This window comes from Sphingomonas arenae (genome assembly GCF_016924655.1).
GTDB lineage: Bacteria > Pseudomonadota > Alphaproteobacteria > Sphingomonadales > Sphingomonadaceae > Sphingomicrobium > Sphingomicrobium arenae.
Window position 1 is genome coordinate 1 of the sequence record NZ_JAFFJU010000002.1, and the last position, 115,343, is coordinate 115,343.

Sequence of the window (115,343 nt, forward strand, 5' to 3'; positions counted from 1 at the left end):
ACACCAACGGCGACGGCGTCGCCGACTTCATGATCCGCGTCGATGGGCTGCACACGCTGGGGACGGACGACTTCCTGTTGTAAGGGTCACACCCTTCCCCCCAACAGTCGCAACCCTTTGCGATGGTCGCGCTTTTACCACCCTGAACACAGGAGTCGGTGATGGAAGACGCACGCATCTGGGAGATGGAAGAAAAGCTCTGGCGCGGGGGCGAGGACGTCTACCAGCGGCTGGTCGATGATGAAGCCGTCATGGCCTTGCCGGCCGAACCGTTCCTCTTCTCGCGCCAGCAGGCGATCGATGCAGTCAAGGACACGCCGCGCTGGGACGAAGTGCGGTTTTCCGAGCAGACCGTTTCCCGGCCGGAGGAAGGCCTGATCGTCATTGGCTACCAGGTCGAGGCCCGTCGCGGCGAAGAGGAGTATCGCTGCTTTGCCAGTTCCACCCTGCGTCGGCGTGGGCATGACGACTGGACCGTGGTCCAGCATAGCCAGGTGGTCCCGCCCCGAATGGCGGTCAGCGGCAGCTAGATCCCGCCCGGCACCATCGGGTAACCGGCACTCTCCAGGCTGGCAGCCAGAAGATTGGCAACCGATTGCGCCTGCTCCGCGTCCTCGGAGCGGACCACGAAGTTAGCCCCGACTCGCCCCTCCTTGAAGAAGGGGTACGAGCCGATTGCCACGCCGTCGTTCATCCGCTCGGTTTCCCGCAGCAGCTCGGCAACCTCGCTTTCCGGCACCATTCCACCAATCGTCACAGAGACCAGCGGCCGGCCGCCCTCCAGCTCGCCCGTTAATCCGTCCAGCATCCCGGCCGTGATGTGCGGCACGCCGGCAAGCAGGAACAGGTTCTCGATCTTGATCCCAGGTGCGCCGGACACCCGGTTGATGATCAGCTCCGCACCATCAGGTACCCGCGCCATGCGTAGACGCCCCTCGTTCAGGCCGCCGCGGGTCTCGTAGTAACGCTCCAGCATCCCCCGGGCTTCCGGATGGATGATCACCGGACGGCCCAGCGCCTTCGCGACGGCGTCGACCGTGATGTCGTCATGCGTCGGCCCGATGCCGCCGGTGGTGAACAGGTAATCGTTCTGTGTCCTCAGTGCGTTCACCGCCTCGACGATCCGCTCCTCGACATCGGGCACCACCCGGACCTCGCTCAGCCGGATGCCCTGCACGTTCAGCCAGGTCGCGATCTGGGCGATGTTCCGGTCCTGCGTCCGCCCGGACAGAATCTCATCGCCGATGACGACAAGGGCGGCGGTCCAGATGCGATGATCGGTCACGTTCACTCCAATTGGCCTGACGGGTCCTCATCCCTATATGAGGTGCATGACTCAATACATCACCGTGGCCCCTCACGAGACGCTCGAAGCCAAGAACGGCGTCATCAAGCTCCACGGCCCAGAAGGGTTCGAAGGCATGCGTCGCGCTGGTCGGCTGGCGGCCGAGATCCTCGACATGCTCGTCCCGCATGTGGTGCCCGGCGTTTCGACGGCCGAGCTCGATCGGCTCGTATTCGAGCACATGAGGCGGGCGGGCGCAGTGCCGGCGACGCTTGGCTATCGCGGATACACCCATAGTTGCTGCATTTCGCTCAATCATGTCGTTTGCCACGGCATTCCGTCCGAAAAGACGCTCAAGGACGGCGACATTGTGAACATCGACGTGACTCCAGTCCTCGACGGATGGCATGGCGACACCAGCCGCATGTACCTGGTCGGGGACGTCTCGGTGAAGGCGCGGCGACTGGTCGATGTCACCTACGAGTGCCTGATGATCGGCCTAGAACAGGCAAAACCCGGCAACCGGCTCGGAGACATCAGCGCCGCCATCCAGCGCCATGCCGAGAAGCACCGCTACTCCGTCGTGCGCGATTTCTGCGGCCACGGGCTCGGACGTCTATTCCACGACAGTCCGGAGGTGGTGCACGCCGGTCGCCCCGGCACCGGACCCGAGCTCCGGCCGGGTATGTTCTTTACGGTTGAACCGATGATCAACATTGGACGGGCCGACTGCAAGCTCCTCGACGACGGCTGGACCGCAGTTACCCGGGACCGCTCCCTGTCCGCCCAATTCGAGCACTCGATTGGGATCACGCAGACCGGCTGCGAGATCTTCACCCAAAGCCCGGCAGGGCTGGACAAGCCGCCCTACTAGGCGGCCCAGCCCCTCACCAGGTCCCGGGCGCTCTCGACATCCTCCGGGAAGTCGACCTCGCCCCATTGCTCGCCGGAGATGTCGAGCGTCCAGATCTCACTCTGTTGAGCGAGATGGTGGATCACGCGAAGGTACCAGATGGTGGTGCCCTCGGCCGTCCGCATGGCCTGCTCGATGGCGTCGCGGAAGCGCTCAGCCCCGCCCGCCCGGAAGGCGAGCAGCCCGATTGACTCCGCGTTCACCCCCTCGTCGAGGCGCTTACCGATCGCGCGCAACTGCCCGCGATCCTCCACCACCTTCATGTCGTCGGAGTCGTACGCATCCTTGCGGTCGATGGTGACGCAGATACCCGGTTGATCATTGCCGACCACCTTGGCCATCAGCTCCCGCGAGACCATCGTGTCGCCGTTCCATACCAGCACATCGCCGACCAGATGCTCGCGAGCCATGTAGAGGGAGCCGGTGTTGTCGGCCACCTTGTAGAAGGGGTTGAACACCGTGCGCACGCGGGGACCGCCGGCGCGCCGCGCGAGAGCCTCCTCGATCTTGTCGTCGCGAAAGCCTGTCACCACCACGGCATCCTCAACCCCATTGGCCGCGAGCGTGTCGAGCTGCCGGTCCAGCAGGGTTCGACCTCCAAAATCGATGAGGCACTTGGGGCTATCCGCCGTGAGGTGCCCAAGGCGGCTTCCCTGACCGGCCGAAAGGATAATCGCTTTTTTCATGGGCCCGCCGCCTGACTGGGAATTGCGGCAATCCGGTGACGCGCACTACAGTGAGGCATTGGTCCGAGGGCAAGTGAATGAAAAAGGTCGAAGCCATCATCAAGCCGTTCAAGCTGGACGACGTGAAGGATGCGCTGCACGAGGTCGGGGTATCCGGCATGACCGTCACCGAGGTGAAGGGGTTTGGCCGACAGAAAGGCCACACGGAGCTTTATCGGGGGGCCGAGTACGTCATCGACTTCCTCCCCAAGGTGAAGATTGACGTGGTCGTCGAGGACAGCCTCGTGGACAATGTGGTCGAGGCGATCGCCAGCGCGGCCCGGACCGGCCGGATTGGCGACGGCAAGATCTTCGTCTCGCACATCGAGAACGCCATTCGCATTCGTACTGGGGATCGAGGTCCGGACGCGATTTGAACAGCGGATGCCCCAGGATCCTCGCCTCGCTTCCATGTCCCCCGACGAACTGCGCTCCGCCATGCGGGCGCTCGGTTACCGAACGCAGAACGATCTCGCGGGCGCCATCGGGGTCAGTCGTTCGGCGGTCAGCCTCTGGCTGGAAGGCAAGGTCGGAGTTCCTCGTCCTGTCGCCATGCTCTTGAGGATGCTTATCGCAGCGCAGCGGAGACCTTTCTGAGCGGTGGCGCTTGGGTGTGAGATGTTCACCGCGCTCTCGACCGGACGAGCCGTGACTGGAATCGGTACGACACGCCTTTTCGGCGGATTCGCCAACCAACAAGGACCCTCATCATGCCGACCAGCGCCAGCGACGTGCTTTCTCGTATCAAGGATGAAGAGATCCAGTGGATCGATCTTCGCTTCACGGATCCGAAGGGCAAGTGGCAGCACCTGACCATGGCCGCGGGTGCCGTTGACGAGGACATGCTGGAGGACGGCTTCATGTTCGACGGCTCGTCCATCGCAGGCTGGAAGGCGATCAACGAGTCGGACATGATCCTGAAGCCGGACCTGGACGCGGTCTATGTCGACCCGTTCAGCGCCACCCCGATGATGATCCTCGTTTGCAACGTCGTCGAACCCGCCTCCGGCGAGCTCTACGCCCGGGATCCTCGCTCCACCGCCACCCGCGCGGAAGCCTATCTGAAGGCCAGCGGCATCGGCGACACTGTCTATGTCGGCCCCGAAGCCGAGTTCTTCATGTTCGACGACGTTCGCTTCGAGGATGGCTATAACGTCAGCTCGTTCAAGATCGACGATATCGAGCTGCCGACAAACACAGCCCGTGAGTATGAAGGCGGCAACCAGGCGCACCGCCCGCGTGCCAAAGGTGGTTACTTCCCCGTCGCTCCGGTCGACAGCGCTGTCGACATCCGCGCGGAGATGGTCTCGACCATGCTCGAGATGGGCCTGCCCTGCGACAAGCACCACCACGAGGTCGCAGCTGCCCAACATGAGCTCGGTCTCACCTACGGCAGCCTGGTCGAGACCGCCGACCGCATGCAGGTCTACAAGTACGTCGTGCACATGGTTGCCCATGCCTATGGCAAGACCGCGACCTTCATGCCCAAGCCGATCGCCAAGGATAATGGCTCGGGCATGCACACCCACTTCTCGCTGTGGAGCGGCGGCAAGCCCCTGTTCGCGGGCAACGGCTACGCGGGCCTTAGCGACCTCGCGCTCTACTTCATCGGCGGGGTCATCAAGCATGCGCGCGCGCTGAACGCCTTCACCAATCCGACGACCAACAGCTACAAGCGGCTGGTCCCCGGCTTCGAAGCGCCGGTGCTGCTGGCCTATTCCAGCCGCAACCGCTCCGCCTCATGCCGCATCCCTTACGGCACGGGCGAGAAGTCCAAGCGGGTCGAGTTCCGTTTCCCGGACGCCATGGCCAACCCCTACCTCGCTTACGCGGCCATCCTGATGGCCGGTCTCGACGGCATTCAGAACCGCATTCACCCGGGTGAGGCGATGGACAAGAACCTCTACGACCTTCCGCCAGCGGAACTGGTCAACGTTCCGACGGTCTGCGGCTCGCTTCGGGAAGCGCTCACGTCCCTCGCGGCGGATCGCGCCTTCCTGACCAAGGGCGACGTGTTCAGCGAGGACCAGATCGACGCCTACATCGAGCTCAAGTGGGAAGAGGTGATGCGTTGGGAAACGACGCCGAGCCCGGTCGAGTTCGACATGTACTACTCGATGTAAGCGCGTACCTCATGCCGGGAGGGGCAACGTCCCTTCCCGGCTCCTCCCTAGGTTAGCGCTTTTGTAACTCCACGAGCCGTAGGTTCCCGCGCGAGTTGGCGTGAGGTCCAGGCGATGAACGAGTTTCGGGAACGGCTCCTATCGGGCAAGCCGCTGCGCGGCCCGCTCCTGCGGCAGAAAGGCGGAAAGCCGGCGCCGGCAGAACCCACGTCGACGCAGGCGGGCTCGGAGGATAGCCCGCGGCTGGGTGCCGTCCTCATCCCGCGTGAGGCCTCCCGTTCATCCAACCACCGGGTCGATAGCCGGCACCACCTGTCCGAGGCCGAACGTGCCGTGGCAACCTGGGACGGCCGCGACTTCCAAGTACAAATCGTCAATCTCTCCGGCGGTGGGGCGATGCTTGAGGCTCCATTCGAGCCGAAACTCTGGGATCGGGTGGATTTGTCGCTGGCCGGATGCGGCACACTCGAGTGCGCCGTACGTTGGATCAAAGGTAATCGGCTCGGACTGGAATTTGCCCACGAAACGCAGATTGATGCCGATCCTGAAGTAGGCGCTGCACTGCTGCGTGAGGTCCTGAAGCGGAGCTTCCCGGAAGTTTCGTACGAAGCCTCCGTCTCCACGCCTCCCGTAGAGAACAGTTCGGCTGAACCGGTCGCAGCTCCGGTGGACCGCGGCGGCAAGCGTCACCCGCTGATCTGGACCGGGCTCGTCCACTACAATCACGAGAGCACCCACGTCCGCCTGCGCAACATCTCGGAGGTGGGCGCGCTCGTGGAGACCAGCGCATCGCTTCCAGTCGGCGCGGAACTGCTGCTTGACCTCGGCGAGCCTGGCTCGGTTTTCAGCACAGTCGCCTGGGGGCACGGCGATCAGTGCGGACTGCGCTTCCACGAGCCGTTCAACCTCAGTCTCCTTGCCCGCGCCAAGCCCGAACTCACCTCGCAGCGCTGGGCGAAACCCGACTACCTGCGTGACGACAGCACCGAGACCTCACCCTGGGCTTCCCGCTGGAATCGTCTGACCCTTGGCGAACTGAAGCAGACACTCGGCCGATAAGCCTGCTTGTTCAGGCGGCTGAGCCTGCCGACCGGACGCGCGCAGCCTGGTGCGAGGCGTAGAGCATGTAGACCAGCAGACCGATGACGTTCCAAACCAGGAAGTAGGTCTGCGTCTTCACCGGCAAACTCCAGAACAGGTAAAGGCAACCGGCGATGCCAAGCGGGCCGACAACCCAGGCCAGCGGTGTGCGGAACCTCCGCTCCCGTCCCGGCTCCCGCCGGCGCATCACCAGCATGGCGGCGCACACAGCCACAAACGCGGCGAGCGTGCCCGCATTCGCCAGAGCGGCGATCTCATCCAGTGGGAAGATGCCCGCAATGATTGCAACCACGACGGCCGTGAAGATCGTGATCCGGACCGGCGACCCGCGGCTGGACACCCTCGCCAGGGACTGGGGCAGCATGCCGTCCCGCGCCATGGTGAAGAAGATGCGGCTTTGTCCGTAGAAGAAGGCCAGGATCACCGTCGGCAAGGCGACCACCGCTGACACGGCGAGGAACCATGCCGCGCCTCCTTGCCCAATCTCGCGCAGAATCAGCGCGAGCGGCTCAGGGCTGTTCGCGAAGCGCGTGAACGACAAGGCGCCGATGGCCGCAGCTGCCACGGCCATGTAGATGAGGACGCACAGCACCATGGATCCGACGATCCCTATCGCAAGGTCCCTCCCGGGATTCTTGGCCTCCTCGGCTGCCGTGGCGATGGCGTCGAAACCATAGAACGCGAAGAAGATGATGGCAGCCGCGGCCATGACGCCCACTTCGCTGCCGGAGGGCCCTGAGCGCGGGAAGCCGTAAGGCATGAACGGCTCTAAGTTCGCCCCTTTGAAGTACGGCAATGCTACGATCACGAACAGCGCCAAGGCAGAGAGCTTCACCAGCACGAGGAAAGCATTCAGGTTGGCGCTCTCCCGCGTTCCCGCGATCAGGAGACCCGCGACGACGGCGATGATGAAGATCGCCGGCAGATTGACGATCCCGCCGGCGTGCGGACCGTTGGCAAGCTCATGCGGCATTCCGAGGAGTGGGGCGAGATAGCCTGACCAGCCGACCGCCACGGCGCTGACGACCAGGCTGTACTCCAGGATCAACGACCAGCCGATAATCCAGGCGATCAGCTCCCCGAAGACGACGTAGGAATAGGTGTAGGCGCTGCCCGAAGCCGGGATCATTGTTGCAACTTCGGCATAGGCCAAAGCGGCACAGGCGCAGATCAGGCCGGCGATGGCAAAGCTCAGGATAACGGCAGGTCCGGCCTTGCCTGCGCCAACGCCGATCAACGTCAGGATGCCCGTGCCAACAATGGCCCCCACGCCGAGCGCGATCAGATGCGGCCACGACAGGGACTGCGGCAGGCGGTGGTGCTCGGGCATCTCCTCGCGCGAGATCACCTGCTTGCGCACGTTCCAGTTCTTCATGCTTGCCCCCTAATAGTCCCGGCTCACCCGCACGTTGGCACTGGTTCGCCCGATGGTCGAGATGCTCGACAGGATCGAGAGCCAGCGGGTCACCTGATACTCGGCGCGCGTAGCGGAGTAACCCTGCGCGTCGGTGATCACTTCCACGTACAGGCGACGGCCTAGATACTTGCCCGCGCTGATCGCCGTCTTCTGCCCGGTCGCGATATCGGCCGGCAGGATGCGCAAGCGGTCGAGGCCCGCCGCCCGCCGCACGGCGTTGATCGGGTCGAGCCCCCCCGATCCGCTCTGGAGGGCGGCCACCGCGGACGCGAGCTGGATGGCTTCGGGGGCGGATAGGTTGGTAATCGATGTCCCGAACAGCAGCCGCGACAAGAGCTCGTCCTGCGGCAATGCTGGAACGGACGCGAAGTTGATCTCGGGCTTGAGCCCGGTTCCGCCCACGCGCACGCTGGCGTCCAATCCCTGCACCTGGGCTTCCGCACTGATGTCCAGCATTGGATCGGGCGGGCTCTCGCCGCGAAACCGGATGACGCCGCGTTCCAGCCGGAACGTTCGTCCCGCGAATTCGTAGTCGCCGCGGATGAGGTTGGCCGAACCGGTCAGCCGGGGAGCATCGGCGGTCCCTCCGACCTGGACATCCGTTGTCCAGCGGCTGTCTATCCCCAGTCCACGAACCATCAGGTCGCCGCCCGCAACCGTTAAGTCGAGCTGCCACGGGCGTAACTCCGCCGTGTCGATGACCTCTTCATCGGCAAGGCCCCGCTCCCGTACCTGCAGGCGCGGGACGGCTGCTGCGGCGCTCGCTCGGCCGAGCGTGAACCGCCCACGATTAAGGCGCAACTGGCCCGAGACCGTCCCGCCGATCCCGCTCGACCGGATGACGAGCGGACCGGTGACATCCGCAGCGATATCGTCGCGGGCAAGCAACCGGGCCTGCGCCGCGGAGAAGCGGAGGTCCAGCGCCGGCCGACCTCCCGCGAAGTCGATGCTCCCGTTGCCCGTGATGGTCCCACCACCAGGAGTCCGCCCTGCGATGCTGCTAAGGACCAGCCGGGATCCCGCGAACCGGCCGGCCGACGCGAGATCAGTCACCACGGTTCCTGTGATGGCGCTCTCCAGCCGAGCTCCCGTGGTCCGCAGGGAGCCGCGGATCTGCGGGTCTACCAGGCGCCCGCCCAGGTCGGCACCAATTGCGACCGGTCCGCTCAGATCGAACGCCTCGACGCCCGATAGACGCCACAGCGTATCGGCAGGCCCCGCGTAGCGCAGCTGGGCGAACATGGGTGCGTTCATCAGCTCGTCGACGACCATGCCCCCACCAAGCGGTGAAAAGCGGGCCTGCGCCCTGCCAATGGTGCGCCCGTCGCTGACGGCTACTGCCCTCGCGGCCGCTCGCCCGCCCTGCAGCACTGCGGAGAGGCCTACATCAATCGGCCTGGAGGCGAGGACGAGACCGCCGCGGGTGAGGCCGCGAACCGTCAGCTTCGCCTGGCCGCTGCGATTACCTCGACCCCAGGCATAGCTCACACGCCCCGTGGCAAGGCCGCCCAGGTCTAGGTTTGCTCCCGCCAAGTCGAGAACCGAAAGTGGCATCGCTCGAAGGTCTGCCGATAGCTCCGGGCTCGAGCCGGTCCGTCCCGCGACCGTTGCGCTTCCTCCGGCGAAGCGCACGGCGGTGGGCGACAGCCGCCACCCATCGTCCTCGGGCTTGAGCACGGCCGCACTGGCGAGCGTCAAGGGCCGACCCTCAATCGAACCCTGCCCCCGCAGCACGAGTTGCTCTGGGGCGACGTCGGCCAGCATGCTGAACTCGAAATCGCTGCCACGGCGACCCGCGACCGCCGCCCGGACCTGCCCCTGCCCGTTCACCAGCTTCGCATTCGCCGTGAGCCGTGCAAGCGTCACCCCGCCGGCCTGCAGTCCGCGGGCGCTCACCACACCGTCCACGCTGGTCGCCCCCTCCGCCAGGACGATCGTTCCGTCGAGCCGACCGGCCCGGGTCGCGAAGCCCGGGGGTCCCGCAACGCGAAGGTTGTCCGCAGCAAGATGTGCCTCGATCCGTTGATCCCGTCCTTGCGGCGCGAAGAGCAGCTCCCCCGTCAGCCCTCCCCCAAGGACCGCCAGGCGCCCGGTGAACCCACCCGGGTCGGCCCGCAGGTTGCCGCTGGCCTGAATACCCGAAACGTCCAGCGCGGCGACCGCCACCGTTGCCCTCGCACCCTTGGGAAGAAGGATCGCGCCGCTGCTCGTGAACGCACCAAGCCGCGAGCCGCCCGCCGCGCGAAAGTTGTAACCTGCGGCGGTGGGCGAGAGTGAGACTCGAACGTCGCTTAGACCCAGGGTCCGGTTCGGGGACGGGAGCAGCAATTCGAACTTGGGCCGCTCGATGGGGCCGTCCAGCACCAAGCGCACCGCGCCATAGTCCGCCTGCCGGCCGGTCGCCTCGATATGGAAGGTCTTGTCGCGGCGCCGGTATCCGCTCCCGGTCAGGCGGAGCTTGGGCGACGTCAGTTGCAGTCCCTCGAACCGCAGGATGCCGTCCGGCAGTCGCTCCAGCCGCGTCTCGATCCGCGGCAATCCGCCGGTCAGGTTGGCGAAGAACGCATTGTCCAGCCGCCGCACCTGCGCCCGCCCAGTCCCGACGACCCGGCTCCCACGACCGCCCGGGCCGGGCTCCACGCGCAGATCGCTGGTCACGTCGACGATGCCAATGCCGGGAATGAGGTATCGCGTCAGCCCTCCCCGGACGAGAATGTCGAACCGTCCGCTGCGCAAGTCCACCAGGAGCGACACGCTGGCCTTGAGCTTGTCGCTGGTCAGTTGCAGGTCGCGCCCTTGCAGCCGCTCCGGGGTGAGGGAAAGCACGCCCTCGAGCCGGGCATTGCGCAGGATCGCGCCGGCCTCATCTCCCAATCCTACGATCCCGCGCGCCGTGAGGCGCAGCGGAACCCGCATCGGCCAGGGCGCCAATTGGCCGCGCCCTTCCGCCCGCACGTCCACGAAGCCGACATCGTCGAAGAACACCTGCGGCGAGGTCAGGCGATAGGCATAGCTAGCCGTGTCGAACGGCCCATTTAGTGTCCAAACCAGGCGGACGTTGCGACCTCGCATGTCGGGAAAGAGTGCAGCAGGACGCAGCAGGTCCACACCCAGGCTCACATCGCGGTAGCGCGCGTCGGCAAGGTCGATTGCCCCACTCCCAATCGCGCGCAGGGATGGAGACGCGAGCGTCAAGCGACCATCAAGCACCCGATCCGCGAGGGTCGCCGCACCTCGAACCGTGACGCGAGGAGAGGTCAGGCGCTGCAGCCTGCCCTTCAGCAAAGGTGCCGGCGTCAGGATGCCCCCGAGCTCATAGCGGCCGGAGTCCGCCGCCAGGCGGAGGCGCCCCGCTTCCCGACCCGCAATGTCCAGCTCGGCAGCGCCGCGCCAGCGGCTCCAGCTGCCATCTCCGCCAACACGGAGGCCGATCGGCCTTCTCAGACCCATCAATGCCGGCACCAGTCCGTTCGCCGGCGCGGCGAAACTCACGGAGAGGTCGAAGCGGTCGCGCCCTGGATCCGCGTCCAACTGAAGCGCGAGCCGATCGCCATTACCATTCAGTGCGGCCCGAAGGCCCACCATGGCGCGGCCTGCGCGGATCGTTGCGCTGCCCTCCAATTTGCCCACCCGCGGTGTTCCCGTCACCGCTCGCGCCAAGTCCAGTCGGGCGATGCGCAGGCGACCCACATTGATGTCGAAGTCGGGCAAGATCGGACCCCGCCGAGCGTTGGGCCTGAGTTCAGGCAGGCGGTGGAGCGTCACCCGCCGGGCTTCGAGCCGGTCGACGTGCAGACTATTGTAAAGCCAGGCCCCCGGGGCCCAGTCGAGCAGGATCTCGGGCGAGGTCAGAAACACCCCGCGGGGGTCGCTCACCTCGACGTTGCGGAGGCGGGCCACGCCGAAGACCGAGCCATCGATCCGACCGATCCTGATCCGCAGACCCGATGCGGTTTCAATCCGGCTGATGCGATCCACAATCCAGCGGTGTCCGGGCGCGGTATCAAGGAACGCCAGCCCAATTGCAGCGAGCAACGCGAGAACGGCGACCAGCGCCAGCACCTCATGAGCGAGCTGGCTAGCCCAGTGTCGGCGGCGGCGCGGCGAAGGGGCAGCCTCCGCCGTCGGCTGTTCGGCAAGTGCCGCGTCCGTCATTAGAAGGCCTGTCCAAGGGAAACGGTGACGGCAATCCGGCTATCACCGTCCTGACGGTTGAGCGGCGTGCCGACGTCGATCCGGATCGGGCCGAAGCTGGAATAATAGCGCGCGCCGAGGCCCACACCGAACTGCCAGTCCTTCAAGCTTGGGAGCGCACCGGTGGACAGGGTTCCTCCATCCAGGAATGGGACCACGCCAAAGGTGCCGAAGCGGACGCGCGTCTCGAGGCTGAACTCGGCGAGGCTACGCCCCCCGATCGGGTCTCCGTTGACGTCGCGCGGACCCAGCCGCTGGTAGCCATAGCCCCGGACCGATCCTCCCCCGCCCGAATAGAATCGCCGGGAGGGGGCGATGCGGTCGCGCTCTGCCCCCAGGATGCTTCCCAGCCGAACGCGTCCAGCTCCGACCACGTTACTCCCGAGCGAACGGTATGCGCTCGCATCCACCTGCGTCGCGACATAGCCAAACGCGCTACCCTGCATGCTCAGCTCAGGGCTGACCCGACCACCAAGACGAAAGCCCTGCGTCGGGTCGAGCAGGTCGTCCGTTCCGTCGTAGGTGAGACTGCCCGGGATCGCGCCGATGAAGAAGGTTCGCCGCCGCTCCTCGCCCGTCGCTGCGATCGTGTCGCGCTCATCGGAGGCGATCAGCTCAGCGCCGATGCTCCAGGTCCAGCTCTTCTGCCAAATGAAGTTGGACTGACGCTCGATGCTTCCCAGCAGGCGCAGCGTTCGTGCTTCGTAGGCCTTGCGGTCGACGTGGCCCGCGCTCGCCTGCAGGTTGAGGGCCTGGTCCCGCGCACGGAAGTTGTTCCGGCGGAGGGATACGGCCGCAAGCTGTTCCTGGGTACCGACCACACCCCGTACCGTCAGCGCCCCTTCGGGATTGAAGAAGTTCCGGTGCTGCCAGCTTGCCTCCGCCCTCGCGCCTTCTCCGGTACCATAGCCAAGCTCCCCCGCGATCGTTCGCATGGGCGCCGGTTCCAGGTGCACCTGGAGGTTCACGGCCCTTCCGTCGGCAGCGGGCGTGACGCGCACCTCCGCGCTGGCGACAAGACCCGTGGCGATCAGGGCACGCCGGAGGTCGTCGACACGGCTCTGGCGAAAGCGCTCGCCTGGCTTAAAGCGCGCGATCCGCTGCACGTGCGCCGCGCTGAACGGGGGTTTGCCGGTCACGGTAATCTGGCCGAACTGCTGAACGGGCCCGGGGGAGACCGGAAGCACCAGCCGAGCCGTACGGGCTTCGTCATCGATCTCGATATCCTGTTCGCCGATCTCGGCAAGCGCATAGCCGCTCCGCCCAAGCGCCACCTTCAGCGCAACTCCGGCGGCGATCACGTCTTCCGCGATGACCGGCTCACCCGGCTGGACGGCGAAGCTCTGCCGCAAGGCCGTCGCATCTTCCCCGGCCTGCTCGATACCGGGAAGGCGCACGTCGCTGAAGCGATAAAGCGAGCCGGGCCGTGCAGCCAGACGGACTTCGATCCCGTCCTGGCTCTGCCCGATGGATGGCGTGACCACCGCATCATAATAGCCCCTGGCACGCAGGAGCTCCCCCAACAGTTCGGCGTCGGCGCGGGCCCGACGATCGAGCTGGGCGGCGTTCGCCGTCCGTTGCCGGTCGGCCTGCAGGGTTGAGCCTGCATCGAAGCGTTCCCGGATGCGCGGGTCGTCTAGGTTTTCCAGCCCTGTGACCACCACCGAGTAACGGCGTTCCGCTCCAAGATCGTCCGCAGGAGCCCTGGAGGGTTGCCCCTCCGCTTCGGAGTTGATCTGCTGCGCCGGCGCTTCATCCAGATCTGGCCAATCGACGCCGAGATCCGGCATCGCGTCCAGTGGCGCAGTCGGATCGATCTCCGCGCTAGGCGGTTCGGGCGGGCCGATTTCCTGTGCGGATGCGTCGGGGGCAAGCAGTCCCACGGCGGCGACCGCAAGCACCAGCGCGTGCGGACCGCGCCCTCCCACTCCCCGACAAACCATCCTCTTCTGCTTAGACCGCCCGCAGCAGGGCTGCCAGTCTATCGATGGACCTGACGCTAATGAATCGTGCCGCGAACCTCGTCGTTGCTGAGCGTGGCGATTACCCGTTCGATCTGCCGCCAGTGGCAGAAGCGGAGGACGTTCCCGCTATCGCGGCTTTGCTCGGCGCGGATCGCGGCTTCGTAGCCCGCATCGTCGCCGAAGCGATCGATCAGCTCATGCGCGTCCCGGAGCGCGCTCCGCCCTGCGATGAATAGGCTGTCCATGTCACGCGGTTTAGCCGCGGCAGGTTTCGGCTCCTTCCAACAAAGAGCGTCAACGCTTCGTTCACCACGTCCGGCTGGCGTGGGAGCCTCCCGTCTGGCAGAGCGCCGCCATGCAAACGCGATCTTCGATGGCCGGCGGCTTCCTCCTGATTGTCTGCCTCTTTATCGGCCTGTTTGTCGGCATCCGCATGAACCAGCCGAGCCTCGGCGTGCTCCTCGGAACCCTGGCAGGCACCCTCGTGGCGGTTGCGGTCTGGCTTTTGGACCGGCGCCGCCGAGATTAAGCCACGCGCCGCCCGGTCCAGATCACCCGACCGATGCAGTGGATCTCGTCGGGCGAGCAGTCGGGCCAGTCGGCGTAGGCCGGATTGTCCGACTGAACGGTGACCCGCCGGGTCACGGGGTGCAGGGCCAGCCGCTTCACAACGAGGGCTTCATCGATCCGAAGCACATAAATGCCGTCGCGCATCCGCGACCCCGCGTCGCTGCGATCAACCAGAATGTCGTCACCGTCATGCAGGGTGGGCTCCATGGAGTCTCCTTCGACGCGAATCACCGTCAGATTGTCGGGCGACGCTCCGGTCAGTTGCCTCAACCAGCGCTCGTCAAAGGCGAAGAAGGGCTTGTCGCGCTCCTCCGCCGGAATCGCTCCTGGACCGGCCGAAGCGCGCACTGAGGAGCGCGTGATAGGAACAAGACCGAAACGATCCGAGGAGATTTCCTCTTCAGGCGGTCCGCCCAGGCGTGATTCGGGAATGGCGAAATAGCGAGCAAGCGTGCGACGCTCGGATTCGCCCAGCCGCCGGGGCGTTCCGCGCCGGATAAACTGCTGAATATATGCCGGATTTCGCCCGACCAAACGCGACAGACTGGCGAAGTCCTCGCCGCGCTCCTGGCAGAGCCGTTCCAGGGTGTAACGGGCATCGTTGTCCATGCGCAACTTTCTAGCTGTAGGAAGATGCCTAGACAAGTAGGAAATGTGAGCCGAAGAGTCGGGAGCCGAGTCGCCAACCACAGAGGCCGGGGGGCCGAACAGTGTATCTACTTCGAGAAGTTGAGAAATATCTCCGGACAACGGACATCACACCTACCCGTTTCGGTCGCGATGTGATGGGCGATCCCCGCTTCGTTCACGATCTTCGCAGAGGTCGCGAGCCCCGGCCGCAGACCGTCACTCGAGTGCGTGCCTATCTGGAGCAGGCGCAATGAGCGCGCCCCGCATGAGCGCGTCAGCCTCTGCGCTTCTTAGAGCACTTCTCCGCCGGGCTACCCCCCATGAGGATAGGATTTCGCTTACGCACTGCGTTTCCGTCGACTGGTGCTCCCTCACCTTCTCCGGACAGCGGCACCAGCTCGGCTTCCGGGTCACAGGTCCGGACCCAGCGGCGCTCGCGACGTCGTGGATGGGCGGTATCGAAGAGGCGGACCTTCCGCTCGGACGCGGCTTCGTTGGCGATATTGCGCTAGCAGGACCCGTCGCCCCTCAGCCGGACGGAAGCGTGCTCGTGGACGTGGAGGCGCTGACGCTCGAAGACTAGCCAAGCGAGCGGCGGAGGTCGGCCAGCGCTTCGCGGAGTGCCGCCGAGGCATCCACGGGCAGCTGAACCAACTCCCCCGCCGGTGGCTTGCCTGCAAGGTGCGCATCGATGCGTGCCTTGAGCTCCCCCGGGGATGGCAGTGATGGCGTGGGGAATAGCTGGACAACGCGAGAGTCCGCCGGGACCGAGAGCACATCCTCGAGAACGAGGACATCCTCCTCAGGCCCGCGGAACTGGGCTTCCTCGATAGGTTCCTGCAGGGTCTCCCAATCGACTGGTTCGAAGTCGGCGATCCGATGCCGTCCGGTACGAGGCTGAACCGACCGCAGGAACAGCATCGAAAGGCCGAAGCCCGCCACTCCTCCGGCCGCCGCCATTTGTGGGCCTAGCAGGGTTCCGCCGGCGAACGCCGCCGCAGCGGCAAAGGTGATTGCCGCCGCACCATCGATCAGCCAGGCGACAACGCCGCCTTCCCCTGCCCCGTTCATGAGCCGGGCTTACCGGCAAAGTGTTAGCGATCGGTTGCGTGGAGCCGCTCCAGCATCGCCTCGGTGAACATCTGCGCGTCATCCGGCCCCACGGCTGTAACGATATTCCCGTCCGTGACGCAGCGCTCGTCAATCACTCGCGCGCCGGCGTTGCGCAGGTCCGTCCGGATCGACGGCCAGCAGGTCGCCCGCACCCCGCGCACGGCATCCGCCTCCACCAGCAGCCACGGCCCATGGCAGATAGCTCCAACCACCTTGCCTCCATTCACGAACGACCGGACCAGCGCCACCGCTTCAGATCGGGTCCGCAGAAAATCGGGGTTGATAAGGCCGCCCGGCAGCAGCAAGGCATCCCAGTCCTCCGCTCTCCCCTGCCCGATCGTCAGGTCGGGTCGGATCGTGCGTCCGGGATCGTCCAGCACGGTGGCCTGGATCGGACTCATCGTCGGAGCCGCCAAACCGACCTCGTGCCCACGATCGCGCAGGATCGCCCGCGGAACGAACAGTTCCGCCTCCTCGAAGCCGTCGCTCGCCATGATCAGGACTTTGTACCGGGTCACGGAACTCCCCTGCCTCACCCGGACTTGAACAGGCAACATGCAACTGAGACACTGCAGCGACGATCAGCCGGGGATCACCCGTCAGCTCATCAAGGGCAAGTGGGCCTATTTCTCACCCGATGGCGAGCGCATTACCGATCGCGAGGAGATCGACCGCCTCAACAAGATCGCGCTGCCGCCGGCCTATACCGACGCCTGGTTCTGCCCCTATCCGAACGGCCACATCCAGGCCACGGGCCGCGATGCCAAGGGGCGCAAGCAGTATCGTTATCACGACCAGTTTCGCGCCCGCGCCGACAAGAAGAAGTACCTCGGCTCCATCGAGTTCGGAGCCGCTCTCCCCAAGCTGCGCCGCCGCGTCGAAGCCGACCTGAAGAAGCGCAAGCTGAGCCGCGAAGCCGTCCTCGCCGCCGTCGTCCGCCTGATCGACACCAGCTTCATCCGCATCGGTAACGAGCAATACGCCGAGGAGAACAAGAGCTTCGGCGCGACCACCTTGCGCAATCGCCATCTCAAGAAGGAGGGCAGCCGCCTGAAGATGCGGTTCAAGGGCAAGCACGGCATCGTTCATGAAGTGCCGATCAGCGACAGCAACCTGAAGCGCGTAGTCGGCAAGTGCGCCGAGCTGCCCGGACAGAATCTGTTCCAGTACATCGATGAGAATGGGGAGGCCTGCCCGATCACCTCCGCCGACGTGAACGACTATATTCGGGAGGCGAGCGGCGGCGACTTCACCGCTAAGAACTTTCGCACTTGGGGTGCCAGCGTCATCGCCTTCGAGCAGATGCTGAAAGCGCAGGAAGAAGAACGGGCGAAGATCAGCCTCAAGACCGTGCTCGAACCCGTTGCCGAGGCCCTCGGCAACACGCCGGCCATCAGCCGCAAGAGCTATGTGCACCCCAAGCTGATCGAGGCTGCCCGGGACAATCCGCGTGATCCGCTGGGCGGCTTCGCGCGTCCTCGAGGCCGCAAGTGGCTGTCCTCGAGCGAGGTTGGCTTGCTTGAGTTCCTGCTGAAGGGACGCCGGAGAAAGCCGGTCGTTTCCGGGAAAGCCATTGTTCCGGCTGTGGTGGAAGCCGCGGTCGAGGCCGCCGAAGTCGGTCCCGACAAAGTCGATCAGGTCGCCGATGCGGTTGACGCCGGCAAACTTGCAACGGCGTAAAAGCTCGGCGAACCGCAGCGCCTCGCTCCGCCTTCCAGTGACCTGAGCTTGACCCTCGGATACCGGCCCGCCATCCCCGCCCCATGTTCGATGAACTCGACCGCTTTTTAGGCTGGCTGACCCTCAACCTCGATGCACTCGCGATCGGAGCCGCGGTCGCCGTCGGCCTTGTAGGCCTGATGCTCCTTCTCCGCGGCATCGGTCATCGCATCGTCGCCAGTGATCCCGATTGCCTCACGTGGCGCGCTGTCGTCGGCCGCGTTCTGGCCAAGACCAGCGTCCTGTTCATGGTCGCCGCAGCAGTCGAGATCGTCGTCACCTACGCCCAGCCGCCCGCGCGGATCGAACGGTTGTTCGACATTGCGTTCATCGTCGCCTTCGCCCTGCAAGGTGCCGTGTGGGGTCGCGAGTTGGTTCTGGGCGTCATCGGTCAGCGCGTCGGGCACAATCCGGACACGACGCTCGGCAACGCCATTTCGCTAATCCGCGTGCTGGTCAGCGTGGCGCTGTTCGCCATCGCCTTCATCGTCATTCTCGACAATCTGGGCGTGAACGTCACGGCCCTGGTGGCCGGCCTCGGCATCGGCGGCATCGCGATCGGCTTGGCTGCACAGGGCATCTTCTCCGACCTGTTCGCCGCGCTTGCCATCCTGTTCGACCGGCCCTTCCGCCGAGGAGACACCATCCGCTTCGACCAGACCACGGGCACGGTGGAGCGCATCGGCCTCAAGACCACGCGCCTTCGCTCGCTCACCGGCGAGCAGGTCATCATGGCCAACACCAAGCTGCTCGAGCGAGAGATCCGCAATCTCGCCGCCGGCGACGACCGCCGCGAGACCTTGCGTTTCGGCGTGACCTACCAGACCCCGCCCGAGAAGCTGGAGAAGATCGAGAGCCTCGCCCGCGCCGCCGTCCACGCCCAGCCCGGCTGTGAGCTCGTCCGCTGCGTCATGGTCGCCTTCGGACCGTCCAGCCTCGACCACGAGCTGTTGTTCGTACACGAAGGACTCGACGCCGAAGCCCTCTTCCACAAGCGCGCTGCCCTCATGACCGACTTGCTGAAGCGCTTCGCCGCCGAGGACATCCAGTTCGCCTATCCGACCCAGACAACCTTCACCGCGGCGCCGGATGGCTCGCTGGTCATGCCCTACGCGGTGCCGGCAGCCGTGCCGTCATCCCACTCCTGAGCTTCGACCCGAGCGAAGTCGAAAACCGAACTCACCTCCACCCGTCACTCCGCGAAAGCGGGAGTCCATCTCCGCCCCATCAGCGACGGCGCCTCGCCCACGCTAACAGAAACGGTACCGAGCATAGCACTTGGACGGCCCACTCTTCCGGGTAACGAGGGCGAGCCTCAATGGCAGGGTGTCTGGCGGTCACTCATGGCCCAGAGCGGAAGTTCACGCCGGAGCTAAGCTTGAACAATCAATCGGGTGGTGGCAGCCGTCGGCCAAGTAGACCGGTCACTAACAAACACGGTGCCAAGAGGGCTAAAGCCACGTCGAGCGGCAAGAGCGAAGGCAACCTAGTCGTGAGGAGGGGAGAAAGCAGACTGGGGTAAGCAGCCGCGTAAGTGGTGCTTGCTAGGAACAGCAGCGCGGATTGCTGTCGAGCAAAGCTTTTCCAAGCCGACATGGCAGCAAAGATGCCAAACAGGACTCCAGCGACCGCCACGCCCAGCATGAATAGTGAAAGGGCGCTGTTCAGCGACATGCCCTGCATGCCTCGTCCCACCAGGTACGATGTAGCCAGTGCCGACACGAACATGCCCATGCTTGCTAGCGACGAAAGCGACTGCCAACTCATCAAGGGGTTTCCTGGGCCGATACTGTGGCGTGTCTAGGCGGAAATGGAGCGTCCGCTTTCCACCCACAGCTCACACTGAATCAACTCCCCTCCTTGCACAATAGGAGCCCGCCTGCTCCAAGCTGTCCCGCGGTTCGACCGCAGGCTCTTTCACATCATTGTATTGCCGGATCGCGAGCACGCCACGACCGTGAACATTGAGAACATTCGCGGCGGCATTGGGCCACCTGCTTGCGGCCGACGCCGCAGCCGCTAAGGACTTGTCTCATGCCCATCGCTTCGCTTGACGAAATCCGCTCCCGCTTCGGCTCCGAGATCGGCATCTCCGACTGGATCGTCATCGACCAAGGCCGCATCAATGCCTTTGCGGACGCGACTGAGGACCACCAGTTCATCCACGTGGACGAGGGCACCGCGAAGCAAACGCCGTTCGGCGGCACCATTGCTCACGGCTTCCTCTCGCTGTCGCTGCTGAGCCGCATGGCGGCCGACGTCATGCTGGTGCCCGACACCATCAAGATGGGCGTCAACTACGGCTTCGACCGTGTCCGCTTCTTGGCGCCGGTGAAGTCCGGCAAGCGCGTCCGCGGCCGCTTCGTGCTGGACGCCGCCGACGAGAAGGCGCCAGGTCAGCTGCTTACCCGCCACACTGTCACCGTCGAGATTGAAGACGAGGACAAGCCTGCCCTTACTGCCGTCTGGCTCGGCCTGTTGTTCATTTGAGCACCAACCAAGGCGCTCACCCTGAGCTTGTCGAAGGGTCATCCTTCTTCTAGCTCACGGGTCACAAGGACGGGGCTTCGACAGGCTCAGCCTGAGCGCACCGGTTGAGCCCTAACCATAGGAGTTACCATGTCCGCACGCGACGCCGTCATCGTTTCCACCGCCCGCACGCCGATCGGCAAGGCCTATCGCGGCGCCTTCAACGCCACGCCCTCACCGACCCTTTGCGCCCACGCCATCCGCGCTGCCGTGGAGCGCGCCCGGGTCGAGCCGGACGAAATCGAGGACTGCATCATCGGCGCCGCTCTCCAGCAGGGCGTGCAGACCACCATCGGCCGCACCGCCGCCCTCCGTGCCGGGCTCGGCGTCGGCGTTGCCGGCATGTCGATCGACCGCCAGTGCGCGTCCGGCTTGATGGCCATCGCCACCGCAGCCAAGCAGGTCATCGTCGACCGCATGGACGTGTGCGTCGCCGGCGGCGTCGAGAGCATCAGCCTCGTGCAGACCCCCGAAATGCGGGTCGGTCCGGACCCGGAGCTGCTGTCCATGCACAATGCGGTCTATATGCCGATGATCCAGACGGCGGAGGTCGTCGGCAATCGTTACTCGATCAGCCGTGAGCGCTGCGACGAATATGCGCTCCGCTCCCAGCAGCGCACCGCCGCCGCTCAGGCTGAGGGCCGCTTTGCCGACGAGATCGTCGAAGTCACCGCGCGCATGGCGGTCAAGAACAAGGAAACGGGTGAGACCACCATGCAGGAGGTCACCCTCGCCAAGGACGAGGGCAACCGCCCACAGACCACGCTGGAGGACCTCGCCAAGCTGCAGCCGGTGATGGGCCCGGAAGCCCTGATTACCGCCGGCAACGCGTCGCAGCTGTCGGACGGCGCCTCCGCCTGCGTCGTCATGGACGCGATCCTCGCCGAGAAGAAGGGCCTGGAGCCGCTCGGCCGATATCTCGGCATGGCCGTCGCCGGGACCGAACCGGACGAGATGGGCATCGGTCCCGTGTTCGCCGTGCCGAAGCTGCTGAAGCGCTTCGGTCTGTCGGTGGACGACATCGGCTTGTGGGAGCTGAACGAGGCGTTCGCGGTCCAGGTGCTCTACTGCCAGGACAAGCTCGGAATCCCAGACGAGCTGCTCAACGTCAACGGCGGCGCCATCTCCATTGGCCACCCCTACGGCATGAGCGGCGCGCGCCTCACCGGCCACGCCCTGCTGGAGGGCAAGCGTCGGGGCGCCAAGCACGTGGTCGTCACCATGTGCGTCGGCGGCGGCATGGGCGCGGCAGGCCTGTTCGAGGTCTTCTGAGGAGCTCCAATCCGCTCTTGCTGAGTAGTCGCGTCAGCGGCGTATCGGAGCCACGGCCTTCGATTTGCCGCGGGCACAGCTACACAGGCGGAGCGGGTTGCGGCTTGCATTTCCGTCTGACACCCTCGGCTGATGTCCTCGGTCGAACTCCTTGCCTTGGCCGCTTCAACCAGCCTGCTGGCGGGCTGGCGGCTCTACTTCGTGACCTTCGCGACGGGTCTGGCGATGCGCTTCGGCTACATCGACTTGCCGGAGCACTTGGCAGCGCTTGACGTGCTCGCCAGCCCGTGGGTGATCGCAGTCGCCGGCGCAGCTGCCTCATTCGAGTTCCTCGCCGACAAGGTTCCGTGGGTCGACAGCATCTGGGACGGCATTCACACCTTCATCCGTCCGGTGGGCGGAGCCTTGCTGGCGCTGGCGATCGTCGACGCCTCGGACCCTGCGTGGCAGGTCGCAAGCTTTCTGCTCGGCGGCGGCGCTGCGCTGGTGTCTCATGCCGGTAAGGCGGGTGCCCGGGCCATGGTGAACACCAGTCCCGAGCCGTTCAGCAACGTGGTCGTGTCCACCGGCGAAGACGTCGCAACGGCTGGTCTGCTGGCGTTGGCAATCGCAAATCCACTCGCCGCAGCCGTCATCGCCCTGCTTCTATTGGCGCTGTCTGTCTGGCTGGCACTTGCAGCGCGAAGGCTCGTGAAGCGGGTGCTCAATCTGGGAAGCAAGCCACAGACTTGAATCGGCTGGCTTCGTCGCCACCAATCAAGGTCGCGTCGCCCAGCATAACCCAGACATGTCCCTCCAGCCCGTCGCCGGTCGCAACCCCATAATGCAAACGGGCGTCCAGACCCCGGGCGCGCAGCATCGCCTGACAGGCAAGTCCCTGCTGCAGGCACACGGTCCGGAACGGCACCACGGCAGCGGCCCATCGCACGGCCCTAGCAACCGCCGCATGGTCGTGGGCCATCATCGGCCCAAGCGGCACCGCGCCCGAGCGGATCACGCGATGGAACGGCGCAACCCGCACCAGGACAGCCGCCCAAGCAAGCCGCGCCGCCGCTTCGATCAACAGCCGCCTTTGCCCGACCGACAGCCGTCTGAACCGGCGCCAACGAGAGGGCGAAGCCAGTGCGAACGGGTGGGCCATTCCTCACACCTTCGCGCGGTGCAGCGACGCACGCAACCCGAGCCGCGCTGAACGGTTACTCACCCGAAACAGGAGAAGGACATCATGGCCGAAGGCGGAAACACGAGCCTCGTCGAACGGATCGCCCGCGTGCTCTGCGGGGCCGAGCACAGCGCCAATGCCGACGGCAGCGAGATGTCGGCCGGGGAGCATGTCAACGAGCATTGGCGCCAGCACCGCAACCAGGCGATGGCGGTGCTCAAGGCAATACGGGAACCCGATCAGGCAGCCACCGCCGCCGGTGACCCACAGGTGTGGCAGAAGATGGTTGAAGCGAGCATCGCCGCAGAGGACGTGAAGGCCTGATCCACGTCGCCATACAAGCGAAAGGCCGCCCGAGCGCACGCCCGGACGGCCTTTCCATTGTCGAGCCGGTGGCGGCCTGACGCTTAAGCGAGCACTCCGGCGGAGGCGACACTCACCGACTTGGGACAATGAGACATCAGACCACCTCCTTTCAGCTGTTGAACAGTGAGCAGAAGATGGGACCTAGCCGCTTGGATTCAAGGGCTTAGCTGTGGCTCGCGATGAACTTCTCGACCACGGGTGCGATCCGCTCACGCCACTTACGTCCATTGAAGATGCCGTAGTGACCGACATCCTTCGCGAGCAAATACTGCTTCTTCGCCTCGCCTAGTTTGGTCGCGAGCTTGAGGGCAGCCTTGGTCTGGCCAACGCCGGAGATGTCGTCGCGCTCGCCCTCGATGGCCAACAGGGCCGTGTCGGTGATCGCACCCGGGTCCACCCGACGGCCGCGGTGCATGAACTCACCCTTGGGCAGAAGGTGTCGTTGGAAGACCACGTCCACTGTCTGCAGGTAGAACTCCGCGGTCATGTCGCAGACCGAGCGATATTCGTCGTAGAACTCGCGAGTGGCGTCTGCGCTCTCGTCGTCGCCAACCACCAGATGCTTGAACATCTCCCAGTGGCTGACGAGGTGGCTGCCGAGATTCATCGTCATAAATCCCGCGAGCTGCAGGAAGCCCGGATAAACCTTCCGCCCGCTGCCCGGATAGAGCATCGGCACGGTCGCGATGACATTCCGCTGGAACCAGGCATGGGGGCGCTGGGTCGCCAGCGTGTTGACCGCGGTGGGCGCTTCGCGCGTATCGATCGGACCCCCCATCAGGGTCAGCGATCTCGGCCGGCAGGCATGCTGATCCGCGTTCATCAACGCAACTGCCGCATAGGCGGGAACCGACGGTTGGCAGACCGCCAGCATGTGCGCTCCAGGCCCGATCGCTTCCAGGAACTCGATCAGATAATCGATGTAGGTGTCGAGGTCGAACGCGCCTTCCGACAGCGGCACCATCTTCGCGTCCCGCCAATCCGTGATGTAGACGTCGTGACCCGGCAGCATCCGTTCCACCGTTCCGCGCAGCAGCGTCGCATAATGACCCGACATCGGGGCGACGATCAGCAGCTTCGGCTGGTCCACGGGCGCGCCCTCGCGCACGAACCGCTTCAGTTGTCCGAAGGGCTTTCGGAGCACGATGTCCTCGTGGACTGGCACAAGGCGCCCGTCGATGCTGGTATCGAACAGGTCGAAGTTCGGCTTGCCTCGCGGCGCCGCGGCATGCGCGAACACGTCCAGACTTGCGGCCACGATGGGACCAGCGGAGCTGTAGCTGAGCGGATTGGCGGGACTGTTCATCCAGCTCGAGGAGAGGTTGGCAAGCTGGCTCGCGCCCGCCAACCACGAGCGCTGCACCTCATAGGCGTCGTAAAGCATCGAACCTCGTGAAAAGCCTTCCCCCAGAGAACAGGTGTGCGGCCGAAAAGGTCCGCTGGCAAGCGAACAATGCGGTGCTTGCGGTTGGCGTTGCCCCTTCTCCCCTGCTAACCGCCGCCCATGGCTACTGCCCCTGAAAAGACCGAGCGTGAAAGCCGCAGCATTGGCAACCTGAAGCTCGTCTTCCGTGCGGCCAGCCGCTACCCGGCACGGATCGCGGGGGCCTTGTTTTTCCTCGCCATGTCCTCGGCGGCAACACTGGCAATCCCTTACGGCTTCAAGCAGGTCATCGACCGTGGCTTCGGCGGCGACGCGATCAGCAGTGCGGCGGTCACGCAGGCCTTCCACTATCTGCTGATGATCGTGGCCGTCCTGGCCATCGCTACCGGCTTCCGCTTCTACTTCGTGTCGTGGCTCGGCGAGCGGACAGTGGCCGACATCCGCCGTCAAGTGCAGCGTAATCTGCTGACCCTGCCGCCTCGCTTCTTCGAGGAGAACCGCCCGTCCGAAATCGCATCTCGGCTGACGGCTGACACGGCCATCCTTGAGCAGACCGTCGGTTCAACCTTCTCCTTCGCCTTGCGCAACCTGGTCACAGGCGTCGGCGGGATTGTCTACCTGTTCGCTTTGTCCCCCAAGCTGGCCGGCATGCTGCTGGTGGCCATTCCGTTCCTTTTCGGACCGATCGTGCTGTTCGGCCGCAAGGTCCGCACGCTCAGCCGGGACAGCCAGGACCGGATCGCCGACGTCGGCACCAACGTCAGCGAGGTTCTCGGCGCGATGAAGATCGTCCAGGCCTTCGGCCAGGAGCACCGGGAAGAGCAGCGCTTCGCAGGCACGGTCGAGAATGCATTCAAGACCGCCCGCAAGCGCCTTCGGCTGCGCGCCATCATGACCGTCGTCCTGATCGCCCTGTTTTTCGGGGCGATCGTGTTGGTCATCTGGGAAGGCGCGATCGACGTAGCCGCCGGGCGTATGACAGGGGGCGAGATTGCGGCGTTTGTGTTCACCGGGGTTTTGGTCGGGGGCGCATTCGGAGCACTGAGCGAGACGTACGGCGATCTCTTGAGGGCGTCGGGCGCTGCTGGCCGCATCTCTGAGCTAATGGCCGCCAAGGCCGAAATTCGAGCGCCCGCAAGCCCCGTGCTGCTTCCGGATCCCGCCCTGGGTTCCTTGACCTTCGAGCGTGTCGAGTTCCGCTACCCCACCCGTCCCGAAGACAAGGCGCTTCACGATCTCAGTCTTGCCGTTCAGCCGGGGGAGACGGTGGCGGTGGTCGGCCCGTCCGGCGCCGGCAAGTCGACGCTCTTCCAGCTCGCTCTTCGCTTCTACGATCCGCAGGGCGGTCGGGTACTCGTGGACGGCGTGGACGTCCGGGATGCGGATCCGGCCGTGGTGCGCGGCCGGTTCGCGTTGGTCCCTCAGGAAACCGTCATCTTTGCGGCGTCCGCCTTCGACAATTTGCGCTACGGGCGTTGGGACGCGAGCCGGGAAGAGATCGAGGACGCTGCGCGCGCGGCCAATGCTCACGATTTCCTCGTCGCGCTTCCCGATGGGTATAACACCTATCTTGGTGAAGGCGGAGCGCGGCTGTCCGGCGGTCAGCGGCAGCGCATCGCCATTGCCCGCGCCTTGCTGCGGGATGCCCCGCTGCTTCTGCTCGACGAAGCCACCAGCGCGCTGGATGCCGAAAGCGAAGCCCAGGTGCAGGAGGCACTGGAGCGGCTGATGAAGACGCGCACCACCGTAGTCATCGCTCACCGGCTTGCAACCGTCCGGGCAGCGCATCGGATCGTGGTGATGGAAGACGGCCGCATCGTCGAGGAAGGCACCCACGCCAGCCTGAGCGCGCGTGGCGGCCTGTACGCGCGTCTGGCCCGCCTGCAGTTCGAGAGCGCAGCGGCCTGAGCCGCGCGGCTCAAGCGCTCAGCAGCAGCTCCTGGCCGTCGATCCAGATCAGCGCGGCGCGGCGCAGGTTCTGGAAGTGCGCGCTGCAGTCTGGACGAAAGGACCGCGGCAATCCCTCGTAACGCAGTAGGTCATGCTCTACTTCGCTCCAGCCCCGCCGCTGTCCCTGATCGAAGGCTTCGTAGCCCTTCGCGAGCCGCTCCTGCGGGCATCCGAAGTTCGCGAAGAGTAACGGCTCCATGACCGGCAGATAGCTGAAACGAATGGCCGGGCGCCGCGCAGCCCAGGCGATTTCGGGCCAGTTCAAGGCAGCGAAGGCCGCGGCAACGGCGGGCTGCACAACAGCTTCCTGTTCCCACTCGAAGAAGGCACCGAACAACTCGCGGCGCTCACGGCTGGTCAGGATTTGCCCGTGCCTGCGTGCGGAATGGCAGCGGAGAAGGGCCTCCAGCAGCCGCTCGGGCAGGTGCTCGCCGGCGGTCAGACGCAAGGTCGGGTCCGCTGTCAGCATGTAGGAGAAGTATGTCTCGAAGCAGACTCGCCGGTTGATATCCCGGAACGCCTCGGCAAAGGCGTTCAACGCCGAGCGTGCCTTGTGTCGCCTTGAACCTAGAAAGCGCCACTGGAGAATACGCCCGGCCTGGAGACCTCTCCTGAAGTAGCCGGCACCCCACAGCGCTCCATGGGCCGCTAGCAACGGAAAGAGGTGGTTGCCTCCGCTATGACGAGTCAGATGATGATAGACGATCGCGCGTTGGGCAAAGTCGGAGGTGCGGCCCGCGAGCCTCTCCGCTTCGGAGCGAAGCCTGGCAATCCTCGACCGCACGCAACCCTGCAACATCAAGCGAGCTTAGGCAGGAGACAGATACAATCGGGTTAAGAAAAAAAGGGGCGGCTCCGTGAAGAGCCGCCCCAAGGTCTTCGGGATGGTGGCCCGAAAGATCAGAACTTGGCGTATGCTTCGTTGCCGACGAAACCCATTTTGGAAACGTTGGCCTGTTTGGTGACGACCAGGACTTGATCGACCAGTTCATAGCGAGCGTCCGGCTCCGGCTGCAGGTGCAGTTCGGGGACGGGGTTCAGCTGCTGGGTGATGTCCAGGAACTGTCGAAGCTGGACCAGATCCACCGGGTTGCCGTTCCAGAGCACCTGGCCGGCCTGCGTGACGACGATCTTGTTCTTCACGGGATCAATCGGCGGCGGGTTGCTGCTGTTGTCGTTGACCGGCAGGTCCAGCTTCACGGCGTGCGTCTGGATGGGGATGGTGATGATCAGCATGATGATCAGCACCAGCATCACGTCGATGAGTGGAGTCGTATTGATCTCCATCATCGGCTCGCCTTCGGTATTGTTACTCGTGGTCTGCATCGCCATGGCGACGTATCCTTCGCTTACAGACGCTCGGCAGCCAGGCCGGGCGGCGGTTCGGAGATGAAGCCCACACGGGCAAAGCCGGCGCGCTGCATGGTGAACACTGCCCCGCCGACGCACTTGTACGGCGTGTTGATATCACCGCGGATGTGGGCCTCGGGCATGTTTTCTTCGGTGATGTTCTCGGCGCCACCGACGGCGGCGATCTGGTCTTCCAGCTTCTTGACCGCCCGGTCCAGCAGTTCTTCCGAATTGACCGGGGTCATGCCCCAGTAGACCTCGCAAGCACCGCCCGGACCACCGCGAACCGTCAGCGAGACGTTCTCCGGCTTGGTCTCGGTCGGCTCGTACGCGACCTTCGGAAGCGTGATCGGCACCGTTTCGACCACCACCGGAATGGCGATCAGGAAGATGATGAGCAGAACCAGCATCACGTCGACGAGCGGCGTGGTGTTGATGTCCGACATCGGGACGTCTTCGCCCTCTTCCTTGCCTACGCTCATTGCCATGGAATTACGGCTTTCTCTTGGTTGCTTGTCCGAGGCGGGTCGGCGGCGAACCGCCGACCCGGTTCTTGGCGATGCTTAGCGGCGGTCGACCGTAGTCGTGCCGGTGCCCGAGGCCTGCTGTCCCGTACGGGTGTCGCCAGCCTGCAGCGGCGCGGAACCGGCCGGGGTCGGAGCCGAACCCGAACGGGTCTGCGAACCGCGAGCGACCGAAGACGAACCCGCAGCGGCAGCGCCGGCAGCGGCCATCGACGGCTTCACGCGGCCTTCCGACATGATGTAGCCGTGCAGGTCGTTCGTGAAGGCCGCGAGGTCCTCCATGATCGACTTGTTGCGGCGGATCAGCCAGTTGTAGGCGAGCACGGCCGGAACGGCCACGACGAGACCGAGAGCGGTCATGATCAGCGCTTCACCGACCGGACCGGCAACGGTGCCGATGGAGGCCTGGCCGGCAGCGCCGATCTTGATGAGGGCGCGGTAGATGCCGACCACGGTGCCGAACAGACCGATGAACGGTGCCGTCGAACCCACGGTCGCGAGGAAGGCCAGGCCTTCGCCGAGACGGGCGCCGATCGAACCCTGCGAGCGGGCGAGGCTGTTGGCCATCCAGTCGTGCTGGTCGATCGGGTTGGTCAGCTTTCCGTGCTGGTCCTGGGCGACGAGCGCGTCGTCCACGATCGCGCGGTAGGCGCTCTTCTGGTCGAGCTTGGACGCCGCTTCCTTGAGGTTGGCGGAGTTCCAGAAGCTGGAACGGACCTTGCGGCCCTGGCTGATGATCTTCTGCTGTTCAAAAAGCTTGGTGAACAGGATGTAGAACGAGAAGACCGACATGGCGACGAGGATGATGAAGGTTGCCCAGGAAATGAGGCCGCCTTCATTCAATGCCTGCATCAGGCCATACGGGTTTCCGCCGTTTGCTGCGGGAGCTGCCATAGTCTCGACTTTCCTAGTTAGAAGCTGGGTATCCGGGTTTGGTGCTTATTCGTCCACGAGCTGCCAACGGATCGGCGGCGTGGAATAGGAGTCCGTGATCGGTTGACCGTTCTGGTCCTTCGCCGGCGTGAACCGGGCGCGACGACGAAGGATATTGCATGTCGCCTGGTCGAGAGAAGAGTTGCCCGTCGACCGGGTGATGCTGCAGCCAGTGACCCGTCCATCGGGACCGATTGTCAGCGATGCCTGAGCCGTCCCTTCGGCACCGTCGCGCTGCGCAGCGCTCGGGTAATCGTCCGCGCTGAACAAGGTCCGCACGTCGCCGCGAGCTCTGGCGGCCTGCTGGACCCGTGGAGCCGGCGGTGCCGGCGGCGGCGGCGGCGCGATCGCGGGCGGAGCCGGGATCGGGTTTACCACACGCGGCGGCGCATTATCGACCGACTGAATGGGCGGTGGCGGCGCGACGTTGGTGCGGACTAGGGGCGGCGGTGCCACGGGCGGCGGCTCCGTCTGCGGGACCTCTTCCGGCGGGGGCGGCGGCTCCTCCGGCGGGGGCGGCGGTTCGTCCTCGACGTCGAACGTCTTCAGGTCTTCCGCGGCCTTCTTGATGACATTGTAGGCGAGCCCGGTAATCAACGCGTAGCCAAGCAACGCGTGCAGGAGTGCGACGATCACGATCGCCACCGTCCTGTTGGAGCTCATTTGCCTGCGATTGGCGTAAGACATCCTGCCGCAATTCTCCTCAGGTGGACCTTCCACCACCCACCCGGAACCGCAGCTTCACTGAAAGCCGCAAGACCATCGGGGCGGGCCGACGTATCAACATATCATCGGCAGGCCGGCGCGCTTCCTTAATGTGGCCTCAATGGCGGCGCAACGAGTTTGTTCCAGACCTGCAAGCGATGGAACCGCCAGACTAGCGGTTATACTCCGAAAATGACGATAATTCGACACCCACGCCTTGTGCGCCCGGATAGATGTCGGGCTTGCATGTGGCGACCTTGAGCGCGCGAACCCCGGACCGGGCAGCAATCCAGTCGTACACCTCCGCAGCGAGGGTTTCCTGGAGGTTGAACCGTTTGGCCGACGCGATTCGCTCGATTTCCAGCTTCAGGTGATCGTAGTTCCAGGCATGCGCCTCGCTGTCGGCTGACGGAACCTGAGCGGGGTCCAGCCAGACCTCCACGCTGACGAGCAGCCGCTGTGGAGTCCCGATCTCGAAGTGGTGGAAGCCGATGTCCGTCATGACCTCAAGGGAGTCGAGGTGGATCTTGAACGACTGGACGCGGAGAGACGCGGGCACGAGCCCCTCGAGGCGGGGCGTAAAAGGCAAGATATCGCTCATCGGGGAAGGTCCAGAAATTGAACATCTCGGGCGAGCGCGAGAAAGCGCTGCCCACCATCGATGGTCAGCACCTCGCCGGTAATTGTCGGGGAGTCCAGCAGAAAGCGGACAGCCGCGAGAACCTGGGCCGGATCCACCCCGCGACCGAGCGGGTTGTGCGCGTGAGCCGCCGCAAAGTTCTCCGCGGTCTGCTCGCCCGAAGGCAGCATCAATGCGGGCGCCACGCCGTTCACGCGGATGCCTTGGCTTGCATATGCCCGGGCGGTCAGTTCGGTGAGGCAGGCCAGAGCCGCCTTGGAGAGGGTGTAGCTCAGGAAGTCCGGGTTCTGCGCCCGCAGCTTTGCATCGAGGATGTTGACGATCAGCCGATCTCCGGTTCCGCCCGCCAAGGCGAAGCGCTCGCTGAGAAGCGCGGGGGCGCGGACGTTCACGCCCATGTGGAGGTCGAACTCCCGGCTCGAGAAGGCGCCGACTTTGTCGTGAGCGAATCGGGCGGCATTGTTCACGAGCAGGAGGGGCTGCTCGGGACAGGCCGCCAGGATCCGCTCCGCGCAATCGGGCTCCAGCAGATCCGCCGCGACCTTGATGGATCCGGACGGAACATCGTCGGGGGCATGATGGACGTGCGCGACCACCTGCCATCCTGCCTCCGCCAGTCCTTGCGCCAGGGTCCGTCCGACACGCTTGCCGGCCCCGGTCACGATCGCCACACGTTTCTGCATCGCCCATAACTGCCTTGCGCACGGACCACGCGCAATGACAGAGGGGATCGATGCCCGAGAGCCAGCCACCCCTCCCCACCGCGTCCATGAGCCTTGCCGAGATCGCGCAGGCCCTCGCCGAGCGCCGCCTGCCGCCGGTGGAGCAGTGGAATCCCACGCACTGTGGCCACAGCGGGATGCGGATCGCGAGAGACGGCAGCTGGTTTCACGAGGGAGAGCCGATCCGGCGGCCGGCGATGGTGCGCCTGTTCTCGACGGTTCTGCGCCGGGAGCCTGATGGTAGCCACGTGCTCGTGACCCCGGCCGAGAAGCTATCGATCGATGTCGATCTCGCGCCGTTCGTTGCAACTGCGTTGAAGAGCGAGGGCGACGGCCGGGAGCGGCGGATCGCGTTCGAACTCAACACCGGGGATGCGGTGATCATTGGTCCGTCGCACCCGCTTCGGGTCGTCAAGGACAGTGCGGGGCCCATACCGCTGGTCGCGGTGCGTGGCGGCCTGGAGGCCTCGCTCACCCGGTCCGTCTACTACGAGCTGGCAGAACTCGCTCTTGCGGACGGTTCTGAGCCACCGGGGATCTGGAGCGATGGCGCATTCTTCATGCTGACAGCATGACGCTGGTTGAAGAGCTGCGCGCTGCGCTAGTCCGCCCGGCGCCCGCGACCCTCCTCCCAGGCGACCTGATCGAAGGTGATACGATTGACGCCAAACCGGCTGCGGTGCTGATCGCAGTGACGGATCGCGACGAGCCTGGCGTTCTGCTCACCGTCCGAAGGGAGCACCTTCGGACCCACGCCGGTCAGGTGGCATTCCCCGGAGGGCGGATCGACCCGACCGATGCGGATATCGCCGCAGCCGCCCTGCGTGAGGCGGAGGAAGAGATCGGGCTGCCTCCGTTTGCAGCCACGGTCTGGGGAACCGCGGATTCCTATCGGACGATCACGGGCTATGTGGTGACCCCAGTGCTAGCCACCATTCCGCCCGATCTGCCGCTTGCGCCGCACGAAGCGGAGGTTGCCGACTGGTTCGAGGCGCCGCTTGCCTTTCTGCTCGACCCCGCCAATCAGCGCGCGGTCGAAATGGAATATCGCGGACGAATGCGGACCTACTATCAAATCGATTGGGAAGGCCGCCACATCTGGGGCGCAACCGCAGCCATGCTGGTGAACCTGACCCGAAGGCTCGGCCGTTGGAGCTGAAACGTCTCGAGGAGTTGGGCTCTCGCCCCGGCATTCCGATGCTGCTGCAGGCCCTCGGCCCCGGCCAGGCGCGGTTCGTGGGCGGCGCCGTCAGGGACTCGCTGCTCGGGCTTGAGGCCAAGGACCTGGACGTCGCCACTCCGCTCAGCCCCTACGAGGTCATGCGAGCCCTTGGCGCTGTCGGGATCAAGGTCGTGCCGACGGGGATCACGCATGGCACCGTCACGGCCATCAGCGATGGCCAGGTGGTGGAGATCACGACCTTGCGTTCGGACGTCACCACCGACGGACGGCGAGCCACGGTGGCCTTCACGGACGACTGGCAGCAGGATGCGGCGCGACGGGACTTCACCATCAATGCCCTGTTCGCGGACCCGCAAACCGGTGAGCTGTTCGACTATTTCGATGGGCTGGCCGACTTGCGGGACCATCGGGTGCGGTTCATCGGCGATCCCCTGACCCGCATCGCCGAGGATCACCTTCGGATCCTGCGCTTCTTCCGCTTCCACGCTCGCTTCGGAAAGGGGCAACCCGACGAGGCCGGACTTCGAGCCTGCGTCCTGCGCGCGAACGATCTGATGGCCCTCTCACGCGAACGGATTGCCGACGAGTTGCTCAAGCTGCTTGCCCACCCGGACCCGGCGGCAACCGTGAGCATCATGGTCGAGCATGGCGTCCTTGCGTCCGTCCTGCCCGAGATCGAGCAGTCCGCCCTCCCCCGCCTCGAGCGCCTGGTCCAGGCAGAGCAACAATCTGGTATCGTGCCCGACGGATTGCGGCGGCTGGCCAGCCTGATCCCTTGCGATCCTGCGCTGGCGGAAAAGATCGCCGCACGTCTCAAGTTGTCCAACCGTGACCGAAAGCGGCTCGCGAGCGCAGTTCAGGCCGAGCTCGATCTCAATCCGCGGGCGCTAAGCTACCGGATCGGCACGGAGAGCGCGATCGACCGACTCCTGCTCGCTGGTTTAGCGGAACAAGCGGCTTCGGTCGCACACTGGGACCCACCTCGGCTCCCCATTGGCGGCGGAGTGTTGATCCACAAAGGGCTGGCGCCCGGACCCGCCGTGGCGAAGACCTTGAAGATCATCGAGCACCAATGGGTGGAGCGTGGGTTTCCCCAAGGTCCTGAGTTCGACGCGATCGTCAGTGAGGTGTTGGCGGCCGAGGCCTGAAGGTCGCCGGCATTCGGGAGTGTGCCGGCGACCTCCGCCGGGCAGATCAGCCCGGAATGGATACGGCGTCGGTCACGTGGACCACGCCATTGCCGGTCTCGAGGTCGGCCGTGGTCACCGTCGCTTCGCCACCCTTCTCGTCACGGATGACGACCTTGCCCTCCTTCAGGATCGCCGTGAGCGGACTGCCTTCGACCGTGGTCAGGCTCGCCTGTCCGCCGCCTGCGTTGATCTGGCCCACCAGGTCCGCTGCCTTCACCTTGCCCGAGACGACATGGTAGGTCAGCACGGTCCGCAGCTGGTCGCGATTGGCCGGTTCGAGCAGGGTCTGAACAGTACCGGCAGGAAGCTTCGCAAAAGCCGCATCGGTCGGCGCAAAGACCGTGAAGGGCCCCTTCCCCGCAAGTGTGCTGGTCAGTCCCGCGGCATTGACGGCCTGCACCAACGTCTTGTGGTCTGGCGACGAGGCTGCCGCGGACACGATCGTTCCCTTGCCCTTGTGGTCGTGCGCGACGGCAGGCTGAGTGGCAGCGAGGAGCCCGACGGCGGCGGCAAGAGAGAAGAATCGCAGGCGTGACATGTCGTTTCCTTTCCTGAGTTGCGTGAGGCAACGGACCGGAGGTGGGAAGCGAGCCGCAGCTCAGCGATATGGGCTATGGCCGGTACGGTTGACGCGGGCAGCAGGCACGCAAAGCGCCGGCCGAGGATAGGGGAACGCTCGGCCGGCGCCTGGCTCGTGCTTGCGGGAGGCGAGCCATGTCACTGTGTCTCATAGTCTTTAGCGATGGACCATACGGCTGAAGGTCCTAGTCGCAGGACTACATGCCCGCTTCCACCGCCAGGCGGATGAGGTCCGCGGATGTCGGCAGGTGAAGACGCTCCATCAGCAAGGCGCGATGCATCTTCACCGTTTTCTCGCTGATGCCGAGTTTCCAGGCAATCTGCTTGTTGAGCAGGCCCGCAGCGATGAGCTCGAGAACCTGCCGCTGGCGGGGCGGCAGGGACTTTACCAGCTCGACGGCACGTTCCCGGCGACCCGCGAAAAGCGATTGGGATTCGCCCGTGAGCTCCACCTGGGATCCAAGGAACCAGGTCAGTTCCCCTTCCTCTCCGAAGATCGGCGTCACGAGCACCGCATTCCGGAACGGCGAGCCATCCTTTCGGTAATTCAAGATATCCACCAGCACGGGCGTGCGTCCCGCGATACCCTGGCGAATTCGTTCGGTGAGCCAGGGCTCGGTGGCGCTTCCGGCGAGAAATCGACAGTTGCGACCGACAATCTCGCGCTCGGAGTAGCCGGTCAGTTCGCAGAACGCGTGGTTCGCAACCTCGATCGGATTATCTGGTCGACGCGGATTGCTGACTACACTGGCGATGGGACTTCGCCAGATGCTCTCGATCAACTCTTCGACGCCAGATGCCTGCACTGCGTTGCCTCGTCCCTGATCATAACGGCTCCGGCGCCATCGCGCGAGTCAGCAACCCGGTGCCACTTCCAGACGCAATCCGCGAGCTGTTCTTGGCGGTTTTCCGCCACTTGCTCCTTCGTCTACGGTGTAGATCGATTGCCAGGTTATTGATTTATTGGAATAATTCATTCGAGCGAGCCGACTAAGGTGTGACTTTCTCGCAACTTGGATTCTGAACGGTTCGTTACGGGGCCGCTGGACGGCAACTTCCCTCATGTTCTACAAGTTCCTTGCGCCATCCATAGATTGAAAAGGGGAAAGCATGCGCAAGTATCTCCTGGCCGCAGTTGCCGCTGCTGCCATTGCGACACCTGCCGCTGCCCGGGACAAGTCCGGGTACGTCGGCATCGAAGGCGGCCTGATGCTCGTCGAGGATCAGGACCACGACGCCGAATTCTCGGACCCCACTCTTGGGTCGGTGAATGACCTGGTCATCATCAACCACAAGATGGGCCTCGATATCGATGCGATCGCCGGATACGACTTTGGTCCGGTCCGGGCTGAGGCCGAACTCGGCTGGAAGCGCGCAAGCCATGACGATTATGCGCTTGCTCCTCCCTTCGACGAAGTCATCGACGCCGACGGCCGGACTAGTGTCCTGTCGCTCATGGGCAACCTGCTCCTGGACTTCGGCGATGACGATGGTTGGAATGCCTACGTCGGCGGCGGCGCAGGTATTGCGCGGACTCGCATCCGGCTGAATTCGGACGGCGCGATCGGCCGCGTCAGCGACACAGGCTTTGCATACCAGGCCATTGCCGGTGTTCGGCGTGCACTGAGCGACAATGTCGACTTCGGCCTGAAGTATCGTTTCTTCAACGCGAAGATCAACGACAGCATCGACCTGAGCGATCTTGATCTGGACACCGCGGATCTCGACGCCAAGTTCCGGTCGCATTCCCTGCTGGCGAGCCTGATCTTCAACTTCGCGCCACCGCCGCCGCCGCCTCCTCCCCCGCCGCCTCCGCCGCCGCCGCCTCCGCCGCCTCCGGCGACGCAGACGTGCCCGGACGGCTCGGTGATTCTGGCGACCGACGTGTGCCCGGTTCCGCCGCCACCGCCGCCACCGCCGCCGCCTGCTCCAGAGCGCGGCTAAGCGGACTGCTCGGCGCGGGTTGAACCAGCGCCGAGCAGAGTAAAGCAAGAATTCGGGGTAGAGCCATGTGCTCTGCCCCGTTTTCTCTTGTTGGATGGATCGACTGCGACGGTCCCGCGCGAAGGTCGTGGGTCTAGGAAAGCCACGCAGTCGAGACAGTCGGTCGGAGCCTTGCGCTCACTCGGGCTACGGCTCGCCCCCGCCTCTGGATGCTAGTGAGCAGGCAAAGCGGCCGAAGAGCGTAGTTGTCACCCGTGACTTCAGCCCAGCGTTCAACAACCCTGGCGCCCGAAACTCAACGGCACCCGCGCTCTCCGAAATTTAGCGGAGGGCCCCCGAGGGCGGAGTGTAAGCCGCCGCCGCAGCCTGGCGCTCCGGCTGCGTATCCCAGCCGTAGATATCGTTCAGGTAGGTGAGCTTCCCCCCCTCCGGCTGCGCCGTGAGGTAGGTTAGGTAGATCGGCACGCCCTGAGGGATCTGCACGAACTGTTCAGGCTCCGAACCGCGCGCAGCGGGGTCCGAGCCCATCAGCCAGCGCCCGAGCCGACGCGCATCCTCTAGACGGATGCAGCCGTTGGAAAGCTGGCGTACCGGCTTGGCGAAATGCTCGCGCGCCGGCGTGTCGTGGAGGTAGATGTCCACGCCGCTCGGGAACGGCACCTTCATTTTGCCCATGCTATTGCCAGGTCCGGGCTGCTGACGGATGCGCATCTGCTTCGCACCGGAGGCAAGTGCCTTCCAATCGACTTCACTTGCCGGGACAACCGCCGCATCCCGGGTCCAGTCCGACATCACTTCGTAGCCGCGCGGCTTGAGGTAGGCCGCCCCCTGCTTCAGAGCCGAGGGCGCAACCGTCTTGCGAATGAGGTTCGGCGGCACGTTCCAATAGGGGTTCAAGGTCAGGTAATGGATGACGCTGCCGATCATGGGGGTCGGTGTGTCGGGCGTCCCGACCACGACCTTCATGCTGTCGACCGGCTGTCCATTCTCATACATGGTCAGCCTTGCGGTGGCCGCGTCCACGATGATGAAGCGCCCTGAGGACGGCAGGATGCGCGCACGCTCGAGGTTGGCTAGCAGCCTGGCATCGGCGACCGTCTGACCCGACGCGATCGCCGCATCGCGGATGCCCCGATAAATCGGGTTCAAGTCCGCCATGCGATCGATCTGCGCAGCAAGATCCGGAGCCGCCGCGGTCGTCAGGAGGATCTGGTCCGGACGAGCATGCGGCCGAAGCAGATCATAGCCATAGATCATGCCCTTGGGCGGCGTACGAAGATGCTGCACATAAGCCACCCAGGCCTTGGACAAGGTCACTTCCGCCGCCTTGGTCGCGGCCGGATCACCAGTCGCAGCCTGGGCGATCGCCGCATCCACTTGGGCGGCCAGTTGCGGACCGAAGGCGAAACCGTCGATCGGTGATCGCTTCAGCAACGCCGAGAGCCGGCTGGCAGCGGAGCGGGTCGCTACGTTGCGGAACCAAATCGGGGCGTCGCCATGATGGAAGTAATAGGCTTCAACCGGGTCGGACGGCGCAACCCGGACGACGGGAGCCGGCGGAGGCGCCGGTTGCCTCTTCTTCGCCTCGCTAACTGATGGGAGAAGAACGGTCAGCGCAGTGGCAGCAAGCAGAATATTCTTCACGGCGGTCCCGAGCCCCAGTTGGTTTAGCCTGGACGCTTATCTAGGCCCATGCCCCTGTCGGGCAAGTGAACCGTTTGAATTGGATGCGCTTTGACGTCAGTCGTGGCGTGTCGGTCACGTGCGCTTCAGCAGCAATGCCGCCGGCTGCGCCAGTACTCGAGTGCCGCTTCGGCCTCGAGCGGCTTGGCGAAATAGAACCCCTGCCCCGATGCGCAGCCCAGCGTCGCGAGAGTGGTTGCCAACTCCCGGCTTTCGATGCCTTCCGCGGTGGTCGACATGCCCAAGGCTTCGGCGAGGCTCAGCACGGCGCGGACGATGGCCACGCTGTCAGGGTCGACCATCATCGCAGACACAAAGCTCCGATCGATCTTGAGTACGTCAATCGGCAGGCGCTGCAGATAGGCAAGGGACGAGTAGCCCGTGCCGAAATCGTCCATCGCCACAGTGGCATCCAGCGCCTTCAACGCGTCGAACACCCGCGTCGCGCGACCCGGATCCTGCACGATCGAACTTTCCGTCAGCTCCAGCGTGAGCCGTTCGCCGGTAAGGCCGCTCGACCGCAACGCGCTCGATACGACACCGGCGATATCGTCCCGTGCGACCTGAATCGCCGACAGGTTCACTCCCACGTAGAGCGGCAACTGCTCGCCGGTCCTGCGATCCCACTCCGCCAGGGTTTGGGCCGCCTTGTCCATGGCCCAGCGGCCGAGCGCGAGGATCAGGCCGCTCTCCTCCGCAACGGGAATGAACTCCGACGGGCTGATCTCGCCTCGATCCTCGTGGCTCCACCGGGCAAGCGCCTCGAACCCGGCGACCTCTCCGGACTTCAGGTCGATCAGCGGCTGATAGAAGAGCTTTAGCTCGTCGCGATCCAGTGCGCGCCGAAGCTCTGTCTCGATGGAGAAGCGGCGGCGTGCCTCGCTCGCCTGCTTCGCCTCGTAAACTTGCGGGCGACCCGCCTGCTTGGCCTGCTTCACCGCGAACTGCGCGTTGCGGAACAGCTCCTCGGGCTCCTGGCCGTGCTGCATCACCGCCAGCCCGATGGCGCAGTCCACCTTGATCTCGAGGTCACCCAACTTGAAGGGAGCTGTCATCACTTCCTGGATGCGCGTGGCCGCCCTCATCGCATCGGCAATGCCGCGGCGCAGCGAAACCACTACGCCGAACTCGTTGCCGCCCGTGCGAGCCAGCTTGTCGCCGGCCCGAAGGGCGGAAATCAGGCGGCGTGCGAAGGTGATGATCAGCTCGTCACCCGCCAGGCTGCCCATGGTCTCGTTGATGCGGGAGAACCGCAGCATGTCCACGACCAGGACAGCATGCTCCAGTCCGTCCTCGGCAGCAGACTGAGTGTCGTTGGCCGCCTCGATCATCTCGGTAAAGGCGAGGCGGTTGGGCAGCCCGGTCAGGCTGTCGCGAAGCATCTCGGCCCGAAGCGTGCGTTCGGCCTGCAGCTCTACCGTCCGGTCGACAACGGAGACCAGGCAACGCTGCTCCTCTGCCTGCAGGCGTGGGAGCGGTGCCAACTTCATCCGGAAGAAGCGGCCGGACACCCCATCTCCGTCGCGAAAGTCGAGTTCGTCGCTGCTGGTGCCTTCGAACCAGCCTCTCAGGTGGGCAGCAATCAACCCCTCGCCGTGAAGGCACTTGGCGACAAGTTCGTCGAAGGTGCCGACGGAGGAGTTCCGCAGCAAATCATCGAAGCGCCGATTATGGCCGTGGATCGCCAGCACACCGCTTGCCCCGCGGGTTACGACGGCAGCTGCAATGGGCAAGGCGTCCAGCAACGACAGGTCGTTCGCCGTCGCCGGCGATCCCTGTTGCGGTGCCGCCCCACCGGACGATCGCTGCGATGCAGCCTGCATTCGCCCCCTTTGAACGGCAGGGAGTTAATTCTACGTTGCCTTCGTCGAGAACCTGCAGCAGGCCGACCACCAAGTGCATGATTCCGCATCGGTTCATCTTCTTCGGGGAATAGTGACCCAATGACGAGTTTCCTGCCCACGCTCCTGGCCGCCGCCGCGGTGTTCCAACCTGTGGACAGCGCGGTGCCTGAACCGGTGGAGACGATCGCACTTCCTCCGAGCGGCGAACGCGGCCTCGACATGATCGTTGTCGATACGGAGGCGATGCCGGCAGAGCCCGAGCTGGCGAAAGGTCTTCCCCAGAACCTCGAAGAGAGCTTCAGCGGCGCTCCCGTCGACCTGTTCGTCCCGACCCACCACCTCTACACCGACCTCCGCCGCTCCCTGGTTCGCTACCAGATGAAATGGGGGGCTCTCCCTGCGGTGACGGTGGAGACAAACGGCCCCGCTCTGAAGATCGGCTCCAGGGACCCACGCATCTCCTCGCTTCGCCAGCGCCTTGGGTTGCCGGCGGGCACCATTTTCGACGCGGCGCTGGCAAAAAAGGTGGCCGAGTACCAGGCTGACCACGGCCTGAAGTCGGACGGCATTGCCGGTCCGGGCACCTTGGCGTCCATGAACCGTGGCGCGGGCTGGTACGAACGTCAGATCATGCTCAACATGGAGCGGGCGCGGCGCCTTCCCCCGGAGGGCAGCCGCGAGCGCTATGTGCTTGTGGATGCCGGTTCGGCGCGACTGTGGATGTACGAGAATGGTCGGCCGGTCGACAGCATGAAGGTCATCGTCGGCTCGCCTGCTTCGGAAACCCCGATGATGGCTGCCTTGCTGCGCTACACGGCTATCAACCCGTTCTGGAACATTCCGCCCGACCTGGTGCAGAAGAGCGTTGCAAAGCGCGTCCTGGAACAAGGTCCGGCCTATCTCGACCAGAAGCGCTATCAGGTGCTGTCCGACTGGTCGGATCAGGCGAGCGTGATCGATCCGTCGACTGTGGACTGGCAGGCGGTTGCGGATGGCCGCACCGAACTGCGCGTCCGGCAGCTTCCGGGCGCGGACAACTTCATGGGGATCGCCAAGTTCATGATGCCGAACCACTACGGCATCTACCTGCACGATACGCCCAACAAGGCCTTCTTTGCCAATGAGGACCGCTGGATCAGCAATGGCTGCGTCCGGGTTGAAGACGCGGCTCGCCTTGCGCGCTGGATCTACGGGGCTATGCCGGAGCCGAAATCGCCGGACTCCGAAGAGCGGGTGGACCTGGACAAGCCCGTGCCGGTCTACATCACTTACCTGACGGTGGGAGCCGGAGCGGGCGGGCCGCAATTTCGTGCCGATCCCTATAACCGGGACGCCCCGCTCCTCGCCAAGTTTGAAGGCGCACTGCCGGCCGCCGCTACCCGCTGAAGCGGTTGCTCCGCGGAAAGCCGTTGGGCGCCATGCGTCCGCTCGCCCCGCGGATGCCCCGCCACGGGGTCAGATCCGCCTCGGTTCGGGTGCGGCCACTCTCCCCGCCCATCGACCAGCTCAGGCCCTCGGCGAAGCGAATGGGAACCAGATCGGCCAGCCCGCCGTCCCTGTAGCGCTGTAGCTGGACCCCGGATCCGCGCCCCATTTCCGGTAGTTCCTGCAGCTGGAAGATCAGCATCTTCCGGTTCTCGCCCATCACGGCGACGGCATCAGCGCCATCCGGAATGCACTTCAGGACCGCCAGCCTCGCGCCGGGCCGCAGGTTGAGCAGCTGCTTGCCTTTGCGCGTCTCCGCGAGAACCGCCTCTCCTGACGTCACGAAGCCACGCCCGTCGGAACTCGCCACCAGCAGCTTCATGTCGGGCCGCACCACGAACAGGGTTGCGATCTCCACCTCGGCGGCCAGGTCGATGGACAGTCGCACCGGCTCTCCAAAGCCGCGGCCACCCGGGAGCTTGTCGCCAGCCAACGTGTAGACCCGCCCGTTTTCCGCCGCCAGCAGCAGCTTGTCGGTGGTCTGCGCATGGAAGATGAGGTGCAGCGCGTCCCCTTCCCTGAACTTCAGCGTCTCCGCGTCGTCCAGCGCCACATGGCCCTTCATCGCGCGGATCCAGCCACGCTGCGACAGGATGACGGTGATCGGCTCCTTTTCGATCATCGCGGACCAGTCGATCTCCGCGCGGGAAGTGGTGCCCTCCTGCAGGTGCGTCCGCCGCGCGTCCCCGAACTTGGCTTTCACGTCGGCGAGCTGCTTCTTCATGCGGCGACGCTGCTTCGCCTTGTCCTCGATGAGGCTCGCGAGGTCGGCGCGCTCCTTGGCGAGGGACGTCCGCTCGCGCCCGATCTCCATTTCCTCCAGCTTGCGCAAGCTGCGTAGCCGCATGTTGAGGATCGCTTCCGCCTGCCGGTCGGTCAGGCCGAACTCCGCGATCATCACGGCCTTGGGCTCATCCTCGGTGCGGATGATCTCTATGACCCGGTCGAGATTGAGGAAGGCGATCAGGAAGCCGTCGAGTAGTTCCAAGCGGTCGTCGATCTTGCCGATCCGCACCTGCGCCCGCCGGACCAGCACCTGGAACTGGAACGCCAGCCACGCGGTCAGCGCCTGCTTCAGGCTCATCACCCCCGGCGTCCGGGTGGCGTCGAGCACGTTGAGGTTCAGCGGGAAGCGGATCTCTAGGTCGGTGAGCCGATAGAGACTCTCCTTCAGCAGCTCTGTGTCGACATTGCGGCTGCGGGGTACCAGGACGATGCGGATCTTCTCGTCGCTCTCGTCGCGGATGTCCTCCAGGATCGGCAGCTTCTTGTTGGCGATCAGTTCGGCGATCTGCTCGATCAACTTGGCCTTGGGCACGCCATAGGGCACCTCCGAGATGACCAGCTGCCACATGCCGCCGCCGAGCTTTTCGACACCGGTCGGCTCCCACTCTCCATCGCCCTCCCGGCCGACCGAGAAGCGAGCCCGGAGCCGAAAGCTGCCGCGCCCGGTCTCATAGGCGTGAGCGATCACTTCCCGGCTGTCCACCAGCACGCCTCCAGTCGGGAAGTCCGGCCCGGACACGAAGTCCATTAGGTCGCGGCTCTCGGCATGCGGATTGTCGATGAGGTGGGTCGCGGCGTCGATCAGCTCACCGACATTGTGCGGCGGGATACTGGTCGCCATGCCGACAGCGATACCGCTCGCGCCGTTCGCCAGCAGGTTGGGAAACAGCCCCGGAAAGACCTCCGGTTCTTCCTCCTCGCCATTGTAGGTCGGCTTGAAGTCGACCGTGCCCTCGTCGAGGCCGGCCATCAGCTGGGTGGCGATGGCCGTCAACTTGGCTTCGGTATAGCGGTAGGCAGCCGCGTTATCGCCGTCGATGTTGCCGAAGTTCCCCTGCCCGTCCACCAACGGATAGCGAAGCGCGAATTCCTGGGCCAGCCGGACCATGGCATCGTACACCGACGCATCCCCGTGCGGATGGTATTTGCCGATGACGTCGCCAACGACCCGCGCGCTCTTCTTGTAGGAACCCGCCGGATCGAGCCGCAGCAGCCGCATCGCCCACAGCAGCCGTCGATGGACCGGCTTCAGGCCATCCCGCACGTCCGGCAAAGACCGGGCCGTGATCGTGGACAGCGCATAGACCAGGTACCGCTCGGAGAGAGCAGCGTCGAAGGGCGTGTCGATGGTGGTGGAGGCGGGCTCGTCTGCTTGCATGGTCGAGGGGTTAGCAAGCCCGCAGCGGTCCGTCACCGGGTCGCTGTGGCTCTGCGCCCGACTTAAACCGTCACGAAGCCGTGACACGGACCTGCAAGGCTAAAAACGGCTGTGGGCTGGACTTAAGCTGGTCCTTATCCCGCATTGCCGGTCGCCCCCTGGGTGCCGAGGTGGCTTTGTCAGTGCTGGTTAAGGAATAGGCGGGGAGGACCAGCAAATGAACGATGGCGCAAGCGAACCGTTGAGCGGGCGGCCGAAGCGCGACGAACGAGGATAGTTGATGTTCCCCATTGCCACTCGGTCCGTTCCCGCCCTTCGATCCTTGCTGTTCCGGGTTGCCGGCATCGTGGTGGTCGGCAGCGCGCTTGCCGGTTGCAGCGGTGGGGGCGAAAGCGCTGCCCAGCAGGGTGGTCGCGGCGGACCAGCTCAGGTCGGATACGTCACGGTAACCGCGACTTCCGTTCCAGTCGTGAACCAGCTCGGAGGGCGAACGGTCGCTTACGAAACCTCCGAAGTGCGCCCGCAGGTCACCGGCTTGATCCAGCGGCGGCTGTTCACCGAAGGCAGCTTTGTGCGTCAGGGCCAGCCGCTCTACCAGATCGACCCCAGCCTCTACCGGGCCGCGGTGAACCAGGCGAATGCGAACCTCTCCAGTGCGCGCGCTGCTGCGGACGCGGCACAGGCGCGCGCCAATCGGTATCGGCCACTCGCCGAGATCGAGGCCGTCAGTCAGCAGGAATACACGGATGCGGCAGCCCAGGCTCGCCAGGCACGCGCCGCCGTCGCGCAGAACAACGCGGCGCTGGAAACCGCCCGCATCAACCTGCGCTTTGCGACGGTGCGAGCACCGATCAGCGGCCGGATTGGCCGCTCAATCTTCACGAACGGAGCGCTGGTCAGCTCCAACCAGGCCGATCCGCTCGCCGTGATCCAGCGGACGGACCCGATCTTTGTCGACATCCAGCAATCCAGCGCGGAGTTGACGGCCCTCCGCCGCGCACTCGCTTCGGGCGGCGTTGACCCGGGGAGCACCCAGGTCCGGCTCCAGCTCGAGGATGGCAGCGACTACGGTTACACCGGCACCGTCCAGTTCTCCGAGGTGATGGTAAACGAGAGCACGGGCACCGTCACACTGCGGGCCCGCTTCCCCAACCCCAATGCCGTGCTGCTGCCGGGCATGTTCGTCCAGGCGATCTTCACGCAGGCGGTGACCCCCAACGCCATCCTCGTTCCGCAGAGCGCCGTGCAGCGGGACATCGGCGGGCAGGCCTACGTGTTCCTCGTCGGACCCGGCAACAAGGCGCAGCGCCGGCAGGTCACGGCTGACCGGACTTCTGGGACGAACTGGGTGATCACCGGCGGGGTGCGGCCCGGGGACAAGGTCATTACGCAAGGCCTCGCCAACGTGCGCGACGGGGCCGCCATCCGACCCGTGCCCGCCAGCGCTCCGCAGCGCATCGCGCCGCCAGCGCCCGGGTCCCAGCCCGCCGCCAAGGGCGGACGGTAACGCCGTGTCCCAGCTGTTCATCAATCGCCCGATCTTCGCCTGGGTGCTGGCGATCATCACCATGCTGGCCGGCGTCGGCGCCATCACGCAACTGCCGATCGAACAATATCCTGACGTTGCTCCGCCCCAGGTGAACATCCGCGCCACCTACCCCGGGGCTTCGGCCGAGACGGTCGAGAACAGCGTCACCCAGATCCTGGAGCAGCAGCTGACCGGCATCGACGGCCTGCTCTACTTCTCCTCCACTTCCAGCTCTCGCGGGACGGTGAACATCTCCGCAGTGTTCGCCAAGGGCACCGATCCGGACACGGCCCAGGTGCAGGTTCAGAACCAGATCCAGCAGGCGGTATCCCGCCTACCGCAGCAGGTGCAGCAGCAGGGCGTCCGCGTCACCAAGTCCAATCCCGACTTTCTGATGATCGTCGGCGTCTATGACGAGACCGACCGCCGAACCAACATCGACGTCTCGGACTACCTGACGTCCAACCTCCAAGACCCGCTCTCGCGCGTCCAGGGAGTCGGCGACGTCAACGTCTTCGGCTCCTCCCGGGCCATGCGAATCTGGCTCAATCCGCAGCGCCTCGCCGCCGTGTCGCTGATGCCCAGCGATGTGATCAATGCGATCCAGAACCAGAACACGGAGGTCGCCGCTGGTGAGGTCGGGAGCCTGCCTCAGGCCCGCGATCAGCTTCTAAACGCCACTGTCACGGCCCAGTCGCGGCTCCAGACCCCTCAGCAGTTCGAGAACATCATCCTCAAGACTGAGTCGAGCGGCGCCTCCGTTCGGGTCAAGGATGTCGCGCGGGTCGAACTCGGCGCGGAAAGCTACAACGCGGTAAGCCGGCTCAACGGCCACCCCGGCGCTGGCATGGCCATCAGCCTGGCCCCTGGGGCGGATGCGCTACGCACCGCCGACCTCATCAAGGAGCGGGTGGCGCAGCTGTCGTCCTCGCTCCCCGAAGGGCTCAAGGTCGCCTACGCCAACGACACCACGGCCTTCATCCGCCTGTCGGTCGAAGAAGTCGTCAAGACGCTGCTCGAGGCCGTGGTCCTCGTGGTCATCGTCATGTTCGTCTTCCTGCAGAGCTGGCGGGCCACCCTGATCCCGGCCATCGCCGTGCCGGTGGTGCTGCTCGGCACCTTCGCCATCTTCTACCTGGCCGGCTTTTCAATCAACACGCTGACTCTGTTCGGCCTGGTCCTCGCCATTGGCCTGCTAGTCGACGATGCCATCGTCGTGGTCGAAAACGTCGAGCGGCTCATGGAGGAAAACCCGGGCATGTCGCCGCGAGAGGCGACCATTCTTTCCATGAAGGAGATCCAGGTCGCGCTGGTCGCCATCGCCGTGGTCCTGTCCGCCGTCTTCCTGCCCATGGCGTTCTTCGGCGGCTCGACGGGCGTCATCTACCAACAATTCTCGCTGACCATCATCTCTTGCATGGTGCTCTCGGTACTGGTCGCGCTGATCCTGAGCCCAGCGCTCACCGCCACGCTGCTGAAGGCGCGCAAGCCGGCCGAGGTCGAGCGCGCCGAGCGCCAGGACGCCAGGGTCTGGCAGCGCTGGGCACACGGGTTCCAGGATTGGTTCAACCGCACTTTCTCCCGCGGAGTCGAGCGATACACGGGGGCTGTTGCCACCGTGATCAACCGCAAGTGGCTGTTCCTGGCCATCTACGGCATCGTCTGCGCGATCCTGATTGTCCTCTTCCAGCGCCTGCCCACCAGCTTCCTCCCGACGGAGGACCAGGGCGCCGCCAGCATCCAGTTCCGGCTCCCCGCCGGCGCGACCCAGCAGCGGACCCTCGAAGTGCAGCGGCAGATCGAGCAATATCTGAACCAGTATGAGGCGAAGAACCTCGCCACAGTCTTCACGGTTGCAGGCGGCGGTGGCGGTGGCGGCGCGACTGGCCAGAACACCGGGCAAGGCTTCATTAACCTGGCTCCCTGGGACGAACGACGGGGCAAGGAGAACACCGCCGATGCCATCGTCGAGCGTGCATCCGGCGCCTTCCGCGGCTTTCGCGACGCGCAGGTGTTCGCGCTAGTGCCCGGCGCCATCCGGGGGCTGGGTCAGACCAGCGGCTTCAACATGCAGCTCCAGAACCGCAGCGGGATGTCTCGTGAGCAGTTCCAGGCCGCCCGCGACCGGCTGGTTGCCGAGGCAAGCAACGACCCCCTGCTCGCCTCTGTGCGCCAGAGCGATCTTCCCGACGTGGCCAATCTCGACATCGACATCGACCAGCAGCGGCTGACGGCGCTCGGGGTCAGCCAGGGCGATGTCAACGCGACACTGTCCGCAGCCTGGGGCGGCCGCTACGTCAACGACTTCATCGACAAAGGCCGGGTCAAGCGCGTCTACGTGCAAGGCGATGCCCCCTACCGCTCCGATCCCGCGGACCTTGGTCAATGGTATGTCCGAGGCGCCGACGGTCAGATGACGCCCTTTTCCTCGTTCGCCCAGACCCGCTGGAGCACTGGCCCGAGCAGCCTCTCGCGCTTCCAGGGCGTGCCCGCGTTCGAGCTGCAGGGGCAACCGGCCCCCGGCGTAAGCTCCGGCGAGGCCATGATGCGAATGGAGGAACTCGCCGCCCAGATTCCCGGGACCAGCGTGGCGTGGTCGGGGGCTTCGTTCCAGGAACGGCTATCCTCGGGTCAGGCGCCGCTGCTCTACGCCTTGTCGCTGCTCGTCGTCTTCCTGTGCCTCGCTGCTCTTTATGAAAGCTGGACGATCCCGGTGGCCGTGCTGCTGGTCATTCCGCTAGGCCTCGTCGGCGCGGTCTTCGCCGTCACTCTGCGCGGGCTCGAAAACGACGTTTACCTGCAGATCGGCCTGCTCACGACCATGGGCCTGGCCGCGAAGAACGCCATCCTGATGATCGAATTCGCCGAACAGGCCGAGCGTGCCGGCAAGAGCGTGTTCGATTCCGCGATGGAGGCCGCGCGCATCCGCCTGCGTCCCATCCTGATGACGAGCTTCGCCTTTATCTTCGGCGTGCTGCCGCTGGCCCTGTCCACGGGAGCGGGCGCCAACAGCCGCATCGCCATCGGCACGGCGGTGATCGGCGGCATGCTGACCGCGACCATCCTCGCGATCTTCTACATCCCGCTGTTCTTCGTCCTGGTTCGGCGAGGAGCACGCGAGGGACTGAAGATCATCCGCGAACGCATACGGCGTTCGCAACCTCCGGCCGAGGCATCGGCATGAAGCGGACAGCCGTCCTCCTATCCGCCGCCGTGCTGGCCGGCTGCACGTCGCTCGACCCGGCCTACGTCCGCCCGGCTGCGCCAGTCCCGGCAAGCTGGCCGACGGGCGATCCGTATCTTGCGGAAGCTTCAGCACTGCCGAACTTTACGCACCAGGATGTCTTCCGCGACGTCCGCCTCCAGACCTTGATCGCCCAGGCGCTGCAGAACAATCGAGACCTGCGTATCGCGGCGGCCAACATCGCCGCTGCACGCGCGCAGGTCCGGATCACTCGGGCCAACCAGCTCCCCCGGCTGGACGCGAGTGGGAGCGTGGACGCGTCTCCCCGCCGCGACGCAGAAGGGAATACGACCGGGGTCCAGTTCAGTCCGTCGCTGGGCGTTCTGCCCTCGTTCGAGGTCGACCTGTTCGGTCGTCTCGCCTCGCTCACCCGGGCCCAGCAGGAGCGGCTGTTCGCCACGGGCGCCGCAGCCAGAGCCACCCGCATCGCCCTGATCGGCGACATCGCGGACGCTTGGCTGCTCTACGCCGCCGACTCCAGCCTCCTGGCGATCGCCGAGAATACGGTCCGCGCCGCTGAGCAGAGCCGCGCCCTGACACAGGCTCGCCTGCGGGGCGGGATTGCGCCCCGGACCGACCTCCTGCAGGCCGAACAGGTGCTGGAGACCGCGCGCGCCGATCTCGCCCAGCAGCGCGCCCTGCGCGCCCAGGACGCCAACCTGCTGCAATTGCTGGTCGGCGCGCCGGTCGATCCCAGCCTGCTGCCAGGAACACTCGACGAGGCCGCCCCAACCATCGCCTCGCTTCCGGCCGGGCTCGACTCCCGCATCCTCCTGCGTCGCCCGGACGTGATCCAGGCGGAATATGACCTGCGCGCCGCCAATGCCGAGATCGGCGCAGCCCGTGCCGCACTCTTCCCGACACTCTCCCTCACCGGCCTGCTCGGATTCGCCAGCGACACTCTGGCCGGGCTGTTCAGCGGCGGTGCCTTTGACTGGTCGGCTGGCGCAAGCGCGGGCTATTCCATCTTCAACGGCGGCGCTGGCCGCGCGAACGTCAGCCTGCGCCAGGCGGAGCAGCAGGCTGCGCTGTCCTCCTACGAACGATCAATCCAGATCGCCTTCCGAGAGGTCGCAGATGCCCTCGCCGACAAGGGCACCCTGGCGGATCGGGTCGGAGCCAACCAGCGCAATGCCCGCGCCGCGAACGAGACCCTGCGCCTGGTGACGGCACGCTACCGCGAAGGCATCGACCCGTATCTCACCACGCTGGACGCTCAGCGTTCCGCCTACACCGCAGAGCGCGCGCTGGTCACGGCGAGGCTCGCTCAAGCCAGAAACGGGGTGGCGCTATACCGTGCACTCGGCGGAGACGGCATCTAGCCCCCGTGCTAGGCGGCCTCCGCCCTCGACCGCACGGCCTTTCTCAGCGCCGACGCAAGGTCAGGCACCGTGAACGGCTTGTTGAGGATGGCAACATCCATTGGGCGCTCCCCGATCTCGTCCGCATCCGCATAGCCCGTGACGAGCAGGGCCGGTAGGTCGGGACGCAGCTTCCGGGCTGCGTCGACTATGTCCGTCCCGCTGAGGTGCGGCATGGCGTAGTCGCTGAGCAGCAGATCGATCTGCAGGTCCGTCCGGCGAAGCACGTTCAGGGCCTCCGCACCGGAAGGAGCCTCGACGACCTCGTGGCCGAGTTCCGCCAGCAAGGCTGCCGTCATGATCCGTACCTCTGCGTGATCGTCGACCAGCAGGATCTTCAGGGCCGGCCCGATGTCGGCCGGCTTGTGCTCTGCGGCAACTGCCACGGCCTGCTCCTGCGCCGAAGCCTCCGGAAGCCAGATCTCCGCGCGCGTGCCTTCGCCCGGGTCGCTCCGCAGCCGGAACGTACCCCCGGACTGCCGCGCGAAACCGTAGACCATGCTGAGACCAAGGCCGGTCCCCTTGCCGACCGGCTTGGTGGTGAAGAAGGGTTCCAGGACCTTTTCCAGAATGTCGGCCGGAATACCCGACCCTCGGTCCGTCACTTCCACCGTCACATACGAGCCAGGCGCAAGCTCCAGTCCGTTCCCGGCCTCCACGTCGCGCTTGCCGGCCGTGATCACGATGGTTCCACCGTCCGGCATGGCATCGCGAGCGTTGATGATCAGGTTCATCAAGGCGAGTTCAAGCTGGGAACGATCGGCAAAGGCGCGCCATCCGTCCTCCGGCAGTCGCCAATCGAGTTCCACCAGGCCGCCAAGCGTGTGACTGAGCAGGTCGTCCACACCCTTGTGCAACGCCTCGAAATCGACGGAAGCGGGCTGCAGTTGCTGCCGCCGGGCAAAGGCCAGCAATCGGCGAACGAGCTCCGACCCCTGATCCGCGGCACGCTTGGTCATGCCAAGGATCTTGCGGTGCTCTTCCCCGAGCTCCGCCCTGCGCTCGATCAGGCCGATGCCACCCAAGACGGCCGCCAGAAGGTTGTTGAAGTCGTGCGCGATGCCGCCGGTCAGCTTGCCGATCGCATCCATCTTCTGGGCGTGCAGCAACTGGCTTTCCAATGCGCGGCGTTCCGTGACGTCCGTCAGCGTGCCAGCATATTCGATCGGCCGACCATCCGGGTCCCTCAGCAGCACGGCCTGGTCATGGAAATTCTTGTAGCTGCCGTCAGCGCAGCGCCACCGATACTCCACCGACAGCTTTCCGGTAGCTCCCCGTTCCTCCAGCGCCCGCACGACACGATCCCGATCATCGGGGTGCAGCCGCTCCGCCCAGAGGGATGGATTCTCAAGTACCTCCATGAACGCATAGCCGGTGATGGCCTTGAAATCACCGCTCACGAACGTCGGGCAGCGCGGGGCGCACGTCAGCGGCTCCAGGTAGAGCAGGATCGGCAGGGACTGGATGATCGCCGCTTGGCGCTGCTCGGCCCGGCGGAGTTCCTGTTCCGCGCGCAACAATTCCGCGTTGGCGCGAAGGTTCGCATCGAGGAGCGCCTGCTCGTGACGCGCCTTGCGTTCGATCTCGCGTGTCTTGGCGAAAAGGTCGACGAACACTGCTACCTTGGAACGCAGGACCACCGGGTCGACGGGTTTGAACACATAGTCGACAGCGCCCATCGCGTAACCGCGGATCAGGTGCTCCGTCTCCTTGTTGACCGCCGAGAGGAACACGATCGGGATGCGCTTTGTCTGCTCGCGGCTGCGGATGATCTGGGCTGTCTCGTAGCCATCCATCCCGGGCATGTAGACGTCGAGCAGGATGACCGCGAAATCGCCCTTGAGCAGGTGCCGCAACGCTTCTTCGCCGGACCGCGCCACCACGACCTCGCCGATGTCCTCGAGCACCGTCGCGATTGCCAGGAGGTTGCGTTCGTCATCGTCGACCACGAGCACCCGCGGACGCTCGGCCTCGCCGTCGTCAAGTGAGACGGCGGCGTCCACCGGGACGCCGCTGACGGATTCAGGTCGGTTCACTGTTACTCCGCCGCCTCGATGATCGTTGCGCCCTCCGGCATCGCCTCACGACTCCGTGCGATCCACACGCGCAGCAAGGCGAGCAGGAGTTCGATGTCCACGGGCTTGGCGATGTAATCGGACGCACCCGCATCGAGACACTTCTGCCGGTCGCCCTTCATCGCCTTCGCCGTCACCGCAATCAGGGGCACGTCCGCAAGCTGGGGCCGCTCGCGGATCTGCTGCATCGTTTCATAGCCGTCCATCTCGGGCATCATGATGTCGATCAGGGCCGCGTCGATCCCCGACGTGCGCTCCAGGATTGCAATGCCGTCCTTGCCCCGTTCCGCATGGAGCACCTCTACCCCATAGCTTTCGAGCACGCTGGTGAGCGAGAAGATGTTGCGGATATCGTCATCGACGATCAGCACCTTGGTTCCGGCCAGCTCTGCCACCTCCCGCGTGGCGAGTGGCGCCGCTACTTCGTTCTTGCGCCGCCGCTTCTGTGATTGCGCCAGCAGGTTGCGGAACACCTTGCCAAGCTCCGCACGGTCGGCGGGCTTCTCGGTCACTCCGAACGCGCCCATCGGGATCACGGATGCGCGGCGATCCGCACCCGAAATCACGTGGATCGGAACGTGCCGGGTGTCGGGATCGTGCTTCAGCAGGTCGAGCAGGACGAACCCGTCGATGTCGCTGAGCCCGAGGTCCAGCGTGATTGCATTGGGCTTCAGCTTGCGCGCCATCGCCAGGGTTCCGGCGCCAGCTGTCGAGACCACGCCCTTGAGGCCGCTCTCCCGCGCCAGCTCCAGCAGGATCCCGGCGAAGGTCGGGTCATCCTCGACGATCAGCACGAACGGATCGCCACCAAGCTCGTCACGATCGTCCTGCACCTCGAAGCCGGCCGGCAGCGCTGTCGGCACGCTCGCGCCGCTATTCTCATAACGGGCGTTGCTTCCACCGGCGGGTGCGCTGACGTGCGCAGCTTCGAGCGGAACGAACAAAGTGAAGGTCGAACCCTCACCCGGAACCGATCGCACCTGCAATTCCCCGCCCAGGAGCCGGGCGATCTCACGGCTGATGGAGAGGCCCAGGCCCGTGCCGCCATATTTGCGGCTGGTGGTGCCGTCAGCCTGCTGGAACGCCTCGAAGATCAGCTTCTGCTTGTCCTCGGGAATGCCGATCCCGGTATCGGTGACCGCGATCTGGATCGCGCGCTCCGCATTGCGTAGCACCGGATGGCTCGCGCTCCAGCCGCTCGTGGCGCAACTCACGTCCAGCGTGACTCCGCCGCGCGCGGTGAACTTGAACGCGTTCGACAGCAGGTTGAGCACGATCTGCTGGAGCCGCTTCTCGTCCGTCCGAATCGCCTCCGGTAACGCCTGGTCGAAGTTCACGTTGAACTCGAGTTCCTTGTCCGCAGCCAGCTGACGGAAGGTCCGTTCCATGTGCTGCTTGAGGCTGGCCAGCGGCATCTCTCCGACCTCGATGCTGACCGTGCCGGACTCGATCTTCGACAGATCGAGAATATCGTTGATCAGCGACAAAAGGTCCGATCCGGCCGAGTGGATCGTCTTCGCGAATTCGACCTGCTTGTCGTTGAGGTTGCCCTGCGGATTGTCCGCCAGCAGCTTCGACAGAATCAGCAGCGAGTTCAGCGGCGTGCGCAGTTCGTGGCTCATGTTGGCCAGGAACTCGGACTTGTACTTGGACGTGAGCGCAAGCTGCTCCGCCTTCTCCTCGATGGCCCGGCGGGCCATGTCGATCTCGATATTCTTGGCCTCGACCTGCTTCTTCTCGTTCTCGAGCAGCTGCGCCTTCTCCTGCAGCTCCTCATTGGTCGCATGCAGCTCTTCCTGCTTGGTGGTGAGCTCGGTCTGGCGTGCCTGAAGCTCCTGCGTCAGCAACTGCGACTGCTTGAGCAGGCCCTCCGTCCGCATCGTGGCCGCGATCGTGTTGAGCACGATGCCCACCGATTCCATCAACTGGTCCAGGAAGCTCTGGTGAGTTTCGTTGAACTCGTTGAACGACGCGAGTTCGATGACCGCCTTCACGTCGTCCTCGAACAACGCCGGAAGGATGTTCACGTTGGCAGGCTTGGCGTGACCAAGGCCCGAGCCGATGCGGATGAAGTCCGCGGGAACGTCCTTCAGCAGGATCGGCCGCTTGTCCGCGGCCGCTTGCCCAACGAGGCCTTCGCGAAGCCTGAACTCCTTGCGCAGCTGCTCGGGCGTTTCCGCGCCATAGCTCGCCACCAGCTCGAGCTTGGTGTCCTCCTCCTCGCGCTTGGTGACGTAGAACACGCCATATTGCGCGTTCACCAGCGGCGCGAGCTCCGACATGATGAGGTTGGAAACGGTCGCCAAATCGCGCTCGCCCTGCAGCATGCGGCTGAACCGCGCCAGGTTGGTCTTGAGCCAATCCTGCTCCGCATTCTTCAAGGTCTGTTCCTTGAGGTTGCGGATCATCTCGTTGATGTTGTCCTTGAGCGCGGCCATCTCACCCGACGCTTCGACCGCGATGGAGCGCGAGAGGTCGCCCTTGGTCACCGCCGTTGCCACGTCCGCGATCGAGCGCACCTGGTTCGTCAGGTTCGCCGCAAGCTGGTTCACGTTGTCGGTCAGGTCGCGCCACAGGCCCGCCGCGCCAGGCACGCGCGCCTGACCGCCGAGCTTGCCCTCGATGCCGACCTCGCGGGCCATGTTGGTCACCTGGTCGGCAAAGGTCGCAAGCGTGTCGATCATGAAGTTGATCGTTTCGGCAAGCGCCGCGATCTCGCCCTTGGCGTCCACCGTCAGCTTGCGCTTCAGGTTACCCTGCGCCACCGCCGTCACGACCTCCGCAATGCCGCGCACCTGGTTGGTCAGGTTGTTGCCCATCAGGTTGACGTTGTCGGTCAGATCCTTCCAGGTTCCGCCCACGCCCGGGACCTGCGCCTGGCCGCCCAGCTTTCCCTCCGTGCCGACCTCACGAGCCACACGGGTCACCTCCGACGCGAAGCCATTCAGCTGGTCCACCATGGTGTTGATGGTGTTCTTGAGCGCGAGGATCTCGCCCTTCACGTCCACCGTGATCTTCTTGGAAAGGTCGCCCTTGGCCACGGCGGTGGTCACGTCCGCGATGTTCCGCACCTGCCCCGTCAGGTTCGCGGCCATCAGGTTCACGTTGTCTGTGAGATCTTTCCAGGTACCCGCGACACCGCGCACCTGTGCCTGCCCGCCGAGCTTGCCCTCGGTTCCGACCTCGCGCGCCACGCGGGTCACTTCCCCGGCGAACGAGTTCAGCTGGTCCACCATCGTGTTGATGGTGCTCTTCAGCTCCAGGATCTCGCCCTTCACGTCGACGGTGATCTTCTTCGACAAGTCGCCCAACGCCACGGCCGTCGTCACCTCGGCGATGTTGCGGACCTGACCCGTCAGGTTCGCCGCCATGGCGTTCACGTTGTCCGTCAAGTCCTTCCACGTGCCGCCGACGCCCGGCACCTGCGCCTGGCCGCCGAGCTTGCCCTCCGTGCCGACCTCACGCGCCACGCGGGTCACTTCGGACGCGAAGCCGTTCAGCTGATCCACCATCACGTTGATGGTGTTCTTGAGCTCCAGAATCTCGCCCTTCACGTCGACCGTGATCTTCTTCGACAAGTCGCCGCGCGCCACCGCCGTCGTCACCTCGGCGATGTTGCGGACCTGCCCGGTGAGGTTGCCGGCCATCAGGTTGACGCTCTCGGTCAGGTCGGCCCAGGTGCCGGCGACGCCTTCCACCTGCGCCTGACCGCCCAGCTTCCCTTCGGAGCCCACTTCGCGCGCCACGCGGGTCACTTCGGAGGCGAAGCCGTTCAGCTGGTCCACCATCGTGTTGATGGTGTCCTTCAGGGCCAGGATCTCGCCTCGCACTTCGACGGTGATCTTCTTGGACAGGTCACCTTTGGCGACCGCGGTCGTCACCTCGGCGATATTCCGCACCTGGCCCGTCAGGTTGCCGGCCATGAGGTTCACGCTGTCCGTAAGGTCGGCCCAGGTGCCGCCGACGCCGGGCACCTGCGCCTGGCCGCCGAGCTTGCCTTCGGAGCCCACTTCGCGCGCCACGCGGGTCACCTCGGACGCGAAGGAATTGAGCTGGTCGACCATCGTGTTGATGGTGTTCTTGAGTTCGAGAATTTCGCCCCGGACGTCCACGGTGATCTTCTTGGAAAGATCGCCCTTGGCCACAGCCGTCGTCACTTCGGCGATGTTGCGGACCTGACCCGTCAGGTTCGCCGCCATCGAGTTCACGTTGTTGGTGAGGTCGGCCCACGTACCCGCGACACCCGGCACCTGCGCCTGTCCACCGAGCTTCCCCTCGGTACCCACTTCACGGGCCACGCGCGTCACTTCGGAGGCGAAGCCGTTCAGCTGGTCCACCATCGTGTTGATGGTGTTCTTCAGCTCGAGGATCTCGCCCTTCACGTCGACGGTGATCTTCTTGGACAAGTCTCCCTTCGCGACCGCGGTCGTCACCTCGGCGATGTTGCGGACCTGGCCCGTCAGGTTGTCCGCCATCAGGTTGACGTTGTCGGTGAGGTCCTTCCACGTGCCGGCGACGCCTTCCACGCGCGCCTGTCCGCCCAGCTTGCCTTCCGTACCCACCTCGCGGGCCACGCGGGTCACCTCGCTGGCGAAGGCGTTCAGCTGGTCCACCATCGTGTTGATGGTGTTCTTCAGCTCCAGGATTTCGCCCTTCACCTCCACGGTGATCTTCTTGGAAAGGTCGCCGCGGGCCACAGCGGTGGTCACCTCCGCGATGTTGCGCACCTGCCCCGTCAGGTTGGTGGCCATCGCGTTCACATTATCGGTGAGGTCCTTCCAGGTGCCGGCCACGCCCTTCACGTTCGCCTGGCCACCCAGCTTGCCCTCCGTGCCGACCTCGCGCGCCACGCGCGTCACCTCGGCGGAGAAAGAGCCGAGCTGCTCGACCATGGTGTTCACCACCTTGCCGATGCGCAGGAACTCGCCCCGTAACGGCCGCCCGTCGATCTCGACCGTCATGGTCTGCGACAGATCGCCCTTGGCGACTGCCCCGATCACTCGCGCGACCTCGGCGGTCGGCTGGACCATGTCCTCGATCAGGTCGTTGACCGACCGGATCGCCGTCTCCCAGCCTCCGCGCGCGTTTTTCACGCGGCCGCGCTGGTTGATCTTCCCTTCCTTGCCGACGACCTGCGACAGGCGCTCGAATTCCTGCGCCATGTCCTGGTTCAAGGATACGACTTCGTTGAACAGAGACGCGATCTCACCATCGATCCCGTCTGCGTCTTCGGGCATGCGAACGGTGAAGTCGCCGCGTCGGAGCGCACGGAGCGCAGTCACGAGCTGGCGACGGTCAAGGAATTCGCGAGGGGCCTGAACGTTCACTTATGTCTCCGTGCCGCTACTCCCCCCGCCCATGTTGAAGCAGCCCCCCGGCTGCTGAAGCGTGCCTAATAGCAGAACCGAACCTTTACGCGCGGTGAAAATCGTATCGAATGTCGATTGGCGAACATTCAGGGTTGCCCCGCCGGAATCAGGGCTGCTAGCGGGCGCCGTCCCGATCCCGAGCTCTTCCGAGACCCCATCTGGAATGACATCACCCGAGAACATCGCGCGATTCATCTCCGCCAGCTTTCGCTCCGTATGGTCGCTGGAGTTGCTGCTTCTGCTGAAGCGACAGCCGGGCTTCCATAGCCGCGACGAGCTGATCGGCTATCTTCGCGGTAGCGAGCTGGTGGTCGCGCAGGCCCTAGACAGTCTCGTTGCGTGTGGGCTCGCGGTGATCGACGAAGCCGGTCAGGCTTCATACCTCCCGGCATCCGCGGACCTGGCGTTGCTGGTGGACGGGACCGAGGACCTGTACGCGCGTAAACCCGACTTCGTCCGGCGATTGATCGTTGCGGGCAGCGCCCCGGGACTCAATGCCTTCGCCGAGGCATTCCGGTTGCGGAAGGACTGACGATGAACGACTTCCTCGCCGCGCTGGTTTACCTCCTCTGCTTTCTTACAAGCACCGCTTGCGCCTACCTGCTGGGACGAAGCTTTCGCCGCACCGGTGCAAAGCTTCTGCTGTGGAGTTCGCTCTGTTTCACCTTCCTGGCGCTGAACAACCTGCTGTTGGTCGTCGACCTGTTGATCTTGCCTCAGCTGGACCTGCGCCTTGCGCGCCTGTTCCTGGCCCTTGCCGGCGTCGCCACGCTGCTGTTCGGCTTCATCTGGGACTTGGAGGAAGAAGCATGACCCTTTACGACTTCTTCTCCGGAATGGTTGCGGGTGGCTTCTTCATCGCCGCCTTGTTCTTCTTGCGCTTCTGGAGGCGGACCCGCGACCGGCTGTTCCTGTCGTTCGCAGGCGCGTTCTTCCTGTTGGGCGCAGGTCAGTGCCTGCTCGCTCTCGGCGGCCTTCCCGTGGAGGAGCGCAGCTGGATCTACCTTACGCGACTGGCGGCCTTCCTGCTCATCTTGTGGGCCATCTACAGCAAGAACCGGAACGCCACCTCCAACTGACTTGCGTCCGGCGGTCCCCACGAGTGCTCAGATGCGAGTTCTCGATAAACGCGCCTGCGTCAGCGCAACGGCAAGTGCAGAAGCCCCCGCGAAACCGGCTGCAGCCAGAAACGTGGCTTGGGCGCCGAGCGCATCCCACAGCAGCCCGCCCGCTACACTTCCCACCAGCAACGCGAGACCCGTCAATACGCCGAACAGCCCGAACGCTGAGCCCATGAGCGGAGCCGGCGCACTGTCCGCCACCATCTTGGCAAGGGTGCCTTGAGTCAGGGCCATGTGAATGCCCCATAGCACGACACCGGCGAACACCCCCGCGAGCCCGCCTGCAAATGCGAGCACGAGATGACTCCCGACCAAAGCGGCGATCCCGGCCAGCAGCAGGCGTCGGGACGGAAGACGATCTGACAGAATGCCCGCCGGATACGCACCCAACGCGTAAACGATATACATGGCCACGAGCACCAGCGGCGTCCAGGCGAGCGGAAGCCCTTCGCCGTTGGCGCGCAGAACCAGGAATGCTTCGCTGATCCGAGCGAGGCTGAACAGCACGCCGACTAGCGCAACCACCCAGAACGCGCGTCCAAGTGGGCGCAGATCCGCAACCCGGAGCGGCGCACGCGCCTCACCCGTTGGCGCTTGCCGGTCTTCCACCCCGACCAGGACCAGCGCCACCGCAATCAGTCCCGGGATGACCGCAATCCAGAACACCAGCCGCATGTCTCCGGCCAGCAGCAGCATCAGCCCGATGGCGATCAGCGGCCCAGCGAAGGCTCCGACCGTGTCCAGCGATTGCCTGAGACCGAACGCCCGGCCGCGCGTCTCCGGCGGAGACACATCTGCCACCAAGGCATCGCGCGGCGCGCCTCGGATGCCTTTGCCGATGCGGTCGGCGAACCGGGCTCCGAGGACCGGCAGCGCGCCAGTGGCGATGGCGAACAACGGCTTCGACGCAGCGCCCAGACCGTAACCCAACAGGATCAATGGCTTTCGCAGTCCTGACCGATCCGACAAATAGCCGGAAAAAACCTTCGTAATGCTGGCGGTCGCCTCCGCAATGCCATCCACCAGACCGACAGTCGCGACACTCAGGCCAAGGGTCACGGTCATGAAAACCGGCAACAGCGCGTGGATGATCTCGGAAGAGATATCCATGAACATGCTGACCAGGCCGAGCACCCAGACCGTTCTGGGGATCTTGGGGCGTGCAGACACCATGTCGCCTCGAAGCACATCCGCGGCCGCCTGGGTAGCGCCGCACTTTCGGCCGCTGGCCAGTCCCAAGTGCCACCCGCGACCCGAACCGCGCTTCGTCGGTTTGTCGAAGCGAGCATTGTGTTGCCTCGTCATTGTTGGCTAGCGTGCCGCCCGTCGCCGGACTGCCCGGCGGCTGCAGGGGGCAAGCATGCTGGAAATCGGGAATCTGTCGCACACCTATGCGAACGGCACGGTTGCGCTGGACGACGTCAGTCTTTCGATCCCGCGTGGCATGTTCGGTCTGCTCGGGCCTAATGGCGCGGGCAAGTCGACCCTGATGCGCACGGTGGCAACGCTGCAGGCGCCAACCGCGGGTTCCATCCGCTTCGGTGATATCGACGTGCTGGCAGAGCCCGACCGGTTGCGCCGCACGCTGGGTTACCTGCCGCAGGACTTCGGCGTCTACCCGCGGGTCTCGGCCTACGCGATGCTCGACCAGATGGCGGTGCTGAAGGGCATCACCGGGCGCTCGGAGCGCAAGGCGGTGGTCGAAACCCTCCTCAATCAGACCAACCTCTGGACCGTGCGGGACAAGTCGATCGCGGGTTTCTCCGGCGGGATGCGGCAGCGCTTCGGCATCGCCCAGGCACTGATCGGCAACCCGGAGCTCATCATCGTGGACGAGCCCACGGCCGGCTTGGACCCCGAGGAACGCAACCGCTTCCTGAACCTGCTCGCCGCCATCGGCGACAATGTCGTGGTCATCCTTTCCACCCACATCGTCGATGATGTCGCCGACCTCTGCCCACGCATGGCCGTGCTGGCGAACGGCCGGGTGCAGCTCGAAGGACGACCCGCCGACCTCATCGCCTCCACGCGCGGCAGGGTGTGGAGCAAGGCCATCGGCCACGCCGAACTGGAACAATACCAGGCCAGCCACGAGATCATCTCCACCCGCCTGTTCGCGGGCCGAACCATCATCCATGTCCTGTCCGACAGCCAGCCGGCCGGGTTCGACCCGGTCGAAGGCGGCCTGGAGGACGTCTACTTCTCAACCCTCTCCACGCTCCGCCGGGCTGCCTGAGCCCATGCGCATGCTGCTGGGCATCGCCCGCTTCGAAATCCGCTACCAGCTGAAGAACCCGGTTTTCTGGGTCGCGGTGGCGATCTTCTTCCTGCTCGGCTTCGGCCTCACGGCGAGTGAGAACGTCAGCATCGGCACGCCCGGCTCGGTGCACGAAAACGCGCCTTACGCCATCGCAATCGCGACCAGCATCTTCACCATCTTCTACCTGTTCGTGATCACTGCGTTCGTCGCCAACGCCATCGTCCGCGACGAGACCAGCGGCTTCGCGCCGATCATCCGCGCGACGCGTGTCTCCCGCTACCAGATCGTACTCGGCCGCTTTCTTGGCGGGGTCACCATCGCCTGGCTCGGCTATCTTGCCATCCCGCTGGGTCTTGCGGTCGGCTCGTCCATGCCGTGGGTGGATCCGGAAACCGTCGGGCCGCAGCGGTTCAGCTACTACGGCTGGAACTTCCTGCTGTTCGCCATCCCCAACATCTTCCTGACCAGCGCCATCCTGTTCGCGCTGGCGACGACGCTGCGTTCGATGATGGCATCGTACATCGGCGCCGTCCTGCTCGTGATGGGCTATCTCGTCACCACCAGCGTGGTCGGCCAGAAGATCGAGTATCGGGACGTCTTCGCCCGCTGGGAACCGCTCGGCAACGGCGCCCTCGCGCAAGCAACCCGCTACTGGACCCAGGCGGAAATGAACGGCCGGCTGGTCGATTTCGCCGGCACGATCGCCTTCAACCGAGCCTGGGCGATCGTACTAGGCTTCGTCTTCCTGGGCCTTACGCTGTGGCGCTTCTCCATGACGGAGCGCGCACCCTCCCGGCGCAAGCTGCGCAAGCTGGCAAAGCGAGCGCAGCGCGAGGCCAAGGCTGCTGCCATCGCTCCCGATCTTGGCGGCGCGGCCATCGTTGCGCGGGATCAGCGCCCGTCCCGCCTGACTCAGTTCATGACCCGGCTGCGGGTGGAGCTGCGGCAGGTGCTGACCAGCCCTGGCCTGATCGTGCTCGCGCTGTTCGCGGTTGCCAACACCGCGGCAAGCTTGTGGCTTGGCGAGAACACCTACGGCACCGCGGACTATCCCACGCTGGCGAACACCATCAGCACCGTGCGCAACACCTTCGCGGCGGTCCTGCTCATGATTGCTGTCTTTTACGGCGGCGAACTCGTCTGGCGCGAGCGCGACCGCAAGCTCAACGAGCTGATCGATTCCACCCCCGTGCCAGCGTGGGCGATGACCATCCCGAAGATCCTCGCGATTTTCCTGGTGCTGGTGGTGGTGAACGTCGCCGCGATGCTGACGGGCATCTTCTACCAGCTGGTGAACGGCGCCCAGCAGATCGGCATCCCGCAGTACCTCGCCTGGTTCATCCTGCCGGCCGCGATCGACGGCCTGCTCATCGCCATCCTGGCGGTGGTCGTGCAGGTCCTCAGCCCGAACAAGTACGTCGGCTGGGGCATCATCTTTGTCTGGTTCGTCGGCACCATCTTCCTCGCCAACATGGGCTACACCAACCCGCTCTACATCTACGGCGCGGCGCCCGGTGTCCCCCTGAGTGACTTCGTGGGTGTGGGCAGCTTCTGGCGAGGGGCGGCGATCCTTCAGTTCTACTGGCTGATGTGCGCGCTGATCCTGGCCGTTCTCGCGCATCTGCTCTGGCCGCGCGGCACCGACCTTGGCCTGCGCACCCGCGTCAAGCGCCTGCGCCGCCCCGGCAATCGCCTCCCCTACGCCATCGCCGGGGTAGCGGCCGCCACCATGGCCGCCACCGGCGCCTACGCTTACCAGAACATCAAGGTTCTGAACCGCTACGTCACCTCCGACATGGCAGAAAAGGAAAGCGCCGATTTCGAGAAGAAGTACCTCAAGTACGAACGCTTGCCCCAGCCCAGCATTACGGACGTGAAGCTCGACATCCAGCTCTTCCCGCGGGAACGCCGGCTGGTGACCGAGGGGCGCTATGACCTCGTCAACAAGTGGGACGTGCCGATCCGCGACGTCCACATCCGCCAAGGCGAGGACGACGCCAGCTACACCCGGCTGCACCTGGCCGGCGCGAGGCTGGTCAGCAATGACGATCGCTTCAAGTATCGCATCTATCGCTTCGACCGGCCGCTGATGCCGGGCCAGACCACCAGCCTCACCTTCCGCTCGGAACTCTGGCGGCGCGGCTTCCGTGCTTCGGCTCCAGCCACCGACCTCCTGGAAAACGGCACCTTCATCAACAACTTCAGCTTCGCCCCGCTTATCGGCATGAACCGGCAGGGGCTGCTGAGCGACCGGGCCAAGCGCCGTCGCCAGGGCCTTCCGGCCGAGCTGCGTCCGGCCAAGCTCGAGGACATGCGCGCCACCCGCTGGAACTACGTCGGCTCGGACTGGGTCCGCTCCGACATTCGGCTGACGACCGATGCCGGTCAGACGCCGATGGCCCCAGGTAACCGCGTCTCCGACGAGACCCGTGACGGCCGGCGCACGGCCCGCTTTGTAAGCCCGGCGCCGATCCTGAACTTCTTCTCGGTGCAATCCGCCGACTACAAGGTTGCCAAACGCAACCACAACGGCGTCGAGCTGGAGGTGCTCTATCACCCGACCCACAGCTGGAACGTCCCCAAGATGCTCCGCGCCATGGGACTGTCGCTCGACTACTATCGGCAGAACTTCGGGCCCTACCAGTTCAACTATGCCCGGATCATCGAATTCCCGGGCTACCAGAGCTTCGCCCAGGCCTTCGCCGGCACCATGCCCTATTCGGAGTCGATCGGCTTCAACGCGAACACCAACGATCCCGAGAAGATCGACTTCACAACCTACGTGATCGCGCACGAGATCGCGCATCAATATTGGGCGCACCAGGTGATCGGCGCGGACATGCAGGGCGGCACGCTGACCAGCGAGACTCTGGCGCAATATTCCGCGCTGATGGTCATGAAGCACCTCTACGGGCCGGACCAGATCCGCCGCTTCCTCAAGTACGAGCTCGACGCTTACCTGAGCGGGCGAAAGGGCGAAGCCGTCGAGGAGCTGCCGCTCAATCGCGTCGAGAACCAGGGCTACATCCATTACCGCAAGGGTGCGGTCGTCATGTACCTGCTCCAGGAACAGCTCGGCGAAGCGGCGGTGAACCGGGCGCTCCAGCGGTTCGTCGCCGCGCACCGGTTCGGCGGTCCGCCGTACCTGCGCTCCGTCGACCTGATTGCCGAGCTGCGCAAGGAAGCACGCCCCCCTGAGCAGCAGCGGCTGATCGACGACCTGTTCGAGCGGATCACCCTCTATGACCTCAAGGTCACCGACGCGGTTACTCGCAAGGTCGGCAATGGATGGGAGACCACGCTGACCATCGCCGCTGACAAGTTCACGGCGGACGGCAAGGGTACGGAGAAGCGCACGGCGATGGCCGAGCCGATCGAAGTCGGCCTGTTCACGGCGCGGCCCGGCCTGGGTGCCTTCTCCACGAAGAACGTGGTCCTGCTGGAACGCCGGCCCGTGCGCAGCGGAGTGCAGAAGTTGACCCTTCGCAGCGCAACCAAGCCAACGTTCGCCGGCGTCGATCCCTACAACTTCCGGGTGGACCGCATCAGCGACGACAATGTGAAGGACGTCACCGCGCCGACCAGCTGACGCTCCCTATGCTGGGGCTACTCCTTTATCCCTGAGGCGCAGTCCGACTGACCCGTTCGGCGGCGGCTGCGCCATGATACGGTCGGGTGTCGAACCCTGACCCGGGGCAAGGAGATCGGCACCATGGCTTTGCCGCCGCTCGAACAGTCTGGGCGATCACAAGGTCGCGTCGTCCTCGTCCTGTTGATGCTCGCGTCCGCGGTCGTGTTCCTGCTCAACACGCGGCACGGGATCGGCATCCTGCCGGACTCCGTCGCCTACATGCACATCGGCAGCGCCAGCCACTTTGCGCCGGGCTATACCTGGTTGCTGCAAGCGTTCGAGCCACTGAACCACGACATCGTCGGCAACGCCAAGTACGTCGGCTTGGTGCTGGTGATCATCAATACCTGGCTGTTCTGGCGACTGCTCTACCGCTTCTGCGGTTCGACCCCACTAGCCGTTGCGGGCACCGCACTGATCGCCTTCTCGCCCGTCTATATCACCATGCACCGTGTCGCCATGTCGGAGCCCCTGCTCCTGTTCGGCATCGCCGCTTCCGCCCTGCTTTTCGTGCATGGGCTCGAGCGGCGCCGGCCAGTCTGGTTCGTGCCCGCCGGCGTCCTCATGGGGCTAGCCATCCTGACCCGTTTCGCCGCGGCCCCGATGCTGGCCGCCCTGTGCGGGGTTCGTCTCGCCCTGCGTGACGTGCCGCTCCGCTCGCGGCTTGTGCAATGCGCGCTCCTGGCCGGCCCCGCCGTCGTTGTTTGCGCGATCTGGCTGATGGCCAATCACCTCTCCGCCAGCGCTTCCACCGGACGCGAGCTGTCGTTCAACGGCAACCCGAGCCTCGCGCTCTGGAACTCCGGCCTGCAATCGCTCTCGATCATGCTCCTGCCAGCTCCCATCCCCTCGGCAGTACGAGTTCCCTTCTTCCTGCTGAACCTCGCCGCGACCCTCTGGCTTGGAGCAGCCTACGCGCGCCGCTGGCTCGGAGACGCTGATGGGCTGCAGCGCTCGGGCTGGGCGGCATTGCCGATCGTCTTCGGTCTGTTTGCCCTCTTCTACGCCCTCTTCCTGGTCGCATCCGTGCTCATCCAGGCGAGCCTTCCCCTGAATGGCCGCATCCTCCTGCCGCTATACGTCGCATTGGTGCTCGTCGCCGTGATGGCCGCGAGTGCCTTGAGCCGGGCTGGGGTGTTGCCGCGCCACCTTCGTACAGGTCTGCTGATCCTCGGCGCGATCATCCTCGTCTCCCACGCAGTCCGAACGGCGGCGACCACTCGCGAAGCCTTTCAAAGCGGCGTCGGCTATGCCGATATCGCCTGGTCCCGCTCTCCCGTGCTGCGCGAAGTCGAGCGCCTCCCCACCGACGCCCGGCTCTACTCCAACGCTCCGGACGTCATCTCATTCCGGTTGAATCGTCCAGCCGAATATCTCCCCCGCAAGGTGAACCACCTCACCCTGAAGGAAGATCCGCGCAATCCGTTCTCCGCGCAGATGCGCAGGCTGCGTGACGATCTGGAGAGCGGGCGGGCCTACGTCGTGGTGATCGACCGGGTGGACTGGCGCTTCTACATCGTTCCGGAAGCGGAACTCCTGCGCGACGTGCCGCTGCAAAGGATCGCAAACGTTTCCGACGGCCGGGTCTACCAATTTGCTTCGGCATCGCGCGCAGAGGCCCGCTGACCCTACCCCCAAAGGCTAGCACCAAATTGGCACAACAGGATTCCGGCTTACACCCGAAGCACGTTTCCTTTTCGGCTGGGCAGCCCGCAGCATCCACTTGCCCCGGGTGAGGCATGGACTCGTGACGGACGCGAAGCGCAGACGTTGCCGCTGGCATGCTCGCTCCGCGTCGAACACGAGCCCTCGCTTCCGGGTGAGTCTGAAGGGAGCGCCAGCGATGAGCAAGGGCAAGCGGATTTTCATCGTCATTCCCGCGTACCAGGCGGCCAAGACAATCGAGAGCGTGTTCGACCGACTGCCACCGGAGCTGTCCGAAAAGGACGTGCGGATCCTGGTCGTCAACGATGGCAGCACCGACGGCACCGGTGAGATCGTCCGGTCCATCGTGGCCCGGCGACACGACACCGAGTTGATCGAGCAGCCGCGGAACATGGGCTATGCCCAGGCGCAGAAGACCGGCTTCCAGCAGGCCCTGCAGCAAGGTGCGGACATCGTCGCACTGCTGCACGCCGACGGCCAATATGCTCCCGAACTGCTGCTGCAGCTGCTCGAGCCGCTCGAGAAGGACCAGGCGGACGTGGTCCAGGGCTCGCGGATGCTGAACAGCCAGGCCCTGCGTGGCGGCATGCCGCTCTACAAGTTCATCGCCAACAAGGCCCTGACCGCTATCGAAAATTTCGCCTTTGGAATGAACATGGGCGAATACCATAGCGGTTACATGCTCTATTCGCGGCGCTGCCTCGAAAGCATCCCCTTCAATCGCCTCAGCGATACCTTCCACTTCGATGGCGAGATGCTGCTGATGGCCTCGAAGCGAAAGCTGCGCATCAAGGAGGTCGCAATCCCGACGCGCTACGCGGACGAGGAGTCGCACCTGAAGCCGGTTCAATACGGGTTCGACGTTCTCCGGGTGGTCTGGAGGAACGCGCGAGGACAGTACAGCTTCTGAACTGAAGCCCTCGCCGCCACGCGGATCCTGTAACTGATCCTAGGGAGACGGCCTTGAAAGTCTTGATAACAGGCGGCGCAGGCTTTGTCGGCTCGTTCGTATGTGAGCAGCTCCACGCCCAGGGCCACGAGGTCCGCGTCTTCGACAATCTCGAGCCTCAGGTCCACGCCTCGGGCCAGTCCAACCTGCAGTCCCTCATGCGGCCGGGCGGGGATCTGCGCGCGGGGGTGGAGCTGGTGTGGGGCGATGTCCGCAACCGGCACCAGCTCGAAGCCGCGATGCGCGGCGTCGACGCCATCATCCACCTCGCCGCGCAGGTCGGGGTCGGGCAGTCGATGTACGAGATCACGCGCTACGTCGACCACAATACCGTCGGCACGGCGGTGCTGCTCGAACTGCTCGCCGCGCGGCAGCACACCGTGCGCAAGGTGGTCGTGGCCTCCTCCATGTCCATCTACGGCGAGGGCGCCTACGACTGCGTCGGCTGCGGCGAAGTCTATCCGATGCTGCGCAGCCTTTCGCAGATGCGCAGCGGCGATTGGGAACCGAGGTGCCCCCGCTGCTCGGAGCCGCTCATCCCCAAGCCCACGCCGGAGACCAAGCCCCTCCTCCCGACCTCCATCTACGCCGTCACCAAGCGCGACCAGGAAGAGATGTGCCTGTCGATCGGCCGGGCGTACGACATCCCGACCGCCGCGCTCCGGTTCTTCAACATCTACGGTTCGCGCCAGGCGCTCAGCAATCCCTACACGGGCGTCGCTGCCATCTTCTCGTCACGACTGCTCAATCGCCGTTCGCCCGTGGTATTCGAGGATGGTGGCCAGACCCGCGACTTCGTGCATGTCACCGATATCGTGCAGGCCGTTCTCCTCGCCCTGCACAAGGACGAGGCCAACTTCGAAGTCTTCAACGTCGGGACCGGCCAGCCCACGTCCATCGGCTACGTGGCGGAGCTGCTCGGCCGCAAGATGCAGATCGACGTTCCCCCGCAGATCGAGAATACATTCCGCGAAGGCGATATCCGGCACTGCTACGCCGACATTCAGAAGATCCGCAACATGCTCGGGTTCGAGCCCACGGTTCGCCTCGACGACGGCATCGACGAGCTCATCGGCTGGGTCAGCAGCCAGACCGCGGACGACCGGTTCGAGTTGGCGGCGTCCGAGCTCAAGCAGCGAGGTCTGGCGCGATGCTGAACCGCTCGCCGCCCGATCGGCAGCACGCCGCAGCGGAAGGCATTGTTCTCCCGCACCTCGGGCAGCGGGCGATGGTCACGGGCGGCGCGGGCTTCCTCGGATCGCACCTTTGCGAGCGCCTGCTGGCCGCCGGCATGGAAGTGCTCTGCGTCGACAACTACTTCACCGGCACCCGCCGCAATATCGACCACCTGCTCGACCACCGCTGCTTTGAATTGCTGCGACACGACGTCACCATCCCGCTCTCGGTCGAGGTCGACCAGATCTACAACCTCGCCTGCCCTGCCTCCCCCATCCACTACCAGCGCGACCCCGTTCAGACCACCAAGACCAGCGTCATCGGCGCCATCAACATGCTGGACCTCGCCAACCGGCTAAAGGTCCCCGTGCTCCAGACATCGACCTCGGAAATCTATGGCGATGCCCTCGTGCACCCGCAGGCGGAGACCTACTGGGGCAACGTGAACCCGGTCGGCCCCCGCTCCTGCTACGACGAGGGAAAGCGCTGCGCGGAAACGCTGTTCTTCGACTATCGCCGGCAGCACGATCTGGCGATCAAGGTCGCGCGCATCTTCAACACCTATGGGCCGCGCGTGCATCCTGCGGATGGACGCGTCGTATCGAACGTCATCGTCCAGGCGCTCTGCAACCGTGACATCACCATCCACGGGGACGGCTCGCAGACCCGATCCTTCTGTTACGTCGATGATACGATCGACGCCCTGTTCCGCCTGATGGGCACGGCCGACGAGGTGACGGGACCGTTCAACATCGGCAACCCGCACGAGCTCTCGATCCATGAGCTCGCCTCCCTGATCGTCGAGCTGGTCGGCTCGCGCTCCCGCATCGTGCACCTGCCGCTGCCCCAGGACGATCCTCGCCAGCGCAAGCCCGACATCTCCAGCGCCAAGGAGCATCTCGGCTGGGAACCGCGCACCGGTCTCCGGGAGGGCCTGCTGCGCACAATCGCCTATTTCGAAGACCTCCTCGGACAGCCAAGCATCCGCGACATGGTCGCGGCGTGACCGCAAAGCCGGGCCGCACGGAACGCGCAAGATGCTGAGTGCAGCCGATCTCCAGCAGGGCTTCGACAAGCTCCGCTATGGTCGCAACGCCGCGATCCTGCGCTACGCCCTTGTCGGATCCTGCGCCGCCGCCATCCAGATCGTTCTGCTCGCTGCGTTCGTCGAGCTTGTGGCTATGAAGCCCGTCATCGCGTCCACCTGCGCCCTGACGATCTCGATCACCTTCAACTATCATTACCAGCGGCGGCTGACCTTCCACTCCAGCGCCAGGCACCGGACGGCTGCCCCCACTTTCCTTTTCATCACCCTATCGACACTGTTGGCGAACGCCCTGCTGTTTTCGTCCCTGGTTCCCCACCTGCCGTACGTCCTCGCGCAGCTCGCGACGATGGGGATCATCTTCCCGATCAACTACCTGCTGAACCGGCGCATTACGTTCCGCGGGTGAACGGGTCCTACCCTTTCCGGGCTACTTCCGATTGGACACCCACAAGCGGGACTGCGGGGCGTAAACTCGTCCGACTTCGGTTGCCGCGTGCCCACGACAGCGCAGGACATCGCGTCCCAGCTCCCCCGGCCGCGCGGGCGGCGGGAACCGGAACCGCATCGAGCCCGTGTATCGAAGGATTTTTGCCGTGCCGAACTTCTACAACAAGCTCGGAAGTCAGACGGTCCTTGGGACCACGACCGGCACCGATTTCTTCTACGCGTTCACCAAGGACGGAGTGCTCAGCCGCCCCTTCGCGGATGCGACGCTCACCTCGTTCAGCTGGGCCACGGCGATCCGGAACTCGGACGGCTCGGCCTACACGTTCACCAGTTCCAACATCCAGGTGTCGTTCGACGTCTACCAGGGCAATGGCGGCGTCGACTGGCTGTACGGCTCCGATGGAAACGACGCGGTGGTCTTCAACAACGGCCTGTTCCAGGACGGCGTGGGCGGGGTCACGGGTGTCCAGCAGTTCAACCTGTACGGGGGTGACGACTTCTTCGACTTCACCGGCCACAACGGGGGAGCGGACTTCGCGTTCGACCTACTGGTCTATGGCGGGACCGGGAACGACACCATCATCGGCGGCGCGGGCAAGGACGTCATCGAAGGCCAGGACGGAAACGACCTGATCTTCGGCTACCGCGGCGCGGACGACCTTCGCGGCGGCAACGGCGACGACATCCTCTACGGGGACGACCTCGGCAACAACGGCATCGCCGGGAATGATATCCTGCGCGGCCAGGCGGGCAACGACACCCTTTACGGCGGCTTCCGCGACGACCAGCTGCTCGGCGGTGATGATAACGACCTGCTATATGGCGGCATGGGTGATGACACCCTGCTGGGCGGAACCGGCAACGACGTGCTCTATGGCGACGATGGCGCAAGCGGCCCGGGCGGCTTCGACACGCTCAACGGTGAAGCCGGGAACGACACGATCTACGGGGCGGGCGGCAACGACAAAATAGATGGCGGCGCGGACATCGACACCGCCGTCTTCAGCGGCAGCCGCTCCGACTACATCGTCACGCTGAACGCCAACGGCTCCTACACGATCACCGACCAGCGCTCCGGCGGGGATGGCTCTGACAATCTCCGCAATGTCGAGTTCGTGCGGTTCAGCGACGGCACCTTTTCCATGGCGGAGCTGAACACCCCGCCTACGCTGACCTCCAATGGCGGAGGCGCGACCGCCACCGTCGCCGTCGAGGAGAACACGACTTTCATCACGACGGTTACCGCGACCGACCCCGACCCACAGCAAGTCCTCCGCTACTCGCTCGATCCGAGTGCGGACTCCTCGCTCTTCGTCATCGACGCGGTCACCGGCGTGCTGAGCTTCGCCTCCGCTCCCAACTTCGAGAACCCGCTCGATGCTGGCTACGACAACGTCTACCAGGTCACCGTTCGCGTCGTCGACGGCAATGGAGGCAGCGACACGCAGGTCATCTCGATCGAGGTCACGGACATTCCGGACGGCCTCGCTCCCACCATCACCTCCAATGGGGGCGGGTCCACCGGCGCCGGGCAGGTCGGCGAGAACACAACCCTGGTCGGCACGATCACCGCGGATGACCCGGACAGCGCCTCGGTCACCTACCGCATCATCGGCGGCGCGGATGCCAGCCTTTTCCGGGTCGATCCGGCCACCGGCGAACTCAGCTTCATCACCCCACCCGACTACGAAGCTCCCGCGGACGCCGGCGGGAACAACCGCTACGAAGTCATGGTCGAGGCAAGCGACGGCGAGAATGTCGATCGCCAGTTGCTCACCGTTGAGGTCGGCAACACGAACGACAACGCCCCCGTCATCACCTCGGGCAACGGCGCACCTTCGGTCGCCCTGAGCCTTGCCGAGAACGTCACCGCGATGACCACGATCACCTCGGCCGACGCGGATGGCGACGCTCTCGTCTACCAGCTCACCGGGGCCGACGCCGCCCTGTTTGCGATCGACCAGACCACGGGAGAGATCAGCTTTCTGTCCGCTCCCGACTTCGAAGCGCCCGCAGACAGCGGAGGCGACAACGTCTACGACGTCACGGTCGGAGCCTCCGACGGACAGTTCGTCACCAGCCAGGCGCTGGCCATCACCATCACCAACGCGAACGACATCGCTCCCGTCATCACTTCGAATGGTGGCGGCGCCACGGCCGATATCTCCATCCAGGAGAACCGGACTGCCGTCACGACCGTCGCCGCTCAGGACCTCGACGGCACCACTCCCACCTATCGCATCGCTGGCGGAGCGGACGCGGCTCTCTTCGTCATCGACGCGGCGACCGGCGCGCTGAGCTTCCGCTCGGCTCCGGATTTCGAAGATCCGGACGATGCCGACCGCAACAACCTGTACGAGGTTGTGGTCGAGGCTACCGACGGCCTTAACTCTGATACGCAGACCCTCAACATCGGCGTCACCGACCTCAACGAAGTCGGACGGACCATCACGGGAACCAACAGCAACAACACGATCAGCCCGACGGCGTCCAGTTCCGCGCTCCGTTCGACCGCGCTCAACGACACGATCTATGGGCTTGGCGGCAACGACATCATCGATGGTGGTGCCGGAACGGACCGGATGGAGGGCGGCACCGGCAACGACACCTACACGGTCGACACCTATGTCGACGACGCCAAGACCAGCAACGACGATCTCGTGATCGAACTCGCCGGCGGCGGCAGTGACCGGGTCAATGCTTCCGTCACCTACCGCTTGGCGGCAGAGGTAGAAAACCTGACCCTGATCGGGGCAGCGGCCATCAACGGCTACGGCAACAACCTCGCCAACACCATTTCCGGCAACCAGGCCGCCAACCTCCTGACCGGCGAGGACGGCAATGACACGATCGCCGGTAACGACGGCAACGACACCCTGGACGGCGGAACAGGCAATGACTCGCTATCGGGCGGCAACGGCGACGACACGATCCGCGGCGGAGTCGGTAACGACTCTCTGAACGGCGGGACCGGTCTCGACACCATGGAAGGCGGCGCCGGAGACGATGCTTATTTCGTCGACGTTTTCACCAACGACGGGATCAGCAACGACGATCTCGTTGTGGAGTTGCCCGGCTCAGGGAACGATATCGTCAATGCATCCGTCAGCTATTGGCTGCCGAACGACGTCGAACGCCTGACGCTGACCGGCACTGCGGCGATCGACGGCTATGGCAATGCCCTGGCCAATACCATTACCGGAAACACCGCGGCCAACGTGCTTCGCGGCGGTGAGGGCAACGACGCCCTGATTGGCGGCGTCGGGAACGACACCCTGTTCGGCGAGGGCGGCAACGACACCCTGACCGGCGGCGCCGATGCCGACACCATGGACGGCGGCCTGGGTAACGACACGATCAACGGCCAGGCCGGCGTGGACGTGATCATCGGAGGTCGCGGCCGGGACGTTCTGACGGGTGGCACGGAAGCGGACACCTTTGTCTTCGCCTTCGCCGACACGGCCGTCCAGCAGGTCAACGTCGACCTCATCACCGACTTCACCGCCGCCGACCGGATCGACCTGGACTTCGTCACCGGGCCGCTCAACCCCGGTGATTATCTCGAAGGCTCGATCGCCACCAATTCCTACGCCGACGCGCTCAGCGCCGCCAACGCTCTCCTCGCCGCTTCCCCGGGCGCCAAACTGGTGTTCGTCGCGGGGAGCACGGGCGGCTGGCTCTTCTGGGACGGCTTCGGCAACGACGGCGCCCTCGACCAGGCCATCTCCCTGTCGGGTCTCAACTCGACATCGCTATTCGACCCCGGCCTCATCATCTAGGCCTCGCCCAGTTACCGGAACTTGGCCTGAGAAAGGGCCTCCCGGAGCCCCCCCGCATCACCCCTTGGCGGGCACCACTTCGCCGTCTTCCTTGACGAAGTCGCTCGGCAATGGCCGGTCCAGGACGGACAGCACCTCTTCCGACGGTCGGCACAGCTTCACCCCACGGGGTCCAACCACCACCGGCCGGTTGATCAGAATGGGGTGCTCCACCATCGCGTCGATCAGCTGTTCGTCGGTCAGTGTGGCATCGTCGAGGCCAAGCTCCGCGTACGGTGTGCCCTTCTGCCGCAGCAGTTCTCGTGGCGTGATGCCCATGCGCTCGATCAGCGATACGAGTTCGTCCCGGCTCGGCGGCGCGTCCAGATAGAGGACCACCTCAGGCTCGATGCCGGTCGCCCGGATCAGCGCGAGCGTGTTCCGCGAAGTCCCGCATGCCGGATTATGGTAGATGGTGGTCGTCATGCGCAGCAGCTCACCCCGGCGGGGGCCCTCACGGGACCGCAGCAGGCCGTCTCGGCCGCGCGGAACGGCACCGAGTGCCTCCGGTCGTCGCTCCTGACATTCATCCAGATTTCCTTTCCTCTTGCCAGCCGCTGCTGCTGCACCATGGAGCCGAGTGTAGCAACCGCGGGTCACGTCTCCAGGCTCCCGGTCTTTCCTTGTTCGCCGGCACCTACGGAACGCTGGTCGTCCGGATGATCAGCAGCGCGGCCAGGCTGGTCCCGATCGCGGCTGAGATCAGCAGGAACATGACAGCGCGGCGCTCCGATGCAATCTGAAGGGTGGGCAATCATTGCACTGTCGAACGAAAGGAACGCCATTCACCTCACGCCGAACAGAGCATGGGCGAGCACCACCAGCTGGTTCCGGTGAGTTCCAAAGGGCAAAGCTTGCTCCGGACCTTTCTAGCCTGTCGTTGGCCCGCGCTGTCGCGCATGCGAGCATCGTGTGGTCGCTTGCGCGGAAGCGCCCAGTCCTTCCGGAGATGGTCCTAGACACGGTGAGTGCCGGAACGGACATCCCATCGATCCGGCAGCTTCGTGCGGTGACCGGTCTCCCAACATCCGGCGTAAGCTCGCCACGGCCCAGCAGAGCACGCCAGGCAGGCCATGCGGCACATCGGTCGTTCCATGAGGAGCGCCCAGCTCCGGCGCGCGGGAGATGAGCGCGAGGATCGCCTGCTCGTCGCAGCTCAGTTGGAGGGTCCCAGGGCAGCTTGCTTCCAGCGATCGCCCCAGACACTCCTCCGTGATCTGCAGCACGCTGTGGAGCGCCACGGCCACGGCCGGCGGCTCACCGGCGTGGGCGATGAGCCGCGTCATGCCAAGGAGCGCATCTTCTCCCAGCATCCGCGCCGCCGCCCAGCGCCGGACCAGCCGCACGATCAGGAGCTCCGTCGAGGACGGCCGGTGCGGGCGGATGCGATCGATGCGCATGGTCGCTCCTTTTGCGGATCAGAAATCCATGGAGGCGGACAGCCGAAAGGTGCGCGGCTGGCCCTGGAGGAGCGAGGTGCCGAAGGTCTCGAACGCCGAGGCCCAGTAGCGCTTGTTGGCGACGTTATCGACGCCCGCCCTCAGGGTGAGCGGACGATCGCTCACCAGCGCGACGTATCGGGCACCGAGGTCCAAGCGCGTCCAGCCGCCGATCTCCAGCGTGTCGGCGGCATCGACCGGCTGCTCGCCAGTGGCGACGACGCGACCGGTCAGCGTCAGGCCCTTCACCGCCGGCACGTCCCATTCTAGATTGGCGTTTGCCAGCAGCTTCGGCACGCCTGGCGCGTCATTGCCGTCCTGCGCGCCAACCGGCGTGTCACGCAGCTCGGCATCGATCCAGGACCCGCCCGCGATGAGCCGCAGTCCTCGGGCAAGCTCGCCATCGAGGGTCAGCTCCACGCCCTGGTTGCGCTGCTCGCCGAACACACCGAAGCGGAACAGCCCAGGGTTGGCGGTATCCGGCACGGCGAAGGCACTCGGGCGGGTGATGCGGAAGGCCGCGATGCTGCCGTTCACCCGCCCAAAGCGAGCCTTGGCTCCAATCTCATACTGGACGGACTTCGTCGGCGCGAACACCTCGCCCGGGTTGCTGATGGTCGCGTCGACCGGAGCGGTCGGTCCCTGCTGCAGCCCCTCGATGCGATTCGCGAACAGCGACAAGCCCTCACGCGGCTTGACCACGAGGCCGACGACGGGCGTCACCGCGCTCTCGTCATATTCGCTCGCAAGCGAGCCGCCGTCGTAATAGTTGTAGCCCTTCACCTTGATGCGCTGATGGCGCAGCCCGGCCGTCAGCAGCACGCGGTCGTTGGCAAGGCCGATGGTGTCCGACAGGAAGAAGCTGGTCAGGCGCGCCCGGCTGATGGGAAAGGGATCGTCGAGGTCGCCGCCTACGAAGCCGGTTGCGGGCAACGGTACTTCCGGCGTGTCGTAGAGGTTCGTCGCATATCCGCCGAAGCCGCCGAGGAAGTCGAACGCATTACGATTGACCTGGCGGATGTGACTCACGCCGGCGTTCAACTCGTGGGTCGTGCCGGCGAACGACAGCTTGGCCCGCACACCCGCTTGCCCGGCTTCGTTGTTGTCGGTGCGCGGCACGAACAGGGCGGAGCCGGTGGCCGTGCCGTCGGTGCCGGTCACCGTGATCCCGCCATAGACGCCATCTTCCGAGCCGTCCCGGGCACCGGCCTGCGCATAGAGCAGGACATTCTCGCTGACGTCCCACTCCGCCCGGGCGACGCCGAACAGGTCCTCCAGTTCGGTGAAGGTCCACGGCTGGGCATAATTGGCATCGACGACGGGCACGCGGGGGATGAAGCTGGTCAGCGTCACCTTGGGGCGGAGCTGCTCCACCCGGATCTTCTGGTAGGCGAGGTCGAGCGACAGGCGGACGTCCGTTCCGCGATAGTCGATCCCAGCGCCGAGCACGGTGGCGCGGCGGTTCTCGTCGTCGATCGCGACGTCACCGCGTCGGTGGGCACCGTTGATCCTGACGCCCCAGGCTCCTCCCCCGAACCGGCGTGCCACGTCGAAGCTCGCGCCGACATGGCCGTCCGTGAGGTAACTCGCCGTCGCTCGGGTCAGGGTGCGGTCGGCCCGCTTGGGCAGGAGGTTGATGCTTCCGCCGATGCCGGATCCGCCCGGCGCCGCGCCGTTCAGGAAGGCCGTCGCTCCGCCCAGCACCTGCACGCTGTCATACAGCTCCGGCGCGACCAGCTGGCGCGGCGTGATGCCGTAAAGTCCGTCCAGCGCCACATCGTCTCCGAACAGGGTAAAGCCGCGGATGACGAACTGCTCCGACGCATTGCCGAAGCCGTAGCTGGTGCGGATGGTGGGATCGTTCTCCAGCACCTGGCCAAGGGTCTGCGGCTGCTGGTTATAAATGAGCGCGTCCGAATAGCTGCGGATGCTGAACGGCACATCCTCCGCCGCCTTGTCGCCGAGAATGCCGACCTGTCCCTCGCGCCGCACCTGCGTCTGGTTGTTGCGCTGTGCAGTGACGATGATCTCCTCGCCCGTCGGCTCCGCCGCCTCCTGGGCAAAGGCGGGCGCGGGCACGGTGGCGGAGGCAAGCAGCAGCAGGCGGAACTTCACTTCGATGGGTCCTTTCAAGAGGAACGACGGCTCGCCGCCCACAAGACGGCAAGGAGAGGAGCGGACAGCGCCGCCCAGGAAAGGATGTCGCGCCAGCCGTCGCCGGTCAGGGCGACGACAAGGCCGGCCAGGCTCAGCAGCCCCAGCACGACGGGGATGGCGAACGTCGACCGGATCATTCGGCCGGACTCGGCTGGGGCTCGAACCGCCCGCCGCTGGTGACTTCGGCCAGGCGCAGCGACAAGGGAGCCTGGCGGCGGCCGAGCCACAGATAGACGCCGGAGCCGAGCACCACGATCGTGAACAGGGTCAGCGCGGCCCAGAGCAGCTTCAGCGGCAGGCCGCCGTAATCGCCGAAATGGAGCGGCTGACTGAGTTGCAGCGCTGTCATGCTGATCGGCATGGGCCGCACGTCGGTCAGGCGTCCGGTCTCCGCATCGATCAGCGCCGGCGTCAGCAGCCGCTTGGTCAGCGGCGTGTCGCCCTGGAAGAAGACGGCATAATGGTGGCCCGTGCTGTAGGCCCCGCCGGGAAAAGCGATGAACTGGGGGTCGTTGCCGGGCAGCGCCGCGCGGGCCGAAGCCATTGCCCTGTCGAGCGATCCGTAGCGAGCCGGCGGCAAGGGCGCGGCACCGGCTTCCCGGCCGGTCATCTCCGCCAGGGCGCCGTTCCGCCACTGGTCGACCAACGGCGTCGCCAGCGCATTAATGATCCCGGTGACCCCCACCACCGTCATCCAGGCGAACGCCGCGATGCCCAGAAGATTGTGCCAGTCGAGCCACTTCAGGCGCCGGCTCCGCTCCGTGCGCAGCGTGCCGAAGTCGAGCTTGCGCATGAAAGGGGCGTAGAGCACCACGCCCGACACCAGCGCGGCCACGAACAGCAGCCCCATCGCACCCAGCAACAGCATGCCGGGCAGGCCCAGGAACATGTCGGTGTGCAGCTGGAGGAGTAATTCCATGATCCCCTTCTCTCCCGGCGGCGCGACCAGCCGGCCGTTCGTCCGGTCGAACAGCATCAGCGTCATCTGCGTCTCGGGCGAGTTGGGCGCCGGACCGGTGGTGACGGTCAGCAGTGGACTTTCATTGTCGAACGCCATGTAGAGCGGCACTTCACCCGGCCGCTCGGCAAGCGCCCGCTGCAGCATGGTGTCGAGCGGCAGCAGTCCCGGCGCATCCGATGATGACGCAGGCCCCGCCAATGGCGGCGGACCGCCCGCAAGCTCCTCGACCTCATCATGGAAGATCAGCGGCAGACCGGTGAGGCACAGCATCAGCAGGAACAGCGTGCAGACGAGGCTCGTCCACTTGTGCACCAGATACCATGCCCGAACCGCCGACCGCGTCATGAGGCGCTGCTTAGACGCTATTGCGAAGCATTTGCAATCCGAATCTCGATCTGGTGAAGAACACAGGCCACCGTTGCACAGGTCGGGAGCAGTCCCGGGAACGGGAGCGCAGATGTCCTCAGGAGGAGGATGCGGTGCGCCGCAGCCGGCGCGCGGAGCATTGGCCGGTCAGCGATCCCGCGAGGCGTACGGTCCGAATACGGCGCCGACAAAGCCGCCCGCCGTCTTGGTGCTTAGGATCTTGCCGTCTAGTCCGGTTGCCAGCGGACGCCAGTTGGTGCCGTCGAGGGCGTAATCGAAGTCATATGCGGCCCCACCGGAGCGTATCCGCAAACCCACGGGAGCTCCGGCGAAGTCCTTCAACGGGGCAGAGGCGAGCACGATTCCCTTCGCGGGATCTTTCGGTCCGGCACGGCGCTCCAGGCGCACCTCCGCGCCGCTTGGTCCGCGGGTGACGCTCATGAGGTACCAGTATTCGTCGTTCTGGAGTGCGGCTAATCCGGCTCTCTCACCAAGCTTAGGATTGAAGCGCACGGAAGTTGTTGCGACCGCGTGCATGTGCTGTTGGCGCCGCGCCAGGAAGGAGGGATTGCCAAAATCGCCCAGTCCCGTGGTTCGGGGCTGCAGCCATAGCGCGCCCTTCGCGAGTTCGAACCAGCGCTCCCGTGGATTACGCATCATCATCCAGTGTGGGGGAAGGCTCGGACCGTTGAACTCCTCCCGCTCGCTCATCCGTCGGCCGTTGGACGGCGTTCCTCTCGAGGGCAGTGGAGGCCGCTTCCCCACGTACGGCAGCACCTCCCCGGGGCTGGTGATGCGGGGCCAGCCCTCCTTCCAGCTGACCGGCATCAGGAAGGTCTCCCGGCCAGTATTGTAATAGTCTCCTTCGTACGGCCGGACTGCCAGGAAGGTGGCCCACCACTCGCCATTGGGCAGTTGGACCAAGTCCGCATGACCGGCCGAGGTGATCGGGTCCTTGCGGCCAGGGGGTAGATCGCGCTGCGTCAGGTACGGGTTCTGGTCCCACGGCTCGTAAGGTCCGTCGACCTTGCGGCTGCGCAGCACGACTTGACGATGTCCCTCCGCCGTCCCGCCTTCCGCGGCGCTGAGGTAGTACCAACCGTCCTTCTTGTAGATGTGAGGGCCCTCGATCCAGATCGGCTTGGTCGAGATGTCGATTCCGCCGTCGATGAGCATTGTCCGGGGCCCAAAGCTCGTCCTGGTCGCGGGATCGAACCGCTGGATCCAGATGGCACGGTGCCCCTCGTAGAGCGCGGGACCCTTCGGCGCATCGTTGTTGAGAATCCAGGCCTTGCTGTCGTCATCGAAGAACAGCGAAGGATCGATCCCACCCACTTGGGGCAACCAGACCGGATCGCTCCAGGGGCCAGCCGGATCGGTGGCCGTGATGACGAAATTGCCTCCACAATCGACGCAGGTGTTGGCGATGTAGAAGGTGCCCTGGTGGTGCTCGATGGTCGGCGCGAACACGCCGCGAGATAAGCCCAGACGGCCGAAATCCAGTTGATCCGGTCTGCTGATCGCGTTGCCGATCTGTCGCCAGTTCACGAGGTCCGTGCTGTGGAACACCGGCAGTCCCGGGAACCAGGAGAAGGTGGAGGTAACGAGATAGAAATCGTGCCCGACCCGCGTGATGCTCGGGTCGGGGTAGAAGCCTGTCAGAACCGGGTTCGCATATTCGCCGACTCCGGGCACGGGCAGAGGGTCATCACCCTCATACTCGAACCAGTCGAATACGGCCGCATGATCGAACGACGGCTCTGGGTCACTCGCACCACCGAGCAGAAGGGCAGACGCCAGCAGGACGACGGACGCGAGCGAATTGCGGATGTGGCTTCGGAATGCTGCCATGGATCTTCTTATCCCGCCCGACCTCGCTCCATCGGAACGAAGTCGCCTAGCAGGCATGTGGGTTCGTTCAGGAAGCCCGTTGCACGCGTCTCGACCGGGTCCGCCACGCGGATGCGGTCGCCGCGACAAAGGCGGCCCCCCTCGCCTCCGCTCGCGACGGAAATGGTCGCGCTGCTCCCAAGCCTCGTCAGCCCCGGACACTGGCCTTGCAGCTGGTTCCGGTAATCGACCGGGCCGTTCATCTCGAACCGGACGGAAGATGCATCCACGACGCTGCGCCCTGCGACCTGATTGAGCGAGATGCATCGGACCGCCTGGTTGCCGGCTAGCTGCTCTCCCGCCGGAGCTGGCGCCGGTGCGCATGCCCCAAGAAGGATGCCACTAAGTGCGATGGCCGCTGAACGATGGTCCATGGGGTTCACCTCCTCGAAGGACGAGAACATATCATGCTGTTGCTTGAGTCGTCGCACCGCGGAGTGCCTGCGCGATTGCCTCCCGCAGCGGCTTCGGCCGGAAATCGCTGTCATAAGGGGTGCCGCGCTTGATCGACTTGTCCGCCCGCGGGTCGAAGTCGGTCAGCCAAGTGTAACGATCGACCATTCCCCATGCGAGAATGTCTCGCAGCTGCGGATAAGCGAGCATCACGTCCAGATAGGCGCGCGCATAGTCGGCGACCATCTGGTCACGCACCACGATGTCGTCAGGCGCCTTCTGGTCGTTTACATCGAACTCGGTGATCACGAGCTTGTAGCCCATCCCGACCACCTCATCGAGAAAGCGGCGCCAGGGACCCTCACTTTCCCTGACGATTTCGGCCACGGAGAGCGGCTTCAGCAGCCGGATGTGGGACTGGATGCCTAGTGCATCGACCGGTGTTCCGCGCTTTCGGAAACCCTCGAGCAACTTCAGCACCCCGACGATATGCGTCTCGTCCTCGGTGCCGCGCTCCCAGCTCATATAGTCATTGTAGACCAGCTCCGCATGGGGAGCCTCCGCCTTGGCGGTGTGGAACATGAGGTCCAGGAACCCCTCTCCCCCCAAGGCTCGGGTCACAACCGTGTCGCGGATGGCGCCGGTTTCCGGCTGCACCGCTTCGTTCACCACGTCGTAGGAGTAGACCGCGCGGCCATAGCGCCGGCACACGGTCCGGACATGCTCGGTGAGAAGACGCTCCGCTTCACGAGCCGGCTGAGCACCGAAGTCGAAGCTGCGAAGCCAATCCGGGTACCATTTGTCCGGCGTCCAGAAGAGCGTGTGCCCGCGGAGCGGCAGCCCTCTGGCGCGGGCCTGCTCCACCATTGTGTCGAACTGCTGAAAGGTGAAGGTTCCTGCCGCCGGGCGGGTCCACTGCCACTTGAGCTCGTTTTCCGGAACCAGCAGCCCGCACTCACGGTCGACAATTGCCGCGTAGGCCGGGTTCGCGAGGCTGGCGCGATCCTGCCCGGGCTGACCGTAGGCGTAAGCCGTGCCGAAGCGGCGGCCGGATCGCTGGGCCATTGCGTGCAGCGAAGCGGGGGCGTTCGTCTTGATTGGACCAGGCGTCGCGCAAGCCGTCGCAGCGGTGGCGAGCCCTCCCGCGATCGCCTGCCGTCGCGTCAGTGAGAGTGACTTCGAGCCGTCCGACGGATGGTGAGTCATGCCTGGGCGACTTCCCTCTTGCTTTCGGTTGATAGCGCTAACAGGCTGCGGCGCGCGCAGCAAGGACAGGTGGGTCGAGGACGCGGGATGGCGGGCATGAATTTCGAGATGCGCACACGCCTTCAGGTCTCGCTCGACCATATCGGGTCGGAACGGGAACCGCTGCTGACCATCGACGACGCGCTGAAGCAGCCGGAGGAGTTGGTCGATTATGCGGCGAAGCAGGTCCGGTTCGAACCGGCGTGGGGTCCATCGGGTGGCTATCCAGGGATCCGGGCCCCCGCCCCGCTGAACTATGTCGAACGACTCGTTCGCGGGCTTTCGCCCATGATCGAACGTGCATTCGGTCTGGAACAGGTGAAGCTCAGGAAGGCCGAGTGCAACTTCTCCCTGGTGACCCTTTCTCCGGAGCAGCTGCGCCCGCTGCAGCGAGTTCCGCACTTCGACACGGTGGATCCGCTGCAGTTCGCGATCCTGCACTACCTCTGCCCGCCCGAGATGGGAGGCACCGCGTTCTTCCGGCACAGGGCGACCGGCTTTGAGACCATCACCGCCGAGCGCCTGCCCGCTTTTGAAGCCATTCGCGACGGGGAGCTTCGGCAGACACCGCCGTCCGATTATATCACCGGCGATACGGCGCACTACGAGCGGACCGCGATCGCGGAGGCGCGCTTCAATCGGGTCGTGGTCTACCGCAGCCGCACGCTGCATTCCGGCTGCATCCCTGCCGACATGGGACTAAGCCCCGAGCCGCGTGACGGTCGGCTGACAGCGAACATCTTCCTTAGCTATCGCCAGCTCTGACTTCGGCACCTCGAAAGCAGAACGCCGCCGCTGGGAAGCGACGGCGTTCCGAGTTCACGACGCGAAGACCCGGGTCAGAATGTCACGCGGACGATACCCGAGAACCGTCGATCGTTCATGAACCACGATCGCGGCGCCCGTAGCAATTCGTTGTTGATGACCTGGGACGTCTTGGTCACCTCGTTGGTGAGGTTCACCGCCTGGATTCCGAAGCGGATGTTCTTGTTCAGCGAGTAGAAGATCGAACCATCCAGCTGACCCGTGGGCTCGTTGAGGATCGGCGCGAACGGGACGATCACGTCTCGCGTCGTGAGCAGGAACCGCGACCGCCAGTTGTACGCCAGGCGAATGGAGAGCGGACCCTTTTCGTAGAAGGGCGTGAAGTTGATCGTGTGCTTCGACAGCCCCTGTAGCGGCAGCTTGCTGGTATCGACATTCGCGTTGTTGCCAGCCGCCACATCCGGATCCGTCTCCGACAAGGTGCTCTGCCGAACCCCCTTCGAGTCCACGTAGGTGTAGGTCGCGTTGATGCCGAAGCCCGACAGGAACCCCGGCAGGAAGTCGTAGACCTGCTGGTACGCGATTTCGAACCCGCGCACCTTGCCCACATCGTCGGCATTGACGGGGGTGGTGACAATCGCATCGAAGGTTGCACCGTTGTTCGTAAAGCTCAGGCGCTCCACCCCGTTGGTCAGCACGCCTTTCAGTCGCTTGCGGAACAGTGCGAGGGTGAGTTGCCCGACCCCGTTCTGCTTGAAGTACCATTCGGCCGAAAGATCGATGTTCGTACCTTCGATCGGCTTCAGGTACGGGTTGCCGACCGTTGACCGAGCGACCGGCCGACCACCGCCAACTTCGATGTCTTCCTGGTTGGTGCCGAGAGACAAGTTGTAGAAGTTGCGGGTGAGGCCGAACTCTGGCGGCGTGATGCTCTTCGAGAACGCCGCACGGAACTGCAGTCCACCACCAACCTCAAGCCGCGCGTTGAACGCCGGCAACCAGTAGTCGTAGGTGAGCGACGCCGGCTGATCGATGATCGCGCCGTTGGCGAAGTCGCGAGCCTCCTGCCGCACACTGGCCGGAAGCGAGCAGAATGGCGTCGGCGGCAACGGCTGCCCCGTTACCGGGTCGAGCCGCGGGGTCTCGCACTCGGCGTCCGTATCGAAATCCTGAAGGGTGAAGACCTGGCTGCCTTCGGCCTTACGCTTCGTTCGGCTGTACCGTATCCCGAAGTTGCCCGACAGGCGCTGCCCGCCCGAGAACTCGTGAGCGAAACGTGCCATCAGGTAGATGGACTTGTTCGTCTCATCGACCGGGTTGATCTCTTGAGGCAGGAATTGCGTGCCCTCAACGACCCCGCAGCGTTGCGCGAGTGGACCCCAGTCCGAGTTCGAGGTGAAACATTCGGGGCCGGCGCGCCACTCCGAGTTGACGAGCCTCGCCAGTTCGATGAGGCGGCCGTAATCCTCGACGGGGCTGCCGCTGTAGAACAGACGCGGGTCGCCCTGCTGCGGATCTCCGGCGTCCCCGCGCATGAAGCCAGGGAAGCTGAAGGGATTGGCGAAGCCGGCCGTCGGATTGCCGCCTGACCCGCCCGGAACACCATCGACATTGTCGCTGAGCCAGACCGGGCCACCTCCACCCCAGATTTCGCTGACGACACCCCAGTTGTACGTCGAGAAACGGGCGATATTCTCACGCTTGGCATAGCGCACACCGCCGCGCACCGCGGTCAGCCAGTCCGTGTTGGGAAAGGCGTACTCCGCATCGAGCCGGAGCGCGTTCGACTTGCCTTCGCTGTCCTCGGCGTGATCCATCGCGGAGCGCCAGAAAGTGTTGTACGGATCGCTGAAGCTGTTGTGGCCCTGCCCGAAGTAGCTCGGATCCTGGTCCGAAGCGCCGCCGGCCAGGTCCGTGCACGGGCTGTTCGTGGCAGGCCCTTCGCAGACTTCCGGCGGCAGGAACCGAACGTCGGGGAGATTGTCGCCGTTCATGTCGATCGCGACGTTCTGGAACGTCGACGTCCAGAGTCCCACGTCCAGGTTCTTGCTCGTGCTCTTGACGTGCTGGAAGTCCAGGTTGAACGCGAGCCGGTCGGTCGCGTCCCACTTGAGATTGGCCGAGTAGTCGCTCGTGACGTACTTCTGCTTGACCTGTCGTTTGACGTTGTTGCTCTGCAGACCATAGCGCGGCGTCCGGACATCGCCGTTTGCCGCTCCACCCCATGCCGCTGTGTTGCTCTGGTCGTCACGCCAGCCGGTTGGCCCGGTGATCACGCCATTGTCGAAGACGCCGTCGTCATCGAAGGCGAGCTCAGTCCCCGGGACCGCCCGACTGTCGCCGTTGGAGCTTACGTTGTCGGTCGCGATCTCGATGGCGTGCTCGGTCCAGGACTCCCGGGAGTCGGAACGCAGGAACTGCAGGGTTGCGAGGAGCGACTCATCGTTGCTGCGCCACTGGGCCGCAGCAGAATAGCCATACCGAGTCCGATCGGTGTCCGTGCTCCGCATTGCAGCGCCGCGCGGCAGGTAGACACACGATTCCTGCACGGGATTGGCAGCGGAGCAGGCCGTGCCGCCGACCGGCGTTCCGCTCGTACCCGGGATCACATCCCCGTTCGAGTACAGCGTGCGGACGCCGTAATTGGAGATCTGCAGACCGTCGCTGTGCAGCCTCAGCTTCGACATGGCGAAACTGCCGAGCAGACCGATCTCGCCGATGGGCGTGTCCCAGCGATTGGCGGCCAGAACGGAGATGCTGGGCGACCACTTCTCGCGCATGTCGCCCCAGTTCATCTCGGCCGAGCCGGCCAGCACCCAGCCCTTGCGCGCATTGTCGAACGGAACGCGGGTGCGGAGATTAACGGTGCCCGAGATGCCACCCTCAACCATGTCGGCGGACGGGCTTTTAAAGACGTCCACGCCGCCAAGCAGCTCGGAAGGCACGTCGGAGAAGCTCAAGCCGCGGCCATTATTGGCGCTGAACGTGTCGCGGCCGTTGAGTTCGCTGCGGACGTAGGTCAAGCCGCGAACAACGACGCCGCTGCCTTCCGTGGAGAAGTGGTCCGGATCCCGGCCTGCAGCGAAGCGATCGATTGCGACTCCGGGAATACGTTGTAGCGCCTCCGTGACCGAGCGGTCCGGAAGGGCGCTGATATCCTCCGAGGTGACCGAGTCCTGGAGGACGTCAGACTGCCGCTTCAGGTCCTGGGAGCGCTGCAAGCTGCGGCGGATACCGGTGATGACGATCGAACCGTCGTCGTTGTCGCCGGTCTGCGGATCACGTGAAGAAACGCCTTCCGCACCCGTCGCGGGATCCGTGGTGACTTCCTGAGTTGCAGCCTGATCCTGCGCAAATGCAGGCGTGGAAGATAGCACCGCACAGATTGCGAGTAGCGACGCGCTGCCCCTCGACTCAGCCCAGAACCGACCCATCCGCGCTTCTCCCCCTTCATACTGTTAGCGCTAACAGTTGACCTTGCGCGCTACCCTGTTAGCGGTAACGTAGACCGACAATTCAGCCGTAATCAAGTGGGTAGTGATCTGAATCAATTGTGCGTTGCAGCAACATTGGTGTGGTGCACCGCAGCATGAAGAGAGTTGTCATGGTGAACAACGGCGCCTTTACTTACCGAAACTCCGTGCAACGATAATCGTGATGTCCGGGGGTGTTCGCACTGTTCTGATCGTGGGTGGCGGCACCGCAGGCTGGATGACGGCCGCCGCACTGGCCTGCAAGCTCAAGGGGCTCCCCGTCCGCATCCGCTTGGTCGAATCCGCGGAGATCGGCACGGTTGGGGTTGGCGAAGCCACGGTGCCGCACATTCGCTTCTTCAACGCGACGCTCGGCCTCGACGAGGCGGAGTTCATGCGAGCAACCAAGGCGACGTTCAAGCTCGGTATCGAGTTCCGCAACTGGGGCCGCATCGGCGACAGCTACATCCACCCGTTCGGAAGCTATGGCACCAGCACCGGGGGCGTGAACTTCCTGCAGCTCTGGACTCGCTACAGGCTGAACGGCGGAAGCCTGTCGCTGGAGGAATTCTCGCTGCCCGTGCAGGCCAGCCGGTTGGGCCGCTTCTCCCGCCCATCGGAGGACCTGTCCTCGATCGCCTCCACCTTCTCCTACGCGTACCAGTTCGATGCCTCTCTCTACGCCCGCGTCTTGCGCAGCTACGCGGAGGAGCGTGGTGTCGAGCGATACGAGGGGAAGATCGTCGAGGTGCAGCGACGCTCCGACGATGGGTGGGTTGAACGGGTCGTTCTGGAGGATGGCTCTGCCCTAGAGGCCGACCTGTTCGTCGACTGCTCGGGCTTCCGCAGCCTTCTCGTCGGCCAGACCCTTGGCGCCGCGTTCCAGAGCTGGGCACATTGGCTGCCGTGCGATCGTGCGATCGCCCTCCCCTGCTCCGGCACCGACGAGCTGACACCCTACACTCGGGCGACCGCCTGCGACGCCGGCTGGATCTGGCGCATCCCGCTCCAGCACAGGACTGGCAACGGCCATGTCTATTGCAGCGCGTTCACAGACGATGAAACCGCCGAGCGCACGCTGGTCGAGCAATTGGACGGGGAACCGCTGGCCAGCCCCAACCGGCTCCGCTTCGAAGCGGGCAAGCGGGACCGGCAATGGGTCGCGAACTGTGTTGCGATCGGGCTCTCGGCCGGTTTCCTTGAACCGCTGGAGTCCACCAGCATCCACCTCATCCAGCTCGCCATCGGACGGTTGATCGAGTTCCTTCCACTGCATGGATGGGACCCGGCTGACGCCGCCGAGTACAACCGGCTGATGGATATCGAATACGAACGGATCCGCGACTTCCTGATCCTACATTATTGCGCGACGGACCGGTCCGATTCTCCCTTCTGGGATTATGTGCGTACCATGCCCCTGCCGGACTCGCTGGAAGAGAAGATCGACCTGTTCCGGCATCGGGGAGCAGTGAGCCGGTACCGCGACGGCATGTTCCTGGAGCCCAGCTGGATCGCGGTGTACGTCGGTCAGAACATCCTCCCGCAGGGCTACGACCCCAGGGCAGACAAGCTGTCGGCTTCTGACCTGGAACGGCAGATCGGCCGGGTTGCTGCGGGCTGCCGGTTCGCCGCTCAGGCCATGCCGAGCCATTGGGACTATCTTGCGCAACTGGGGGCCGCAGCATGAGTGCGGCGCGCAAGCTGATCGTCATTGGTGATGGAGTCGCCGGCGCGTTGACGGCCGCCGTCTTGGCGCGGGCGTTGGCCAATACGGGTTTCGAGGTTCACCTGGTCGGCACAGGCGGTGAGGACACCAGTGTCGGGCCGTCAACCATGGTGCTGACCACGCGCCCCGGCATGGCACGTCTTCATCGCATGATCGGCTTGGACGACGAGCGACTGGTACAGTCGGCGGGTGCAAGCTTCACACTCGGGTCGGCCTGGTCGGGCTGGTCCTCCGTCCGGCCCACCTACTTCGTCCCGTTCGGCGGTGCCGGGGCGAAGCTTCACGGCGTTTCCTTCCACCAGCTCGCGGCACGGCTTCGCGCCACCGGCCAGGATCTCCGCTTCGGAGATTATACGGCTGCCCCGATGATGGCGCAAAGTGGACGTTTTGCCCTCCCGCCGGCCGACCCTTCCAACCCGCTTGCTGAGCTTGAGCACGGCCTTCACCTGCCGGCGCGCGAATACCGGGCAGTGCTGCTGCAGCGGGCGACGGCTTTCGGAGCTCAACATTCGCGAACCACCTACGACGGGGTCGAGTTCGCACCGGACGGCAGCATCTCGGTCGTTCGGCTCGCGGACGGTTCGAGACACGATGCTCATCTGGTGGTGGACGCCAGTGGGATCGAGCGTGCGGTCGTTCGCCAGGTTGAGGACATGGAATGGCAGGACTGGTCCGGCCTGCTACCGTGCAACACTTGGGTCGAAACGATGCAGGCCACCAATGCGGCCCCGCCTCTCTACTCCCATGTCGAGGCGCTCCCGACGGGGTGGCGAATGACCGTGCCGACCCAGGGTCGGGCCGTCCAACTATTCGCATCTAGCGGATCAGCCGACCTGGATCCGCGACCCGGATCCACCGTCATGAACGCCGGACGCCTTGCCGAACCTTGGGTCGGCAACTGCGTTGCGATCGGCGCCGCCGCTGCAACACTGGACCCGGTGCATGCGCTTCCCCTGGACCTGGTCCGGTCGGCCCTTGAGCGTTTGCTGCGCTTGTTGCCTGGCACACTCCCGGCAAGTTCCGAAGCGCGGGAGTATAATCGAGAGACAATCGCGGAATTGGATCGAAGCCGTGACCTGGCAATGGTCGCCTACCGGCTCAACGCGCGCTCGGGGGAGAGCTTCTGGGACTCGCGACGAGCGGGCGAGGTGCCGGAAGAGCTCGGCCACAAGCTTGCGCTCTATGAAAGCCGGGGGCGCGTCTCCTTGCTCGATGGCGACTTGCTTGACGAAGACGAATGGGCACTCCTGTTCGATGAGCTTGGCTTGCGGCCCCGGCGCTATGATTCGATTGCCGATGCAATCCCGGTCGAGCACCTGCAACGCCAGTTCGCCCGCATGCGAGAATTGACGATTACAGCGATTCGGCCACTTCCAACCCATGGAGAGTATCTCTCCGCCATTCGGCGAAGTGCTGCGGCGTGAGCGGCGCGGCCCCCCTTAGGAGCATCGTGATCGTCGGAGGCGGCACCGCCGGCTGGATGGCCGCTGCCGCCCTTGCCAGGCTCTGCCGGGCGGGGATCAGCGTCACGCTGGTCGAATCCGACGAAATCGGAACGATCGGCGTTGGCGAAGCGACGATCCCGCCCATCCGCACCTTCAACGCGATGCTGGGTCTCGACGAGAACGAGTTCGTCCGCCGGACCCAGGGCACGTTCAAGCTCGGGATCGAGTTCGTCGACTGGCAGCGACCGGGCACCCGCTACATGCATCCGTTCGGCACTTTTGGCGCCGACCTGGAAGGCGTGAGCTTTCACCAGTTCTGGCTCCAGCACAGCAGCCGAGGCGTTATCCCCGACATCGAGGAGTTCAACCTCTGCGCGGTGGCGGCGCGCCTGGGACGCTTCCAGCGGCCGGCGGCGGACCCCAGGTCCGTGTTGTCCACTTTGAACTACGCGTTCCACTTCGATGCCAACCTTTATGCGGCATATCTTCGCGAGCATGCGGAAGCCCAGGGCGTGGTTCGCCGGGAGGGACGCGTGGCAAACGTGAACCTCAACGGCGAAAGCGGCTTTGTGGAAGCGGTCCACCTCGCCAATGGGGAGCGGATCGAGGGTGATCTCTTCATCGACTGCTCCGGCTTTCGCGGCCTGCTGATCGAGGAGGCACTTGAGACCGGCTATGAGGAGTGGACGCGATGGCTCCCGTGTGATCGGGCGGTTGCGGTCCCCTGTGCAGGTGATGCCGATCCGCTCCCCTTCACGCGTGCCACCGCTCTGGGCGCGGGATGGCAGTGGCGCATCCCGCTACAGCATCGGCTGGGGACCGGGTATGTCTACTCCAGCAGCCACCTTTCCGATGAGCAGGCGAGCGCAACGGCGCTGACATTGCTCGAAGGAGAGCAGCTGGCCGAACCGCGCCTGATCCGCTTCACGACGGGGCGCCGACGCAAGCAATGGAACCGCAACGTGGTTGCGCTGGGGCTGGCCAGCGGCTTCCTGGAGCCGCTGGAGTCCACCAGCATTCACCTTGTCCAAGCCGGCATCTCCAAGCTGCTGGCCATGTTGCCCGACCGTGGCTTCAACCCGGTGCTCGAAGCGGAATACAACCGGCTCACGGCCAGGCAGTTCGAACAGGTGCGGGACTTCATCATCCTGCACTACAAGGCCAACGATCGCCGTGACACCGCATTCTGGCGTGACGCGGCCGCCATGGAGGTCCCGGACAGCTTGGCGACCAAGATGGCCTTGTTCGCGGAGAACGGACGGCTTTTTCGGCACGAAGATGAGCTGTTCAGCGAAGCGAGCTGGCTGGCGGTCTTTCTTGGCCAAGGCATCCAGCCTGAACGGTGGGACCCTCTGGTGGACGCTGCCGGCAACCCGGAGGAAATCCGCCAGACTCTCCTGCGGATGGCAGCGTTCATGCGGCACGCGGCCGAGGCAATGCCCACCCACCGCCAATTCATCGACCAACATTGTCGTGCCGCGCCGGCCCAGCGTGCACGTCCCATCCCGATGAGGAACGCATCATGAGCGACAATCGAATTCGCAGCGTGGTCATAGTCGGCGGCGGAACCGCCGGCTGGATGTCGGCCGCGACCTTGGCCAAAATCCTGACCACCAATTACTGCTCCATCACCCTCATCGAATCTGACGAGATCGGGATCATCGGCGTCGGCGAAGCCACGATCCCGCAGATGGCGACGTTCAACCGCATGCTGGAAATCGACGAGGACGACTTCGTCCGTCGAACCAAGGGCACCTTCAAGCTCGGCATCCAGTTTCGCAACTGGGGTCGTGAGGGCCATACCTACTTCCACCCGTTCGGAAGCTACGGCCTCAACATGCAAGGCGTTTCGTTCCACTCGCACTGGCTGCGCCTGCACCAACTCGGCGAGGCGCCGCGGCTGGACGAATGGTCGCTGCCCGCGCTGGCCGGCGAGCGCGGCAAGTTCATGCGCCCGTTCGACAACGGCAACTCGCCGCTGTCGAGCATCGCCTACGCCTATCACTTCGATGCCGGCCTTTATGCGCGCTACCTTCGTGAATATTCCGAAAGCCGGGGCGTGGTACGGCAGGAAGGCAAGATCGTCGACGTCACCCTTCGCGGCGAGGACGGCTTCATCGAATCCGTCACGCTGCAGGACGGGCGCAAGATCGAGGGCGACCTGTTCATCGATTGCTCGGGCTTCCGCGGCCTGCTGATCGAGCAGGCGTTGAAGAGCGGCTACGAGGACTGGTCGCACTACCTGCCCTGCAATCGGGCCATCGCCGTTCCCTGCGAAAGCACGGAAGAGATCACGCCCTATACCCGCTCCACAGCGCACACGGCGGGCTGGCAATGGCGCATTCCGCTGCAGCACCGCATCGGCAACGGCCATGTCTTCTGTAGCGATTTCATGAGCGATGACGAGGCGACCGATATCCTCATGAAGAACCTGGACGGCAAACCGCTCGCAGACCCCCGGATCGTGCCGTTCAAGACGGGGCGACGCCGCCAGACCTGGGTCAAGAACTGCGTCTCGCTTGGCTTGGCGGCCGGCTTCCTCGAGCCGCTGGAATCGACGAGCATCTGGCTGGTCCAGAGCGGCCTGTCGCGCCTGATGACCATGTTTCCGGATCGCACCTTCCAGCAAGCCGACATCGATCGCTACAACCGCATCGTCGCGAACGAGTACGAGATCGTGCGCGAGTTCCTGGTGCTCCATTACAACGCCACTGAGCGGGACGACTCCGAATTCTGGAACTACTGCCGGAACATGGAAGTCCCCGAACGGCTGGCCGAGAAGATCCGGGTGTTCCAGGCCTACGGCCGGACCTTCCGCGAGAATGATGAGCTGTTCAACGACACGAGCTGGTTCGCGGTCATGATCGGGCAGCTGATGAAGGCCCGCACGTACGATCCGGTCGCGGACATCATGCCGCTCGAGGAAACGCGGGCTCGCCTGAAACATATCGCCGAGGCCGTGCACAACAGTGCCGAGTACATGCCCACCCACAAGCAGTTCATTCTCGACAACTGCGCCGCGCCCGAGCTCGTGCAAGCGACCGCGGCTCGCGCTGCCTGAAAGATCACCGAAGGAACCTGACGATGAAGAGCTTGGTGCTGCTGACGACGGCTGCGGTGCTGGCGGCCTCGGTGCCGGCTGCCGCACAGGATGCGCCCGTTCGGCTGAACCAGCTGGGCATTCTCGTGGACGGGCCAAAGCGTGCCGTTCTAGCGAACAACTCGAAGCGGCCGCTGCCCTGGTCCCTCATCGATGAGCAGGGCCGGGTCGTGGCATCCGGTCGAACAAGCGTGTTCGGCCCGGATCGCTGGTCAGGCGAACACGTCCATCAAGTCGACTTCAGTGGATACAAAGGCTCGGCGAAGTCGCTTACCCTGAAGGTCGGCGACGACAGCAGCCGACCCTTCAGCGTCGCGCCGCGCATCTACGATCGCTTGCCGTACGATGCGCTTGCCTACTTCTACCACAACCGCGCCGGCACCCCGATCGACGCGAGCCTGGTCGGCGAACGCTGGGCACGGCCGGCGGGACACGCCACCGAGCGGGCCACCTGCGTTTCGGGTGCAGACAGCAAGGGCAACTTATGGCCCGGTTGCCCGTACACGCTGGAGCTTGGCGGCGGCTGGTACGATGCGGGCGACCACGGCAAGTATGTCGTGAACGGCGGCATCGCGCTGTGGACCCTGCTCAATCTCTACGAGCGCCTGAGTGCGTCCAACTCCCGCCTGTTCGCGGACGGTAACGCGACCGTTCCCGAGCGCGGCAACGGCGTTTCCGACCTGCTCGACGAGGCACGTTGGCAGACCGAGTTCATGCTCAAGATGCAGGTGCCTGAAGGGACTCGCCTGCGCCTTCCGGTAGGGGCCAAGCAGACCACGCCCGGGCTGACCTTCACTGACATTGATGCGTCCGGCATGGTTCACCACAAGGTGGCGGACGAGAAGTGGACGCCCCTACCGCAGCGACCCCACGAGGTACGCGAGCGGCGCGTGCTGTTTCCGCCGACGACGGCGGCGACTCTCAATCTCGCAGCGACGACTGCGCAATGCGCGCGAATCTGGCGCACCATCGACCCGGCCTTCTCGGATCGCTGCCTGCGCGCGGCCGAGCGCGCCTGGGCGGCTGCCGAGCGGAACCCGGAGGTCTACGCGCTGGCCGACTTCACGGGCAGTGGCGCCTATGGCGACGACCAGCTCGGCGACGAATTCTACTGGGCGGCCGCCGAGCTTTTTGCCTCAACCGGCAAGCCGGCCTACCGCGCTGCCGTCGAGCGCTCCCCGGCGTTTCGGGCGCCCGTTCAGGGGGAGCCGAGTTGGCCAGGCACCGCGCCGCTCGGCACCATCACGCTTGCAACCGTTCCGAATGCACTCCCGCCTTTGGAGGTCGAGCGCCTTCGCGGTCAGATCCGCGCGGCTGCCGATCGCTTCCTGGCCGAGCGCAAGCAGGTCGGCTACGCCCTGCCGTTCGCGCCGGCCTCAGGGTGGACGTGGGGTTCGACCAGCAACATCCTGAACCGTTCGATGATCATGGCGCTGGCGTATGATTTCACGCGCGACAGCCGTTACCGCGACGGCGTGATCGACGGCATGGACTTCATCCTCGGCCGCAACCCGCTCGATCGTTCCTTCGTGTCCGGTTACGGCGTCCGCCCGATGCAGAATCCGCACCACCGCTTCTGGGCGCACTCGCTCGACAAGGCTTTGCCACCGCCACCGCCCGGGGCGATCTCCGGCGGACCGAACAGCACCAACATGAGCGACGATGTCGCCAGCAAGTTGAAGGGCACCTGCGCCCCGCAGAAATGCTGGGCGGACGACATCCATGCCTTCAGCCTCAATGAGGTCGCCATCAACTGGAACGCGCCGCTGGTGTGGGTGTCGGCTTGGCTGGCCGAGCACCAGCAGGATCGGTAAGGCTCCCTAGCGAGCGGCGACCGTCAGCTTGGCGGTCTTGAGGTCGACGGAATTGGGGCCCACCGAGATGGTGAAGGTGCCGGGCTCCACCACGCGCTTCATCTGCGTGTTCCACAGGCTCAGGTGCGCGGGGGTGACGTCGAAGGTAATCGTCCGCCGCTCTCCGGGCTGCAGCGTGATCCGCTGGAAGCCCTTAAGCTCGATCACCGGCCTGGTCACCGAGGCCTCGTCATCGCGGACATAGAGCTGCACCACCTCGTCTCCCACGCGCCGCCCCGTGTTGGTCACGTCCACGCTGACCTTTGCTGTCTCGCCCACGGCGATGCTCGGGCGGGCGATGCGCGGTGCGGAAATGTCGAACGTCGTGTAGCTCAGCCCATGGCCGAACGGGTAAAGCGGCTTGGTGGTATCAAACAGGTAGCCACGCCGCGCCGTCGGCTTGTGGTTGTAGTAGATCGGCAGTTGCCCGACGCTGCGCGCGAAGGAGACCGGCAGCTTGCCGCCGGGGCTCACCTTGCCGAGCAGCACGTCGGCGACCGCGTTCCCGGTCTCCTGCCCAAGGTACCAGCCCTCGACCAAGGCCGACGCGTTCTCGGCCAGATAGTTGACGGACAGCGGTCGGCCGTTGAGCAGCAGCACGACGGTCGGCTTGCCCAACGCTAGAATCGCCCGAGCGAGCTCCTCCTGCTGTCCCACCAGGTTCAGCGAGGTCGTATCGCCCAGGTGAGCATCGGCCCAGGCCTCACGGCTGAGCTGCTCGTTCTCGCCGAGTACCAGCACGATCGTGTCGGCCTTTTTCGCGGCCGCGACAGCATCGGCGATCAGCTTGCGGTTGATCGTCTCGGGCACGAGCTTGACCTCGTCGCAGGACCAGCAGCGGCTCTCGGTCAGGCGCACGCCCTCGGAATAGTTGACGGTGAAGCGTCCCGCGGCTGCTTTCTGCAGGCCCTCGAGGACACTCACCACATGGCTGGGCTCGTCGCTGTAGCCTCCGATCGGCGTGTCCCTGGCGTGAGTCCCCACCACTAGCATGCGGCCGATCTTTGCCGGGTCGAGCGGAAGGAGGCCACGTTCGTTCTTGAGCAGCACCATGGAACGCTGAGCGGCCTCGCGGGCCAGCGCGATGGCATCCGGTGTAGCGGTCTTCGCATCCGCCGTGCCCGCATCGACGTAGGGGTTCTCGAACAGCCCGGCCTGGAACTTCATCCGCAGCACGGTCCGGACCGCATCGTCGACCAGCTTCTGCGACACCCGTCCCGTCCGAACCAACTCCGGCAGGTGCACGAAGCCCTCGGGATCCGGCATTTCGGAGTCGACGCCCGACTCCATCGCCCGCTCGGCAGCGTCCTTGAGACTGCTGTACATGCGGTGGCGCGTGATCAGCTCACGGATGGCGAAATAGTCGCTGACTACCGCGCCCTTGAAGCCCCACTCGCCCCGCAGCACGTCGTTGAGCAGCCAGCCGTTGGCATGGGATGGGATGCCGTCGATCTCGTTGTATGATGCCATGACCGAAAGCACGGGCAACTCGGTCACTGCGCGTTCGAATGGCGGGAAGAAGATGGAACGCAGCGTCCTCTCGCTGATGTCCGAGGGACCGACGTTGGTGCCATTCTCCGGCTGACCGTGACCGGTCATGTGCTTGAGCGTGACCAGGACCTTGTCGGACGCGAGCGGCAAGGTGCGTCCCTGGAAGCCTCGGATGGCTGCGAGGCCCATCTCGCTGACGAGATGTGGGTCCTCGCCGTAGGTTTCCTCGATCCGTCCCCAGCGCGGATCACGCGCCACGTCGACGACCGGCGCCAGTGCCAGGTGGGCGCCACGGGCCCGCATCTCGCGCGCTGCAACCGAAAACACCCGCTCGAGCAAGGCCGGGTCCCAGCTGCTGGCAAGTGCGATCGCCTGCGGGAAGCTGGTCGCGCCGCGAGCGGTGTAGCCGTGCAATGCCTCCTCATGCATCAGAAGGGGAATGCCCAGCCGAGTCTTCTCGACCGCCCAGCGCTGCGCGGCATCGATATAGTCGGCCGTCTCGCGTCCGTTGCGGTTGACCGCTCCCGCAGCAGCGCCAGCCGCGCCCGTGTTGGCGACCGTGACTCCGCGCCGATCCGATGGCCGGGCGATCTGTCCCAGGCCGTGAGGAAAATTCTGGGACGCTTCTTCCGGCGAGAAGGTCCCGTCGTCTGTCTGGATCTTTCCCTTCTGCTCCCAGACAGTGACCAGCTGAGCCACCTTCTCCTCCAGCGTCATTCGCCGAAGCAGGTCCTCGATCCTCCGCTCGACTGGCTGTGAAGGATCCTTGTAGATCGCGCGCGAAACAGCGGCGCCTCTGGGTTGGGCAGTGCCGGTCGCGCTTGTCGCACCTGCGAGGGTCGTGGCGGCAAGCGCCGCTGCAAGAAGTCGAACCGAACGCCCGCTGATCATCTGCAACCCCTGCACAACTGCTGTTGGTAGCGCTACCATAAAGAGCAGTAGCAGCGTTGCAATGCCTGTTCCCGCGTCTTACGACCGCGCGCGAAAGGGGGACGAACGGGCGAGCATGAGCAGGCCAGGCAGGAGGGGTCGCGGAAACGTCACCATTCAGGACGTCGCCCGAGAGGCCGGCGTCTCGGCCATGACCGTGTCGCGGGTCATCAACAGCGGCGGAAACGTGCGCGAGCGGACTCGCGAGAACGTGCTGCGAGCGATCGACCGGCTGCGCTACTCTCCCAATTCGGCTGCGCGATCATTGGCGGCGGGCGAAGCGACCCACATCGGACTCTTCTATTCGAACCCGAGCGCCGCCTACCTCAGTCAGTTCCTGGTCGGCGCGCTGGAAACCGCCAAGGTCGCCGGCTGCCAGCTGGTGATCGAACCTTGCGAGTCCGAGGATGAGGCGGGCCAGCGCGAAGCGGCCAACCACCTCGCCCATGCCGGCGTGGAAGGAGTCATTCTCCCCCCGCCCCTATCCGAATCGGCCCCCATCCTCACCGCACTCGCTAAGGCCGGCATTCCGGTCGTCACCGTTGCCAAGGGGAAGCATCCCAATCCGCTCAATGTCCGGATGGATGACTGCAGCGCCGCAAGGCAGATGACCGAGTATCTGATCGGCCTCGGACACAAACGCATTGCTCTCATCAAAGGGCATCCGGACCAGATTGCCAGCGTGGAGCGCGAGCGCGGGTTCAGGCTGGCGATGGAGGCGGCCGGCCTGGCCAAGCACATCGTTGTCGAGCAAGGCTATTTCAGCTTCCGCTCCGGGCTCGACGCAGCCGAGAAGCTGCTGCGCCGACGAACCCCGCCTACGGCAATCTTCGCCAGCAACGACGACATGGCGGCGGCGGTGGTCAGCGTCGCCCATCGCCGCGGCTTGAACGTGCCGGGAGACCTCAGCGTAGTGGGTTTCGACGACACCCAGCTCGCGACGGCGGTCTGGCCGGAGCTGACGACCATCCGCCAGCCGGTTTCCGGCATGGCAGGGAGGGCTCTCGAGCTGCTCCTCGCCGAGGTCCGTGCAGAGCGGCGCGGGACCACGACCGGGCCGATAGAGGCTGTGCTCGACCACGAACTGGTGGTCCGCGCATCGGCGGCCTCCCCGAAGTAACGGCATGAAGGCCATTGCGTTTCGCTGCTGGTCGTGGAGAAGTTACCGCTAACACGATGCGGCGGTGTGGTCCGCCCAACAAACCTTGGAGGGGGTTCATGACAGAGGCGAGTCCGTCACGGGCGAATATGGGCTACATCGGCGCGATCGTTGCCGTGGCCACCATCGGAGGCTTCCTGTTCGGCTACGACAGCGGAGCCGTGAACGGGACACAGGAAGGCCTCAGGACGGCCTTCAACCTGGGTGAGGAAGGCCTCGGCTTCACGGTCGGCTCCCTGCTGATCGGCTGCTTCGTCGGCGCCTTCTCCGCCGGCCGGCTGGCCGACCTGATGGGCCGGCGCAACGTCATGATGCTCGCCGCCGTGCTGTTCCTGATCGGCGCCCTGGTCCAGGGCTTCGCCCATACCCAATTGCTCTTCGTCGTTGCGCGCTTCGCCGGCGGCGTGGCGGTAGGCGCAGCGAGCGTCCTTTCCCCTGCCTACATCTCGGAGGTGGCACCCGCGAGCATCCGCGGACGGCTTACCACCCTCCAGCAGATCATGATCATCACGGGACTGACCGCCGCCTTCGTGGTGAACTACTTCCTGGCCGCGTCCGCCGGCGAGTCTGTCGCCACCTATTGGCTCGGCCTCGAGGCATGGCGCTGGATGTACCTGATGCAGGCTCTGCCCGCCGCCGTCTTCCTGCTCGCGCTGCTCTTCATTCCGGAGAGCCCGCGCTACCTCGTCTCGAAGGGGCGCGACGAGAAGGCTCACGGCGTTCTTTCCAAGCTTTTTGGACGCGACGTTGCCGATGCCAAGCTGGTCGAGATCCGCCAGACCTTCAGCGAGGACCATCGTCCCCGGCTTAGCGACCTCAAGGCGCCCGGCGGCGGCATTCGCCCGATTGTCTGGGCCGGCATCCTGCTTGCCGTGTTCCAGCAGCTCGTCGGCATCAACGTCATTTTCTACTATGGCGCGACCTTGTGGCAGCTGGCCGGCTTCACCGAAGATCAGTCGCTTCAGATCAACATCGTCTCGGGCCTGGTCTCGATCGCCGCCTGCTTCATCACCATCGCGGTGATCGACAAGATCGGTCGCAAGCCGCTGCTCCTGATCGGCTCCGCAGGCATGGCCGCGACCCTGTTCGCCATGGTCTACGCGTTTGCCAACGGCAGTCTCGATGCCGCCGGCAATCTCCAGCTCTCGCCGGAGCTTGGCTGGGTCGCCCTGATCGCCGCCAACCTGTACGTGGTCTTCTTCAACGTCAGCTGGGGTCCGGTCATGTGGGTCATGCTGGGCGAGATGTTCCCCAACCAGATCCGCGGCTCGGCACTGGCCGTGGCCGGCTTCGCGCAATGGTTCTCGAACTACCTGATCGCGCAGAGCTTCCCAGTCATGGCGCGTGAGCTCGGGCTGGCGCTCAGCTACAGCTTCTATGCCGTCTCCGCGGTGATCAGCTTCTTCCTGGTCCAGCGCTTCATTCACGAGACCAAGGGCAAGGAGCTGGAGGAGATGCAGGGCTGAGTCCCAGCCTGGCGACCAAGAACAGGGGCGCGGCTGCGGTCAAGCGGGCCGCGCCCCTTCCTTTCGAACGGAGAATGACGTGACCCGCACCCCTGCCCGGCCGTTCCGATCCCGAGAGTGGTTCGCGGCGCCGGGTCGAAGCGACATGAGCGCGCTCTACCTCGAGCGGTTCATGAACTATGGCATCACCGCCGACGAGTTGCGCTGCGGCAAGCCGATCATCGGTATCGCGCAATCCGGCTCGGACATCGCCCCGTGCAACCGCATCCACCTGGAGCTGGCCGACCGCATCAAGGCCGGGATCCGCGACGCGGGTGGGATTCCGATGGAATTCCCGATGCACCCCATCTTCGAGAATTGTCGTCGGCCCACGGCAGCGCTCGACCGCAACCTCGCCTATCTGGGCCTAGTCGAGATCCTGAACGGCTATCCGATCGATGCCGTGGTCCTGACCACCGGCTGCGACAAGACGACACCCGCGGCGATCATGGCGGCGACCACCGTCGACATTCCCGCGATCACTCTCTCGGGCGGACCGATGCTGGACGGCTGGCACGAGGGTGAGCTGGTAGGCTCCGGAACCGTCATCTGGCGTTCCCGCCGTCTGCTCGCCGCGGGCGTGATCGACGAGGAGGAGTTCCTGCGCCGCGCCACGGACTCTGCTCCCTCGGCCGGGCACTGCAACACCATGGGCACCGCTTCGACCATGAACGCCGTCGCCGAGGCGCTCGGCATGTGCCTGCCCGGCAATGCCGCCATTCCGGCGCCCTACCGCGAGCGTGGCCAGATGGCCTATCTCACCGGCAAGCGGATCGTCGAGATGGCCTACGACGACCTACGGCCGTCACGCATCCTGACCCGCGATGCATTCCTCAATGCCATCCGGCTGGTCGGTGCGATCGGCGGGTCAACCAATGCGCAGCCGCACATCACCGCCATGGCGCGCCAGGCCGGCGTGGAGATCGGTCCCGCCGACTGGATGGAGCATGGCTACGACGTGCCGCTGCTGGTCAACATGCAGCCCGCCGGCGTCTTCCTCAGCGAGCGTTTCCACCGCGCAGGCGGGGTCCCGGCAGTCCTGTGGGAACTGCTGCAGGCCGGCAAGCTCGACGGATCGGCGCTGACGGTCACCGGACGCACGCAGGCTGAGAACCTGCAGGACCGCGAGACCGGCGACCGGGAGGTGATCCTACCCTTTGCCGAGCCCCTGCGCGAACGGGCGGGCTTCCTGGTCCTCAAGGGCAACCTGTTCGACTTCGCCATTATGAAGACGAGCGTCATCTCCGACGACTTCCGCCGGCGCTACCTCTCGCGCCCAGGCCATGAAAACGTGTTCGAGGCGCGAGCGGTCGTGTTCGACGGCTCCGACGATTACCACCACCGGATCAACGATCCCTCGCTCGGAATCGACGAAAATTGCATCCTGGTGATCCGCGGTGCAGGGCCGCTCGGCTGGCCCGGGTCGGCCGAGGTCGTCAACATGCAACCGCCCGACCATCTCATCCAGCGGGGGATCATGAGCCTGCCGACGCTCGGCGACGGCCGCCAGTCGGGGACCTCCGACAGCCCCTCCATCCTCAACGCCTCTCCGGAGAGCGCGGCGGGCGGGGGTCTGTCGTGGCTCCGCACCGGCGACATCATCCGCATCGACCTGGCGAGCGGCCGTTGCGACGCGCTGGTTGACGAGGAGGAGATCGCCCGCCGCTCGGCCGAGCCGCCGCCGCCCGTGCCGGAAAGCCAGACGCCGTGGGAAGAAATCTACCGCGAGAAGACCGGGCAACTGGCAGACGGCGCTGTGCTGGAGCTCGCCCTCAAGTATCGGGGCACGTCCTCGCGGACACCGCGCCACAATCACTAAGAGCTAGCGGATCGGCAGCTCGAACGGCGGTGCCGGCAGGTCATCCGCATAAAGATTGAGGATGGGGAAGTCGCTCCAGCCGTAGCGCACGCGCGTGGCCCGCTTCCCGTCCCCGGACAGCACCACGGCATTCCCGTCGATCCGCGCCTCGGCCCAGCGGCAGCTGTCCTGCGTCGCAGCGCAGAGCTCGAAGCCGATGGGCCGGGTCCCTCCGATCGCACGCAGCCCGCGTGAGAAGGACACGCGGACGGCGTCCCTTTCCCTAGTCGCCGCCAGCGGCAAGGGGCTGAGCGCGGCGTCCTCTTCACCGTACGCCAGGGCTCGCGCCGCAAGCGCCAGCCGACGGCCCACCTCCTGCTTGTTGGGTGGATGGATGTCGTTCTGCTCACCAAGGTCGGTTGCGACAACCAGCGCCGCTCGGGAGTCCGCCGCGGCAGCCCTGCGCTGCGCGTTGATCAGCGCCGCCCACCCGCTATCCACCGGCTCGGACACTGGTCTCCCGAAGCCCGCAAGCGCCACCACCAGGAACGGCAACTGGGGGTCGCGGAACTGCTTTCGCCAGCTCGCCATCAGGGCCGCGAGGCGCTTCTCGTAGCCGGGAACGCCCACGTCCGACTCGCCCTGGTACCAGGCCACCCCCTTCAGGCTGAGCGGTCCGAGAGGCGCGATCATGCCGTTGTACATGGTGCCGAGACCCGCATGCGTATCCCACGGCGCTCGTGGCGGATTACCGATCTCCGCCGGCACGACCGAATATTCCCATCCGGTCCCGAGCGGTTTCGCGCTGCCGTCGGCAAAGGTCAGCTTCAGCCGCTCCGCCGGTCCTTGGAATCCGCCCGGCCCCCAGCTGTCGCCCAGATTGACCAGGATTTCGTTCTCGCCAGAACGAAGTATCCCCGGCGCGATGCGGTAATCCCGTCCTTCCGACCAGCTGAACATGCTGCCGACGCCGATGCCGTTGACCCACGTCTGGTCAAGATCGTCCACCACGCCGAGCGAGAGGGTCGCTCCTTTCGCGGCCTCCTGCGGTGTCAGCGTGACCCGGCGACGTGCCCAGACCTGGCCGTTGAAGCTGGCGAAAGCGGGATCGCCCCACTCCTCCCAGGGTCCGATTGCCGGGAATGGCCGCCATTGCAGCCGGTCGCTCGCTCGCCAGGGCTCCTGCCCAGCGGCGTCGCCGGTCCGCTCCCGCCACCAGGCGCCCCATTGCTCGCCGAAGCGGCGGGCGCCTGCCGAGGGATCGCGCCGGTAGAGCGCCAGCAGCGCCGCGTCCCCTTCTCCCCCGATTGCCCGGGCCGACGCTTCATCAAGCCAGGGCCGGATGCGCGATCCGCCCCAGCTCACGTCGATGGCGCCAATCGGCACCTTCTGCGTCGCCCGCAGGTCCCGGACCATGAAGATGCACGCTGCCGAGAAATCCGCCGCGCTCCCCGGCGTCAGCCGGGCCCATGACGGCGGCTCGGCGAAGCGCTGTTGGGGCGTTAGCGCTGTCTTCTGGGAAACAGTGAGGATGCGCACCTGGTCGTCCCTGGACGCTTGCACCTCCCCCGCGCCGTTCAGCGCCTGCTTGACCGCCCATTCCATGTTCGACTGGCCCGAGCAGAGCCACACATCGCCCAGCAGCACGTCGGCAGCGCGCGCCACCCCCGAGGAAGAACGGGCCTCGAGCACATGTGGCCCGCCCGCAGGGAGCGGCGCGAACTCGACCGACCAGCGTCCGCTGCCATCCGCGCGCACTTCCCGCGCCTGTCCCGCCAGGCTCACCCGCAGACGCTCGCCCGCATCGGCGTCTCCGGCGACCCGGATAGGCCGCTCCCGCTGGAGCACAGCGCCGTCGCCGAACAGGGGATCGAGCCGCGGGGCGCCCTCCGCAGCTGTTCCCGCCAGCAGCGTCGCCGTAAGGGCGGTCAGAGTGCGATGCGCGGACATGGCAAGCCGGGCACGTCCACCCGGAACTCGAACAGATGACCGATGGCGGGCTGGCGGGAAATCTCCTCCGCGCTCATCTTCTGCCGCGCGGTGGTCGCATAGACCGTGCGCAAGTCCTGGCCTCCGAAGGCGAGCTTGGTGATGTTCGCCACCGGGAAACGCACCCGCTCCAGCAGTTCGCCTGACGGCGAGTAGCGGCGCGCCTCCCAGCCGGCATAGAGACCGATCCATATGCACCCTTCCGCGTCACAGGTCGGACCGTCGGGAAAGCCCCCGCCCTCCTCGATTTCGACGATCAGCCGAGACGGACCCAAACTGCCGTCCTGAGCGATCTCGCAGGCCGAAATCGTCCGCTCGAGAGTGTCGACCCAGTAGAGCGTCCGCCCGTCCGGCGCGATCGCGGGCCCGTTGGTGATGGCGACGCCGGACAGCCCCGCATGCGTCAGCTGCCCGCGCTCGAACCGGTAGAAGCTCCCGCTCTTCGCCCGCTCGCCATTGTCCATGGTGCCGAACCAGAGCCGCCCGGCAGCGTCTACCACGCCATCATTCAGCCGATTGCGAGGATGCTCCGGCTCCACCTCTTGGATCAGCCGGAACTCTCCGCTGCCCGGATCGAAGTGGTGCAGACCGCTTTGCAGCCCAGCGACGAAGCCGCCGCTACTCGCCGGGAGCACGAAGCCGATCTGTTCGGGCGCATCCCAGCTGCGCCGATCACCCCTGTTGGGATGCAGGCGATGGATCTTGTGCTGCTTGATATCGGTGAACCAGAAGGAGTCGTTGACCCAGACCGGACCCTCGCCAAGCTGCGCCGCGACCTCCCATACGACCCGCGGCGCCTCGGTCATCTCAGCGCCACCCCGCATCAACGAAATGCTCGTGTCCGCTCACCAGTCGCGCCTCGTCCGACGCCAGGAACAGGATCATCGCAGCGATATCCTTCGGCACCAGCCGACCCTTGAGGCACTGCGCCGCGACGATCTCTGCTTCACCCTCCGGAGTGTACCACTTGAGTTGACGAGGGGTCCGCACGTTTCCGGGGACGACGCAGTTCACGCGGATGTTGTCGGGGCCCAGTTCCCGCGCCAGCGCGCGCGTCAGTCCTTCGATGCCGGCCTTGCACGTCTGGTATAGCACCAGCTCCGGCAGCGCGAGGTGCCAGCTGATCGAGCCAAGGTTGACGATCGCTCCGCCCCCCTTCTGCCGCATGCCCGGGATGACCGATTGTGCGCAGAAGAACAGGTGCTTGAGGTTCACTGCGACCCGGTTATCCCAATATTCCTCGGTGACGTCCTCCACCTTGTGACGGTCGTCATTCGCGGCATTGTTGACCAGTACGTCGAACGGCCCCGCCTCTTCCACCAGCCGCGCGATGCTCGCCTGCGTCGCAGCGATGTTGGTCAGGTCCACGCGTTCGAACCCGGCATTCAGACTTTCGGCAAGCTCCCGCGATTCATCTTCGCAGATGTCGAAGAAGGTGACGTGCGCGTCCTGGCCGGCGAAAGCCTCGACGATGCCCGCGCCGATCCCCGATCCACCGCCGGTGACCAGCACGCGCTTGCCGCGCAGGCTCGGATAGATCGCGCTGCCTGCTCCCGCCTGCTCCAAACTAGCCCCCGACATAGACAGTCTTGATCTGCGTGTAGAACTCAACTGCGGCGAAGCCCTGCTCCCGCGCGCCGTAGCTCGACTTGCGCGTTCCACCGAATGGCACATGATAATCGACGCCAGCCGTTGGCAGGTTCACCATCACCATCCCCGCCCGCACTGCGCGACGGAAATGACGGGAGTGCTTTAGGGAGTTGGTGACGATGCCGGCCGACAGGCCGAACTGGCCGCGATTGGCGATCTCCAGCGCTTCGTCATAGTCCCGCACGCGCACCGTGCTGGCCACCGGCCCGAAGACCTCCTCGCAATTGATGCGCTGGTCCGGCGCGGTGTCGGCGATCACCGTCGGCGCCATGTAGTAGCCACGCTTGTCGAGCGTCAGTGCTTCGCCGCCCGTCAGCACCTTGCCGCCCTCGTCCCGCGCGATCCCTACGTAACGCAGGTTCTGCTCGAGCTGCTGCTCGCTGACCGCCGGACCGATCTGGGTCTGCGGGTCGAGCGCGTCGCCGACCCGCAGCGAGCGGGCGCGCTCCGCCAGCGCTTCGACGAAGCGGTCGTGGATGCCCTCCGTGACGATGATCCGCGAAGACGCGGTGCAGCGCTGGCCGGTGCCGAAGAAGGCCCCGTCGATGGCGCAGGTGACTGCCCGTTCCAGGTCGGCATCGTCCAGCACCACGAGCGGGTTCTTGCCGCCCATCTCCAGCTGCACCCGCGCCTGGCGCTTCATCGCGCCAAGCCCCACCATTGCGCCGACGCCCTGCGAGCCGGTGAAGCTGATGGCATCGACCTGCGGATGATCGACAATGGCTCGGCCGACGTCCCCTTCGCCGATGACCAGGTTGAACACGCCGGCTGGAGCGCCGGCCTCGTGGATGATCGCAGCCAGCGCGTGCGCGATGGCGGGGGTCGGCGTCGCCGGCTTCAGGACCACGGTGTTGCCGAACGCCAGCGCCGGCGCTGCCTTCCACGCCGGAATGGCAATCGGAAAGTTCCACGGCGTGATCAGGCCGACGACGCCTACCGCCTCACGGTGAGTTGCTACATCGATGCCGGGGCGCGTCGATTCCAGCGTCTGGCCGTGTCGCCGGAGCGCTTCGCCGGCGAAATATTTCAGGATCCGGGCGGCGCGCATGACCTCGCCCGTTCCTTCCGCAAGCGTCTTGCCCTCTTCGCGCGACAGCAACGCGCCCAGTTCCTTCGCCCGCTCCATCACCAGCGCGCCGGCGCGGTCGAGCACGTCCGAGCGCACCTCCGGCGACGCCTCGGACCAGGCCGGGAAGGCTGCGCGCGCCGCCTGGACTGCCTGGTCGACGTCCTCGGCGTTCCCCTTGGGATAGGTCGCGACCGTGTCGTCCAGGTTGGACGGGTTCACGCTGCTGCCGCTGGCGTCGCCGCCAAGCGCGCGGCCGCCGATGAAATGACTCAGGATGTCGGACATGGGTCCTGCTTTCAGGCGTTCGTGGTGGCGAGGAGGCCGCGATTGGCCAGGTTGCGCATGAGCGCGCGCACGCCGAAGCGCCAGGGGGGCGCCTCCTTTGACGTGGTCACGCGGTTGACCAGAGTGCCGAGCCTGGGAGCGCTGATGCGAACCACATCGCCCGGCTTGTGGGTGAACCCGCGGCCCCGCTCATCGCGGTCGTCCGTGGGCGCGAACAGCGTTCCAAGGAACAGCGCGAAGCCGTCCGGATAATGGTGTTCGCTCAGCGCCTGTCGGACGAGCTCCGCCGGGTCACGGCTGATCTCGCTCATCAGGCTGCGTCCGCGCAGGGTGAAGCCGTCCTCACCGACGATCTCCAGCTCGACCACGGCCGAGCGCACGTCGTCCAGAGTGAAGCGCGCGTCGAACAGCCGGATGAACGGCCCGATCGCGCATGACGCATTGTTGTCCTTGGCCTTGCTCAGCAGCAGCGCGCTGCGGCCTTCGAAGTCCCGCAGATTGACATCATTGCCGAGGCTGGCGCCCTTGATTGAGCCGCGGCTGTCGACAACCACCACGACTTCCGGCTCCGGATTGTTCCAGCTCGAATCGGAACGCACGCCAATCGGCGCCCCCGAACCCACGCTCGCGAGCAGCGCCGTCTTGGTGAAGATCTCCGCGTCCGGTCCGATCGCGACTTCCAGATACTGCGACCAGAGCCCGTCTTCGAGCAGCGCGTCCTTCAGCCGTGCAGCCTCGGGTGTGCCAGGGACGACCGAGCGTATGGCGCCGCCGATGCGCTGCTCGAGCTTGTCGCGGATCGCTGCCGCCTGCTGATAGTCGCCGCGGGCACGCTCTTCGATGACCCGTTCGATCGCCGAGATGGCGAAGGTCACGCCGGCCGCCTTGACCACCTGCAGGTCGACGGGTGCAAGCAGCTGGTCGGCACGGAGTTCCGACACAGGAAAGAGCGGCTCGCCCCTGGCAGAAGCGGGATCGTCGAGGTCGAGCAGGTCGGAAATGGTGGGCGCAACGCGGGAGACGTCCTCGACGATACCGCCGCGGATGAGCACTGGAGTTGGACCCGCCGCCAGCTGCAGCCGCCCGGCGAGCACTGCTTCCCCGTGATCTTCCGGCAGCATCGCCGCCACGTCTTCCATGCTCACCCGACCTCGCGCGATTGTCTGTTGGTAGCGCTACCATTCGGCCTCGACACTCACCATTGTCAAGGCACGATCGGCCTTCTTTACGGCTGCCCGCAGGCGTTCTGGTCGACCATGGCGCTGGCGACCCGCACATCCGAGATCGACAGGCTCAGGCGCCCTGCCGTGCTGATCGCCACCGGCGTGGTGACGCGCTTCGGGTCGAGCCCGGCCCGCACGAAACAGCGCAGCGGCAGCACCAGCGAACGCCACTCGCCGACGGGTGCCGACCGCAACAAGCCACCGACGGACAGGCGTGCGCCGTCCATCGCGACCGTCACGGCGCCGCTCGGCCGCTGGTCGACCCTGTACTCGACAATCAGGCTCAGTTCGCCGGTCGCCTCCCGCGAGATGTCGATGGGCTCGGCCGCCTCGATGCGCGCCGCCGCTTCGCCCGTCCCCGTCCAGGTGAACCGCCGCGCATCCTCCTGGGCTCGCCGATCGAGCGCCACGATGCGCACGGCTGGGCCCGTCACGCCCCACCGCCAGTTCGGCGGCAGCGTTCCGCGCCCGAAGTAGACGCCATCCGCTCCGCCCGGGACCGGCGGCGGCCGGTCCTCTGCCAGCAGCGGCACGGTGCCGGGCTGGGCATAACTCAGGCCGTAGCCATAGGGGAACAGCGGGTCGTAGCTGGCGTCCCCGCGATTAAGCGGGCCCTGGTCGGCGCGCTTGGGCCAGCTGTAGGACAGCCGCCCCTTGAAGTCGTGCCGAACGGCCCCGCTCCCATCCCCGAACAGCACGTCGGCGACACCGCTCCCCTCGCTGCCCGGCAGAAAGGCAGCGACAAACGCGTCCGATGCATTGATCTCCGGGTTGACCCACATCGGGCGACCCGAGAGGAACACGGACACGGTGGGAATGCCCGCCGCTTTCAATCGCTTCAGCAGTTCCAGGTCGCGTTCGTCTCCGGGGCTGTAGTCGAGGTTCGCCCGATCGCCCACGAACTCGGCATAAGGCTCCTCGCCGAACACCACGATGGCGACGTCGGGCTTGCGCCGGTAGCGCCCATCGACGCTCAGCGTTGCCGTGCCGCCGGCTGCCCGGACGGCATCCCGAATGCCACCGTAGATCGACGTCGCTCCAGGGAAATCTTGGTTGCTGAGACCGGTGCCCTGCCAACTGATCGTCCAGCCGCCCGACTGCTTCCCGATGTTGTCCGCGCCATCGCCCGCAACCAGCACGTTGGCTTGCGGCTTCAGCGGCAGCACGCCGTTGTTCTTCAGCAGCACCAGGGATTCCCGCACTGCCTGCCGCGCCACGGCGCGATGCTCGACGGAGCCGAGCAGATCGAAGCGCCCGGCGAGCGGACGGGTCGAAGGAGCACCCTTGTCGAACAGCCCCGCGCGGAGCTTCACCCGCAGGATCCGCCGCACCGCATCGTCCAGCCGCGCCATCGGGATCTCGCCCGATTGCACCTGCGCCAGCGTATTCTCGTACAGCCCCTTCCAGCTGTCCGGCGCCATGAACATGTCGAGCCCGGCGTTGATCGTTTGCGGACAGCTGACGTTGGTGCAGCCCGGAACCTGCCCGTGCGCGTTCCAGTCGCCGACGACCAGCCCGTCGAAGTTCATGTCGTCCTTCAGCGCGCCGGTCAGCAGATCCTTGTCACCATGGGTCTTCTCGCCTCGAATGCTGGAGAAGGAGGCCATGACCGCCTGCACGCCCGCTTCGATGGCGGGCGGATAGCCCGCACCATGGATATCCCGCAGCTCTTCGGGCGAGGAAGGATTGTCGCCCTGGTCCTTGCCGTCGAGCGTGCCGCCATCGCCGACGAAATGCTTGGCGGTGGCGATCACGCGGCCGTCACGCAGGAAATCAGGGGTGCCGGGCGCCCCCTGCAGCCCCTCCACCATCTTGCCGGCGAACGACCTTACAACCTCCGGATCCTCCGAGAACCCTTCATACGTCCGACCCCAGCGGTCATCCCGAACCACCGCCAGGGTCGGCGAGAAGTCCCAGTCGATACCGGTGATCACCATCTCGCGTGCGGTGACCTCCCCGATCCGGCGGATCAGGTCCGGGTTGCGGGTCGCCCCCAGGCCGATATTTTGCGGGAAGATGGTTGCGCCGACCACGTTGGCGTGCCCGTGCACGGCATCGATGCCCCACATCAGCGGGATGCGCTCGCCCTTCCAATCGGCGTTGTTCGAAGCGTTCCAATAGGCATCGGCCAGCTTTAGCCACTCCGCCGGAGCCGCCTTCTCGTTACCGCCCGGAGCACTGTTGCCGCCGGCGAGGATGGAGCCGAATTTGTACCTGGCGACTTCTTCCGGCGTGATGCTCGAGATGTCCGGCTGAACGATCTGCGCGACCTTCTCCTCGACCGGCATGCGCGCCAAAATCGCGTCGATCCGAGCTTCGATTGCAGGGGCCGAGGCAACCCGGCTTCGCACATCCGGCCAAGCCTGCGCACTCGATGGGGACGCAGCGGGTGGAGCCCCGGTGCTGGCAACTGGCACCGGCGGCACAGTCGCGCAGCCCACCAGGGCAAGGGCCGATGCAATTGCGAGAACACTGGTTCCGGCCGTTCCACGCCTGCGAAGCATCGATCCTCCCCCATTCTGACCTGCGCGCAACTGCACGGGTCAGTCGCGATGATAGCGCTATCATGCCGACCACTACTCACCGCGTCCAGTCCAGTCACTCCGCGTGGCGGAAAGTTCCTGGACCACATTCGAGAGCGCGGCAGAGCCAAACAGGTCTTTGAAGACAGCCGCCGGGCGGCGCTGGTGCGCTGCCCGGCGGCTTGGGGTGCAGGTTGGGCTGTTAGCTCAGAAGATATAGTCGCCGACGAGCGGTGCTGCCGAACCTCCGATGAAGATCTCGAAGTCCGCAATCCCGTCGCCGTTGGTGTCGACACTGACGATCGTGTCCGCGCCGATCGCAGTCGCGTGCACGTCATCGATCCCGATGTTGTAGGCCGACAAATCGATACGGTCGGTCCCCGGTTGATAGGTGAGGATCGTGTCGTGACCCGGATCACCCGAGAAGACGAACGTGTCTCGGCCGGCCAGGCCGACGAGGAGATCATCGCCGCCATTCCCTTCCAGGCGATCGTTTCCGTCCAGTCCGACCAGATGGTCGTCGCCTGAGCCTCCGATCAGCCAGTCGTTGCCCATTCCGCCGTTCTGAAACACGTTCACGGTTTCGCCGCTGTCGTCGTAGCGGTCGCTTTCCTGGGACCCGAACCGGGCTATCCCGTAGCCGTTGCCGCGAATGGCTCCGTCCGGAAGGTTGCGGATGTCGAAGGTGGCTCCATTGGTCCCGATGAAGGAGATGCCTTCGTCGTCGAAGCGGCTCACGGGTCCGACAAGATTGCCATCGGCGTCCTCCGCCTGCAACCGAACGGCGAGGCCGCCGTCCTCACCCGGGAGAAGCCCACTATCGTTGGCACTGCCATTGCCGATCTGCAGCGTCGAGAGCGTGAGGCGGATTTCGCCGCCACCGGTCAGCACCTGAACCGTGTCGTTCCCTCGACCAAGGTTTGTCGCATCGGACCCATCCAGGCCGATCCGGTAGAGCGCCGTCTCATTTCCGCTGCCTCCAATCAGCCTGTCGTCGCCCGGGCCGCCGACCAGAATATTCTCGCCGCCTCTCCCGCGGATCACGTCGTTGCCAAACCCGCCGACCAGATAATCATTGCCAGAGCCGCCCGAGATGCGGTCGTTCCCGAAGCCACCCTGGACGTAATAGGCCTCTCTCGAGGCATGGAAGTTGTAGGTGTCGTCGGAGGTCGAGCCCAGCACTGCAACGTCGAACAGTCCGATCGAGAACCCCACATCGCGGACGTCGAACCGAACGTTGGGCGACTCTGTCCTAAACGTGATGCCCTCGTCATCGAAGCGGCTCACAGGTCCGATCAGACTGCCGGACGCGTCTTGCGCCTGCATCTGCACCGCCAGTCCACCGTCGTGCCATGGGAGGGTGTTGCTGTCGTACGGATCGCCGTTCCCCACCTCCAGGCGGGTGAAGGTCAGCCGGATGCTATCGACGATCTCATCCCGCGACTGGACGGTGACGAGGTCTTGCCCTGCGCCGAGATCCCTTTCGACTGGTCCGTCCCGCAGGATGTCGAACCGGAGATGGTCGCGCATTGATTCCCTGAACATTGGTCGTCCCCTTGCATGCAAGCCAGAGCCCGCAAGATCGTCCAGGAGCGCTGTCTGCGGCGATGACGAATGGCTGATGGAAAGCCGGCGATAATCTGACGGAAGGCACGCGAAGGTCTGTATCTCCGGTCATCGCTGCACGGTTGACCTCGCCCCCAAACCCCACAATCATCGTCATCAAAGTCCGATGAACTGCCAGGCGCATCTGCAGGAGCGTGTCCGGTGCTGAAGTTGAGGGACTTGGCCAAGCGCTCTGATTTTCGGGTCGGAGCTTTGCAGATCAGCCCCTCGCGACGTTGCGTCGAAGGGCCCGCCGGCTCGACTCACCTCGAACCGCTCACGATGAACGTCTTCCTGACGCTGCTGGATGCTGACGGGGCGGTCGTTACCCGCGACGAGTTGTTCGAGCATTGCTGGGGCGGCGCAATCGTGGGGGATGACAGCCTCAACCGGGCGATTGCAAAGGTAAGGCGCATCGCCGCTGACACAGCTCCCGGCTTGTTCGAGATCGAGACCATTCCGCGGACCGGCTACCGGCTCACAGGCGAAATCGTGAGGCAATGGGAACAGCCTTCGACGGATGAGCCGCTCTCGTCGGAAGGGACGGGCCGGGTCACCCGCCGACGAGCGGTTGCAGGCCTTGCGGGCGGCGCGCTGGCAACGGCCATCGGCGGTGGCGTCGGTCTGTGGTGGGTTGATACGGGCCGTTCGGATCGGCGTTTTCAGATGCTGCTGGACAAGGGACGCAGGGGACTGAGCGCCGGGAGCGACTACGACTCCGACGAAAGCCGTGCCGCCCTCGCGGAGGCCGTCCGCCTCCGGCCAGAACGGGCAGAGGGCTGGGGCCTGCTGGCGCTTGCGCTGCGCAATCACGTCATGGAGACGTCCGGCACGGTTCCACCGACCGCCATGCAGCAAGCGCACGAAGCATCGAACCGAGCGCTGGTACTGGACCCTGGTGAGCCGAATGCTCTGCTTGCAGCGGTCCTCCTCCAGGGCTCCGCACTCGACTGGTACACGCGTGACCAGCGCCTGCGCGAAATCATTGCACGCGATCCGCGCAGCGTGCTGGCCATCGCAGAACTCACAATGCTCACCCAGGCTGCTGGTCTCAATCGTGAATCGTGGCGCTGGAACGAGCGTGCTCTCGCGCTCGAACCGCAATCTTTTGAATTCCTGGCCAAGCGGGCGCTCAAGCACTGGATAGCGGGTCGTGTGCAGGCGGCCGACAAGGTTGTCGACGAAGCTCGCATATTGTGGCCGACCAACGCGTTCCTGTGGCTCGTTCGCGTGCTGATCTTAGCGACAACCGGGCGGGCCCAAGCGGCGCTTGCCCTGCTCGCAAGCGAACCAAGGTGGGTTCGTGAAGGGGTGATCGGATCCTTCTGGGAGCCATCTCTGCACGCACTTGCGCAGCCTTCTCCAGCGCGGGTGGACGCGGCGCGCGACGCCTGTCTTGCTGCAGCCAAGGCTGGAGCGAACGGAGCCGTGCAGGGGGTCATGCTCCTGTCAGCCCTCAAGCAGGTGGACGCCGCCTTCGCGACCGCGGACGGCTTCCTCCTTTGGCGGGGCGGCGTTGTCCGTCAGGGTCCCTCTACGGCCCAGCAGCTGGCTTATGACGCCCTGATGAGGGTCAACACCCAATGGCTGTTCACCCCGCCCTGCGCCATCATGCGACAGGATCCACGGTTTCTGCCGTTGTGCGAAGGTATCGGCCTCACGGAATATTGGCGCCGAAGGGGTGTGCAGCCCGATTACCTGCTGGATCGCTCCTAGAAGCGTGACTCCAGCCCGACGCCCACCTCTCGCGGACCGCCCAGCTCGCCCTCGGTGTCCGAGCTCAGCTCCAGCAGATAGAGCTTGTCCAGCAGGTTGCGCGCATAGCCGAACACCGTGAATCGGCCCGCGTCATAAGCTGCGCGGACATCAATTCGGGCTGAGGCGGCGATGCGCAGATCGGGCTCGTTGGTGTCGTCGCTGAAATACGCGCTGTTGCTCTTTACGACGGCGCTGATGCTCAGCCGCTGGGTTGGGCGCCAGTCTAGCGCGGCGGAACCGGTGAACGCGGGAGCGCGCGCAAAGCTCTTACCCCCGAGGGGAAGCTCGAAACGACCGCGGTCCACGATCTTGGTCTTCAGCAGGCCGACGCCCCCGCTCAGGCGCAGGCGGTCCGTGGCGCTCCATTCGGCCGCTGCCTCCAAGCCATAGGCGCGCGCTTCCGGCACATTGAAGATTTCCGCCCATCCCGCACCGCGGCCGTCGGGCAAGCGGTAGGTTCGGGGTAGCGCCCGCTGGCCATCGCGGAATCGGTTGAAGAAGAGATTTGATGTGAGGTGAAGCGCGCCGCCCGCCAGGCTAGCGCGACCGAAGGCCTCGTAGGACCAAAGGTATTCCGCGCCGAACGTCTCCTGCGTTGCCGTGTCGAAGTTGAGGAAGGTTCCGCCGGGATTGTAGGCGCGCTGGATCAGGATGCCGGCAGTCACGTCCGGGGTCACCGCATAGGAGAGGGACACCTTGGGAAGCCAGGCCGAGAAGCTTTCGTCGAAGTCGATCGGCAGGCTCAACAAGGGTCCGGCGAGCAGGCCCCGCCGCTTTTGGCGGTCCCGTTGATAGCGCGCGCCTGCAGTGAGGGTGAGCGAGGGCACTGGCTTGAACTCCGCTTCACCGAACAAGCCGAAGCTGTGCTGTTGGTCGCGGAACTGGCCTGGCCCGACGATCGCGGACAAGTCGATGAATTGGCGAAGGCGCGTGTGGAGGTAGTTGAGCCCGCCAGTGATCCGGAAGGACGAACTTGGGTGCCAGCGCACGATCGGCTCCAGGGAGTAATCCCGCACCGTCGTGCTGGTTTCGCCGACACCGGGCGGAGCGAAGCGGCGCGCCTTGCTGCGACCGACGCTGAAGGTGGTCGTGGTGTTCAGGGCCTCGTTTACCGGCAGCTCCACCAGGCTCGTTGCGGCATTCGTGCGGACCCTGAAAATTCCGTAGAACGCGTCGGGGTCGCGGCGATCGCGAAAGGGGGCGACGGCTCCAACGACCTGCGGAGCAAAGGAGCCAGTGTGGGTCAGCGTTGTCAGGATACGCGCTCCCGGCAACTCCGACGGTTGCAGGAGCAGCTTGAACCGCAGCAGCTCGTAATCATCGTGGTTGGGGTCTGCGCCCCGTTGGTTGTCGCCGATCTTGCTTGCAGGTCTCCCGCGACGCAGATCGCCGGACAGGCGGAAGGAAAGCTGCTCCCCGCTGAGCGGCCCGGTCACGAAAGCCGAGGCCTGTCGAGCGTGAAGATTGCCCCCCAGCATCCGGGCTGACGCTGACCAGTCGTTCGTGGGATTCCGCGTTTCAACGAAGATCGCGCCAGCGATGGCGTTTCTGCCTTGAGTCGTGGTCTGCGCGCTTCGGTAGACTTCGACTTGGCGCACATCCCAAAGGGGAGCGCTGCCGAAGATGAACTCGTTGTAGCTGACGGCTCGACCGTCGACCTGCAAGGTCATGCGCGGCCGCGCGCCCCCGAGAAATGAGGGAAGGGCGTAGAGGACTCCCGTCGTGTCCTGTGCACGGATCGATGGTCCCTCGCTGCCGTTGCCGAGCTGGACGTTCGGAATGAGGTCGAACAGGTCGTCGAGCCGCTCAACGCCGCCCAGCTTCTCAATCGAACTGTTCGTGAAAACGGCGACGCTGCTGGGCGTGTCCCGCAGGCTCCGCGGCAGCCGCTCGCCCGTGACCACGATCTCCGCCGGGGGCTCGACCACCGGAGCGGAAGCCTGTGCCGCCACCAGAACCGCAATGGCAAGGTCTGCACCCACCCCGTCGGCCTCCAAGATTGGGATTAGGCCCGACGATCCGGTGCTTGGCAATACCGTCTTGGCATCGCCGATGGAGAGCGAAGCAGTCGCTGACGCGGGTCGCCGAGTAGCGCCCAACCGTAAAGCCCACCAAGGACGTGCGGCGGCGTCGGCCGTGAACCTGTGCGCCAGCAAGAAGCCGGCAGAAGTGCGTCAAGTCTGGACGGATGAAGCGCGAAAGCAGTTGTCGGCAAGCCTAAGACCATCGCTGCAGGTCGCCGACCACGACGGCGCTACGCTGGTCCGGTCAAAGGTACAGATCACTAGCCTGGATCGAGTGGAGCCCGTCGATGCGAATGACGAAGTGAAACGGCGGGCGACCCTGTTCTGAAGCGAGCAGTTACCGTGGTTCGGCCCGTGGGAAACGGCGCCGAGTACGGTTTCCGTTCTGCTGCGGTTCTCGTCAACACGGCCGACGAGAATGCATTTGCTAGCAGTTCGTTGAACCGCTGTTTTCCGGGAAAGAAATG

89 protein-coding genes are annotated in these 115,343 nt (G+C 65.2%); 44 read left to right on the forward strand and 45 right to left on the reverse strand.

The annotated features are described in order from the left end of the window. Positions 1-161: 161 nt before the first annotated feature. Positions 162-530 (forward strand): DUF4440 domain-containing protein, encoded by a 369-nt coding sequence (locus JT720_RS06245; protein ID WP_205480232.1) that lies wholly within the window; start codon positions 162-164, stop codon positions 528-530. Here the strand turns inward: JT720_RS06245 and JT720_RS06250 are convergent. Beyond that, positions 527-1,285, reverse strand: a complete 759-nt coding sequence (locus JT720_RS06250; RefSeq protein ID WP_205480234.1) for a molybdopterin-binding protein — start codon at positions 1,283-1,285, stop codon at positions 527-529. The genes JT720_RS06245 and JT720_RS06250 overlap by 4 nt on opposite strands. 46 nt (positions 1,286-1,331) lie before the next feature. Between JT720_RS06250 and map the strand changes: the two genes are divergently transcribed. Then, entirely contained in the window at positions 1,332-2,159 is an 828-nt protein-coding gene (gene map / locus JT720_RS06255) for a type I methionyl aminopeptidase (RefSeq protein ID WP_205480236.1), read from the forward strand. Here map and JT720_RS06260 read toward each other — a convergent pair. After that, positions 2,156-2,884 (reverse strand): phosphocholine cytidylyltransferase family protein, encoded by a 729-nt coding sequence (locus JT720_RS06260; protein ID WP_205480238.1) that lies wholly within the window; start codon positions 2,882-2,884, stop codon positions 2,156-2,158. The genes map and JT720_RS06260 overlap by 4 nt on opposite strands. A gap of 77 nt (positions 2,885-2,961) precedes the next feature. Here JT720_RS06260 and JT720_RS06265 point away from each other — a divergent pair, with 77 nt between their 5' ends. The 4 genes from JT720_RS06265 (at position 2,962) to JT720_RS06280 (ending at position 6,105) form a co-directional block, all read left to right on the forward strand. Beyond that, positions 2,962-3,300 (forward strand): P-II family nitrogen regulator, encoded by a 339-nt coding sequence (locus JT720_RS06265; RefSeq protein ID WP_205480239.1) that lies wholly within the window; start codon positions 2,962-2,964, stop codon positions 3,298-3,300. A 34-nt stretch (positions 3,301-3,334) separates the two neighbouring features. Then, on the forward strand, positions 3,335-3,520 hold the full coding sequence (locus tag JT720_RS06270) for a helix-turn-helix domain-containing protein (protein WP_237219852.1): 186 nt from the start codon (positions 3,335-3,337) through the stop codon (positions 3,518-3,520). A 113-nt stretch (positions 3,521-3,633) separates the two neighbouring features. Further along, positions 3,634-5,046, forward strand: a complete 1,413-nt coding sequence (gene glnA / locus JT720_RS06275) for a type I glutamate--ammonia ligase (RefSeq protein WP_205480241.1) — start codon at positions 3,634-3,636, stop codon at positions 5,044-5,046. A 114-nt stretch (positions 5,047-5,160) separates the two neighbouring features. Next, positions 5,161-6,105: a PilZ domain-containing protein gene (locus tag JT720_RS06280; protein WP_205480242.1), complete on the forward strand. Its 945-nt coding sequence runs from the start codon at positions 5,161-5,163 to the stop codon at positions 6,103-6,105. A gap of 10 nt (positions 6,106-6,115) precedes the next feature. Here JT720_RS06280 and JT720_RS06285 read toward each other — a convergent pair whose 3' ends face one another. From JT720_RS06285 to JT720_RS06300, 4 genes are read right to left on the reverse strand one after another with little or no spacing between them, the layout of a single operon-like run. After that, positions 6,116-7,522 (reverse strand): amino acid permease, encoded by a 1,407-nt coding sequence (locus JT720_RS06285; protein WP_205480243.1) that lies wholly within the window; start codon positions 7,520-7,522, stop codon positions 6,116-6,118. A 9-nt stretch (positions 7,523-7,531) separates the two neighbouring features. Further along, positions 7,532-11,719 (reverse strand): translocation/assembly module TamB domain-containing protein, encoded by a 4,188-nt coding sequence (locus JT720_RS06290; protein ID WP_205480244.1) that lies wholly within the window; start codon positions 11,717-11,719, stop codon positions 7,532-7,534. Continuing rightward, the gene (locus JT720_RS06295) at positions 11,719-13,701 is read right to left on the reverse strand and encodes an autotransporter assembly complex protein TamA (RefSeq protein WP_205480246.1); all 1,983 of its coding nucleotides are present in this window, start codon (positions 13,699-13,701) and stop codon (positions 11,719-11,721) included. The genes JT720_RS06290 and JT720_RS06295 overlap by 1 nt, the downstream gene beginning before the upstream one ends. Positions 13,702-13,757: 56 nt before the next feature. After that, positions 13,758-13,967 carry a hypothetical protein gene (locus JT720_RS06300; protein WP_205480247.1) on the reverse strand — a complete coding sequence of 70 codons (210 nt, stop codon included), beginning with the start codon at positions 13,965-13,967 and terminating at the stop codon, positions 13,758-13,760. Positions 13,968-14,077: 110 nt separating this feature from the next. Here JT720_RS06300 and JT720_RS06305 point away from each other — a divergent pair, with 110 nt between their 5' ends. Continuing rightward, a complete protein-coding gene (locus JT720_RS06305) occupies positions 14,078-14,251 on the forward strand; it encodes a hypothetical protein (protein ID WP_205480249.1) in 174 nt (57 codons plus the stop codon). Here the strand turns inward: JT720_RS06305 and JT720_RS06310 are convergent. Then, complete coding sequence (locus JT720_RS06310) at positions 14,248-14,901, reverse strand: S24 family peptidase (protein WP_205480251.1); 654 nt, start codon at positions 14,899-14,901, stop codon at positions 14,248-14,250. The genes JT720_RS06305 and JT720_RS06310 overlap by 4 nt on opposite strands. A gap of 469 nt (positions 14,902-15,370) precedes the next feature. On the opposite strand from JT720_RS06310, the gene JT720_RS14010 reads away from it, so the two are divergent. Continuing rightward, positions 15,371-15,505, forward strand: a complete 135-nt coding sequence (locus tag JT720_RS14010) for a hypothetical protein (RefSeq protein ID WP_272873179.1) — start codon at positions 15,371-15,373, stop codon at positions 15,503-15,505. Here JT720_RS14010 and JT720_RS06315 read toward each other — a convergent pair. Both JT720_RS06315 and JT720_RS06320 read right to left on the reverse strand, forming a co-directional pair. Further along, the gene (locus JT720_RS06315) at positions 15,502-15,993 is read right to left on the reverse strand and encodes a hypothetical protein (protein WP_205480253.1); all 492 of its coding nucleotides are present in this window, start codon (positions 15,991-15,993) and stop codon (positions 15,502-15,504) included. The two genes, JT720_RS14010 and JT720_RS06315, sit on opposite strands and share 4 nt — an antisense overlap. Positions 15,994-16,016: 23 nt before the next feature. Next, positions 16,017-16,553, reverse strand: a complete 537-nt coding sequence (locus JT720_RS06320) for a type 1 glutamine amidotransferase domain-containing protein (RefSeq protein WP_336511955.1) — start codon at positions 16,551-16,553, stop codon at positions 16,017-16,019. Positions 16,554-16,590: 37 nt separating this feature from the next. Here JT720_RS06320 and JT720_RS06325 point away from each other — a divergent pair, with 37 nt between their 5' ends. Further along, on the forward strand, positions 16,591-17,715 hold the full coding sequence (locus JT720_RS06325) for a DNA topoisomerase IB (protein WP_205480256.1): 1,125 nt from the start codon (positions 16,591-16,593) through the stop codon (positions 17,713-17,715). Between the two features lie 83 nt (positions 17,716-17,798). Then, a complete protein-coding gene (locus tag JT720_RS06330; protein ID WP_205480257.1) occupies positions 17,799-18,902 on the forward strand; it encodes a mechanosensitive ion channel family protein in 1,104 nt (367 codons plus the stop codon). A gap of 238 nt (positions 18,903-19,140) precedes the next feature. Here JT720_RS06330 and JT720_RS06335 read toward each other — a convergent pair whose 3' ends face one another. Further along, a complete protein-coding gene (locus JT720_RS06335) occupies positions 19,141-19,521 on the reverse strand; it encodes a hypothetical protein (RefSeq protein ID WP_205480259.1) in 381 nt (126 codons plus the stop codon). A 267-nt stretch (positions 19,522-19,788) separates the two neighbouring features. On the opposite strand from JT720_RS06335, the gene JT720_RS06340 reads away from it, so the two are divergent. The 3 genes from JT720_RS06340 to JT720_RS06350 all read left to right on the forward strand — a co-directional run bounded on the left by JT720_RS06340 (position 19,789) and on the right by JT720_RS06350 (position 22,287). Further along, the gene (locus JT720_RS06340) at positions 19,789-20,244 is read left to right on the forward strand and encodes a MaoC family dehydratase (protein ID WP_205480260.1); all 456 of its coding nucleotides are present in this window, start codon (positions 19,789-19,791) and stop codon (positions 20,242-20,244) included. 129 nt (positions 20,245-20,373) lie between these two features. After that, positions 20,374-21,555 (forward strand): acetyl-CoA C-acyltransferase, encoded by a 1,182-nt coding sequence (locus tag JT720_RS06345; RefSeq protein WP_205480261.1) that lies wholly within the window; start codon positions 20,374-20,376, stop codon positions 21,553-21,555. 132 nt (positions 21,556-21,687) lie between these two features. Then, positions 21,688-22,287: a DUF4126 domain-containing protein gene (locus JT720_RS06350; protein WP_205480262.1), complete on the forward strand. Its 600-nt coding sequence runs from the start codon at positions 21,688-21,690 to the stop codon at positions 22,285-22,287. Here the strand turns inward: JT720_RS06350 and JT720_RS06355 are convergent. Then, positions 22,259-22,696: a lasso peptide biosynthesis B2 protein gene (locus tag JT720_RS06355; protein WP_205480263.1), complete on the reverse strand. Its 438-nt coding sequence runs from the start codon at positions 22,694-22,696 to the stop codon at positions 22,259-22,261. The two genes, JT720_RS06350 and JT720_RS06355, sit on opposite strands and share 29 nt — an antisense overlap. A gap of 84 nt (positions 22,697-22,780) precedes the next feature. Between JT720_RS06355 and JT720_RS06360 the strand changes: the two genes are divergently transcribed. After that, entirely contained in the window at positions 22,781-23,041 is a 261-nt protein-coding gene (locus JT720_RS06360; RefSeq protein WP_205480264.1) for a hypothetical protein, read from the forward strand. 205 nt (positions 23,042-23,246) lie between these two features. Here JT720_RS06360 and JT720_RS06365 read toward each other — a convergent pair whose 3' ends face one another. Continuing rightward, a complete protein-coding gene (locus tag JT720_RS06365) occupies positions 23,247-24,467 on the reverse strand; it encodes a polyhydroxyalkanoate depolymerase (RefSeq protein WP_205480265.1) in 1,221 nt (406 codons plus the stop codon). Between the two features lie 120 nt (positions 24,468-24,587). Here JT720_RS06365 and JT720_RS06370 point away from each other — a divergent pair, with 120 nt between their 5' ends. Next, positions 24,588-26,375 (forward strand): ABC transporter transmembrane domain-containing protein, encoded by a 1,788-nt coding sequence (locus JT720_RS06370; RefSeq protein ID WP_205480267.1) that lies wholly within the window; start codon positions 24,588-24,590, stop codon positions 26,373-26,375. A gap of 10 nt (positions 26,376-26,385) precedes the next feature. Here JT720_RS06370 and JT720_RS06375 read toward each other — a convergent pair whose 3' ends face one another. From JT720_RS06375 to JT720_RS06405, 7 genes are all read right to left on the reverse strand, one after another. Then, the gene (locus JT720_RS06375) at positions 26,386-26,955 is read right to left on the reverse strand and encodes a hypothetical protein (protein WP_205480268.1); all 570 of its coding nucleotides are present in this window, start codon (positions 26,953-26,955) and stop codon (positions 26,386-26,388) included. A gap of 362 nt (positions 26,956-27,317) precedes the next feature. Next, positions 27,318-27,743: an ExbD/TolR family protein gene (locus tag JT720_RS06380; RefSeq protein WP_205481355.1), complete on the reverse strand. Its 426-nt coding sequence runs from the start codon at positions 27,741-27,743 to the stop codon at positions 27,318-27,320. Positions 27,744-27,766: 23 nt separating this feature from the next. Next, on the reverse strand, positions 27,767-28,255 hold the full coding sequence (locus tag JT720_RS06385; RefSeq protein WP_205480269.1) for an ExbD/TolR family protein: 489 nt from the start codon (positions 28,253-28,255) through the stop codon (positions 27,767-27,769). Positions 28,256-28,330: 75 nt separating this feature from the next. Continuing rightward, entirely contained in the window at positions 28,331-29,185 is an 855-nt protein-coding gene (locus JT720_RS06390) for a MotA/TolQ/ExbB proton channel family protein (protein ID WP_205480270.1), read from the reverse strand. 45 nt (positions 29,186-29,230) lie between these two features. Next, entirely contained in the window at positions 29,231-29,911 is a 681-nt protein-coding gene (locus JT720_RS06395; RefSeq protein WP_205480271.1) for an energy transducer TonB, read from the reverse strand. Between the two features lie 190 nt (positions 29,912-30,101). Further along, positions 30,102-30,530 (reverse strand): dihydroneopterin aldolase, encoded by a 429-nt coding sequence (locus tag JT720_RS06400; RefSeq protein WP_205480272.1) that lies wholly within the window; start codon positions 30,528-30,530, stop codon positions 30,102-30,104. After that, positions 30,527-31,252, reverse strand: coding sequence for an SDR family oxidoreductase (locus tag JT720_RS06405; RefSeq protein ID WP_205480273.1), 726 nt, complete (start codon positions 31,250-31,252; stop codon positions 30,527-30,529). Before JT720_RS06405 ends, JT720_RS06400 begins: the two co-directional genes overlap by 4 nt. 50 nt (positions 31,253-31,302) lie before the next feature. Here JT720_RS06405 and JT720_RS06410 point away from each other — a divergent pair, with 50 nt between their 5' ends. Genes JT720_RS06410 through JT720_RS06420 form a run of 3 tightly spaced genes read left to right on the forward strand, consistent with a single transcriptional unit; the run spans position 31,303 to position 33,622 of the window. Continuing rightward, on the forward strand, positions 31,303-31,866 hold the full coding sequence (locus JT720_RS06410) for a DUF1285 domain-containing protein (protein ID WP_205480275.1): 564 nt from the start codon (positions 31,303-31,305) through the stop codon (positions 31,864-31,866). After that, the gene (locus tag JT720_RS06415) at positions 31,863-32,450 is read left to right on the forward strand and encodes a CoA pyrophosphatase (RefSeq protein ID WP_205480276.1); all 588 of its coding nucleotides are present in this window, start codon (positions 31,863-31,865) and stop codon (positions 32,448-32,450) included. Before JT720_RS06410 ends, JT720_RS06415 begins: the two co-directional genes overlap by 4 nt. Before the next feature lie 38 nt (positions 32,451-32,488). Next, a complete protein-coding gene (locus JT720_RS06420; protein ID WP_205481356.1) occupies positions 32,489-33,622 on the forward strand; it encodes a CCA tRNA nucleotidyltransferase in 1,134 nt (377 codons plus the stop codon). Positions 33,623-33,668: 46 nt separating this feature from the next. Here JT720_RS06420 and JT720_RS06425 read toward each other — a convergent pair whose 3' ends face one another. Both JT720_RS06425 and JT720_RS06430 read right to left on the reverse strand, forming a co-directional pair. Then, positions 33,669-34,202: a fasciclin domain-containing protein gene (locus JT720_RS06425; RefSeq protein WP_205480278.1), complete on the reverse strand. Its 534-nt coding sequence runs from the start codon at positions 34,200-34,202 to the stop codon at positions 33,669-33,671. A gap of 238 nt (positions 34,203-34,440) precedes the next feature. After that, the gene (locus JT720_RS06430) at positions 34,441-35,049 is read right to left on the reverse strand and encodes a LuxR C-terminal-related transcriptional regulator (RefSeq protein WP_205480280.1); all 609 of its coding nucleotides are present in this window, start codon (positions 35,047-35,049) and stop codon (positions 34,441-34,443) included. A 304-nt stretch (positions 35,050-35,353) separates the two neighbouring features. On the opposite strand from JT720_RS06430, the gene JT720_RS06435 reads away from it, so the two are divergent. Next, positions 35,354-36,187 (forward strand): outer membrane protein, encoded by an 834-nt coding sequence (locus JT720_RS06435; RefSeq protein ID WP_205480282.1) that lies wholly within the window; start codon positions 35,354-35,356, stop codon positions 36,185-36,187. A 321-nt stretch (positions 36,188-36,508) separates the two neighbouring features. Here the strand turns inward: JT720_RS06435 and JT720_RS06440 are convergent, their stop codons facing one another. Together JT720_RS06440 and JT720_RS06445 are read right to left on the reverse strand one after the other, a co-directional pair. Then, a complete protein-coding gene (locus tag JT720_RS06440; protein WP_205480284.1) occupies positions 36,509-37,831 on the reverse strand; it encodes a L,D-transpeptidase family protein in 1,323 nt (440 codons plus the stop codon). 125 nt (positions 37,832-37,956) lie between these two features. Further along, positions 37,957-39,693 carry a putative bifunctional diguanylate cyclase/phosphodiesterase gene (locus tag JT720_RS06445; RefSeq protein ID WP_205480286.1) on the reverse strand — a complete coding sequence of 579 codons (1,737 nt, stop codon included), beginning with the start codon at positions 39,691-39,693 and terminating at the stop codon, positions 37,957-37,959. A gap of 120 nt (positions 39,694-39,813) precedes the next feature. Between JT720_RS06445 and JT720_RS06450 the strand changes: the two genes are divergently transcribed. Then, positions 39,814-41,100 carry a L,D-transpeptidase family protein gene (locus JT720_RS06450; protein ID WP_205480287.1) on the forward strand — a complete coding sequence of 429 codons (1,287 nt, stop codon included), beginning with the start codon at positions 39,814-39,816 and terminating at the stop codon, positions 41,098-41,100. Here the strand turns inward: JT720_RS06450 and parC are convergent. Further along, positions 41,090-43,363 carry a DNA topoisomerase IV subunit A gene (gene parC, locus JT720_RS06455; protein ID WP_205480289.1) on the reverse strand — a complete coding sequence of 758 codons (2,274 nt, stop codon included), beginning with the start codon at positions 43,361-43,363 and terminating at the stop codon, positions 41,090-41,092. The two genes, JT720_RS06450 and parC, sit on opposite strands and share 11 nt — an antisense overlap. A gap of 280 nt (positions 43,364-43,643) precedes the next feature. Between parC and JT720_RS06460 the strand changes: the two genes are divergently transcribed. Genes JT720_RS06460 through JT720_RS06470 form a run of 3 tightly spaced genes read left to right on the forward strand, consistent with a single transcriptional unit; the run spans position 43,644 to position 49,457 of the window. Next, positions 43,644-44,870: an efflux RND transporter periplasmic adaptor subunit gene (locus tag JT720_RS06460; protein WP_205480291.1), complete on the forward strand. Its 1,227-nt coding sequence runs from the start codon at positions 43,644-43,646 to the stop codon at positions 44,868-44,870. 4 nt (positions 44,871-44,874) lie between these two features. Then, entirely contained in the window at positions 44,875-48,075 is a 3,201-nt protein-coding gene (locus JT720_RS06465; protein WP_205480293.1) for an efflux RND transporter permease subunit, read from the forward strand. After that, positions 48,072-49,457 (forward strand): efflux transporter outer membrane subunit, encoded by a 1,386-nt coding sequence (locus tag JT720_RS06470; protein WP_205480294.1) that lies wholly within the window; start codon positions 48,072-48,074, stop codon positions 49,455-49,457. The genes JT720_RS06465 and JT720_RS06470 overlap by 4 nt, the downstream gene beginning before the upstream one ends. An 8-nt stretch (positions 49,458-49,465) precedes the next feature. Here the strand turns inward: JT720_RS06470 and JT720_RS14120 are convergent, their stop codons facing one another. Then, positions 49,466-51,532 (reverse strand): response regulator, encoded by a 2,067-nt coding sequence (locus JT720_RS14120; protein WP_205480295.1) that lies wholly within the window; start codon positions 51,530-51,532, stop codon positions 49,466-49,468. 2 nt (positions 51,533-51,534) lie between these two features. Next, entirely contained in the window at positions 51,535-56,853 is a 5,319-nt protein-coding gene (locus JT720_RS06480) for a HAMP domain-containing protein (RefSeq protein WP_336511957.1), read from the reverse strand. 250 nt (positions 56,854-57,103) lie between these two features. Between JT720_RS06480 and JT720_RS06485 the strand changes: the two genes are divergently transcribed. From JT720_RS06485 to JT720_RS06495, 3 genes are read left to right on the forward strand one after another with little or no spacing between them, the layout of a single operon-like run. Next, entirely contained in the window at positions 57,104-57,472 is a 369-nt protein-coding gene (locus tag JT720_RS06485) for a hypothetical protein (protein ID WP_205480297.1), read from the forward strand. 2 nt (positions 57,473-57,474) lie between these two features. Next, entirely contained in the window at positions 57,475-57,753 is a 279-nt protein-coding gene (locus JT720_RS06490; protein WP_205480298.1) for a DUF5985 family protein, read from the forward strand. Beyond that, positions 57,750-58,019 carry a DUF5985 family protein gene (locus tag JT720_RS06495; protein WP_205480299.1) on the forward strand — a complete coding sequence of 90 codons (270 nt, stop codon included), beginning with the start codon at positions 57,750-57,752 and terminating at the stop codon, positions 58,017-58,019. Before JT720_RS06490 ends, JT720_RS06495 begins: the two co-directional genes overlap by 4 nt. Positions 58,020-58,046: 27 nt before the next feature. Here the strand turns inward: JT720_RS06495 and JT720_RS06500 are convergent, their stop codons facing one another. Continuing rightward, positions 58,047-59,234, reverse strand: a complete 1,188-nt coding sequence (locus JT720_RS06500; protein ID WP_205480301.1) for an MFS transporter — start codon at positions 59,232-59,234, stop codon at positions 58,047-58,049. A gap of 187 nt (positions 59,235-59,421) precedes the next feature. Here JT720_RS06500 and JT720_RS06505 point away from each other — a divergent pair, with 187 nt between their 5' ends. The 8 genes from JT720_RS06505 (at position 59,422) to JT720_RS06540 (ending at position 73,016) form a co-directional block, all read left to right on the forward strand. Next, the gene (locus JT720_RS06505) at positions 59,422-60,297 is read left to right on the forward strand and encodes an ABC transporter ATP-binding protein (protein WP_205480303.1); all 876 of its coding nucleotides are present in this window, start codon (positions 59,422-59,424) and stop codon (positions 60,295-60,297) included. 4 nt (positions 60,298-60,301) lie between these two features. Then, complete coding sequence (locus tag JT720_RS06510; RefSeq protein ID WP_237219851.1) at positions 60,302-63,910, forward strand: ABC transporter permease/M1 family aminopeptidase; 3,609 nt, start codon at positions 60,302-60,304, stop codon at positions 63,908-63,910. Positions 63,911-64,033: 123 nt separating this feature from the next. After that, positions 64,034-65,578, forward strand: coding sequence for an ArnT family glycosyltransferase (locus tag JT720_RS06515; protein WP_205480305.1), 1,545 nt, complete (start codon positions 64,034-64,036; stop codon positions 65,576-65,578). A gap of 217 nt (positions 65,579-65,795) precedes the next feature. Next, a complete protein-coding gene (locus tag JT720_RS06520; protein WP_205480307.1) occupies positions 65,796-66,527 on the forward strand; it encodes a glycosyltransferase family 2 protein in 732 nt (243 codons plus the stop codon). A gap of 53 nt (positions 66,528-66,580) precedes the next feature. Then, entirely contained in the window at positions 66,581-67,723 is a 1,143-nt protein-coding gene (locus JT720_RS06525) for an NAD-dependent epimerase/dehydratase family protein (RefSeq protein WP_205480308.1), read from the forward strand. Continuing rightward, positions 67,717-68,748 carry a GDP-mannose 4,6-dehydratase gene (locus JT720_RS06530; protein WP_205480309.1) on the forward strand — a complete coding sequence of 344 codons (1,032 nt, stop codon included), beginning with the start codon at positions 67,717-67,719 and terminating at the stop codon, positions 68,746-68,748. Before JT720_RS06525 ends, JT720_RS06530 begins: the two co-directional genes overlap by 7 nt. Positions 68,749-68,779: 31 nt before the next feature. After that, positions 68,780-69,196, forward strand: a complete 417-nt coding sequence (locus JT720_RS06535) for a GtrA family protein (protein WP_205480310.1) — start codon at positions 68,780-68,782, stop codon at positions 69,194-69,196. A 187-nt stretch (positions 69,197-69,383) separates the two neighbouring features. Then, a complete protein-coding gene (locus JT720_RS06540; RefSeq protein ID WP_205480311.1) occupies positions 69,384-73,016 on the forward strand; it encodes a cadherin domain-containing protein in 3,633 nt (1,210 codons plus the stop codon). Positions 73,017-73,073: 57 nt separating this feature from the next. Here JT720_RS06540 and arsC read toward each other — a convergent pair whose 3' ends face one another. The 8 genes from arsC to JT720_RS06580 form a co-directional block, all read right to left on the reverse strand. Next, entirely contained in the window at positions 73,074-73,481 is a 408-nt protein-coding gene (gene arsC, locus JT720_RS06545) for an arsenate reductase (glutaredoxin) (RefSeq protein WP_205480312.1), read from the reverse strand. Between the two features lie 443 nt (positions 73,482-73,924). Beyond that, entirely contained in the window at positions 73,925-74,455 is a 531-nt protein-coding gene (locus JT720_RS06550; protein WP_205480313.1) for a hypothetical protein, read from the reverse strand. An 18-nt stretch (positions 74,456-74,473) separates the two neighbouring features. Further along, the gene (locus JT720_RS06555; RefSeq protein ID WP_336511958.1) at positions 74,474-76,609 is read right to left on the reverse strand and encodes a TonB-dependent receptor; all 2,136 of its coding nucleotides are present in this window, start codon (positions 76,607-76,609) and stop codon (positions 74,474-74,476) included. Positions 76,610-76,623: 14 nt separating this feature from the next. Beyond that, positions 76,624-76,788, reverse strand: a complete 165-nt coding sequence (locus JT720_RS06560) for a hypothetical protein (protein WP_205480314.1) — start codon at positions 76,786-76,788, stop codon at positions 76,624-76,626. Further along, complete coding sequence (locus JT720_RS06565; RefSeq protein ID WP_205480315.1) at positions 76,785-77,957, reverse strand: PepSY-associated TM helix domain-containing protein; 1,173 nt, start codon at positions 77,955-77,957, stop codon at positions 76,785-76,787. Before JT720_RS06565 ends, JT720_RS06560 begins: the two co-directional genes overlap by 4 nt. A 168-nt stretch (positions 77,958-78,125) precedes the next feature. Beyond that, positions 78,126-79,829: a glycoside hydrolase family 43 protein gene (locus JT720_RS06570; protein WP_205480316.1), complete on the reverse strand. Its 1,704-nt coding sequence runs from the start codon at positions 79,827-79,829 to the stop codon at positions 78,126-78,128. An 8-nt stretch (positions 79,830-79,837) separates the two neighbouring features. Beyond that, positions 79,838-80,242 (reverse strand): hypothetical protein, encoded by a 405-nt coding sequence (locus JT720_RS06575; RefSeq protein WP_205480317.1) that lies wholly within the window; start codon positions 80,240-80,242, stop codon positions 79,838-79,840. Positions 80,243-80,273: 31 nt separating this feature from the next. After that, positions 80,274-81,467 (reverse strand): endo-1,4-beta-xylanase, encoded by a 1,194-nt coding sequence (locus JT720_RS06580; protein ID WP_205480318.1) that lies wholly within the window; start codon positions 81,465-81,467, stop codon positions 80,274-80,276. A gap of 108 nt (positions 81,468-81,575) precedes the next feature. On the opposite strand from JT720_RS06580, the gene JT720_RS06585 reads away from it, so the two are divergent. After that, positions 81,576-82,271 carry a DUF6445 family protein gene (locus JT720_RS06585; RefSeq protein ID WP_205480319.1) on the forward strand — a complete coding sequence of 232 codons (696 nt, stop codon included), beginning with the start codon at positions 81,576-81,578 and terminating at the stop codon, positions 82,269-82,271. A 74-nt stretch (positions 82,272-82,345) separates the two neighbouring features. Here JT720_RS06585 and JT720_RS06590 read toward each other — a convergent pair whose 3' ends face one another. Then, positions 82,346-85,648 carry a TonB-dependent receptor gene (locus JT720_RS06590; protein ID WP_205480320.1) on the reverse strand — a complete coding sequence of 1,101 codons (3,303 nt, stop codon included), beginning with the start codon at positions 85,646-85,648 and terminating at the stop codon, positions 82,346-82,348. A gap of 280 nt (positions 85,649-85,928) precedes the next feature. Between JT720_RS06590 and JT720_RS06595 the strand changes: the two genes are divergently transcribed. From JT720_RS06595 to JT720_RS06615, 5 genes are read left to right on the forward strand one after another with little or no spacing between them, the layout of a single operon-like run. Next, a complete protein-coding gene (locus JT720_RS06595) occupies positions 85,929-87,431 on the forward strand; it encodes a tryptophan halogenase family protein (RefSeq protein ID WP_205480321.1) in 1,503 nt (500 codons plus the stop codon). Beyond that, positions 87,428-88,894, forward strand: a complete 1,467-nt coding sequence (locus JT720_RS06600) for a tryptophan 7-halogenase (protein WP_205480323.1) — start codon at positions 87,428-87,430, stop codon at positions 88,892-88,894. Before JT720_RS06595 ends, JT720_RS06600 begins: the two co-directional genes overlap by 4 nt. 26 nt (positions 88,895-88,920) lie before the next feature. After that, entirely contained in the window at positions 88,921-90,441 is a 1,521-nt protein-coding gene (locus JT720_RS06605) for a tryptophan halogenase family protein (protein ID WP_336511959.1), read from the forward strand. Beyond that, a complete protein-coding gene (locus tag JT720_RS06610; protein WP_205480326.1) occupies positions 90,438-91,976 on the forward strand; it encodes a tryptophan halogenase family protein in 1,539 nt (512 codons plus the stop codon). The genes JT720_RS06605 and JT720_RS06610 overlap by 4 nt, the downstream gene beginning before the upstream one ends. A gap of 23 nt (positions 91,977-91,999) precedes the next feature. Next, on the forward strand, positions 92,000-93,829 hold the full coding sequence (locus JT720_RS06615) for a glycoside hydrolase family 9 protein (protein ID WP_205480327.1): 1,830 nt from the start codon (positions 92,000-92,002) through the stop codon (positions 93,827-93,829). 6 nt (positions 93,830-93,835) lie between these two features. On the opposite strand, the gene JT720_RS06620 is transcribed toward JT720_RS06615, so the two are convergent. Next, positions 93,836-96,250 (reverse strand): glycoside hydrolase family 3 N-terminal domain-containing protein, encoded by a 2,415-nt coding sequence (locus tag JT720_RS06620; protein WP_205480328.1) that lies wholly within the window; start codon positions 96,248-96,250, stop codon positions 93,836-93,838. Positions 96,251-96,365: 115 nt separating this feature from the next. On the opposite strand from JT720_RS06620, the gene JT720_RS06625 reads away from it, so the two are divergent. The 3 genes from JT720_RS06625 (at position 96,366) to JT720_RS06635 (ending at position 100,772) form a co-directional block, all read left to right on the forward strand. After that, complete coding sequence (locus JT720_RS06625) at positions 96,366-97,409, forward strand: LacI family DNA-binding transcriptional regulator (protein WP_205480329.1); 1,044 nt, start codon at positions 96,366-96,368, stop codon at positions 97,407-97,409. A gap of 98 nt (positions 97,410-97,507) precedes the next feature. Beyond that, complete coding sequence (locus tag JT720_RS06630; RefSeq protein WP_205480330.1) at positions 97,508-98,914, forward strand: sugar porter family MFS transporter; 1,407 nt, start codon at positions 97,508-97,510, stop codon at positions 98,912-98,914. Between the two features lie 79 nt (positions 98,915-98,993). Beyond that, a complete protein-coding gene (locus tag JT720_RS06635) occupies positions 98,994-100,772 on the forward strand; it encodes a dihydroxy-acid dehydratase (RefSeq protein WP_205480331.1) in 1,779 nt (592 codons plus the stop codon). Between the two features lie 3 nt (positions 100,773-100,775). On the opposite strand, the gene JT720_RS06640 is transcribed toward JT720_RS06635, so the two are convergent. From JT720_RS06640 to JT720_RS06670, 7 genes are all read right to left on the reverse strand, one after another. After that, on the reverse strand, positions 100,776-102,701 hold the full coding sequence (locus JT720_RS06640) for a sialate O-acetylesterase (RefSeq protein WP_205480332.1): 1,926 nt from the start codon (positions 102,699-102,701) through the stop codon (positions 100,776-100,778). Next, positions 102,680-103,546: an SMP-30/gluconolactonase/LRE family protein gene (locus JT720_RS06645; protein WP_205480334.1), complete on the reverse strand. Its 867-nt coding sequence runs from the start codon at positions 103,544-103,546 to the stop codon at positions 102,680-102,682. The genes JT720_RS06640 and JT720_RS06645 overlap by 22 nt, the downstream gene beginning before the upstream one ends. A 1-nt stretch (position 103,547) precedes the next feature. Further along, positions 103,548-104,321, reverse strand: coding sequence for a D-xylose 1-dehydrogenase (gene xylB / locus JT720_RS06650; RefSeq protein WP_205480335.1), 774 nt, complete (start codon positions 104,319-104,321; stop codon positions 103,548-103,550). Then, positions 104,308-105,744 carry an aldehyde dehydrogenase family protein gene (locus JT720_RS06655; RefSeq protein ID WP_205480336.1) on the reverse strand — a complete coding sequence of 479 codons (1,437 nt, stop codon included), beginning with the start codon at positions 105,742-105,744 and terminating at the stop codon, positions 104,308-104,310. Before JT720_RS06655 ends, xylB begins: the two co-directional genes overlap by 14 nt. Positions 105,745-105,755: 11 nt before the next feature. After that, positions 105,756-106,883 carry a fumarylacetoacetate hydrolase family protein gene (locus JT720_RS06660; RefSeq protein ID WP_237219849.1) on the reverse strand — a complete coding sequence of 376 codons (1,128 nt, stop codon included), beginning with the start codon at positions 106,881-106,883 and terminating at the stop codon, positions 105,756-105,758. Positions 106,884-106,969: 86 nt separating this feature from the next. Next, complete coding sequence (locus JT720_RS06665; protein WP_205480337.1) at positions 106,970-109,471, reverse strand: glycoside hydrolase family 3 protein; 2,502 nt, start codon at positions 109,469-109,471, stop codon at positions 106,970-106,972. A gap of 225 nt (positions 109,472-109,696) precedes the next feature. Then, positions 109,697-111,019 (reverse strand): calcium-binding protein, encoded by a 1,323-nt coding sequence (locus JT720_RS06670; RefSeq protein ID WP_205480338.1) that lies wholly within the window; start codon positions 111,017-111,019, stop codon positions 109,697-109,699. A gap of 237 nt (positions 111,020-111,256) precedes the next feature. Here JT720_RS06670 and JT720_RS06675 point away from each other — a divergent pair, with 237 nt between their 5' ends. Continuing rightward, positions 111,257-112,810 (forward strand): winged helix-turn-helix domain-containing protein, encoded by a 1,554-nt coding sequence (locus JT720_RS06675; RefSeq protein WP_205504683.1) that lies wholly within the window; start codon positions 111,257-111,259, stop codon positions 112,808-112,810. Here JT720_RS06675 and JT720_RS06680 read toward each other — a convergent pair. After that, positions 112,807-114,849 carry a TonB-dependent receptor gene (locus JT720_RS06680; protein ID WP_205480340.1) on the reverse strand — a complete coding sequence of 681 codons (2,043 nt, stop codon included), beginning with the start codon at positions 114,847-114,849 and terminating at the stop codon, positions 112,807-112,809. The genes JT720_RS06675 and JT720_RS06680 overlap by 4 nt on opposite strands. Positions 114,850-115,343: the final 494 nt, after the last annotated feature.

Coding starts and splice junctions, on each gene's coding strand:
- JT720_RS06245 (WP_205480232.1), top strand. CDS start 162: ATGGAAGACGCACGCATCTGGGAGATGGAAGAAAAGCTCTGGCGCGGG.
- map (WP_205480236.1), top strand. CDS start 1,332: ATGACTCAATACATCACCGTGGCCCCTCACGAGACGCTCGAAGCCAAG.
- JT720_RS06260 (WP_205480238.1), bottom strand. CDS start 2,884: ATGAAAAAAGCGATTATCCTTTCGGCCGGTCAGGGAAGCCGCCTTGGG.
- JT720_RS06265 (WP_205480239.1), top strand. CDS start 2,962: ATGAAAAAGGTCGAAGCCATCATCAAGCCGTTCAAGCTGGACGACGTG.
- JT720_RS06270 (WP_237219852.1), top strand. CDS start 3,335: ATGTCCCCCGACGAACTGCGCTCCGCCATGCGGGCGCTCGGTTACCGA.
- glnA (WP_205480241.1), top strand. CDS start 3,634: ATGCCGACCAGCGCCAGCGACGTGCTTTCTCGTATCAAGGATGAAGAG.
- JT720_RS06280 (WP_205480242.1), top strand. CDS start 5,161: ATGAACGAGTTTCGGGAACGGCTCCTATCGGGCAAGCCGCTGCGCGGC.
- JT720_RS06285 (WP_205480243.1), bottom strand. CDS start 7,522: ATGAAGAACTGGAACGTGCGCAAGCAGGTGATCTCGCGCGAGGAGATG.
- JT720_RS06290 (WP_205480244.1), bottom strand. CDS start 11,719: ATGACGGACGCGGCACTTGCCGAACAGCCGACGGCGGAGGCTGCCCCT.
- JT720_RS06295 (WP_205480246.1), bottom strand. CDS start 13,701: ATGGTTTGTCGGGGAGTGGGAGGGCGCGGTCCGCACGCGCTGGTGCTT.
- JT720_RS06300 (WP_205480247.1), bottom strand. CDS start 13,967: ATGGACAGCCTATTCATCGCAGGGCGGAGCGCGCTCCGGGACGCGCAT.
- JT720_RS06305 (WP_205480249.1), top strand. CDS start 14,078: ATGCAAACGCGATCTTCGATGGCCGGCGGCTTCCTCCTGATTGTCTGC.
- JT720_RS06310 (WP_205480251.1), bottom strand. CDS start 14,901: ATGGACAACGATGCCCGTTACACCCTGGAACGGCTCTGCCAGGAGCGC.
- JT720_RS14010 (WP_272873179.1), top strand. CDS start 15,371: ATGGGCGGTATCGAAGAGGCGGACCTTCCGCTCGGACGCGGCTTCGTT.
- JT720_RS06315 (WP_205480253.1), bottom strand. CDS start 15,993: ATGAACGGGGCAGGGGAAGGCGGCGTTGTCGCCTGGCTGATCGATGGT.
- JT720_RS06325 (WP_205480256.1), top strand. CDS start 16,591: ATGCAACTGAGACACTGCAGCGACGATCAGCCGGGGATCACCCGTCAG.
- JT720_RS06330 (WP_205480257.1), top strand. CDS start 17,799: ATGTTCGATGAACTCGACCGCTTTTTAGGCTGGCTGACCCTCAACCTC.
- JT720_RS06335 (WP_205480259.1), bottom strand. CDS start 19,521: ATGAGTTGGCAGTCGCTTTCGTCGCTAGCAAGCATGGGCATGTTCGTG.
- JT720_RS06340 (WP_205480260.1), top strand. CDS start 19,789: ATGCCCATCGCTTCGCTTGACGAAATCCGCTCCCGCTTCGGCTCCGAG.
- JT720_RS06345 (WP_205480261.1), top strand. CDS start 20,374: ATGTCCGCACGCGACGCCGTCATCGTTTCCACCGCCCGCACGCCGATC.
- JT720_RS06350 (WP_205480262.1), top strand. CDS start 21,688: ATGTCCTCGGTCGAACTCCTTGCCTTGGCCGCTTCAACCAGCCTGCTG.
- JT720_RS06355 (WP_205480263.1), bottom strand. CDS start 22,696: ATGGCCCACCCGTTCGCACTGGCTTCGCCCTCTCGTTGGCGCCGGTTC.
- JT720_RS06360 (WP_205480264.1), top strand. CDS start 22,781: ATGGCCGAAGGCGGAAACACGAGCCTCGTCGAACGGATCGCCCGCGTG.
- JT720_RS06365 (WP_205480265.1), bottom strand. CDS start 24,467: ATGCTTTACGACGCCTATGAGGTGCAGCGCTCGTGGTTGGCGGGCGCG.
- JT720_RS06370 (WP_205480267.1), top strand. CDS start 24,588: ATGGCTACTGCCCCTGAAAAGACCGAGCGTGAAAGCCGCAGCATTGGC.
- JT720_RS06380 (WP_205481355.1), bottom strand. CDS start 27,743: ATGCAGACCACGAGTAACAATACCGAAGGCGAGCCGATGATGGAGATC.
- JT720_RS06385 (WP_205480269.1), bottom strand. CDS start 28,255: ATGGCAATGAGCGTAGGCAAGGAAGAGGGCGAAGACGTCCCGATGTCG.
- JT720_RS06390 (WP_205480270.1), bottom strand. CDS start 29,185: ATGGCAGCTCCCGCAGCAAACGGCGGAAACCCGTATGGCCTGATGCAG.
- JT720_RS06395 (WP_205480271.1), bottom strand. CDS start 29,911: ATGTCTTACGCCAATCGCAGGCAAATGAGCTCCAACAGGACGGTGGCG.
- JT720_RS06400 (WP_205480272.1), bottom strand. CDS start 30,530: ATGAGCGATATCTTGCCTTTTACGCCCCGCCTCGAGGGGCTCGTGCCC.
- JT720_RS06405 (WP_205480273.1), bottom strand. CDS start 31,252: ATGCAGAAACGTGTGGCGATCGTGACCGGGGCCGGCAAGCGTGTCGGA.
- JT720_RS06410 (WP_205480275.1), top strand. CDS start 31,303: ATGCCCGAGAGCCAGCCACCCCTCCCCACCGCGTCCATGAGCCTTGCC.
- JT720_RS06415 (WP_205480276.1), top strand. CDS start 31,863: ATGACGCTGGTTGAAGAGCTGCGCGCTGCGCTAGTCCGCCCGGCGCCC.
- JT720_RS06420 (WP_205481356.1), top strand. CDS start 32,489: ATGCTGCTGCAGGCCCTCGGCCCCGGCCAGGCGCGGTTCGTGGGCGGC.
- JT720_RS06425 (WP_205480278.1), bottom strand. CDS start 34,202: ATGTCACGCCTGCGATTCTTCTCTCTTGCCGCCGCCGTCGGGCTCCTC.
- JT720_RS06435 (WP_205480282.1), top strand. CDS start 35,354: ATGCGCAAGTATCTCCTGGCCGCAGTTGCCGCTGCTGCCATTGCGACA.
- JT720_RS06445 (WP_205480286.1), bottom strand. CDS start 39,693: ATGCAGGCTGCATCGCAGCGATCGTCCGGTGGGGCGGCACCGCAACAG.
- JT720_RS06450 (WP_205480287.1), top strand. CDS start 39,814: ATGACGAGTTTCCTGCCCACGCTCCTGGCCGCCGCCGCGGTGTTCCAA.
- parC (WP_205480289.1), bottom strand. CDS start 43,363: ATGCAAGCAGACGAGCCCGCCTCCACCACCATCGACACGCCCTTCGAC.
- JT720_RS06460 (WP_205480291.1), top strand. CDS start 43,644: ATGTTCCCCATTGCCACTCGGTCCGTTCCCGCCCTTCGATCCTTGCTG.
- JT720_RS06470 (WP_205480294.1), top strand. CDS start 48,072: ATGAAGCGGACAGCCGTCCTCCTATCCGCCGCCGTGCTGGCCGGCTGC.
- JT720_RS06485 (WP_205480297.1), top strand. CDS start 57,104: ATGACATCACCCGAGAACATCGCGCGATTCATCTCCGCCAGCTTTCGC.
- JT720_RS06490 (WP_205480298.1), top strand. CDS start 57,475: ATGAACGACTTCCTCGCCGCGCTGGTTTACCTCCTCTGCTTTCTTACA.
- JT720_RS06495 (WP_205480299.1), top strand. CDS start 57,750: ATGACCCTTTACGACTTCTTCTCCGGAATGGTTGCGGGTGGCTTCTTC.
- JT720_RS06500 (WP_205480301.1), bottom strand. CDS start 59,234: ATGGTGTCTGCACGCCCCAAGATCCCCAGAACGGTCTGGGTGCTCGGC.
- JT720_RS06505 (WP_205480303.1), top strand. CDS start 59,422: ATGCTGGAAATCGGGAATCTGTCGCACACCTATGCGAACGGCACGGTT.
- JT720_RS06510 (WP_237219851.1), top strand. CDS start 60,302: ATGCGCATGCTGCTGGGCATCGCCCGCTTCGAAATCCGCTACCAGCTG.
- JT720_RS06515 (WP_205480305.1), top strand. CDS start 64,034: ATGGCTTTGCCGCCGCTCGAACAGTCTGGGCGATCACAAGGTCGCGTC.
- JT720_RS06520 (WP_205480307.1), top strand. CDS start 65,796: ATGAGCAAGGGCAAGCGGATTTTCATCGTCATTCCCGCGTACCAGGCG.
- JT720_RS06530 (WP_205480309.1), top strand. CDS start 67,717: ATGCTGAACCGCTCGCCGCCCGATCGGCAGCACGCCGCAGCGGAAGGC.
- JT720_RS06535 (WP_205480310.1), top strand. CDS start 68,780: ATGCTGAGTGCAGCCGATCTCCAGCAGGGCTTCGACAAGCTCCGCTAT.
- arsC (WP_205480312.1), bottom strand. CDS start 73,481: ATGACGACCACCATCTACCATAATCCGGCATGCGGGACTTCGCGGAAC.
- JT720_RS06550 (WP_205480313.1), bottom strand. CDS start 74,455: ATGCGCATCGATCGCATCCGCCCGCACCGGCCGTCCTCGACGGAGCTC.
- JT720_RS06560 (WP_205480314.1), bottom strand. CDS start 76,788: ATGATCCGGTCGACGTTCGCCATCCCCGTCGTGCTGGGGCTGCTGAGC.
- JT720_RS06565 (WP_205480315.1), bottom strand. CDS start 77,957: ATGACGCGGTCGGCGGTTCGGGCATGGTATCTGGTGCACAAGTGGACG.
- JT720_RS06570 (WP_205480316.1), bottom strand. CDS start 79,829: ATGGCAGCATTCCGAAGCCACATCCGCAATTCGCTCGCGTCCGTCGTC.
- JT720_RS06575 (WP_205480317.1), bottom strand. CDS start 80,242: ATGGACCATCGTTCAGCGGCCATCGCACTTAGTGGCATCCTTCTTGGG.
- JT720_RS06580 (WP_205480318.1), bottom strand. CDS start 81,467: ATGACTCACCATCCGTCGGACGGCTCGAAGTCACTCTCACTGACGCGA.
- JT720_RS06585 (WP_205480319.1), top strand. CDS start 81,576: ATGCGCACACGCCTTCAGGTCTCGCTCGACCATATCGGGTCGGAACGG.
- JT720_RS06595 (WP_205480321.1), top strand. CDS start 85,929: ATGTCCGGGGGTGTTCGCACTGTTCTGATCGTGGGTGGCGGCACCGCA.
- JT720_RS06600 (WP_205480323.1), top strand. CDS start 87,428: ATGAGTGCGGCGCGCAAGCTGATCGTCATTGGTGATGGAGTCGCCGGC.
- JT720_RS06610 (WP_205480326.1), top strand. CDS start 90,438: ATGAGCGACAATCGAATTCGCAGCGTGGTCATAGTCGGCGGCGGAACC.
- JT720_RS06615 (WP_205480327.1), top strand. CDS start 92,000: ATGAAGAGCTTGGTGCTGCTGACGACGGCTGCGGTGCTGGCGGCCTCG.
- JT720_RS06620 (WP_205480328.1), bottom strand. CDS start 96,250: ATGATCAGCGGGCGTTCGGTTCGACTTCTTGCAGCGGCGCTTGCCGCC.
- JT720_RS06625 (WP_205480329.1), top strand. CDS start 96,366: ATGAGCAGGCCAGGCAGGAGGGGTCGCGGAAACGTCACCATTCAGGAC.
- JT720_RS06630 (WP_205480330.1), top strand. CDS start 97,508: ATGACAGAGGCGAGTCCGTCACGGGCGAATATGGGCTACATCGGCGCG.
- JT720_RS06640 (WP_205480332.1), bottom strand. CDS start 102,701: ATGTCCGCGCATCGCACTCTGACCGCCCTTACGGCGACGCTGCTGGCG.
- JT720_RS06645 (WP_205480334.1), bottom strand. CDS start 103,546: ATGACCGAGGCGCCGCGGGTCGTATGGGAGGTCGCGGCGCAGCTTGGC.
- xylB (WP_205480335.1), bottom strand. CDS start 104,321: ATGTCGGGGGCTAGTTTGGAGCAGGCGGGAGCAGGCAGCGCGATCTAT.
- JT720_RS06655 (WP_205480336.1), bottom strand. CDS start 105,744: ATGTCCGACATCCTGAGTCATTTCATCGGCGGCCGCGCGCTTGGCGGC.
- JT720_RS06660 (WP_237219849.1), bottom strand. CDS start 106,883: ATGGAAGACGTGGCGGCGATGCTGCCGGAAGATCACGGGGAAGCAGTG.
- JT720_RS06665 (WP_205480337.1), bottom strand. CDS start 109,471: ATGCTTCGCAGGCGTGGAACGGCCGGAACCAGTGTTCTCGCAATTGCA.
- JT720_RS06670 (WP_205480338.1), bottom strand. CDS start 111,019: ATGCGCGACCATCTCCGGTTCGACATCCTGCGGGACGGACCAGTCGAA.